The organism is Cellvibrio zantedeschiae, from assembly GCF_014652535.1.
In the GTDB taxonomy this organism is placed as follows: Bacteria; Pseudomonadota; Gammaproteobacteria; order Pseudomonadales; family Cellvibrionaceae; genus Cellvibrio; species Cellvibrio zantedeschiae.
On sequence record NZ_BMYZ01000004.1, the window covers coordinates 57,672 to 173,014 of the forward strand.

A 115,343-nucleotide genomic window follows, 5' to 3' on the forward strand; every position below is an offset into this window, starting at 1 on the left:
ATTGGTCTACCAAACCCAATTGCGAAACTTATTTTCATCCGTTCGCATCATCACTTGATCCGCACACCTTGCCCTTGTTTATGCGCAATGCTCACGCTCGTGTGCGCGGGCTTGATGTATATGCTCATCCAGACCGTTTTTTTCTAACGGCAAAATTGGCGGAAAAAAACCTTGCCCCCAAAGCGCATTACAATTTTCCGTTTGAAGCTTTATATGGCTACCATTTTGACGCAGTCTTGCTAGGCCAGTTCCTTAAGAAAAAAGCTATAGCCATGGGTGTTGGTTTCAGCCAAGGCCATGTGCAGGATGTTTTGTTGGATGAGGTGGGTGATATAACGGCGGTTGTAACTAAAGATGGTGAACATTTAGCAGCTGATTTTTTTGTGGATTGCACCGGCTTTCGCAGTTTGCTTCTGCGAGATAAGCTTAAGACGCCGTTTAAAAGCTTCAGGAATAATTTATTCAATGACGCTGCTGTGGCAATGCCGACGGAAATTGGAGCTGAAATTCCTTCCTGCACCATTTCAACTGCCTTGAAAAATGGTTGGGCATGGAAAATCCCGCTGACCAATCGCTACGGTAATGGCTATGTATATAGTTCAGATTTTTGTAGCGCAGATGACGCTGAATTTGAATTGCGTGAACGCTTGGGATTGTTGGATGCTGATATTCCTGTCCGCCATTTAAAAATGGTGGTGGGCCAGGTTACGCAGCATTGGAATAGAAATTGTTTGGCAGTAGGTTTATCGCAAGGTTTTATTGAGCCATTAGAAGCAACTGCATTATTTTTAGTGCAGCAAACGGCTGCAATTTTTACCGAGCTGTACGAGCGTGGAAATTTCACTGCGCAGGAGCGCGATACATTTAATGCGCGCATCACAGGTTATTTTGAAGGAACGCGTGATTATATTGTCACCCATTACAAAACCAGTACACGAAATGATACTGAATATTGGCGTGCAAACATTAAAGATCAAACTGACGTTTCCGATACTATGAAAATTTTGTATGAAGCCTGGATGTCTGGAAAGGATATGCAGCAAGAAGTTACACGCTTGGCGATAGAAAATTATTATGCAGCGCCGTCATGGGTTTGCCTTTTGGCGGGAATGGGGATTTTCCCGAGCGAGAAAAGACTGCGTAAAGCAACTGAGGCCGATATTACATTTTCATTAGGGCAGCTAGATGATTTCTTGACACGCAGTGCGTTGAATTTTGATGATCATCGGCAGTATTTAGAGCAGAAATTGTGAAATAAAAAAATCCCCGCACTGCGGGGATTTTTTTAACTCCAGAACTTGCAGGCAAGTTCAAAAAGTATTTTAGAACTTGGCACGAAGACCCAAAGTATAACGAGCTTCATACACGTTTTGGTTGACCATTACGTCAGTCCATTGCATGTAAGTATTTTCGTATTCTTCGGTGATGTTAGTGCCTTGTAAATAAACGGTGAAGTTATCGTTTATGTCGTAGCTAACTGACGCATCCACATAAGAAGTTGGTGCTGACCACCAAGCTGCTGGTGAACCATCATTCCAGGATCTGCCGATGTAACGTTCGCTACGATAGTTGTAAGCGATACGACCTTGGAAGCCATTTTTTTCGTACCACAAAATAGCGTTAACAGAATGCTTGGAGTTGTCGCCCATTGGCAGTGTTTTGCCGTAGAAGTCCTGGTCGCCGCCTTCACTGTCTGAGTAGGTGTAATTAAGCGATGAACCCAAACCGCTGAAGATGCCTGGCAAGAAATCGTAAGCTTGTTGATAACCGATTTCGAAACCTTGCAACACGCCGCCTTCTACGTTGGCTTTCTGCTTGAAGTCGATACCGTTATTACGCACTACACCGTCCAGGTCTGGCACGTTGTAGAGCTTGGTATTTTGGGTACCAATGAAAGATTTAATATCCAAACGATAGAGGCCGAAGCTCAAGATGCCTACATCGTTGAAATACCATTCATAGCTAATGTCGTAGTTATCCGCACGCCATGGCTTCATGTTCGGGTTACCGTCAGATTGTGCATTCACAACCACGAAAGTATTGAGCGCCGAACTGTAGTTGGTGGTGTAGCTGGTACCTAAGCCCAAATCGTTACCGTCCAATTGCGTAAGGGTTTTGGTGTAAGACAAACGCAATTTTTGGGTATCGGTAATATCAAACGAAAGGTTCGCGCGTGGCAGTAAATCCAGGTCGTCGCGGCGAGTTTCTGTTGAGCTGATTTGCGGGCCGGGAGTACCCATAATCGCGTTAACGGTTTTGCCATCAACATTTACAGTGGAGGTTGGCGCGCCGCCGTAGTTGGTAATGTCCAGCAGCGTTTGGATTGCTTGTAAACCGAAGTTTGCTTTGTAAGGAACACCGAAGTCACCGGAGAAGTTCGCCTGAATGTAAGCGGTGTGCGTATCTTCCGTCAGTTTGTAAGAGCGGTTCCAGTTGGTCACTTTAATGTTGCCCGGGTAAAGTGAATTTTGGAATGCCATTGGGTCATCCATTACTTCCGGATCAATGAAGTAGAAGGAACCGCTTGATTTCGCAGGGCCAAAATCGCCGGTGGTATGGATATAACCCATCTTATCCAAATCGCTGAATGGCAGTGGACGGCCAATGGTGTCATCGCCCGCTTGGCCAGAAATGCCGCCGCCGATATCTTTCCACTTAGCGTAAGCCGTAACCATTTTGCCGTCTTTATCTTTACGGGTGAAAGGCGCGGCCAAGTCATAGTCAGTGGTAGAAATATCGCGGTTGCTGTAGCGGTAACCAAATTCCAATGAATTGTCTTCTGCGAACGTTAGAACACCGTCAGCACGCAACACGTCGAGGGTCGCATCGTTATCGTAGTTGTGTTCAGAGAAGGTCGATACCAGGCTGTATTTGCTGATCTTGTCACCGAAGCCTGTTGGGTAGGCAAAGGTTGGGTGATCGCCTGACATATCCGCGTGAACCAAAATACGGCCTTTAGGATTAGCAGGATTGTATTCGCCACCCGGGTTTACCCAGCTTTTTACACCGTTAGTTACAGAGAACAAACCATGTTGTTCGCCGCTGGTGATAAAGGCATCGGCAAAGTTGCCTGTGTGGTTGTGAGTTGCGTCGGCGTGAATGTAGCGCGCAGAACCTTTGAAGTTATCGCTGAACTCATAGTTGGCTTGCAAGTTAAGGTTTACAGAGTCTTCTTTCTCAACCTGGCTTTCCGCTTTAGCGGTTACACGCGGAGTGTAAAGGTCAAACTTGCTGGAGGTAATAAAATCCATACCGGCAGTACCGCCTACAGCAACACCACGGTTGGTTTGCTGGATAGGCGAAATCCAATCCCACTCACCCCAGGCGTTGTCTGCCACTACACCGTTAGTGCGGTCATATTGATCGAGCTTGGTGTAAAACACATCCGCCAAAAGCTCTAGCTTGTCATTGGGACGGAATTGGAAGCTTGCAGATGCACCGGTACGCTCACGCTCGCTGTTCTTGTTAGTTACACCGTAATCAATGGTGCCAAACAAGGAGTCTTTGGTGTCTTTATCGCCATTGATATCTTTTGACGGTTGGAAGCCTGGCCAGTTTTGTGCGCCGTCTTCATGGTAACCGCGGAACCACCAATCGCTGAACATGCCGTAACGGAAGTTAGCCAGGGTAGCTTCTGAGCGCGATACGGTAAAAATCGCACCAAAGTTTTCATCGTTAAAACCGGCAAAGCCCGAAATTTTTGAGCCCATTTCGTCGGTGTAAGAACCATCGGTACCTTCAGCAGAGCCTGCGAAAGTCCAGCCGCTCTTCAAATCCAGCGGGCGACGGGTTTTAAGGTTAATAGTACCGGCAACACCGCCTGACAGGGTTTTAGCCTCGGCTGATTTTAAAACGTCCACGCCTGATAAAAGCTCAGCGGGGATATCGGAAAAGTTAGGTTGTTGGCTGGTGATTGAGCCTGGGCTCAGGAACGACTCGCCGTTCAACTGGGTGCTGACTTGTGGCAAACCGCGTACGTTAACTGTTGAACCTTCACCGGCAGAGCGGCGAATCTGGATACCGGTTACGCGTTGCAGAGAGTCGGCAATGGTGGTGTCAGGCAATTTGCCAATATCTTCTGCGCTAATGGAGTCAACTACTGACGCCGCTTCACGTTTGATATCTACCGCGCGGGTGAGCGATGCGCGAATCCCGGATACAACAATCTCTTCTACAGAATCTTTCTCTTCTTGAGCATATAAGTTAGTTGAGAGCGAGCTTATAACAACGGCAGCGATGCACGTTGATAGCCTGCTTTTCTTAAATGTTGATTGCATGGGTATTCTCCTTTCGGTTTATTTTTGTTTGCGTCGGTATGGGTAGGGGCAAGCTCTTCAGGGAGCCTAATGCGCGCATATTCAATACTTGGGCGCCGACAAATTAAATGAAACCGATTACATTTGCAATGGTAAAAAGTAAAGAATTTCCATGGTTATTGTTAAGCTTGGTTAGCCAAAAAATTGAAGGCAGCGTGAGTGGCGCTATATGATGTATTCAACGCCATGAAAAATAAGGATAAAAATTGTGGCTATGCGGTGTGCACGAAAGCTTGGTTTCACTTATCAACGGCGATAATAATACTTAATAAAAGTAACCGTTTACTTTTTGTGCTGGAAAATATGGTGAAAAAGTATACTAGTCGGGTAGGTGAAAAGGCTTTTTTGTGGCTTTGGTTGTGTTTCTTACAATGAGCAAACCTCTTTTTCTCAGGTAGCATGGCTCGCTCCCTATTCATTGGTCATTTGACTAAACCAAAGCAAGCCTAAACAAATACACAGCTCCAAACTATTCCCAAGTTGGATACACTGGCGGCCTTAACTGCCACAGGTGTTTGCATGAAAACTCTTATCCCCACCAATATCATTACCGGCTTTCTCGGGGTCGGTAAAACCACGGCTATTACCCATCTGTTAAAACACAAGCCACAAGATGAAATCTGGTCGGTATTGGTCAATGAGTTTGGTGAAATCGGTATTGATGGCGCCATGCTGAAAAGCGTTAACGCCAATGTGCGCGAGGTGCCGGGCGGTTGTATTTGCTGTGTGGCGGGCCTGCCGATGAAAATTGCACTCAATATGATGATTGCCACCACCAAGCCGGATCGCATCATTATTGAACCTACGGGATTGGGGCACCCGGAAGAAATTATCAATACGCTCTTGGGCGAGTACTACGATACAGTGCTGGATTTGCGCGCGACCATTACTCTCATTGATCCGCGCAAATTGGGCGATAGCCGCTATACCGAAAACGCTAATTTCCAGGATCAAATTGCCCTTGCCGATGTGTTGGTTGCCAACAAAACCGATGTTTGTGGCGAGCCTGAACGCTTAGCCTTCGATAACCTTGTGGCCAGCTTTGAGCCGCCCAAACAAGCTGCTTTTTGGGTTGAACAAGGCGCGCTCGATGCCGCATGGCTGGATTTGCCGCGTACCGACCACAGCGTGAAAAACCCGCAGCACCACAAGAAAAATCGCCTGAGCCCCCAGCGCGAACTCTATAACGCAGCCATTCGTTTGCCGGAAAACGAACGTTTTGTAAGGCGGGAAAATGCAGCCAATGGTTTTTACAGTTGCGGCTGGTTATTTCAGCCGGAAATTCAATTCAACTTTAATCAACTGTTCGGCTGGCTTTCCGGTGCAGATTTTTTACGCGCTAAGGCCGTTATGCATACCAATGAAGGGGTTTACATGTTTAACGCCGAAAATGGAGTGCTGAGCGTGAACGAAGTGCCCTTGCAGTCTTCCGATGAAATTTTGGATAGCCGTATTGAAGTGATCGACGATAAAAAGATATTGGCTGATGAGGTTGAGCAAGTTCTGCTGGGTGTGATTATCAAATAAGGCATGCGTATGGCAAAAGCTGATTGCCGCTTTTCGGTGCGCCATCAATAAATCTGATCCACCAGGCAGCAAGACTGGAATCTTGCAACTAGACTCAATGAGAAGACGGGCTCTCCCCGCACAAAGTAAATAAGAAGAGGGTTTTAATATGTCATTACTGCTAGCACTCATAGCGATCTGGGCGTTGATTGCGATACTCGTTTTGCGCCAGGTTGCACTCGCAGCTGCCTCGACTCTGGTGGTGATTTTCTGGGTGGTTCTGGGGGCCATAGTGCCTTGCCTCTTATCACCCTGGGCTCTGGTGCCGTTGATAGTGGTAATTGCCGTATTGAACGTGGGCGGTCTGCGTCGCGCCTTCTTGACCAAGCCCGTATTTAATATCCTTAAGAAAACCATGCCGAGTATGAGCGTCACTGAACGCGAAGCTTTGGAAGCAGGTACCACCTGGTGGGAAAAACAACTCTTCAGCGGTAAGCCCGACTGGAATGAATTTGCCCAAATTGGTTTGCCGCAACTCAGCGCGGAAGAACAATCATTTTTAGATAATGAAGTAAGCCAGTTGTGCGAAATGCTCAACGAATGGGACATCTATAACAGCCGCAAAGATTTACCGCCGGAAGCCTGGCAATTCCTTAAAGACAAAGGTTTCTTCGGCCTGATTATCCCCAAAGAATTTGGCGGTCGTGAATTTAGCCACTACGCGCAAAGCCGTGTAATGAGCAAAATCGCCAGCCGCTCCGGCACTGCAGCCGTAACCGCAATGGTGCCCAACTCCCTCGGCCCAGGCGAATTGCTAATGAATTACGGTACAGAGGAGCAAAAGAATCGCTGGTTACCCGGCCTTGCAAAAGGCACCGAAATTCCCTGCTTTGGTTTAACTGGCCCAGAAGCGGGTTCAGATGCAGGCTCAATTCCAGACACAGGTATTGTGTGCAAAGGCATGCATGAAGGTCAGGAAGTCGTAGGTTTACGCCTCACGTTCAGCAAACGCTGGATTACTCTCGCTCCAGTGGCGACCGTAGTAGGCCTTGCGTTCAAGCTATACGATCCAGAAGGCTTGTTGGGCGATGCCGGCAAAAAAGAATACGGCATTACCTGCGCACTGATTCCTGCCAATCACCCCGGTATGGAAATTGGCAAGCGCCACAATCCCGGTTCGCCGTTTATGAATGGGCCAATTTTTGGTACTGATGTATTTATCCCAATTGATTGGATCATTGGTGGTGCCGCCATGGCCGGTAAAGGTTGGCGCATGTTGATTGAATGTTTGGGCGCTGGCCGCGGTGTTTCTTTGCCATCGCTTTCAACTGCCAGCGGCGAAATGAATTATCGTTTGGTGGGTGCTTACGCGCGTATTCGCCGCCAATTCAATACCGAAATCGGTAAGTTTGAAGGCGTGCAAGAGGCGACGGCAGATATCGCAGGTACCGCATACACCTTGGAAGCCTTTCGCCAATTGGTGACCAAAGGTTTGGAGACGGGTTCGCCATCGGTAATGACTGCCATGGCGAAATACCATGCGACAGAATTGATGCGCAAATCAGTTGAGCACTCCATGGATATTGTGGGTGGCCGCGCAATTCAGCAGGGGCCGCGCAACTTCCTTGTGTATTCCTACCATAGCGTTCCTGTTGCTATTACCGTGGAAGGTGCAAATATTTTAACGCGCTCGTTAATGATTTTTGGCCAGGGCGCAATGCGTTGCCATCCCTATTTGTTCAACGAAATGCAAGCCATGCAGGATGAAGATCAAGAGCGCGGCATTAAAACCTTCGACAAATTATTTACTGCGCATCTGGGTCATGTGTTGAGCAATATAGTGCGTACCAAGTTGCTCGGTTTAACGCGCGGCCATTTCAGTAGCGTGCCCGCAAACGCAGACGATTTTAGCGCGCGCTGGTATCAACGTATTAATTTGTTGAGTGCATCCTTCGCAAGTATTTCAGATATTGCGTTGGCCGTGCTCGGCGGCAATTTAAAACGTCGCGAACTTTTGTCAGCACGTTTGGGTGATATCCACAGTAATTTGTTTATCGCTTGTGCGATTTTAAAATATCACTCAGCGCACCCAAGAACCCACGCGGAAGATGTTCACGCTGAATATGCCATTACAACTGCACTCAACAAAGCGCAACAGGCGTTAATTGAATTCTCGGATAATTTCCCCGTAGGCTGGGTGGCAAAATTGGTGCGTTATCTTACCTTGCCCTGGGGCAAAATTGTTCTCAAACCTACGGATGACCTAACGCGCGAATTGGGTGATTTAATGCTAGAGGAAAACCCTGTTCGCCAAAGCCTTGCGCAATATGTTTATGTAAGCCACGAAGCAGAAGATGCAGCTGGCCGCGTGGAAAGTACCTACCAAATGTTGTTGGCTCTTGGTCCTTTGTGGACAACCTGGTTGAAAAACCAAAACAAATTGAGCGGTGCGAATATGGCGGAAAAACTGCAAGACGCGGTGAGTAAAAATATTATCCAGCCGCAAGATGTAAATCGTTTGCTTGAATACGACGCGCGCCGTTTCGATTGCGTATTAACGGATGCATTTGATAAATTGTAATTCAGTAATTGCTTAAATAAAAATCCCCGGTGTTTAGGCACCGGGGATTTTTTTATGCCTATTTCTTAAAGTGGATTATCTTTTTCTGCCACAACAACACAATTCCTGCCCAGTGATTTCGCATTATAAAGTGCTTCATCAGCACGCTTAAATGCAGAGGTAAATGCTTCGTCGGGTAAGATAGCTGCTATGCCAAAGCTGGCGGTAACCGCAACAGGATTTTCAGCTTCAAACACTGTATCAAAAATAATTATTCGCAATTTCTCCGCTAAAGCCATGGCCATGCCGACTGATGTATTGGGGCAGATTAAAACAAACTCTTCACCGCCCCAGCGACCTAATTTGTCGCTGGCTCTAATACTTTTTAAAATAACGTCGCTGAGTTTTTGCAAGACTCTGTCGCCAGCATCGTGGCCGCGACGGTCATTGATCCGTTTAAAATGGTCTATATCGAGCAAAATAATTGATGTGGCGTTAAGGCGAATGTCGAGTGACTCAATAATTTGCTCAATACCGTGACGATTGAACGCGCTGGTCAATGCATCGACGGTTGAAAGCTTGCGAAACTTATCGGTTTCAGTGCGCAGTTTTGAGTTGGTAACTACCAGATCCGAAATTTTTTCCCGTTGCTGCTGTTCTTTTCGTTGCAACTGTACCAGGCGAACAATAGCAAACACGGTGCCGAAGCTAAGCCACGCCAGCAATATGGCGAGATACCAATGTTCAGTGCTAATCCAGTCGCCGGTAAATTCAAGTTGGTTGATTTGTATATCGTGTTCAGTACCTTGCAGCTGTTCCTCAATATCGATTGCCACACTGATAATATTGCGGAAATCAAGCTGAGCTTGCTCGCGCGGAAGATTGAATTGCGCAATCCACCAGTCTGCGACTTTTAACTCGTTCATGGAGAGTGAAATAGGCACGTTGAGATCGCTGGTGCGTAAGTTGATAAAAATAAATTTATCACTGTTGTAGTTTTCTGTGGTTGAAAAACGCGGATCAAAGTTGCGCATGGCAATTCGCAGCGTTTTTGCTGGGCCTTTGTATTTAATATCAATCTTCATGGTAGAAAATTGTTGCAAACTTGTCCCTTGCGTTCGGGTTTGGGCAAGCACGAAATTAATTGCGCAGGAAAACGACTCTACCGTTTTGGTGTGGTCGCAATGAAAGTGCGAGTTTTCATAATTGATCCAATAAATCGCATCCTTACCATTGGCATCTTTATGATCGCTTAAGTAATAAGATGTTTTAGTAGCGTCACCAGGTATCAAAGCGAATTTTTTTTGAGGCAGAAAATGCTTGGCCGCTATGGCGGCAAAAGTGAGCAAAAAGGCTAACAGAAGTAGCTTGGAATAAAACGTCTTGGTGGGCATGGCGTTGACTGCAGCGATCCGTAACTCGAATAGATTTAGTATCGACCAGAACTCTTGGCTGTGCCAGTTTTTATCCAGTGGACTTAAATTAGCTGGGAATAAAAAAGCCCACCTCTTTTAAATAGAGGTGGGCTGAAAAGTTGGCCGTTTAGCCGGGTAGTATTAGTGTTTCTCCTTGGCCGCTGCGCTGGCTGCGTTAGCCGCCAGAATATAAGCCGAGGTAGTGGCCACGGTATATTCGTTTTCAAACCACAGGAATGGCCAGTCGGTTTTCAGCTCGGGATAGTCCGGTTTGATTACTAACGGACCCGGCACCATGCCACCTGCAATAAAGCTGTAGTCAGCGCGGTTGTGGCCGTAGGCGACCAGCTTGGAGCTGATGCCTATGGTGGATACCAGCGAAACATTGTTTACCGGGTGGCGGCCCAGCATGTAATCCAGCGCATTGAGCGTGTATTCAACCCCAAAAATTTTGGGGAAGGCTTTATGGATGACATACATGTTGGTTCCGAAAGTGGCCACCTGGATAGAACCTGCCCAGGAATGTTCACTAATGGGTACACCGAAGGGTGTGTTGGCAATCTGGTTATCAATGCGCTCTTTGGCTTTTACCGCAATTTCCTCTAAACGTTTACGGTAGGTGGCATCCATTAAAGGAATTGCCCGCGCCGCCGCACCGCCAACCCAGTCGAATTGAACATCAATCACAGGTAACAATTGCATCAGGCGATCTTTGTAAATTTTCTCGCCTTTGGTTGCGAGTAGAAGTTCAACGGTGGCCTGCACGTTAACCGCATCGGGCGAGCGTGCAGGGAAGGGACCTTTATGGCGTTCCGCGAGCGGGAATTCCTTGCCTTGTTCGCGCGCCCAAAGTGCTTTGGCGGCGGTGAGGGCTTCAGCGGCCAATGGTGCGTCGAGTGCGGGCAGAGTACGCGCAGCGCCAGCGAGTGCAGTTGCTACATAAAGATTGTTGGACGGTCTATCGCTCGTGAAAGCCCAGCGGTCATCGGTCTTGCCCGAGCGATCACCTTTGGACTCATTTTCGCCTAAGGATGGATCGTAAAACTTGTTATCGGTTTGTGAGGATGCATCACCCAGGTGTGTGTATTGCTTCAAAGTAGGATCAATAATTCCCTGAATCGCATGACCGAAGATTTTGTATTGCGCCACTAACTGTCGAGTGCCATGGCGGATTTGCTGGAGCGAATCCTGCTGTCCGTCCGGTTTGCGGATTTCAACCTCACGCGCTGCCTCGTTCACGCTGGTTTCATCCCAATTCAGGCCAAAGAGTTCTTTGCCCCACACCAGGTCACGTACAACCCAGGAGTTGTCTGGTGTTTGGATATCGTAGTCGCCCGCATCCTGCCAACCGCCCACGCTTAAACCATCAATACGCTCGCCTGCTTTGAACGGAGAATCGAGTGATTCGCCCATTTTGTAACCATCGAAATGCACGAGATTGGCTGGTGCCTGACGGGCATCATCAAGATGAGAAGGTGCTGTCCATACGCGATAGCCCTCACGCACGCCCATGTGGTCCATCTGTGCAGGAAGGAAGGTATCAAGCGACGGCTGCCAGATATTGTTGTAGGCATTTTCGGCGATGCTGAAGGGCGTGGTGGTTTGCCCTGCGTAGGAAATAACGTAGAGGCCCGGCTCACGTACCGCTGAAAAATCAAAAGCGGAGTAGTTGTAGCGCTGCCATTTGCCTTTAGAGGTTAGCTTTCCACGCAGCGCGCTTTGCTTGCTGCCATCGGGCATCAGGCGCAGCAATTCGGCCTCGTCCGACCCTTTAAAGTTGGGGTCAAGCTCGATGATCGCCACTTTACTGCGCTGCGGCGTGTAGCCTGCCTGGTTGTAAGAAATTACCGGTTGGCGCGCCCAGTTGGGTAGGACGTTGGGGCGCACATGCCAGACAACGGCTTCGTCTTTTGCGCCTGCCGCGACCAACGAACGCACAACAAACCAGCCATTTTGCGCACGGTTGCGGGCATCATAAAGGGCTAACGGAGCCTTGTCTGACACTATGGTTACGCGAGTCAGCGGATCTTCCGGGGAAAGAGTGAAAGATTTACCGCCGGAAACCAGTGGCTCGGGATCTCCGCTTTTGTCATTCTTCATTGGCCCGGCAGGGTGGCGGGGGAAAAGGCCGGGTTGTTTGTCGCTCAGGTAGCTTTTACCAAAGTAGGTTGATGGCAAAAAGTCGAGGTTAAAGCCCACTTTGCCTTCCAGTGACTTTGGTAAAGGTTTGTCCAGATTAACCGCGATGCGGAATCCACCTTCTTCTGGAGTCACAGCTAATGTGTAGGACAAATCCACATTCGGGTAAGACGAGCGAACCAAAACCTGCGTGCCGCTGGCATCGCGAGTACGGCTCGCGAAGGTTGGTACCGGATCCCACTGTTCCGGAGTCGCGCTCAGGCGCAAGGCACCATCGGTAGCTATGCGCTCACCGTGCAATACCATTTGCAGGCCGCCATTTTTTTCGTCAAAGAAAATAGGGCTAAAAGGATTGTGATCCAGAATGACCGTAAGGCCGGGTTGTTCCAAAGTGTCTTTAGGGGATATTGCAAGGCCCTCGGCCAATGCAGGTTGGGTGATTACCAAAGCCGATATGGTTGCTGCAAGCGCAACCTTTTTTTTGAGTAACATCTTATTTCCTCTCAACTTATGATTGTGTTGACGCTGCTGTCAGTATCAAAGGGCTGGCTGAGATTGATCTCGATTGTGATCCGAACCAGAGAAGTGGCGAGAAACTCACCGCTCATTGCTAGCTGTTATTGACATATTATCTGACAACAGGCGGTATTCTGACACGAGCGAGAATGGATTGGTGCGGGGTAAAAGATGTTATCGATGTAAAGTTTGGTAAGTCGTTTTTTCACTATAAGAACATCAATTTCTCGTTGGAATTTCCAGGTTATTGAAAATACGAAAGAAAAGAATAGAAGCGTCAACTCGTTCCCCTGCCGATAACTTCTTTAAAAATTCATTTATTGCTAAGGCTTATATAGCTAGCCTTTTTCGCGTGGCATACAGAAGTAAACGGTCTAGCAACTGTGCTTGAATATCTTGCGGCTGCGCTATGCTTTATAAACAGTTAGTGTTTCAGATTCACGGCGAGCATGCCGTGCGTTTATTTAATTATGGTGTTCGGAAGCACAAGCATCCCGCTAAGGCTGTAGACTAAGGAGCAATTGAGATGAAAAAAATAGCACATCAAATGGGTGTTGGAATTGAGCTTGCGCGTACAGATGATCTCCGCGCAAAACTTATGGCAGAAATTGCTGAGTACCAATGTCAACAGGATGCTTTAAAACTTAACGGCAACTACGTTAATTTTACGATGATTCAAACCTATAAAGAGTTGATTGCGGCGCGCCGCGAAATGCTCAAGCATTTGCCGACCACGTATTAATAAATTTTAAGCATGTTTCGGAATTGCGGCTAGCTTTGCGTTAGTTCGCTCAAAATAATTATTGCTACGCGTTTTGTAAAGGTTGTGCCAAGGCATCACTTGTTCAAGTGGCATAGGTTGGCTAATGACGTAGCCTTGTAACTGATCACAACCTAAAGCCCTTAAGCTTTCCAGTTGATCATCGTTTTCTGCGCCTTCTGCCACCACTAATAAATTTAATGCGTGGGCGATAGAAACAATTCCACTCACAATATCTCTGTCGACTTGATTGTGCGGTAAATCGGTGACAAAAGATCGGTCAATTTTTAATGAGTTGAGTGGCAAATATTTTAAATAGGTTAGCGAAGAATATCCTGTACCAAAATCGTCTGCTGCAACACGCACCCCTAATTCCTGGCAGCGTAAAATAATTCTGCGCGCGCGTTCCATATCATCCAGCATTGCTGATTCTGTAATTTCAACAATCAATGAGTGACATGCATCTGCATATTGTGTGTGAATTTTATGGAGCTCTTGCAAAAACGAAGGATGTAGAAAATGCCTTGCTGAAATATTGATGTGGATATCGTGAAAAAAATCCTGGGTTTTCCATTCTGAAATTTGTTGTGCTGATTTTTGCAAAATCCAATTGCCAAAGCGAATTTCCAAATCGCCGCGGGCCGACTCAATAGCTTTTATAATCGGTAAGGCGCCCACTAATTGGCCATCTGCTTTTTGCCAGCGAACCAGGCTTTCATAGCCTATAACGTGCTTGTTGCGCAACGAGATAATGGGTTGATACCAAAGGCAGATTTCATCTGAATCCAGTGCGTTTTCAATATCGACCGCAGAAATCGATTTTTCGCTTTCACTAGTGGCAATGCGCGACGCAAAGTTAAACCTGTCACCACCTTCTTTTTTTGCGGAGTACATGGCCGCATCTGCTTTGCGCAGCAGAGTATTTGGTTCGGTGCCGTCGACGGGCGAAAAAGCAATTCCAACACTGGCAGAAATTCGCCCGCGTTTTCGGCCTTTGCCAAAATGAATTCGCAACGCCTGGATAAAGCGAGTGGCCAGAATAGCTAAGCTATGCTCATCGCACTCTGCAATAATTAAAAATTCATCGCCCCCCAATCGACCAATACAATCGCTCTTGCGCACCACATCGCGCAAACGATTCGCAGCATCGCGCAGGATATTATCGCCAACTTCATGGCCCCATTGGTCGTTAGCAGTTTTTAATCCATCCAGATCGATAAAAAATAATGCAAAGCTGCGATTGTGCCGTGCAAGTTGATCAGCTTTTTGATCAAGAAATTGCATTATGCCGTGGCGATTGTTGAGTTGGGTGAGTGGATCTATGCTAACCAATGAGCGCAATTGTTTTTCCAATTGCTCGCGATGACAAGCTACTGCAATTTGGCTGGCAATTCGTTCGGCCAATAAAAATATTTGTGGCGGAATAACATCTGCGGGTTCGCTGAACCAGGAGGATGCCAGCACGCCAATAACCTGGTCCGAGGATATTAAAGGAATAACAAAGTTGGCGGCCAATCCACCTTTAATGAGATCTGGCATTGCATCCATGTCTTGCGAATAGTCGCGTACATAAATGCTGCTTTTTAATTTAAGCGCGCGCCCGGCTATACCTTCATTTGCAGGAAAGCGCATGCCTTTGAACGGGTTGAGTCGTTCTTCTTGCGCGCCTTCGAATAAATGGTATTCAAAAAATTCGCGCCGCTCATCCAATAAAATTAAAGCTGCGCCGTCGGCGTTCAATAATTTACACACCGATGTGGCTGCTTTTTTAAAAAATATTTGGAAGTCTTGCTCAAGTGTGAGCGCGTCCATGGCTGCCAATAAAGCTGGGACTGTAGCCTTTCCCAAGAGAAAATCGTTCATAGCAATGTCTTTTTCAAGCGTAAATTTCATACGCGGCAAATGTAAATAGCAAAGACTTTGCCAAAACCATCAAATAGTCATATTTACCACGATAATTTTGTAATCGATGACATTTCTAAATGAAAATGCCACTTAATGGCACAAAAAGGCGACCCAAAAGTAAATAAAGGAGGATTGAAAAATTATTGAGTAAATTGCGCGGCTGCAATAGCGCGCATAAAAATAAACTTGTGCACCACATAAATGCGCACAAGTTTAATGGGAAGATTTTATTGAATTCGTAATTGGCCTACAAAATTACACGGCTTATGGCGGCTGTCTAATTGTTCGGCAATAATTTTTTCCCACGCAGTAACGCAAGCACCAGTCGATCCCGGTAGGCAAAAAATTAGCGTGCGGTTTGCAAGGCCTGCGGTTGCGCGCGATTGAATGGTAGAGGTTCCAATTTCGTCGTACGAAACCTGGCGAAACAATTCACCAAAGCCCACCACCGTTTTATCAAACAAAGGTGTAACTGCTTCAGTGGTGCTATCGCGACCTGCAAAGCCGGTTCCGCCAGTAATCAAAACAACTTGTGCCTGCTTATCTGCAATCCATTGTGAAACAACGGCGCGAATTTGATAAATATCATCAATCACTAAATTACGGTCGTGCAATGTGTGGCCGGCAGCCGTTAATAAATCTTGCAGCTTTTGGCCTGAGGTATCTGTCTCCAGCGAGCGGGTGTCGGATACGGTGAGGATGCAAATATTCAGCGGTTCAAATTCTTTTTGGGATGACATGGAAATCCTGTGATAATTAATGACGACGCTTTCTCTCAGCGTTTAAAAAAGTTGGCGGTTTAGTAGGGAGTCGTCATCCCCGCTACGCGAGGATGACGACTCCCTGTTTAACAAATGCTGTTAGGCTTTACCCCCCCGTCACACTCATAAATCGCAATATTTGCGGCTCATCTGCTAAATCAAAATCATGTTTTTCGGGTTTATGCACAATCGCCTTTAGTAGGGTTTCGCGCAAGGTCAGCTCCGGGGTAGGGCTGGAGCGCATGGCGCTGCGCAAATCGGCGCTGTTTTCTTGTCCCAGGCAGAGGATTAGCTTGCCGGTTGCGGTAATGCGGACGCGGTTGCAGCTGCTGCAAAAATTCTCGGAGTGGGGCGAGATAAAGCCAACCCGTGACCCGAAACCTTCGGCCTGCCAGTATCGCGATGGCCCGCCGGTCGTTGTTGAGCTGGGCTTCAAAAGAATGTGTTGCGCAATTTGTACCCGCAGCTCCGCACTGCTTACAAACTCCGCTGCTCGACCATGCCCATCTACCTTGCCTAGCGGCATTTCCTCGATAAAACTGATATCAAGCCCCTCGTTTAACGCAAATCGCACCAGCTCGGTCGCTTCATCGGCGTTGTAGTGCTTGAGGGCAACGCAATTGAGTTTAATGTGTTGGAAGCCCGCCCGCTGCGCCGCCTTTATGCCTTCAAATACTTGGTTGATATCACCAAAACGGGTTAGCTGCCTGAAGCGTTCCGGGCTGAGGGTATCCAAGCTGATATTGATGCGATCTACGCCTGCATCTTTTAATGCTTGGGCGTGCTTGGCGAGGTGGGTGCCATTGGTGGTAAGGCAGAGTTCCTTAAGTTGCGGGATTTGCCCCAGGTTTTGCATTAATTCGATAATTCCGCCGCGAATCAAGGGCTCACCACCGGTAATTCGCAACTTGGTGACGCCCAGGTCACACAGCGTTTTTCCCAATAACGCCAACTCTTCTATAGAAAGTACTTCTGTTCTCGGCAAGAAAGTCATGTCTTCCGCCATGCAGTAAATGCAGCGTAAGTCGCATCTATCTGTCACCGACAGGCGCACGTAAGTAATGGCGCGGCCAAAACTATCGACGAGGGCGGGTGATATAGATGGTATGGAGTGCATGGCAATATTCGTATGGGTGATTGCTTACTTTATAGCGCTATCGGGAGCCACTCAAGTTACACCTGAGCAATAAACTATTTCTATTTTCGATCTAATAGTCTGGGCTTGAGGTTCTTGAGCACTTATCAAGCCAAGCATCCAGCCTGGATACTAAATTTCATGCTCCAAAACGGTGAATTTGGCATATCCAACCCGAAATTTGCAAATCAATTAGGGTGAAGCTTGGTTAAAGATGGTTAGCGAATATGGCCGGTTGAGATTTTTTACATCAAAAAATTAAAAATGCATTTTTATGGATCACTGTGCACCATTACTTTGTTTTATATGTGTGCATAACGAAAAAATCAAAAGATATATTTTTGCTTTCTTATGGCGCGCGCATGCACCAATAAAAATCACGCGCTCTTCTTTGTTCTTCCTGATTTGAATAGGGAAGAGCCTGCATACTTGCGAGGCTCGTTGATTAAACCTATGAAATAAAAGGGTTTTATTTTTAGCTTTACGCATTTTTTTACATTGGCACTGCGCTTGCACAATCCCTTTCATGCAAACCTGGAGAATTAATCCAGGTAAACCTGAAAGGTGCCACTATGAAACATACCGTCACAAATACCAAAACATCCACGCCTATCAACGGTCGTGTGAATGATTTGCACAAGCCACGCTCAGCGCGTACGGGCAAAGTGTGGTTGGTTGGCGCCGGCCCAGGCGATGCAGATTTGTTAACCGTAAAAGCACTGCGTGCAATTAACTCTGCCGACATCATTTTTTACGATCAATTAGTCAGCGAAGAAATCTGCGCACTCTTTCCCAAAGATACGCCTGCGCTCTACGTCGGCAAAGTTAAAAACAACCACAGTATTCCCCAAGAAGATTTAAACCAATTGCTCGTTAATCAAGCGCAATTGGGTTTGAACGTGTGCCGCATTAAAGGTGGCGATCCTTTTGTATTTGGTCGCGGCGGTGAGGAGTTGCTAGAGCTGCGCAAAGCAGGTGTTGAGGCGGAAGTAGTTCCAGGTATTACCTCTGCATCGGGTTGCAGCACATATGCGGATATCCCTCTGACTCACCGCGGCATTGCACAAGGTTGCACTTTTGTAACTGGTCATGCCGAAAAAACTCTCGACGTAAATTGGAATGCGCTCGCGCAATTAAATCACACCCTGGTGTTTTACATGGGTCTGACTCGCGCTGGCGATATTTCTGACAACTTATTAGCAGGCGGGGTGGCGGCAGATACTCCGGTAGCGATTATCGAAAACGGTTGCCGCAAAGACCAACGCGACATTATTACTGATTTGGCAAATTTCCCGGTTGCGGTGTTGCGTGAGAAAGTGAAATCACCAGCGCTGATTATCGTTGGCAAAGTTGTGAACATGAAAGAACAGTTACAAGTTGAAGCCTGGATTAAAGAAGCTCAGCTATCAGCTTAATCAAATTTATTTTTAGTTAAACCAAAAAGCGTTAAAAAACGTGAGGCAATTATGAAGAAGCGTATTGTTGTAGTCGGTAACGGCATGGTGGGTCACAAGTTCATCGACAATTTGGTGAACCACGCTGATGCTGCAAATTATCAGGTCATTACTTTCTCGGAAGAGCCACGTTTGGCATACGACCGCGTTCAGTTATCAAAATATTTTTCTGGTTCAACTGCTGAAGATTTGATGCTGACCAGCGAAGATTATTACAACGAAAAATCCGTTGAATTTATTTTGAAAGATAAAGTAGTTGATCTCGATCTTGAAAACAAAGAAGTGATCACTGCTTCTGGTCGTCGCGAAGGCTACGACAAATTAATTCTCGCTACAGGTTCATTCCCATTTGTTCCACCAATTCCCGGTAACAATGGCGAGCACTGCTTGGTATATCGCACTATCGAAGATTTGGAAGCCATTACCGCTTCATCTGCAGTAAGCAAAGTAGGTGTAGTTGTTGGTGGTGGTTTGTTAGGCTTGGAAGCGGCAGCTGCATTGAAAGCGGCTGGCCTTGAAACTCACGTGGTTGAATTTGCTCCGCGTTTGATGGCAGTTCAATTAGATGAAGGCGGCGGTAAATTATTGCGCCGTAAAATTGAAGCAATCGGTGTAAAAGTTCATACACAAAAAGCAACTACTGAAATTGTTGCAGGTACCGAAGCACGCTACCGCATGAACTTTGCTGATGGCAGCCATTTAGAAACCGATATGATTTTGTTCTCTGCCGGTATTCGCCCGCAAGATGAACTCGCACGCAAGTGCGGTATTCAAGTTGGTGACCGCGGCGGTATCGTTGTTGATAACAACTGCGTAACCTCTGTGCCAGATGTTTACTCAATCGGTGAATCTGCGCTTTGGAATAATCGTATTTACGGTTTGGTTGCACCGGGTTATCACATGGCGAAAGTTGCTGTGTCGCACATCACTGGCGGCAATGAGCAATTCACCGGCGCCGATATGAGTACAAAATTGAAATTGTTGGGTGTGGATGTAGCTTCTGTTGGCGACGCACACGGCAATACCCCAGGTTCATTGAGCTACACCTACAGCAACGATGTAGAAGAAGTTTACAAACGCATTATTGTTTCTGCAGACAACACAAAATTATTGGGCGCGGTATTAGTAGGCGATGTAGAAGCCTACGGTACTCTGCAACAAATGTGCGTAAACGGAATGGATTTACCGGAAGATCCAAACGGTTTGATTCTGCCTTCTGTTGATGGTGCAAGCCACGGTATGGGTGTAGACGCTCTGCCAGAAACTGCGCAAATTTGTTCCTGTATGGACGTGAGCAAAGGTGCAATTTGCTGCGCAGTGCAAAACGGCGCAAACACCATGGGCGAAATCAAAGCCATCACTAAAGCATCAACTTCTTGCGGTGGTTGTACTGCACTGGTTAAGCAAATTATGGATGCCGAGTTGGTGAAACTCGGTGTAGAAGTGAGCAACCATATTTGCGAACACTTCCCACACTCACGTAAAGAGTTGGCCGACATTGTTCGCATCAAAAAAATCAAAACCTTCGACGAATTGTTGGATGGTCACGGTAAAGGTTTGGGTTGCGATATTTGTAAGCCGGCGGTGGGTTCAATCCTCGCGTCTTTCTGGAACGAATATGTTCTCGACAAGAAACACATTGGCTTGCAAGACACCAACGATATTTTCCTTGGCAATATGCAAAAAGACGGCACCTACTCGATCGTGCCACGTGTAGCCGGTGGTGAAATTACTCCTGAGAAATTAATTGTTCTCGGTCAAGTAGCCAAAGATTACAAGCTCTATACCAAAATCACTGGTGGTCAACGTATAGATTTGTTCGGCGCGCAATTGCATCAATTGCCAGCTATTTGGAAAGTTTTAGTGGAAGCCGGTTTTGAAACGGGCCAAGCCTACGGTAAATCTTTGCGTACTGTTAAGTCGTGTGTAGGTTCTACTTGGTGCCGTTATGGTGTGCTCGATTCTGTGGGCATGGCGATTCGATTGGAAGAGCGCTACAAAGGCATTCGCGCACCGCACAAAATTAAATTTGGTGTGTCAGGTTGTACCCGTGAATGTGCGGAAGCTCAAGGTAAAGACTTTGGTGTAATCGCCACTGAAAGCGGTTGGAATTTGTATGTGTGCGGTAACGGCGGTATGCGTCCACGCCACGCTGATTTATTTGCAACAGGTTTGGACGATGAAACCCTGATCAAATATATCGACCGTGTAATGATGTTCTACATCCGTACTGGTGATCGTCTGCAACGTACTTCGGTATGGCTGGAAAATATGGAAGGCGGTTTGCCTTACCTGAAGAAAGTTATCATCGACGACAAGCTTGGGTTAGCGGCTGAGCTGGAGCAACAACTGCAAGAAAATATCGATCAATTCCAATGTGAGTGGAAAACCACTGTGGAAAATCCTGAATTGCAAAAACGCTTCAAGCACTTCATCAACTCAGATGACCGCGATGACAATTTGGCTTATGTGTTGGAGCGCGAGCAAATTCGTCCAGCGTTTAAAGATGAGCGTGCCAATAAAATTGATCTGGTTGAGTTAGTTGACTAAATATTGCGGCTAGGTTGGGCATGCGTGCCCAGCTTAACATCGAAAAGATTATGTGAGAAAAATCATGAGCGAAAAAACCTGGGTAAATATTTGTAACGAATCTGATTTGTTTGCTGACACTGGTGTATGCGCCAAAGTTAAAGGTCAACAAGTTGCTATTTTTAAATCTCGTCGTTTGGGCGAAGTATTTGCAATCTCTAATTACGATCCAATTGGCGAAGCTAATGTTTTGTCACGCGGTATTCTTGGTTCAATCGGTGAAGCAATTGTAGTTGCATCACCTTTGTACAAAGAACACTACAACTTGCGCACCGGTGAATGCCTGGAAAAACCGGAATACTCAGTAACCGTTTATCCGGTAAAAGTAGAAAACGGTGTAGTGCAAGTTCAAGCGTAAGTTTTTTCGCGGCAGATTTGTTCTGCTGTTCCCCTCTTCTTCGACTGCTTCATGAGTCGTTTTATGGGCAACCCTTTGGGTTGCCCTTTTTTATTGCCGCAAAAAACTCTGGCGTATTAATTGCTCGTGTTGATTTGGATTTATTTAATTTCCGTTCATCTATCATCCATCGCGGGGGCGCTATGAATCGCAACGACATTACAGAAAAAATTATCGCTACTAAAGTATCCAAAGGCATTAAATGGTGCGACGTCGCCCAAAAAGTGGGCTTGAGTAAGGAGTGGGTTACGGCGGGGTGTTTGGGGCAGATGACATTTAGTGAAGCCCAAGCCGCTATTATTGGCGATATTTTTGAGCTTTCAACGGAAGAACAAAAATGGTTGCAGGTTGTTCCCTACAAAGGTTCACTGCCGACAGCTGTTCCAACAGACCCACTTATCTATCGCTGGTATGAAATTGTGAGTGTCTATGGCGCAACCATTAAGGAATTGATTCACGAAGAATTCGGCGATGGCATTATGAGCGCCATTGATTTCAGTATGGCTATAGTGCGTGAGCCAGACCCAAAAGGTGATCGTGTAAATGTGGTGTTGTCAGGAAAGTTTTTACCTTACAAACAATATTGAAAAAGAGGCGCATAATGCGCCTCTTTTATTTGTTGCCTGTTTAAATTAGCGACATAGATTTAAAAATTAAAATATTTTTTAGCTGGCCTGCAACTATCCATTAAAGTAATCCGTAAGTCCCTTCGCAAAATAACCGTGGAGGGTTTGGATATGTTTTTTTCTTTTGGTTTTTCAGCTAAGGGTCTTTGGTCCGCGTTTCCTGCAATCGTGTTTTCATTTGTCGCTTTAAGTAGCTGCGGCGGTGGTGGAGGTGGAGGTAATAACAATACGGGTGGTGATAACCAGTACCCCACATCTTCAATGGCAGCGACTAGCAGTTCAGTGGCTTCCAGTTCTTCGAGCAGCTCTTCTGAGCCTGCTACTAGTTCGAGTAGTAGCAGTTCAAGTAGCCTTAGCAGTTCTTCAGTTTCCAGCAGTATTGCGGTGGAGGCGTCGCCCATTACTGATGGCGATAGCGCAATGGGCGAAGTTTTTGTCGCTAAAGGCGGCGTGAATGTTTTAGTGAATAACAATAATGTTATTAGCCTCGCAGCGCAAAACCGCGCGGGAATGACGCTGTATATTTTTGATAAAGATACAATTGGTGCATCCAATTGCACTAGCGTGCAATGCATGACTAACTGGCCACCATTGATTGCCGATGATAACGCGGTCGCAGAGAAGCCGCTCACCATAATCACGCGCGGTGATGGCCATAAACAATGGGCGTTGCGCGATAAACCGCTCTACTTTTTTGTGGGTGACAATGCCGCAGGCGATGTGAAAGGCGAAGGCGTTGCGGGTGTGTGGCACGTTGCGGGTTATATTCCCGTGCAAATGAGTCAATCAATTTTAAATGCAGCTGATGGAGATTATTTAGTCGCAAGTGGCAAGGTGTTGGTGGGAATGCCAACAGATTCTACGAATACCGCTTTCGTAAGCACTTATCTGGATCGCGATGCATTTAGTCTCTACACATTTGATAACGACACTTCTGGAGTATCCAATTGCAACGGCGGTTGCCTCACTGCCTGGCCACCATTATTGGCAGATGACGGTGACGAAGCTACAGCGCCTTATTCCATAATTACTCGCGCTATGGGAACTAACCCTGCTGCAAAACAGTGGGCATATCACGGCATGCCTTTGTATTTTTACGTAGGTGATACAGCTGCCGGTCAAACGACAGGGAAGGCATTACCTAAATGGCATCTTGCGCGTCGTCTGCCAGTAAAAGTTGCTGCAAGTACAACGCAAGGTTCTTATCTTGCTGCATATGGATTAGTAAAAACCGCCACTACAGTGAATAGTGCAGAAGAGATAAGTGCAAATCCGCGTGATGGTTTTGCACTCTATACCTTTGATACTGATACAGCGGGCAGCAGTAATTGCTCGGGCAATTGTTTGGTGAATTGGCCCGCGCTTATGGCTGATGACGGCGCTGTTGCACAGCCACCTTACACATTGGTTGCGCGTGCGATCGGAAAATTCCAGTGGGCGCTCAATGGTATGCCGCTCTATCTTTTTTCTGGTGATACCAAAGCGGGTGACACCAAAGGGGATGGTGTTGCAAATGTATGGCATTTAGCGCGCACGGCTCCGGTTATCACAAAACAACATTCGTCCGGTGCGTTGTTTGTTGCGCACGGAAATCTGGTGACTGCAAACGGTGCTGCTGACAATGCGCATCAAAATTTCACGCTCTACACCTTCGATCAAGATACTTCCGGTGTTACCACATGCTTTAACGGTTGCCTCACTGTGTGGCCTGCACTTTACGCAGCTGCAGATGCAAAAGCTTTTGGTGATTTTACGCTGGTGGAGAGAGGTGCAAATACAGGTGTGAAACAGTGGGCCTATAAAGGCAAGCCTTTATATTTCTACGTAGGTGATACCGCCGCTGGCGATGTAACAGGCGAATACACCGATTGGCGAATTGCACGGCCATAACAACGATTCTAAAAAACGTAGCGGTGCTAGTGGTTAATCATAGCGCCGCTGCATTTCAACAATAAAATCGTTGGAGGTAAACGTGAAAAATATATTCACTCTTCCCATGGCTGCTTTTATTTTGGCGAGTTGCGGTGTTGGTTCTGGTGAAGGCTTGAATGATCAAGGCTTGCCAATTAAATCGAATGATAATCCTAATACAACAAATCCCGAAGCAACGCTTACTCATATCCAGGAAACTATTTTTGGTGCAATTTGCGCGCGTTGCCACACAGGTGCGGCCGCGCCGCGCGGTTTGCGTTTGGATTCAGAAGAAAATAGTTATGCATTTTTAGTAAGCCGCGCAGCCGATGAAAAACCGGAATTGTTGCGCGTTAATCCCGGCAAGCCTGATGAAAGCTATATGGTGAAAAAAATCCAGGGAGACGATGACATAGTTGGTGGTCAAATGCCTTTGGGCGGACCCTATCTCAGCAAAGAGCAAATTACCTTGGTTCGCGATTGGATTGCTAATGGTGCACCGCGCACAGGTACTGGCGGTAATACCAAAGTGAGTCAACAAAAAAGCCGTGTATCAGATGCAGATCATTTTATTGCGGATATTCACTTCAGTCGCGCATTGCAAGCGGATGCTTTCTTACAAAATTCCGTTCAGGTTTCCCTGATAAATAATTCAGGGGAGCTAATGGATACAAAAAATTTCAGCATTACCTTTGCCGAGCAGAATTTGCATCTGGATGTTGATCTGGCTGCACAAGAAGCTGTTGCGGTTGACGTGCGCATTACTAATACAAATGTGCTCGATAGCGAAGGTAAAGCGCTGGATGGCGATAACGATGGAATTGAAGGGGGGGATTACCACCATGTATACCCACTCTAAAAAAATGCTGCTAATCAAGCTCTGCTTTTTTATATGTAGCATTTTTCTATTCAATAGCACATTTGCCGAACCCTATTTAGCCTTTAAAAATAATCTGCCCTGTTCTGCATGCCATATTAATCCCATAGGTGGCGGAGCACGCAATACCTACGGGGCTTACTATGGCACTAACGTGTTGCCGCAAAACGGTGGAAGTCCGATTTTGTTTGACGCAGGAAATTTAAGTGAGACTTTTCGAATTGGGGCTAACTTTCGCGCTAATTATGAGAAGACAGATTTTGATAAAAATTCCGCTGTTCAAACCACTGAAGATTCACGCGGATTTCAAACCCAAACCGGGCAAATATATATAGTGTTCCAGCCGAAGGATTCGCGCTTCAGTTTATACATTGATGAACAAGTCGCGCCGGGCGGTGCACTCAATCGCGAAACGTTTGTGCTGGCAAAATTAATAGATAATCACTATCTGAAAGCTGGAAAAATAATGTTGCCTTATGGCATACGCTTGCAGGATGACAGTGCGTTTATTCGCCAAGCCTCAGGTATTAATTTCAACAATAGCGATAATGGTGTGGAGCTAGGGTTGCAATACACTCACGCAATTATTAATCTTGCGGTAACCAATGGTTCATCTGGCCTGACTAATGACGATAAACGCATGCAATATTTATTGCGCAGCGAATATATCGGTAACAACTGGCGTGCAGGTGCAAGTGCCATTATGAATGACGCCGAATTGGGGCACCGAACTATGTACAATATTTTTGGTGGCTTTAATTGGTTGGGTTTTACGTTTTTAGCGGAGGTTGATCAGATTAAGGATGAATCCGTAAGCCACGTTCCTGGTGCTTATGAAACCCAGCGCGTCAGTTTCTTTGAAGTCAATCGTGAATTGTTTAAGGGATTGAATTTAAAACTAACAACCGAATATCTTGACCCGGATACTCACATCAACGAAAACCAGCGCAATCGCCATTCGTTATTATTGGAATACACGCCCTTTGCGAATATACAAATTCGCGGTGGAGTAAGGAGTGGTAAAGACATTCCACAACGAGTTCAGGGAAATTATTCTAACGTGTTTGCGCAAGTGCATTTTTATTATTGATTTTTTAACCTCCTCTTCTCCATGCAGGGAGGAGAGGAAGAAATCAAATCACAAATTATACGTATAATCCAAATACATCTTCTTCACATGATTATGCGGTTCAAACCAATCTTCCGGTTCAAAATACGCAAAGCGCAAAGACACCGCATGTTTTTTTGCAGGCTTAAATACAACATCTATATCCGCTTCATCGCCTAATTTTCTGCTGCCATCATATTCGTGGAAAACGTGGTAGCGCGCATCTATACGAAAAGGTGATGCACGCCAGAGTAAGCGCAATGACGCATCTTCAACACCGCTGACGATAGGTGTTCCAAACCGATTTGCCCAGCCCATAAAATCGTAGAGCGATCCTAGGGGTGTAATAAAAGGAATATTATTTTTTGCCCCCATAACTTCATAGCGACTACTTAGCTCCACACTATTAACACTAATTCCAGCGTCCAACATATAGTAAGGCACTTGCACCGCGTTAGAAATTTCTGTGCGTTTCTGCGTGGCTGCTTCAGCTTGCAGGCGATATTTAAATTGGTCGCCTTTAACATTAAAACTGTAGCTAATGCCGGTCGTATTGTTTGAATCGCTGATTAAATCCTGGTTGCGGATGGCATAATGGTAAGCCACTAATTGTGAATAATCCCATTCATTCCATTCAAGGTGAAGCAAATGGGTTTTGTGTTTGTGGTCGCCAAGTAAATATTCCGGGCGCTCTGGTTTTTCCCAATTTTTATTGTAATCGACATCGTAAAAATCCTTGTCAGCTTTATCTCCAAAAATACGGTTTACATTAAACACATAGGCGTAATTCAATACCGAATTGCTTTTTAAACTAAAGCGGCTGCTCACTGCATCAAAAGTCTGTTCGTTTTGCCAGAGTGCATTACCGCCGATAAATCGTTGTGAGTCATAGGCAAGTCGCTGGCGGCCAAGATCAAACTTCATATCATCGAATTTAAGCGTGACAAAAGCCTGGTTGAGATCTGCACCCGGGGCATCTGCAATCATGGTGTGTTCGTTAAAATGCAGACCGTCACTGTGATCATCGGGCAAAAAACTTTTGACGTAATCTACTTCAACAAATGAAGAGAAAACTTCATTCCATTGTGATTTCAGATTTACGCGAAACAGGGTGGAAATATCTTTGCCACTATTACCATCATTCACGTCGGCGTAGCGAGTCCGGTTAGAAAAATTAAATTGCTGCGTGCTGTCTGCAAAGACAAGTGTGGTTAGGGAAAAACAAATGGCCGAAGCCATGAACGGAAACAACTTCATGCGCTAGTGTCCTATTGGTGCCAATCGCGGGTATTTCCATTATGCAGAAAGGTAACGCCTTTCAGTTTATCCATGTCTTCATAGAGTTTATCGGGCATGGGGTTTTGGCGTACGTCCATATAATTCATTTTGGGTAAGCGATAAATATCTATAGTGACCATTTTGTTGTCGAACATATAGATTTTTTCCAATGCGGGTAAATCCTTGTAAATAAAATCTGTAATCTGGTTGTTGTTGGCTTTAAAGCTTTTCAAGTTGGGCAAGTTGCTTAAATCCAGTGTGCTCAATTGGTTTCCAAATGCAAAAAAACTTTCCAGTGCCGGGTAATCTTTCAGCTTAAGTTGTGGTAATTTGTTTTTGGCGATATTGAGAAAGTTGAGTTTGGGTAAATTCAGCGCCGGAAAACTTGAAAGGTTATTGTTGTAGAGCGATAGCTTTTCAATATTGACGAATTGTTCAATGCCTTCCACCGATGCAATATTTTGGTTGTGGCATTCCAGCGCAGTAAATTCGGTTGCCGTTTGCCAATGATTTTTATCGGCTGCTTGCTGCGCACAGTTGCGCAAATTATCATCTTTTAAAGCCAGCTCAAGAGCAATGCAAGGTGCACAGCTCAAGCCATAAAAAAATCCGCCAATAAAAAACACGCGCTTAAGAAGCGCGCGTTGGTATTTTAAAAAGATTGTCATTATTAATCCTGTATCAAGTGACCTTCCCTTGTGCTATAAAATTTTGGTCGTCTTGTCCAAAAATACGCAAGCACCTTTGGCCAGTATTTTATCGCTGGGTTCATCTATGGCTGAACCGCCAGCTTCTTCTTCAGTGAGCCACAGGTAAGCTGCGTCGCGAATTAAATGCATATGGGTATCGGTCAGTGCTAATTGCGCATCGCCACCTTTGGTAAAGACCGCAAGCGAACGTATTTGGCCGTCATTGCGCGAGACTGCCCATAGTTGCAGATTTTTTTCGGGCGAAACATTTATTGTTTCCCATTTTAGCCAAAGTGTTTTGGCATTGGCGGCAGTAAGCGCGGTTAAAAGCGGTGCACCTTTTTCATCAGCCAGTACAGCAACATAATCACTGTTGGGTTGCGCTGATTTATGCGTCGGCAACAATAAAACTCCGCACAGTAAAAGCAGGCTGAAGGCAACACTTGCAGCGGGCAACCAACTAATTTGCCACCAGGGTTTACGCGATTCAGTCGCGCTGTTGGTGAGTTGTTTTTCAATGGCTTTCCAGGTTTCGGGACTTGTTGGGCGCTCTTCGTGAATGTCGCTCATGGCGATCAATTCCTCCTCCCAAAAATTCACGCGGCTTTGCAATTCAGAATCGCGCGCTAATTGTTCGGCAAAAACTTTGCGTTCCTCACCGCGCATAACACCGGTCACGTAATCAAAGGCGAGTTGGTCAAGTTCTGTGTCTCTGGCGGTCTTGTCGTTCATACCGCCTCCAAACATTGTTTAAGGCGTTCAGCGCCGCGATGCAACCAGGACTTCACGGTGTTGGTGTTGGTAGAAAAAGTCTGTGCAATTTCTTCGCGCGATTGGCCGTGCAAATAAGCCAGCTCAATACTGCGCTTGATGTTTTCACCGAGAGTGGTGAGGCAGCGATGGATATGAAAATTGAGCTGGGAATTTTGCACTTCGGCCTCGGGGCTATTGTTGCCGGGGATAGCTTCTATCACTTCATCATAGCCGAAGCTGGTGAATTTTTTCTGGTGGCGCTGCTCGCTGTCGAGTTTATCCAGCGCGCGATAGCGCACTATGCTAGCGAGCCAGGTAAGCGGTTTGGCGAGGTGTGGCCGGTAACTTCCAGCATTATTCCAAATCTGCAAAAAAGCTTCTTGCAAGGCATCGGCTGCCGCTTCTTCAGAGCGCAGAATGCGATAGGCCACCGCATTTAAATAGGGACCTACTGTTTCAAACAGGGCTTTGAGTGCCGCTTGGTCGCGCAGGGCGCAGCGACCAATCAGGCTGATTAATTTGTCTTCTCGCGTATCCATAATGACTCTGAGTGAATTCCTGCCAAAGGGATTGCCGGGTCAGTATAAAGCATCAACCTAACCGGTTTTATGTTCTATACGGAATGAAAGAAATAAAGTTGCAGCGTACGAGAAAATAATGTCCTAGCTTAATTAAGCATTGAGGCTAATGCAGCCTTGATGCAACAAGGTTTTGGCGGATATAGTGAAGGATATCTTATAGAGTCAACCGCAGTCATTTTGAGGGAAACATGCAGTCTGAAATTCAGGTCATACAAGCTGATTTACATAATCCGCAACATGCGAGTGCGCTTATATTCTTGTTAAACGAATATGCTAAAGATGAAATGGGCGGCGGTGAAGAATTAAAAGATTTTGTAAAAGAAAATCTGGTTGCTTCATTAAAACACCGCCCCGGTGTTCATGTGGTGCTGGCGTTTGCGGATAGCAAACCTGCTGGTTTGGCAAATTGCTTTGAAGGTTTTTCAACATTTGTGGGAAAACCACTATTGAACATTCATGATTTTGCCGTAGCACCAGAATTTCGCGGTAGGGGCATTGCAAAAAAATTAATGGAAAAAATTGAAGAAATAGCTCGATCACTCGATTGCTGCAAAATCACACTGGAAGTATTAGAGGGAAATAAGGTTGCGCAAGCCGCATATAAAGCCTGCGGATTCGCCGGATACGAGCTTGATCCTAAAATGGGACGCGCTATGTTTTGGCAGAAAAAATTGTAGCCATACGGAAAAGATGATTAAACCTTCACTATTAAAGTCGCATCCTAAAATAGCTGTGCTGACAAATGTTGATTTTTATGTCAAATAAATCAGATATTTAACGGGGCGCATACCATTGGTTTAGATGTTAACCGGTTACTTCGATCTGTTCTTGTATTCTTTGAAGGAGTCTCGTTAGAATAAAGCAATTATAAAAATGAACGGGATTTTTAAGGCAATGTTTGCGACTTCATTGAAAGTGTTCTCGATACACGCTCTTTTAAAAGTAGCTGTGTGTCGCTTAATAGCTTTCCCTCCAATAAAAATCTCAAGTTACATTTCATTCAACGTGTGTGGCTGGTTGGTCCAGAAAATTATTTCGCCCAGCCATTTTGCAATGTTGCTCATTAAGTGCGAGCGAATATTTCGAAACTCTTAAAGGGAATTATCCATGTCCTATTATCAACCGCGAAAGGCTCGGCAGCGAGCGACTGGAATTGCGATTGTTGTTGTCATGCATATTCTATTGATTTATGTATTGGCTAACTCTTTGGCGGTTTTTAGCAAGCACAAAATAGTAGAAGCGATTGAGACTGAAATTGTAGAGAATGATCCGCCTGAAGTTGAAATACCTGTTCCTGTCGAGCCTTCAGAAATAAAAACCTCGGTCCCCGATTTTGTTTCGCCGCCAACCCTTGGTTTTGAAGCGGAAGCAACACCTGCAAATAACGCGATACAACATGTTCAGCATACGGTTGTTACCGAAAATCCAGCTTTTGTTAAACCCAGACGATCATCCAAAGGTTTGACGCATCCAAAATACCCTGAAGATGCCGCGCGTTTAGGTGAGCAAGGAACGACAGAGCTTAATTTAAATATTGCTGAAAGCGGTGATGTTGTAGATGCAAAGCTGATTCTGTCTAGCGGATCTACCAGTTTAGATCAGGCAATTATGACCCACGCTTTACGTCACTGGAAATTTACACCTTGTATGGACAATGGGCAGCCTGTTGCGTGTTGGCATCCATTCACGTTTCAATGGAATATTGAAAATGCCAAGAAAAAAGGCACATGGAAATCTGTTGTGGCTGCAAAAAGCGAATAATTCTATTTCCTATGCTCCATTCCGGCGACAGATAAATTATTTTAATCAGCGGCCATTTGCCATTTGCAAGTTCCAATTATAAATCGAGTTAAAAGTTTGGATGGGAAAATAGAGGACGGGAATTTCGGGCAGGTTTTGTTTTGCCAGATCGTTTGATCTATATGTCTGCAGGATTAGATGGAGTTAGAACAGATTTTGTGTAAAAATTAAACCAAATTTTGAATATATGTTATCTACTAATCTGCAATAGTCTTGCTTTGTATAAGGAGGCAGGGATGCTTCGGAAATCTAAAATTGCTTTATTGTTATCTTTCGTTTGCGGCTGCGCATTGGCTGATGAGCGCCAAAAAATTGTAAGTACCAGGTTATTGCCAAGTGGCGCAACGTCCTCTTTAGTTCAGGTCGATGGTAGCCTCGATCATTCGATAGTTTCCGTTAGTGGTAGCACCTCCCAGCTAAAGGTTAGTACGTTCGGTGTTAATGAATCTGGCCGTTATCTAATTCGTTTGAAGGATCTACCGATACAACCCCTCATCAAGAGTATGAAGCAGCAGCTTCGGGTTGATGCACAGCCAAACCAAAGCCAAGTTCAGCAAATGAAAGCGGCAGCCGTTAATCAAAAAATTCTCATTGCTAGTAATCAAAATAAATTAATTTCCCGATTAACTTCTTTAAGATCTCTGTCCAAAGTCCATTACAAATTTAGTGAACTTACTAACACCCTTAGTGTAACCCTTAAAGATGCCGATCTAGGTGTTGTAAGAAATCTACCGGAAGTAGAAGGTGTATATTCCGACAATCGAGTAACTATTAATGCCGCTGAAAATATTGCGCAAATAAAAGCGCCAGATGTTTGGAATCTGAAAGATGGAAATGGTTTTGCTGTTACCGGGAGAGGGATAAAAGTCGCCATTCTAGATACGGGTATAGATTTTTCACATCCTGATTTGGGGGGCTGTGTTGGGGTAAGTTGTAAGGTCAGATTGGGACAGAGTTTTGTTGAAGGAAAGCCGTCTGACGATTTTATGGATCGCAATGGTCATGGTACCCATGTGGCGGGCATAGTATCCGCTAATGGTGTTTTAAAAGGCGTTGCGCCTGATGCCACGCTTTATGCTTTTAAGGTGCTGGACGACTCTGGTTATGGCCAAGATAGCGGCATTATTGCAGCCTTGGAAAAAGCAACTAATCCCGATGGAGACCCAGATACAGATGATGGGGCTGATGTAATTAACCTGAGTTTGGGTGGTTTCGGAGCGGCTAACTCACCATTGTCAGAAGCTGCTAATGCAGCGATGAGTGCTGGTATTGTGGTGGTAGCGGCGGCAGGTAATGAACCGGGTTACAGAACGATTGGAAGTCCTGGTAATGCGGAGAGGGTACTTACAGTAGGCGCCATTGATCAGCAGGGAGTTATGGCTTATTTCAGTTCGAGGGGGCCGATAGTCGGGAAGAGTTACGTTAAACCAGAGGTGCTGGCTCCTGGTGTAAATATCAATTCACTTAAGCCTGGTAACGCTTATGCCGTGATGAGTGGTACAAGTATGGCCGCACCACATGTCGCAGGAGCCGCTGCACTTATGCTGCAGTTGCATCCGAATTTGAAGCCCGAAGATATTAAATCATTACTAATGACCTCTGCGCATGGAATTGGTGAGGATGTTTTCACGCAGGGCACCGGATACATAGACTTAAACCTGGCGTCGTCGCTGCAATGGATAATTCAAAATCCGCTGAATTTTGTTGGAAATGTAGATGTAGGTTTGGCGATATGGGAGCAACCATTTACGCTAAAAATAAAAAATATTTCGCAACAGAAATTGAGCCTTGATATTAATTCGCCACAGTCTTCAATTTCCGGATTGTCATTAGGTATGCCTGCATCTCCTGCTGAGCTTGAACCAATGGCATCGGCTCAATACCAATTTAAAGCAAAAGTCGATAATGCTTTACTAGGCTTTCCCACCAATCAATCAATGCATTTTGAAAGTAAGTTTTCTGTAAAATCCGGATTAAACGAAATTAATGTTTCTGCGGTCATTGTGAAGGCAGCGAAGCTTACGGTCCAAGCTTCTGTTGGTCTCTATTCAGCTGCCCTTTTAGGGCAAAACAGCGGTCAGTTAAATCAAATCTATCGGGCAGAAGGCTGTGGTGCTAATCCAGAACCCTATGACTTTTATGTAAACCCAGGCGTTTATGATGCCTTATTATATTTTTGTGATGGATCAATTGTTGCGAAAGAATTGCTGAATCTTGAGAAAGAGCTTGTTGTTAAAGCCTCAAGTGAAGATGCGAAAGTAATAATGAATATTGATCAGGCAAGATTAACCGATGGTCGAATTTTGTCTGCAGATAATATTGTTACTCATTCAGGCATAGAACTATTGTTTCACGAACCATCTAAATCTGGATTTTATATTTTTTTAAATGGATATTCGTCGAGCAAAATAAAATTATCACCAATGTCAAATCGAATTAAGCTTTCTGCCGGTATTCTTTATAAAGAAAATATCCCCGACTGGTCGGATCTCTACTTTATTAATTGGTATAGGCCTGACGGAATCACTCAAGGCGAATCCAAAGCATTGGATATGAAAAAGCTTGTTGAATTAGATTTCCGTTATGCAGATAAAAAAATCGTTCAACAAGGTATATTGGACGCTGTGTGGGTGAAAGAAATTAATCCATTTATGCAATTTATATCATTAGGTGGGGCAACTTTTAATTACCCTTTTATCGAAAAGCCTTTACTTCGAAAGATATATTCTGAACCATCTACTTTGGCTAAAAGTGAGTTCGCTTTAGAAATTGAAGTTGATAAAAAAGATCCGAACTTCGGTATAAATAATGTTGCATCCACAGATTATATTGGGCTTTTGAGTCAAACCGATATCGTGAAGTTTTCTTCACCTTTTTTACTACAACAACAGGATATGCAGGTATTCCCTAATAAGGGCACATATTTGGATGGAAATGGATATTTTTTCCCGCTACAACTTCGCTATCATAAAGATTACAAAGTTTTTGATGAGATAGATGGTGATAATTTTGTAGGTTGGGTTAGGGGTGTTGATGGCTTCCGAAATAGATTTTATGACGTAACCGATTTTAAAACCTATTGTGACGATAATTTAATAATTTCTGGTACAAGACCGTTGTCACCTTACCCCAATGAATCATCGATATGCGATACCGTAAAGATAGAGCGCCGTTGGGAGAATCGATACTTGGATAACGTGGGAGAAATAGTTGCTGTTCAACAGCTGGATATGGTTGAAGCTAAACGATTAGATAGTGCAGACGGCTGGGTTACCCCATTGTTAGATACATTAGTTTTTTCAAACGGAAGTGATATTTCCAGGGTTTTAAACTCCGCTGATCCTAAAATTAAATTTAGTTTCAGAGGCCGGTTGAGAAATTATCTACTCGATAAGAATGAATTGACCTTTGAGTATAAATTAAATAATGAAGCGTCGTGGCGATCGCTAAATGTGGAAATTGACAATAATTATTTTGTGGCGCGTTTACCTTTATTGTCTGGATCGCATAATGTTTCTTTGCATATTAAATATAAAGGTACAGGTAGAAGCTACATAGAACATACGCTAAGTAATGTCTTCTTATTGGGTAGAGGTGCGATTCCCGTGACTTCTGCACCAGAGTTTTCGTTATTGCCAGATATTGTTATTGAGGCAACGAGTAAGCTAACACCTTTTGTGCTTCCAGATGTATACGCTACTGATTTTAGCGATGGAAAAATTAAAGCTGTAACAGTAGATTTTGGCCCCTATCCTTTGGGTAAAAATACCATTTCGTGGAGCGCGAAAAATGCTTCAGGCATACAAGGTAAAGCATCGCAAACATTAATTGTTCAAGATACTAAACCGCCGACGGTAATTGCTCCTGCTGATATTTCGCGAGAGGCAACAGGAAAAGAGACCGCCATAAGTTTTGGCGTTGCCAGTGCAACAGACGCTGTCGACGGCATATTACCAGCAACTACAACAGACAATGGGGCTGCATTAAATATTGGTAAATATTCTATCGAATGGAAGGCAACGGATTCATCTGGAAATATTGGTTCGGCGGTTCAATCTGTCGTCGTTAAGGATACAACAGCTCCTAGTGTTATTGCGCCACCGCCTATAAATATTGCGGCAAAGCTATTTCCGATATCGGTACCTCTAGGTACGGCAACGGCAACGGATATTGTTGATGGTGTGCTCATACCCACTCCCAGCGAGTCGGGTCCGTTCAATGAAGGGCAATACACAATTACGTGGTCTGTAAAAGACAAGGCAGGCAATCTGGGTACGTCTACTCAGACGGTTAACATTACTCGCGAAGCTTCGTCTAATAATAGCGGTGGCGGTGGCGGTGGCGGTGGCGGTGGCGGTGGTAGCGTGGGCATTGGTTTTTTGATTTTATTGCTCGCCTATAGCCTATGTTTATTGCCTAAACAATATTCTAGGAATCGCTTGGGTACACATATTTAATGGATTACTTTCAAAAACTCTTTCATGTCGCTCACACGGATGATTAAACGCATTATCACAATATCACCGAAGTGATCCATAAATGGTTATTTCCACGTCCAAGTGGATTGTTCTATGTTTCACTTAAAGAGGTGTATGTGGAGTTCGCCCTCATCAGTGTTGAGGGCGCGCTATTTAAAACGGCAAGCTTTAGCAGGGACTATTAGCGTGGTAAAAATGCGGATTTATTCTGGTAGAGGGAACCCACTAAACGATGTGAAAAACACTCGCTACCTGAAAGTTGTTATGTTGAAAGAGGGTTGGTTGGATAAAAAAAGCTCAATCAATTTTTAAAAGATGTAGAAGCTGCGCGCAAACAGGAGAAATAAATTCTTGTAAAAGTTAAATAGCTTTCAATAATTCCTTTACATCACTCACATGGCGACGGCTGATAATTGGCCGCTGTTCTGTATCTGCCAACCTAACCTGATATTGTCCCTGAGTTGCGCGTTCTATAGCTTCAATATGCTTTACGGAAATTAATGCGTTGCGATGGATGCGAATAAAACGGCCGGAAAATTCTTCTTCTAATTCTTTTAAGGTTTCATCTAACAAATGCTCGCCGTTACGATGAAATACTGTCACGTATTTGTGATCGGCTACAAAATAACGAACATCTTCCAGTGGAATCAACTCAATGCCGCGGCGAGTTTTTGCGCTTATATGCGAGCGAGCGTTTTTATTTTCCTGCGCTGGCACTTGCGCTGCGGCACGTTGAACTTTGTTGAGCTTTTGTGCTTTCGCAAGTGCGTCTTGCAGTTGTTCTGCTTTAATGGGTTTTAATAAATAGCCAATAGCCGTAGTACCAAAAGCATCGAGCGCGTATTGGTCGAAGGCAGTGCAAAAAATTATCGCGGGCGGGCAATCCAATTGGCTAATTTCATGAGCGAGTGCAAGGCCATCTTTTCCGGGCATGCGCACGTCGAGTAAAACAATGTCGGGATCATGTTCGTTAATGGCAGCCAGCGCTGCTTCGGCGTTGTCGGCTTCTGCAATAATATTATGTTCGTCCAGTTTTTCAATCATGCGTGCCAAGCGTTGGCGTGCCAAGGGCTCATCATCGACAATCAAGATTTCCATTTATTATGCTCTCGTTGTTTTATTTCGACAGTGGACAAAAAATGTAAGTCGTAAATACGCCTTGCTCTTCGCTGGAGGACAAGCGCGCTGTATTGCCATAGTGTACTTGCAAACGGTGGCGAATATTATCCAATGCCATACGGTTATGACGATCTTGTGATGGTGTTTGCGCTTGTGGCGGCGCCTTCTTAGCAAGTGGATAGGGGTTTGTAATCGCAATCATTAATTGATTTTTCGCTTGTGAAATTTTGATGCAAACCGTACCGCCTTTGGGCATGGGTTCTATGCCGTGGAAGATCGCGTTTTCAACCAGAGGTTGAAGCATAAGGCTGGGGATTTTTATGTCGTCGCTTTGGATTTGTACTTGCCAATCAACGGTGAGGCGATTGCCTAATCGCAGTTGTTCAATTTCCAAATAGCGCCTGCACAAAATAATTTCCCGCTCCAGTGGAATGAGCGTTGGTTCTGCCAGGCTCGCGCGAAATAATTCAGCCAAGTCTTCGATAACACGTTCAGCTAATTCGGGATCTGAACTGATCAGGCTCGCGATGCTGTTCATGCTGTTGAACAAAAAATGTGGGCGAATGCGTGACTGTAAAGCCTGTATACGAGCGTGTAATTCTGCCTGTTGTTGATTGCGCAGTTGTTGCTGTAAATATAAATAACGCAATGTGATACCAGCCAAAATCGCGGACGTAATCAAATTGTTAAACAATTGCCAGCCATCCAGCCGAAAAGACTGCCCGCGTGAATACATGCCGGTAGCGAAACCCTGCAGAAGATATTGACCAACCACAGACATTATTAGCGTCGTGATTATGACCACCCCGTAAGAGGCAAGCCCTGCTTGCACAGGCGTCCAGGTGCGCAACCAGGGGCGCATACGGCAAATGGCCAATGCACTAATCAAACTGATCCATTGGATTTGGAAGGAGTAAAGCGCCAGCGAATCCCAGCTAAACAGGGGCAGGAAGGACGCATTCAGGGTCAGCAGGAGCGCAATCAGCTCGGCAACCAATACCAGCAGCAATACCGATTGCGGATTGCAGAGGTTGGGCAGGAAATCGCCATTGGCGCCTTTATTCTTGGTTTTAGTCACAGCAACTTGGCTCCAGAGCCGATGAATTAGGGATATAATGCCCGACTTTTTACTATTCCTGTTTTACTATTCTCGCGGAACACATCACATGAGCCAAAACGATCAGCCCATCAAACCTTGGGGCGGCCGCTTTACCGAAGCGACTGATGCCTTTGTTGAGCGCTTTACTGCCTCAGTCGGCTTTGATTATCGCCTTTACCACCACGACATTAACGGCTCTATCGCCCATGCCACCATGCTGGCGAAAGTTGGCGTGTTGACCGATGCCGAGCGCGACCAAATTATCACCGGCCTTGAGGAAATCCGCGCTGAGATTGTAGCCGGCAAATTCAATTGGTCTGTCAGCCTTGAAGATGTGCACATGAACATCGAAGCCGTGCTCACTCAGCGCATCGGCATTACCGGTAAGAAGCTTCATACCGGACGCTCGCGCAACGATCAAGTTGCCACCGACATCCGCCTCTATTTGCGCGACGAAATCGATGCAATTGCCAAAGAGCTTACTCGTTTGCAACAAGGCTTGTTGAGTGTAGCTGAGCGCGAAGCCGATACCATCATGCCCGGCTTTACTCATTTGCAAACTGCGCAGCCGGTCACTTTCGGTCATCATTTATTGGCCTGGTTTGAAATGTTGCAACGCGATTATTCGCGCTTGATCGACTGCCGCGCGCGCATGAATTATTTACCGCTCGGCGCTGCGGCCTTAGCGGGAACGACTTATCCAATCGACCGCGCTTACACGGCGCAATTGTTAGGCTTTACTGCTCCGACTGAAAACTCATTGGACTCGGTAAGCGACCGCGATTTTGCGATTGAGTTCTCCAGCTTCGCATCCATCCTGATGATGCACTTATCGCGCTTTAGCGAAGAGTTGGTGTTGTGGACCTCATCGCAATTCAGCTTTATCGATTTACCGGATCGCTTCTGCACCGGCTCATCCATCATGCCGCAAAAGAAAAACCCGGACGTTCCCGAATTAGTGCGCGGAAAAACCGGCCGTGTATATGGTCACCTCACTGCATTGCTGACCTTGATGAAGTCGCAACCACTGGCTTACAACAAAGACAATCAAGAAGACAAAGAACCAGTATTCGACGCAATCGACACCGTAAAAGATTGCTTGCGTGCATTCGCCGACATGGTGCCTGCCATTCTGCCGCGCAAAGAAAAAATGTACGAAGCAGCGAAACGCGGTTTCTCTACTGCAACGGATTTGGCTGACTACTTAGTGCGTCGTGGTGTTCCGTTTAGGGATGCGCATGAAATTGTCGGAAAGTCAGTAGGCTATGGCGTGCAGACTGGAAAAGATTTATCGGAAATGAGTTTGGCCGAGCTGCAACAATTTTCTACCGTTATCGAGCAAGATGTTTTTGCAGTTTTGACGCTTGAAGGTTCTGTAGCAGCGCGTAATCACATTGGCGGTACTGCTCCTAACCAAGTGAAAGCTGCGGTTGAACGCGCAAAATTGAGTTTGGCTGCGCGTGCTTAAGTTAATATGTTAAGAAAAAACCGCGCTGTGAAAATGGTGCGGTTTTTTTATGCCTGATTTTTAGTATATTTATAGCGAGACAAAACTTCATGTACGATCATTACGACGCTTTGATTTTTGATATGGATGGTACTCTGGTAGATAGTGGACAACTTCATGAATTTGGTTGGAGCGAAACGCTTAACAAATACGGAATACCCATTGATCGTCCACTGATGCGCTCATTGGCTGGTGTGCCTACCAAAGCAACAATAGAAATACTGCTACAAAAATTTAACCTTACACCAACAGCAACTCTTGATGAGATGAATGATTTCAAAGAGGCTTGGGTTCATGACAATATGCACAATTTTGTTAAGCCTACAGCGCTTATTGAAGTTGCCAAAAAATATCACGGCATTAAACCTATGGCGATTGGCACAGGCGCGTACACGCAAGAGGCAATAACCATTCTGGGCTTATGTGGACTTGATAAGTATATAGATGCAGTTGTCGGTGCTGATCAGGTTAAAAACCCAAAACCTGCGCCGGATACATTTTTACGCTGCGCAGAATTATTAGGTGCAGCGCCAGAAAAATGTGTGGTGTTTGAAGATTCCAAATTAGGTTTGCAAGCCGCTGCAAGCGCAGGCATGGCGGGAATTGATGTGCTTTTGGTGCACGCAATAGAAAACGATTATTTTTTGTAAGCGTGCAAGGTAAAAGTGTTGCCTGGATTCAGGCTTTTTTATACGGCCTGAATCCTAATGTTTTTAGCGATATAAAATTTATAAATAACGTTAATAATGAAGGGGTGCAAAATGATTTGTCCTAATTGCAATGCTGCGAATGAATTAACATGGAGACGTTATTGGATGTCGCCTTTAGGGCGCCATGTTTGTACAACTTGCCAAGCAAAATTCAGCATGGCGCACACGGCTAAATATTATTTATCAATTATTAGTATTTGGCTGGCTATAGGCATAATCACTTTTTATGTGGCCGATATTTTTAATGTGGATATTTTGCTTGCCTACCTGGTTTATTTTTTGATCGGTGCGCTAGTGGTTTTTCCTTTAGATAGAAAATTTGATAACAGCTGGCGCGGCACCAAGCTGCGCAAATAAGCGAAACTGTTTAAGCCGACGAAGCTGTTCAATTACGCGATGCTATTCAATTACGCGATGCTATTCAATCAAACGACCTGATTCAATCAAGCGAAGCTAGCGCAAGTATGGCGAATCTACTCTTTAGGGGACGATTCAGCGCACATAATGTATGATGATGTTTTAAATAATATGAGCTGCTCCTGTCGGCAGAATTAGGGATTTCATCATGTCACAACAAAATATCACCACTTTAAGTGTTTCTCGCAATGCTTTTGGTCAGTCACCCACTGGTGTGTCTGCTGATTTATTTACGCTTACCAATGCAAATGGCCTTGTCGTTAAGATTACCAATTTCGGCGGCATCATTACTGAAATTCATGCGCCGGATAAACACGGCCAATTTGCAGATATCAATCTTGGTTTTGATCACATAGAGCCTTACTACAAAGAGGCTCCTTATTTTGGTGCGCTCATTGGTCGTTTTGGAAACCGTATCGCGCGTGGCAAATTTACGCTGGATGGAAAAACCTACGAGCTAGCAACCAATAATGGCAACAACCATTTGCACGGCGGCTTGGTTGGCTTTGATAAAGTTGTGTGGGATGCATCTACCTTTGAAACGGCAAACTCTGTTGGTATTACGCTTAAATATTTAAGTGTGGATGGTGACCAGGGTTACCCGGGCAATCTTAATGTTACCGTAGTTTATGAATTAACCAATACTAACGAAATTCTGGTGAAGTACCACGCCGTCACCGATAAAGCCACGCCTGTTAATTTAACGCAGCATGCTTATTTTAATTTGGCAGGTAAGGGCGGTGATATTTTGAATCATGAAATCATGATTAATGCTGACCGCTTTACTGCCATTGATGATGAAGCAATTCCCACAGGTGACTTGCCATCGGTTGAAGGCACACCCTTCGATTTTCGTTCACCGCGTTTAATTGGCGAGCGGATTAATGATGATCACGAACAATTGAAAAATGGTAATGGCTACGATCACAACTTTGTATTGAACAAAGCCCACGCAAAAGAATTGAGTTTGGCTGCGCGTGTGTTAGAAAAAAATTCTGGCCGCGTGTTGGAAGTGTTTACCCAAGAGCCGGGCGTGCAATTTTATACCGGCAATTGGATGGATGGTTCACTAACAGGCAAAAACTGGAATTACACTCGCCGCTGCGGTTTCTGCTTGGAACCACAACACTTTCCAGATTCGCCAAACCAGCCACAATTCCCCAATACAATTTTACGCCCCGGTGAAGAATATACCTCTGTAATGAGTTACAAATTTTCGGTCGCGCAATAATTTTTACGTTGGTCCATAAAAAAGCCGCTCATGCAAAATGCTGAGCGGCTTTTTTATATCTATGAGTCAGGTCTAATGGATTCAAGCACAGCGGTGTATTGGCTGCGGTGGTCTGTGTAGTGTTCGCGCTCTGTAACAAAGTTTATCGATAAAAAAACATCACCTGTTTGCATGCCTACTGCAACAAAGTAGGTGGGTTCGCTTTCATTCGGGAATGTGCCTTCAAATTCCTGAATCTTGCCCACGGCATGCTCAGCCTCAAATACTTGTATCTCCGAAACAGGTTTGTAAACATCCTCAACATTCGCGAAGCGATACTCACAAAATTCCTCAAGAGTTCCGCCATCTTTTGCGTAAGCGCCAATAGTAATAGTGGCTAGTTCGTCGTTGGGGTCGTACAGCTGGAACAAATCGTACTTATCATTGCGGATAAGAATTGCTGGAGCATCCAGCGAGAAAACATTTTTAAATTTTTGATGGATGGTGGCCGGCGAATTTTCCGTCTTTCCACCTTTAATAACTTCAAACAGCTTCTTAATCATCCTGGACTCCTAACATTGGTTAATGCGCAGTATCGCTCTGGCAATACTTATAACGTGTGGGAGATAAAGAAGCAATTTTTGGCGGGTAATGAATTTTGAGGGTTGTAAATGCGTATGTGGATTTAGGTGTTAAGTTTCCAATTTTTTAGATCGGGCATTTGTGTTATAAATTTTCCGGGTAAAATGTGTTCTCTCACCCTTCGAGTGGTGGAGAAGCCTGTTAGTTCTGCAACTCCGTTCCATTCGATGAAAAAGCTTTATCCTCGTAATATTATTTGATAGTAGTTCATGCTGTTTAATCACTCGACACCAATTATTCGGTGATTTTTTAGTAAATTTTTGAAAACAAGCAGGACTACCATTCCAGTTACAAGAACCGCAGCTAGATCTTGCCAGTCAAAAACTCCTGTGCGAAGTATTGGCTGAAGCACTTCATACAACGCGCACCCAATAATTACACCGCTAGATGAGTTAACAATATTCTTAGGGAACGATTTAGAAACGCCACAAAGAAGAAATATTGCTGTGATTGTTCCTGTGATGCTTGGAAGGTAATTCGCCAAACCAAAATCAAAGTAATTATTACTATATATCCAAGGTCGGTAAAGGCTATCACCTATTGCAGTAAGTACCAATGCCCCAACTCCAATTGAGACAAAAATAGTTCGCTGATAAATATTAATTTTCTGCACTCCATTTGAATATAACGTCGAGGTAAGGAGAAGACTTTGGATTGTTCGTTCGCAATAATGAGCGCAACTTGCAAGCTGCCCAGCACACCACACAAACTGGTGTTACAACGACTTGTATGGCATTACTTTTTTAAGCGCTCTAACTCTTCTTCGGCTGTTATGTCTTTATGCCATTCAACAAATTTATTTTGACGAAGCACATTACTACCGTTTAAGTAGACCAAGTATTTAAATGTATTTTCCATGGGGTTCACGTTAACATAATCAAATGTAGGCTCTCCGCAACCACCGCCCCCATCAAAATTTTTAGGCTCCAATACATTAATATTGATAGTTTGACCTACTTGATGAATGCCTTTCACAACTTGTAACACTTCGACAGTGTGGATAGATTTTATTTTTCCCGCATTGGGATTTTTTCCGCCTAATACTATTTCTGGTGCTTCATCATGTTCAACTTCTTGTTTGCTTTTCTTATTAGACGGCTCTGACCGGCTTACGGCTCTTACGATTAATATTGCATCTGAATTCTTAATAGACCTGGAAATGGCCAAATCTTCATACTTTTTAACCTTTTCTCCCCAATGAATATTGTCCTTCAAAAGCATTGAACACGAAAAAGTAGAAGACGAATATAACAATATTAGTATTGATGATAGATATTTCATACAAACTTCTTTTGGCTTGTAGGTACGATTAGCGTAGCATAATCGTACGAATGTTAATCTCCAAATTCAATGTCGATAGCATTATCGCCGCACCAACTTTCCGAATAAAGGCCGGCTTTTACATATTTATGAAAAGTAGAGTGAGGCCAGTCGCTAACGCGAGTGACCAGTCCATGCTTTAATGGATTGCGATGGATATAATCAAAATGCCGTTGGAAATCCAGCTCATTGCGAATCCAATGCTCCCAATAATGTCTTTGCCAAATGCCACGCTCACCATTTTTTATTCGAGCGGGTGAGCGATATTCTTTTGGAGCTAGAGATTTGGAGAAATAACTTTTAATTAGGCGCCAGCGAGTAGCGTAATCAGTATCGCCCTCGGGTAACTTCCAGAGGCAATGCATATGATCCGGTAAAATCACCCAAGCGATAATTTCAAAAGGGTGGGTACGATAAACCTTTTTTATGCATGCTTTTAAGAGAGAAATTTCTTCAATTAAAAGATTATTGTTGTGTCGTTCCAATAAATTAACGGTGAAAAACCAGGTTGCCCCTGTAATTTGTGCTCGACGATAATTTGGCATTCCTTTGCTCTCTGCTAATTTAGTTGGTTTTTCATGCGTACGATGACGCTGCGCTAATCGTACCTACGAACTTAAAATAGTAAGATCAACGTCATCTGCGAACATGATTGGAATCGGAATCTCTGCATTTCGTAAAGTAAAATACTCCCCATTATTTCTATGAGCATTCATCTCAAATGCAGAAAACTTCCAATAAGGAGGGGTGTTAAATTTGGAAAGATCTAAATATAACACAATGTTGTTATTGCTATTTATTATTTTCGTATCTCCAAAATTAAATTTTTGAATAATCACGCACGAGGTGTTTAAGTCGGTATCTGGTTCGATGTACGCTAAGTGAGATGGCATAGTTAAAGCTAACGTTTCTAAATATACATCCCCCTCAACGTGAACTGCGTTTATTGATACTCCGCCGATATCAATTCCACTGAGTTCACGTTCAAATTTAAAGCTAACGCACTTAAAATTTTCTTCTTTAAATTTATCCAAGTCAAAATTATCAGGAGAAAAATCATGAATATAGGTGCCAGCTAATAACTTTTGCTTAAATTCGTTGTGATCCATAATGTGTATTGATTTTTCATCAGTAAATAATTTTAGTTTGTAGGATTCATAACGAAAAAAAGACAACACAATATCCATGCCGCGTGTCCAATTTAAAATAAATTCCTCAGGAACATTTTTGATTTCGCTCAATATGACACCGTGTGCTCGGGCCTTAATAATTGCTAATTTCGTAAATCCAGAAGAAGAAACCGCTGTAATTGAGCTTGCATTCAGGCTCGTTCTTCGCCCTATTAATTCTTCAATCCAATTAACGTCTTGCTTCTTTTTTCGATGCCTGCATTCAATAATATTAAACAGTCCATCCTTTCTAACGGCTATATCTATTTGTCTATCTTGAGAGGGATTATTTGGGTCAGGGATTTTCTCATTCCAAATTACTGTGGCATTTGTTCCTTCTAGTAAATGGTGTACTCGTGCAATAAAAATTTCAAAGTCAGTTGCATCTTGTCGCATCACCATGCCTCCCTGTCGGGAGGCAATGCTATTTTTGCATTAACAATCATGTGCTCAACGAGCTCCATTGGGAGGCCATCCTTGCAATGGGAAACCGTAAACTTTCCATCAACGTCGAATAAAAAATTTCTAATACTGGATCTCCCCTAAAAGAACTGGATATTGATGCCTCCAAATACATGCCATCCCTAATTACATCACTTCCTCTCAGAATTTCATATTCAACATCATTAAATTTAATAAGACTCACGAGTATCTCCTATAGCCCGTAGGTACGATTAGCGTAGCGTAATCGTACGAATGTTAAGTTTCAAGCGCAAGTCTGCCCCATTATCTGTACACCCGTTATGTACGAGAAGCTTGTTATGTAAAATTTAAAAGGCGTAATTTGTACTTGAAGATAATGTGGTATTTCTTCGTTCTCTTTTAATTTGGTTGGTTTTTCATACGTACGATTACGCTACGCTAATCGTACCTACAAGATGTTTAACGAGATTGAACGGAAGTAGTTGAGATATGGGTAGGGGGGGATTTGTGAAGGTCTAACAACCACATTAAATAACAATTATTTAATGTGGTTGTTAATATTTAGCGTAAGAAAATCAACAAAGTATTTTCGTTGTTAGCGCGTAGCCCAAGCCCGATCCCCCGGCTTGTACGGCAGCTCACCGTCATATCTTCCTGGTATCGCCACATGACGTAACACCTGCGTACCACCAACTTCTGACGTGAAGAAACCAAACAGCGTTAATTGTTTGATCATGGTGAAGTAGTGAATATTGCCACCACTTGTTTGTTGGCGCGCTTGTTTATCGAGCTCGTTAATAAACTTTTCGCGCTCGGGAGCAGGCAGATTCATAAAGCTTTTTTGATGTGCTTTTTTGCAAGCTTCTTCAAGTGATATTAAACCTTTGTGAAATATCGCTTGCTCGTCCAGCGTGTAGCAATCGTTTACGTACACACTCATAAACTGGCCAACTTTTGCATCTTTCGCGCCCGGTGTGCTGGTGCGCGGCAAAATGGTTTCGGCAATTTCATCCAGCAATAAAATATCGCTGGATGAAAAAATCAGAGAATTTTTTGGTTGTGCTTTTGGTTCTGTTGCGCAACCGCTCAAGATTGTGGTGCCGCCACCAATCATGGCGGTACCGGTTGCAGCGCTAATGAGTTTTAAGAGTTCGCGGCGATTCATTTCAGATTCCCCTTTTTCAATTCTTTTACAGCGTGGTCTGCCGCGCGGGCAGTCATGGCCATGTAAGTTAATGATGGGTTTACGCATGATGCTGAGGTCATTGCAGCACCGTCGGTGACAAATACGTTGGGTGCATCCCACACTTGGTTGAAGCCGTTGAGTACGGATGTTTTTGGATCGCGGCCCATACGTGCGGTGCCCATTTCGTGAATGCCCATACCGGGTAAGTAACCCCAGTCGCCACCGCGTACATTTTTAACACCGGCGGCTTCGAGCATATCAACGGCGTCTTGCATCATATCTTTGCGCATGGCTTTTTCGTTATCACGAAGTTCAACATCCATTGCCAATACAGGTAAGCCCCATTTGTCTTTGGTGGTGTGATCGAGATAAATTCGGTTGTCGTGATGCGGAAGAATTTCACCAAACGCGGTCATGCCGATTGTCCATGCGCCTGGCTCAGCGAGTGCATCTTTGAAGCTTCCTCCTATTCCCATCTCGGCAATATTTCTGTTCCAGTCTTCGCGGCTTGCTGAACCTTGATAACCAAAACCGCGTAAATAATTACGTTTTTCGTTATCGAGGTTGCGGAAGCGTGGAATATAAAAACCAGCGGGGCGACGGCCGTAATAATATTTGTCTTCAAATCCTTCCACGGTGCCGCCAGCGCCTACACGGAAATGGTGATCCATAACATTGTGACCCAACTCGCCACTGCTGCTGCCTAAACCGCCGGGCCAAATATCTGTAGCGGAATTCATTAAGATCCAGGTGGAATTAAAGCTGGATGCGTTGAGGAAAATTACGTTCGCGGTAAATTCATAAGTTTGTTTTGTTTCTGCATCAATAACTTCTACACCGCGGGCGCGTTTTTTATCTTTGTCGTAGAGTATCTGGCTTACTATAGAAAAAGGGCGCAGTGTAAGGTTGCCAGTTTTCATTGCAGCGGGCAGCGTGGATGACTGCGTACTGAAATAAGCACCGAAGGGACAACCGAGCCAACATTTGTTGCGGTATTGGCAATTAACCCGGCCTTGCTCTGGTTTGGGTTGGGTGATGTTGGCAACGCGGCTGTTGATCATTAAACGCTTGCCGCTGTAGGCTTTTTTAATTCGCGCTGCTACATCTTTTTCTACGCAGTTGAGTTCTATTGGTGGAAGATATTGGCCGTCGGGCAAATGATCCAGCCCTTCGCGCGTTCCAGAGATTCCAGCATAGCGTTCTACGTAATCGTACCAGGGCGCCATATCGGCGTAGCGAATTGGCCAATCAATAGCGATGCCTTCGCGCAGGTTTGCTTCAAAATCCCGCTGGCTCAAGCGATAGCTGTGGCGCCCCCACAATAGCGAGCGTCCGCCAACGTGATAGCCACGAAACCAATTGTACGGTTTCTTTTCAATGTAAGGGCTGTCTTGTTCGTTCGCCCACATGCCATCGGTTTCTTCACTGAGTACAAAATCGCGTTGCAGCACGGGGTGATTGCGTTTCATTTCTTGTGTGGGGCGGCCATGGTGTGGATAGTCCCACGGATCTTTGCTCGCATTCACGTAATCTTTAACGTGCTCAATATTGCGCCCACGCTCAAGCAACAATACTTTTAAACCTTTTTCGGTGAGTTCTTTTGCAGCCCAACCGCCGCTAATGCCCGAGCCAACTACAATGGCATCGAAGTGTTGTGTGGACATAAGTATTCCTCTTTATAAGTATGCTTTAAATGGAGATTAAACGTCGCAGATGCGAATAGCTGCTTGCAAGGATTCAACTTTCTCTTTATCGGTGGCGCGCTTGGGCATAAATTCTTGCGCTACATAACCCTTGAAGCCGGTGGCGTGAATTGCGCGCACAATAGCAGGGTAGTAGAGTTCTTGTGTGTCATCAATTTCGTTGCGGCCCGGTACGCCCGCCGTGTGATAGTGACCAAAGTATTGATGATTATTTTGAATAGTGCGAATGATGTCGCCTTCGCTAATTTGCATGTGGTAAATGTCGTACAACAATTTAAAGTTGGGCGAATCAATGCGCTTGCACAATTCGATACCCCAAGCGGAATTGTCTGCAAAATAATCCGGATGATTAACTTTACTGTTGAATAATTCCATTTGGATAATGACACCGCGTTTTTCTGCCTGGCTGAGAATTTGTTTCAAGCCTTTGGTCGCGTTCTTCAAACCTTCTTCAGGATCTTTGCCGCGCTTGTTGCCACTAAAACAAATCAGGTTTTTATAGCCGGCATCACTCACCAGATCGATATGTTTACGATAGCTATCGATTAGTGGTTTATGAAATTTATCGTCGCCCCAACCATCCTCCAAATTTAATTCTGCGCCGTTGCACATGGAGGAATCCACGCCGTGCTGCTTAAGAATATGCCATTCTTTTGGGCCGACTAAATCAATTGCAGAAAACCCGAGGCGTTTTACTACACGGGAGAGTTCATCGACAGAAAGAAAATCAAATGTCCAGCGCGCTACCGAATGGCGAATATTGCCTTTAAGCGTGCCTGTGGGCGTGGGTGACGCGGGCTCTGCCGCAAGTGCTGACAGGCTTGATATGCCTAATGCACTTGCAACAGCTCCACGCATAAGGGTACGGCGGTTTACTGAGTCGATCATAGTTGTTCACTCTGGTTGTTATTAGCGGATGATTGCCAGGGTTTTATTACACTCTCATTTAATATTTTTACGTTTTACTTTCTTGGTTTTGCTTTTTATTGACACGGATAAAGATGTAACTCTTTATCCGTATTTTTAGTGAATGCTCAAAGGCGTAACTGTGTAACTTTTGTTTTGCTCGGCTTTGAATTTTACCAGGTAACCTATACTGGATTTTTCACTGCGCAGGTTGAGTGATTTTATTTCAACCGGCGTGTTGGTCCGTAGCTGGCATTCACCTTGCTGGCGCGCCAAAATACTTGCACTACTTACTTCGCCTTTGCTCCAATTAATCTCCACCACAAAATTTCCGCGCGCTACCAAACCCGTCACTTTTCCTGACTGCCATGCAGAGGGTAACGCGGGTAGCAGATGAATTTCATCATTTTGGCTTTGTAACAACATTTCAATCACACCGGCAGTGCCCGCGAAATTCCCGTCAATTTGAAAGGGAGGGTGAGCGTCAAATAAATTTGGGTAGGCGCCGCCTTGGCCACCGTATTGATTGTCCTTCTCTCTGGTTAATCGCAATAAATTTTTAAATAAAGTATAAGCATGGTCACCATCGAGTAAGCGCGCCCACATATTTACTTTCCATGCCAGGCTCCAACCTGTGCCGTCATCGCCACGCAGCTCTAATGTTTTGCGTGCTGCGTCTGCCAGCTTGGGCGTATTTAATGGTGAAATCTCATGCGCAGGATGCAATGCATACAAATGCGATACATGGCGGTGATGTGGCTCCACCTCTTCAAAATCTTTATACCATTCTTGTAACTGACCTTTACTGCCAATTTGGTAGGGCAGCAATTTTGCTTTGCTTGCAATTAATTTTTTTCTGAAAGCTTTATCAGTATTCAGGATCTCACTCGCAGTTATCACGTTTCCAAAGAGGTCGCCAATAATACTTATATCCATAGTGGCAGCTACGGTGATGTTACCTTTTTGTTGTTGACCCGCTTTGTCTTGGTAGTAATAAACATTTTCGGGCGAAGTAGATGGCATTGTAATCAGGTGACCGTCTTTATCGGTTTGCAACCAGGCAAGACTAAATTCCGCCGCGCTTTTTAACAAAGGGTAAATTTGTTTTAAATATTCTTTATCGCCCGTAAATTGGTAATGTTCCCACAAATGGCGGCTCATCCAGTTTGCACCCATATACCAATTCGCCCACATAGGATCGAGTTTTCCCAGCTCGCCAACAGGATTGGATGTTGCCCATATATCTGAATTGTGGTGCACAACCCAACCCGGTGCATGATAAAAACTTGCTGCAGTTTCTTCACCATTAACCGCCAGGTTATGAATGAAATCATTTAAAGGTGAAAATAATTCCGATAAATTTGCAGTCTCAACTGGCCAATAATTCATTTGTATATTGATATTGGTCGTATAGTTACTACTCCATGGCGGACGCACTTCTTTGTTCCATATGCCCTGCAAATTTGCCGGTGCATTAGGTGTGCGCGACGACGAAATTAACAAGTAGCGACCGAATTGAAAGTAGAGTGCTTCAAGTGCGCTATCTGGATTGCCTGCCGTATATTGAGCCAAACGTACGTCAGTTGGTAATTTTGAAATGGTGGATTGGTTGTCAGTGTTGAGCTGTAATGAGACACGATCAAAAAAGTGATGGAAATCTTTCAGGTGCTCATCAAGTAATTGCTCAAAGGTTTTTCCGTTAGTTTTTTCCAGATAATTTTTTGCCAATAGATGTTCATCTTTGCCCTGGCTATTCGGGCACTTATCAAAACCATTGAAACTTGTCGCAGCGGATAAAAGTAAAATTACTTCAGATGCATTACTCACACTGATTTTGTTTTCAGCGATAGAAAGTTGCCCGTCTTTAACAATGGGCTTTACTGCTAATTCAAAACGCATACCTTTGCAGCTATCTTTTTCGTCATACACAATAGGTTCACGCTTCGCGCCAAAATAACTCGGGTCCACATGCGAAGGCGCTTTGCCTTTTAACAATAGAGTATCGGCAGTACTAGAATTTGAATATCGCAGCGGACTCTTGGTGCTCGCTGTTAACGAAATTTGATTGGCTTTGTCGGCAGAAATGCGCACCACAATGGCTTGGCCTGGTGCGGAGGCAAATACTTCGCGTTTGTAATTTATTTCATTTACTTTAAAACGGGTGGTAGTTACACCGTCGCGTATATTCAAATCGCGTGCGTAATCACTGGTGTTACCCGTTAAGCTTTGTGAAACTTGCAAATCCCCCAGTGGTAAATAACTTTCAGTGAAATAGCCCTGCATGTTTCTTACTATGTCGCTGGCTTTTATATAATCGCCTTCTAATAGGGCTTGACGTGCGGGCGCCAAAAATTCGAAAGCTTTAGGGTTTACATTTTTAGCAACTGGCCCGCCACTCCACAGCGTAGCCTCGTTGAGTTGGATAAGTTCTTCGTTGACTCTGCCAAATACCATTGCACCTAAACGGCCGTTACCAACGGGTAGGGCTTCCGTCCATTTGTCGGCTGGTTTGTCGTACTGCAAGGTTAATGAAGTGAGTGATTCTGGAGTTGATTGTGCAAAAGCGATGCTTGATACCAATGCAAATATTACGCTTATGTATTTCATGCTATGAATACCTTGTTATATTTTGCGAGTTATAATTGTATTATAATACTCATACTGACTTATTAAGCGCGAATTTGTCAAAACAAGAATTGTAAAAAAAATCCCCACAACATGGTCAATGCGGTGGGGACTTTTGTTGCCTTAAAACTTATTTTTTAAGGCCTTCAACATTTAATGACAATTTAATCGTTTCAGTATCGGGTACAAATTTGGTATTGATTGCAAAGTCTTTCAAGAAAATTTCTGTAGTACCTTCAAAGCCTGCGCGGTAACCGCCCCATGGATCCTTACCTTCGCCTACTTTTTTAGCTGCAATAGTAATGCTTTTGGTTACACCATTCAGTGTGAAATCGCCAATCAAATTAAAACTGGTTTTATCACTACCAACAACAACTTTCTTGCTAACGAAAGTTGCTTTGGGATTTTTCTCCGCATTTAAAAAATCGGGCGAACGCAAATGTTTGTCGCGTTCAGCGTGATTGGTATCAACGCTGGTGGTATCAATTGTTACGTTAATCGTGCTTGCAGCAAGATTCGCTGGATCATAAGTGAAATCACCGGTGAAAGTGTCAAAGCGCCCGGTCAATACACTGAAGCCCATGTGCTTTACGCTAAAGTTAATAGAGGCGTGCGCACCTTTGGTATCAATGGTGTAATTATCGGCGAAAGCAGGTAAGCCAATTGCACTTAAACTACTGATGGCGAGAATCGCTAATTGTTTTTTTGCAAACATAAAATTGCTCCTGACGAGGTTAAGGAAGTTAATCAGCGCTATCGCTGGGTTTTAACATTCTGATTAAGGTTTTATCGCGTTTTACAAAATGATGAAATATTGCTGCCGCGGCATGTACGACTACTATGGCAATGAGTGTCCACGCAAGATATTTATGAATCGCCCCTGCGCGATCAACATTGTGTGCATTTAATTGCACTGTTGCGGGAATTGAAAAAAAATCAAAAAATGCAGCGCCCTGGCCCTCTGCAGTAGTAATGAGGTAGCCGGTGATGCAAATAATAAAAACAAAAACGTAAAGCAAAATTTTTACTACTTGTGCAGCAAGCAAATTACTTTTGCTAATGGTGGGTATGGCGTTGGGTGAGGTACTACGAATGCGCCATAAAAAGCGCAAGCTCATCAACAGAAAAATAACCAAGCCTAAGGCGATGTGAATTTCGGGGCCGCGGTGATACCAGGGAGAGTAGTAATCAAGGCCGCGCATGTAAACACCTAAACCAAATACAAAAAGTATTAAGGGCGCGCTAACCCAATGAAAAATAATAGTGATTAAGCCATAGCCTGATGGTGAATCTTTTAGCATTTGTTTCCCTCCGCGTGCGCATTAGATGGTGTGAATTGCCGCCAGTTCCACAGCGGAACGACATTAGCAGTAAATTTATTGAAATACAGCTGGAGGATGTAGTTGTTTATTTTTTCCGCAAAATTCAGTAGGGTTTGAGATGGTGGGAGAATGCAGCTATCTTGTTGAAATCTAATAGATAATTGTGAGTGTGAGAAAGCTGCACTTCAGCATGTCGCTTAAAAGATCGAAATTTTAGTGCAAATCTATCTAAATCTTTGTGGTAACCGGGCGTTTCCTTCCTTCATCATCGATTGCTACATAAACGAATTCGCCTTCGGTGACCTTAATACGTTGATGGGTTTTAAAATCCTTTATCCAAACTTCAATACCAACTTTAATAGAGGTTCTTCCAATTCCGCGTAAAAGCGCATAGCAGCTTACTAAAGAGCCAACGGGCACGGGGTGCAAAAATTTCATACCGCTTACGGCTACTGTAGTGACTCTGCCTTGCGCAACTTCCAGAGCCAACACAGCACCGGCGATATCCATTTGCGATAGCAACCAGCCGCCAAAAATATCGCCGAGTGGGTTGGTATCTGCGGGCATGGAAAGGGTTTGTAAGGTTAGCGTGCCTTGCGGCTGCTCAACTAATGACATAAGCAATACTCATCGACCAAGTGTAAGTTGTCTTAAGTCCAGCACAATAATGATGACTACGCCAGTTTTAGCGATTGGAATATCCGACCCAATAAAAAAGCCCAACCAAATACTTGGCTGGGCTTTTTTTTGTTCCATGTATTTTACTTAGGCTTCGTTACTGGGTTTGCCGATAGTGGCTAAAATGCCGCCGTCGACATAAACAATTTGCCCGGTTACAAAATCGCTCGCTTTTGATGCGAGGAAAATTGTGGCGCCTTGCAAATCATCCGGGTCGCCCCACTTGCCAGCCGGTGTACGGCTGATAATAAAATCATTGAAGGGATGACCGTCAACACGAATAGGTTCAGTTTGGCTAGTGGCAAAATAACCGGGGCCAATACCATTTACTTGCACATTATATTTCGCCCATTCGGTTGCCATATTTTTGGTGAGCATTTTTAATCCGCCTTTTGCTGCGGCATAAGCACCTACAGAATTGCGGCCTAGCTCACTCATCATTGAGCAGATATTAATAATTTTTCCGCGGCGGCGCTCCACCATCTTTCGCGCGACAGGGCGGGTCATGGTAAAGACGCCGGTCAAATCAATTTTGATAACTTCTTCAAAATCTTCTAACGACATTTCCAATAAAGGCGTGCGTTTAATAATGCCGGCGTTGTTAATTAAAATATCAATTGCGCCGTGATCTTTTTCAATTTGATCTACAGCTGCGCTCACTTGGTCTTCATCTGTTACATTGAATTTGTAACCGAAAGCCTTAAAACCCATTCCGCGATAAGTGTTAACAGCCGTATCGATTTTTTCTTGCGATGAGTTGCCGTTAATAATTAAAGTTGCGCCTGCACTGGCAAGGCCTGCAGCCATCGCCATACCCAAGCCGTGAGTTGCGCCTGTGACTACAGCAATTTTTCCGGTTAAATCAAATAGTGGATGATTCATACTTATCTCACTTCGCTTGGCTTATGAAAATCCATATCGGTGTAATCATGGTTTTCGCCAGCCATGCCCCAAATAAAGGTGTAATTTGCAGTGCCTACACCTGAGTGCATAGACCATGGTGGTGACACTACAGCTTGTTCATTACCTACCCAAATGTGGCGAGTTTCTTCTGCTGGGCCCATGAAGTGACACACTGCATGATCTTGCGGAATGTTGAAATAAAAATAGGCTTCCATACGGCGGCTGTGAGTATGCATTGGCATGGTGTTCCAAATGCTACCGGGCTTTAATTCGGTCATGCCCATTTGTAATTGGCAGGTATCGAGTACAGTGCTAATCATCAATTGATAAATGTCGCGCTCGTTACAGGTATCGCCTGCGCCCATATGTAACACTTTGCTGTTTTCTTTGTTCACTTTTTTAGTGGGATATGCGCAATGCGCCGGGGTTGAATTCAAATAAAATTTCGCGGGATTGGTGGCGTCGTCGCTGCTAAAAAAAACTTCTTTGGCGCCGCGGCCAATATAGAGCGCTTCTTTGGTACCTATATCAAATACTTCACCGTCAACCGTTACTTTTCCGTTTCCGCCAATATTGATAGCGCCGAGTTCGCGGCGATGCAAAAAATAATCAGCTTTTAATTGATCAATAGGTTCCAGTTTTACTGATTTGTTCACCGGCATAACACCGCCAACCATAAGACGCTCGTAGTGGGTATAGGTGAACAATATTTCGTCAGCAGCGAATACATTTTCAATTAAAAAATGTTTACGCAGTTTTTCGGTGTCGTAGTGTTTGTAGTCATCAACATGGACTGCAAAACGTTCTTCAATCTTTTTCATGGCTAAATCTTTCTCTGGTGTTAAAAGGAATTAGGTTGCTGGAGAATTTATTTCTTCAGCATTTTGTAAGTTTCAATGCCCGCTAAAATAAAGGGGCCGTTGCCTTTGGGGTCGTCGGACACAATAGGTTCGGTCATGTAGTAGTCATAGGTGCCATCGCGGCCAAAGCCCAAACCGGCAACCTGGCACTGCATGTTAAAACTAATTTTGCCGTCATGATGCATGCTGATAAATTCGTTTACCAATCCGCTAAAGGCTTTAGTTGCCGCATCACTATAGGTCTGCGGTAAATAACCTTTGTTAACGGCTTTGGATAAAAAGTATGAGTACATGGCGCTTGCGCTTGATTCACGATAGTTTCCAATTGCGTTTGGTTTATCCAGAATTTGCCACCATGTACCGGTTTCAGGATCTTGGTAGCGCACAATGGTCTCGGCAAATTCATTGATCATGTTGATCATTGTTTTTCGTAATTCAGTTTCAGATTCCGGTAAATAATCCAAAACATCAACCATTGCCATGGCTAGCCAACCTGAACCACGAGCCCAGTATTGTGATGCGAGGCCGGTGTGTTTATCTGCCCAAATTGCTTTTTTGGATTCATCCCAAGCATGGAAATACAAACCATTTTTAGGGTCGCGTAAGCGATTGCGGGAGATTTCAAATTCGTGTACTGCTTCTTTAAAACTCTTGTGCTGAGTGGCCCCGGTTTCATAAGTGGCTGCATATTGCACAAGGAATGGAATGCCCATATAGACACCGTCTAGCCACAACTGGTTCGGGTAAGTAATACGATGCCAAAATGCGCCTTCTGATGTACGCGGATGTTTTTTCAATTGTGCACGTAAAAAATCTACGGACTTACGATATTTTTCTTTGTGCGTAGCGGTTTCTAAATTAATTAATACGCGGCCGGGATTAGTTAAATCAATACTGAACAAATCCGGTTTGAAAGTGTGTATTTCACCTGCATCTGAAACGAATGTGCCAGTCACTGCCTCTGCTGCATTGGCGTATTTAGGATCTGGCGATACTTTATTAAGTTCTTGTAGCGCCATGATATGCAAGCCGCTCATATCGTAATCAAATTTTGCTTTACGATCGCGCACGTCATCCCAACTGCCGTAGCCGAAGGTAAATGTTTTGCGGGCAATATCTGAATCAGCAAGACGCTTGCTCCAGGCTAGGGCTTCATTTGCGTCCAGTTTTTTTTTCTTGTCAGCAGCGCCCAAGGTTGTTTGCAATTCAATGCGAGTCGTTTTGGTCAGGCGTTCAACTTCCTGGTCCAAATAGGCTTTGAACTCGGCTTCAGTTTTAATTGCGTTGATTTCTTTATCCCAAGTCGCCACAAAATAATATTCGAGTTCGGCGTTAAGGTTTTTCATTACGGTAACGTAAGAACCTGCATCTTCTGTTTGCAGCTCGCGGTCACCACGTTTGAAAATAACGGCCATGCCTACATAATCATCTGGACCACTTAAACTTTGTTTGCCCCAGCTGGCGGCGTAAGTCCAGGCGTTACCTGATACGGTTTCATTCCCCAAAATGAGTTTGGTGTCTTTATGCTTAACAACACCAATAGCAATGTTGGGGATTTTTTCCGTGAGGATTAATTTAGGGTGTACTTTAGCTTCTGTAGTTGGCGGTATGGATAAAGCTAAACGTGTATGTGCCAAGCGGCTGCCTGCATTCATGGCGATAGTTGAAGATAAATCGACAACAGTATTATTCACTTCCCATTGGTTGTATTTGATATTGAATGCAGAGTAGAGTGCACCGTTTTCTACAATCGTGGCATCCCAGGTTTTTACTTTTGATACGAGATCGACGGATTTACCGTTCCAAAATCCATACCCACCGGTCCCCAGGGTTTTACCCACTTTTAAAATATCCTGACCCCAAGGTGCATCGTGGTGGTAGTCTTCATAATCTTTTTGCCCAACATTTTGCAAAACCATGTCACTGGTTTTTTTACCGAAGATATCGAAGCCATTGCGCCAATCTAAATAAACGCGATAGGCCGTCTTGTCTGATTCAATACCGGGGCCTTCGTAGCGGATAAAATAAGAGTGGTCTGTGTACTGTGGTGGCGGAGTAAATTTTTGGACGTTTTTAAAGTGGGTAAAATTTTCGTAAACCTTACCATTCCATTGACCACCTTCTTTAATGGAAATTTCGGCTTGGGTTTGCTTTTTAAGTGCGGGAACTTTAATGCTGGCATCACTTACTATGCTGAATTTTTGGGTTTGGGCAGCAGCAAAATCGGGCACAACTAAAAAGGTGTCGGGCTTGCTGTCCATATCGGTATCAATTAATTGGCTTGGCAAAATTTTGCCATCTTGCTGCGCAACTAAATATTTTGCTTTGGCATCATCATTCGCCAAGCCTAAATCATAAAGTGAAAAATAAAGCGGCTCTTGCGTGCGTGCAAAATTGCTCGGATTGGTTGCTTCAATTGTGGCTATGGGTGCGGCAATTGCTACGGGTGGCGTGAGGTTCGTTGATTTTTCGTTGGTGCATGCACTCAGCAAACCAGCGCTGAGAAGCGTCAACATAAAATACTTGGATGATTTAATCTGATTCAAAGAATTTCACCTGTGGTCGTTAGCGGCAGTAATAGCCAGAAGCAGTGTCGTGCTTTTCTATAGGATGTTTCAGTGATTTAAATCTGTAGCTTTAACAAGCAAATAGGGATGCCGGTGAACCGACATCCCTTTTGTTTAAAACGTATAACAGGTTTGTTTAAAACGTTTAACAGGGAGGAATTAGAATTTGTAATTCACACCCAGGTTAAATTGTCTGCCAGTCTCGTGAACGTAAGACAAACGTGGTTCGGTAGATTCAACCCATTGATCATCAATTTCGTTGGTTAAGTTGAGCATATCAAGAGTGACTTTGAAATGATCGTTGAAATCGTAAGAAACTTGAGCATCTACGTTGGTGGTGCCATTGGTACCATTTTGGTAGTTGGAGTTGGAGTCTTTCACTGCAAGTGTTAAATAACCATCACGTTTTGCAACAGAGATACGCGCTTTAAATGCATCTTTCTCGTAGTAAATAGTTGCGCTTGAAGCGTTAGGTGACAAGCTCAAGAGTGGCGCGTTGGTTAATGTTTGAGTGGTGACAATCGTGCCGCCTGTAGTTGTAGTTGAGGCAGTAATATAATCCATGTCAGACGAAACGTGAGTGAAAGAACCTATGAAACCAAAGTTCTGCCAGAAACCAGGCAAGAAGGTAAATGGTTGTTGATAGTTGATTTCATAACCGTTGATAACACCGCCTGGCGCGTTAGCAGGACGTGATACACCCCATGGCAAGTTTTCATTACAGTTTGTATTTGCGCCGTAAGAAGTTCCGCATGCAGCCACTGCCAAGTCAGCGGACAAACCGAGTTGAGCGAAAGTGAGGCTATCAGGTACGGTTTGTACAAAGGTATCAACATCTTTTCTGAATAGTGCAAAACCTAACGCAGATTCTGGTGCGAAATACCATTCAACACCCAAGTCGTAACTCTTGGCTTTTGATGGCATCAAGTTAGGGTTGTTGATAGTGATTGCGCGGTTGGTACCTGTGTAAGTTACGTTGGTATCGTTAGTCAAGTTACCCATGTTGGAACGCGCAATACCTTCAGAGTAAGCTGCACGAATCAACACGTCTTCTGTTGGCTCGAGTACCAAATTGATTGACGGCAAAGTGTCTGAGTAGCTGCGGGTAACATACTCTTGTACCCATACTTTGTTACGTTGTACCCAACCGCTCGACTTTTGGTCGGTAGAGAAGTGACGCACGCCGAAATCACCACGGAATGGCAAGCCAGCCAGTTCGGTTTTGAATTCCACTTGTACGTATTCGCTATCGGTTTCTTCAGTAACATCAAATGTGCTGCTGCGCGCAGTGCTGCTTTCTGCAGTAGTCATTGGCTTGTCCCAAAGCTTAAATGTGTCCATAACTAATGCACGGTTAGGCAACAACCAAGGTACATCTTGACCCAAACCAGAATCATATTTCACTATTAAATCTGCACTTTGCAACAAGTTCACGCCGCACGATGGGCTTGCCGTGTTAGTTGCAGTGGTGTTGCCAGTAAGCGCACAGTTTGCTGCAGTGCCCAGACCCTCACCACCGAGGTAAGCTTCTTGCCAGGTATTAAATTCAAATTTCTTTCTGGCTGCGCCTGCTTTTAAGGTGAAGGTATCATTTACGTCAAAGCCAAGATTAAAGTTGGCTGCATCGTAATTATTTTCGGTAGCTTGTGGGCGTTGACGCACACTGTTAATGCTCCAACTTGCTGGAACAAATGCGCTATCACCCACGGTGATGCGAGCGTCACCGTTGCGATAATCCCATGTAAGGTTTTGGTTGTTCGCTTGCATAATGATGGTGTTCTGAATCGGGTTATCAAAATCAGATCTTGATTTGCCAATCATTGCATCAATACGGAATCTATCGCTGAAGTCATGCTTTCCTGACAAGGTATACATAGAGTAATCGGTGGTCATATTGTCTTCACGGCTTTCTGCCAAGAGACGTGCACCGGTCATGGTTGCATACACCAAACTGTTGCCTTGAATTTCGTAATCAAGAATATTCACGCTGGCGTTTTGGTTGCCGTTCATTGAAGCCTCAAGGAATTTTTCCTTACGGGTAGCTTCATAATTTGATTTCAATGCATCAAAACTAATTTCAGTTGCATCAGTTGGGCGGAATTGCAAAGACGCGCTCATGCCTTCACGTGACAAGTTAGTTTCGTATGAATCGTAACGTGGAATACGTGGGTGGAATGCGGTGGTCAATGCATCTGTTGCTAAAACAGTTGTGCCTTTGTATTTACCAAATTTTTCAGCAGCGGCGTTACTCCAACGCACAGTACTGGTACCTTGGTCGAGAATACTGCGCTCACCGTAAGAGTAAGAGAACAATGCGCCGAATTTTCCATCAGCAAATGTGTTGCTAATTAAGAAGCCGCCAGCAGGATCTTGTTCTTTAGAAAGATCGTTGTAGCCCAATTGACCATTCGCAGTAAATACGAAGCCTTCTTTATCGAATGGACGTGGTGCGCGCATATCAACGGTCGCACCTAATGAACCTTCATCTACATCTGCAGAACCGGTTTTGTGGACAACCAAAGAGCTGAACAGATCTGAAGAGAAAACGTTGAAGTCAAAACTACGGCCGCGGTTGTTACCGCCGGTCGCATCAGTACCACCCGTGGTGGTTGAAGTTTCCATGCCGTTAATACGGATGCGAGTGTATTGCGCGCTCAAACCGCGCACTGAAATGTTACGGCCTTCGCCGCCTGAACGCGTGATTGCAACACCAGGAATACGTTGCAAAGATTCCGCGAGGTTGTTGTCGGGGAATTCTGCAATGTCAGAAGCCATGATAGCGTCTACAGAGCCTGTTGCATCGCGTTTTGCATCCAGTGCTTTTGCCTGGCTGGCGCGGAAGCCGCTTACCACAATCTCTTCAACTTGATCGTCTTGTGCGAATACAGTCGTCGGCATTGCAACCGCCATCGCCAGTACCAGCGGATTGATTTTAAATTTATTGCTCATGTTGCTATTCCCCGTATTTATTGTTGATTAATCACATTAGCGTTGTGATATTTACTGTTTCCCACATTAAGTAGATAACAATTTTTTTGCTGTCGTTAAAGCTGGATACGTCAGCGTTCTTGTTTTACAGAAACACTTTCTGAAAAATTCGGTGTATAACTAAATTGAAAAAGGCTTTCCGGCAATGCTTACGTTTTTGGCGACAAAGCCATCCATATTTTCAAGCTTGCCTACATCGGCCGGCTGGTCAAATTGCACGTTAATTAAATGCAAGTTGCGAATAGGTGAGCGTTCGTAACCTTTCACATTAAAAATTTGTTTGGCGTTTTTGCAGCGCAAATTGCGCACTTCAATATTTTTTACCGTGGGCGTGAATTGTCCGGTGTCGCCTTCTTCGTAACCAAAATCAATTACCAACGCGGTTTGTACATCGCCAATATCGATATTGCGGAAGTACACATTTTCGATAGTGCCGCCGCGTACGGAGTTGGTTTTAAAGCGCAAGCCGCGTTCAAGATCATGGCTGCTCATTTCACAATTCTCGGCAAAAATATTGCGCGCACCGCCAGAAATTTCACTGCCGATAACAACACCGCCGTGGCCGTTGCGCATTTTGCAATTGCGGATGACGATATTTTCTGAAGGAACATTTAAGCGGCGGCCATCAGCGTTGCGGCCGGATTTAATCGCAATGCAATCGTCGCCTGTGTCGAAATAACAATTTTCAATCACTACATTTTTGCAAGATTCTGGATCGCAACCATCTGAGTTAGGGCCAAGGCTCGAACAGGTTACGCCGCGCACTGTGACGTCTTGGCAAAGCACAGGGTTGATCAACCAAAAGGGCGCACGGGTAATGGTGACGTCTTCAATCAGGCAGGTGTTGCAGCTGTAGAACTGTACAAACGGCGGACGTAATTGCGCGCCTTCACCATAAATTCTTTCGCTTACTGGGCGGTTGGCTTCAGCATCTCGTTCAAGTTGCTTACGCGCTGCGTCCTGGGTTGGGACACCGTCTTTGCTCCAGTTTTTCCCGCTTTTCCACTTGCCGCCTTTCCACGGCCACCAGGTAAATTCATCTGCTTGGCCATTGAGAGTGCCCTTACCTGTCAGTGCAATATTTTCCTGCTGGAAGGCGTAAACCAGGGGCGAGTAGCCCATCATTTCCATGCCTTCCCAACGGGTAAAAACCACGGGTAAATAATCTTTTGGGTTGGTGCTAAATAGCAGTGTGCAACCTTCTTCCAAATGTAAGTTCACGTTTGATAGTAGGTGAATAGGGCCGGTTACAAATTCGCCTTTAGGCACTAAAACACGGCCGCCACCGCTCTCGTGGCACTTGGTAATCGCGTTTGCAAATGCCTGGCTGTTGTTGCTGCCATCCGCTTTAGCACCAAAGTCGGTAACCAGAAAATCGCGTTTGGGGAAGTGAGGCGTTTTGGTCTCGCGCAGGATCTTGCGCGCACCAGCCCAAGCTTTGTCAGAGTTGTGCGTGAGCTCCCTGAGTTGCTTGTCCTGTGTGCCAGAAAGCGCAGCACAGCCTGTCAAACCCAAACCTGCAGAGGCCAGGCCTGAAGCTAGAAAGGTACGACGGCTCAATTGACTTATGGGTTTATTCACCAGCTCGCTCTCATCTAATCATTATGGTTGATGCGCACTTAGTCTTGCGTACTACTGATTTAGCCCGTTTTAGGTATAGCTCAAATTCAAAATAAGTCTGCTAAATGGGCCAAAAACTATTTTTATTGATCAAGTTGTTTTTAATTGTGAAGAGCGGTTGAAATAAAAGCAATAACCCTGAGTGTAAATTTTTCTATAAAAGTGATTATTTTTAGTTTGTTTTACCTAATTAAATTACTGTAAACGATTACATTTTGCTTAAAGTATTTATGTAATCGGTTTCTTGTCTTCTGCGATAAAAATATTTTCACTTTTTTTAAAAATATTTTTACGAAACATAAATCCTACAAATTTAGCTGAAGTGGGATAGCTTTTATCTGCCATTGTGGTTAAAGGGGATGGGCAATGCTAAAAACCAGAAACTATTTTGTGAAACCGTTTCATTGTTAGTGGTTTGGGCTTGGGGGTGAGTTGCGGGAAAAATATCCGGGGTGCTAGTCTAAAAACGGTATTGACCGAATACCATTGCCGATTTGGGCGCCGCAAGGCGCCTGTTTTTCTTCCGGCCATCAAAAATCGGTTTAAAATATATTCCCCAAGTAGTTAATTCAGGTGGTCCTGTGAGCAACATTCTTCGTTTGCATGAGTTGGATAATGTCGGCATCTGTAAAGTCGCGTTACCCGCAGGAACCCAATTAATTACGTCTGAGTTGCGCTTGTTGAATGACATTCCTGCGCTCCACAAAGTCGCCCTGCGCGATATCAACGAGGGTGAAGCCATCCTCAAGTATGGCCAGACCATGGGGTTTGCCAACCAATTTATTCCTGCAGGCGCCCACGTGCATGTGCACAACTGCGTGATGGGCGATGCGGATAAAGATTACGGATTTTGCAGTAAGTCTACTGCGACTGAATTTGTTCCCGCTGGTGAGCGCGCGACCTTCCGCGGCTACAAGCGTGTGAACGGCAAAGTGGGTACCCGCAATTATATTGGCATTTTGACCACGGTTAATTGCTCCGCAACCGTTGCGCGCGCTGTGGCCCAGCACTTCACTTTCTCTGGCGAGTTGAAAAATTATCCTAATGTGGACGGCGTAGTTGCCCTGACCCACGAGACAGGTTGCGGTATGCGTTCCGATGGCGAAGGTTATGAAACCTTGCGCCGCACCTTCGATGGTTATGCGCGTCACCCGAATTTTGGTGGTGTGATGATGGTTGGCCTCGGCTGCGAAACCATGCAAGTCAGCCGCGTTTTGCAAGAGAGTGGTTTGGCGGGTAGCGAAACTTTTTGCTCTTACACAATTCAAGACGAAGGCGGTACGCGTGTCTCCGTTGAAAAGGGTATTGAGACCCTGCGCAAAATGTTGCCGCTAGTTAACAAGTTCGAGCGCGAAACTGTACCTGCAAGCGAGTTGATGATTGGTTTGCAATGCGGCGGTTCCGATGCGCTTTCCGGCGTAACTGCAAACCCTGCGCTTGGGATTGCAGGCGATATTTTAATTCGCCACGGCGGTACCGTGATTTTATCCGAGACACCAGAAATTTACGGCGCTGAACATTTGCTAACGCAGCGTGCGTCTAATCCTGAAGTTGCAGAACAATTACTCGCGCGCATCAAGTGGTGGGAAGAGTACACCGCGCGCAACGATTTTGAATTGAACAACAATCCATCGCCTGGCAACAAAGCCGGTGGTTTAACCACCATCATGGAAAAATCCTTGGGCGCGCAAGCAAAAAGTGGTTCAACCAATTTGAACGGTGTTTATCTCTACGCAGAACACATTGCGCAAAAAGGCCTGGTGTTTATGGATAGCCCGGGTTATGACCCTGTGTCTGCCACCGGGCAAGTTGCCTCGGGCGCACAAATTATTTGTTTTACCACCGGACGCGGTTCTGCGTTTGGCTGCAAGCCTGCGCCGTGTATTAAATTGTCTAGTAATACTCCGCTTTACGAGCGCATGAAAGAAGATATTGATATCAATTGCGGCGGCGTATTGGATGGCGAAATTAGTTTGTATGAGTGCGGCGAAAAAATCTTTCAAGAAATTCTAAAGATTGCTTCTGGCGAAGAAACCAAGAGTGAAGCGCTGGGTTATGGTGACAATGAATTTACTCCGTGGAAGATTGGGGCAACAGTATAAGAATAATTGCTTAAAAATTTAGTCGATGGTGAGAGTGCATAAAAATAAAAGCGCAACAGCATTTTGTTAAGCGCATAAGCAGTGCAAAAAAACTAATCGGTTTCGATTTGTTTTGGTAAAACTGCATCAAGGTCAATTTCCAAAAAATATTCATAAATATCAATATTCAGGTTGATAGGGGATTTTTTGCCCGAAAAAGACCAAATGGGAGCGAAAGATGAAAATTGCAGTGATGAAAGAGCGTCGCGAGCATGAACGACGCGTTGCTGCTACACCAGAGACGGTTAAAAAATTTATTGGATTGGGATTCCGTGTTGCAGTTGAAATGGGTGCGGGTGAAGCGAGTCGCATTAGTGATGCTGACTATATTGCCGCTGGCGCCACTATAGAAACTGATTTGGCTGTGCTGTTGGGCGATGCCAATATTGTATTGAAAGTTCAGCGTCCATTGCTTGCCAGTGAAGTGCTTGCAGGTGAGGGCAAAGTTGATGAGCTGGCTTACTTTAAGCGCGGCGCAATCTTGTTGGCGATTTTATCACCCTACGCAAACACTGCGGCGATTTACGCCTACGCAGCTGCAGATGTCACCGCAATATCACTCGAATTTGTACCGCGCATTACGCGTGCGCAAAGTATGGATGTATTGAGTTCGCAAAGTAATTTGGCAGGTTATCGCGCAGTTATTGAAGCGATTCATGTATTTGATCGTGCTATGCCCATGATGATGACGGCAGCGGGCACTATAGCTCCCGCTCGCGTGATGGTATTGGGTGCTGGTGTTGCGGGTTTGCAAGCAATTGCAACTGCAAAACGCTTAGGGGCGGTGGTATCCGCAACTGATGTTCGCGCTGCATCCAAAGAACAAGTTGAAAGCCTTGGCGGAAAATTTGTCATGGTGGAAAGCGAAGAAGTCGCCAATGCAGAAACATCTGGTGGCTACGCAAAAGAAATGAGTGATGACTACAAGCGTCGTCAAGCCGAATTGGTTGCAGAAACTTTAAAGAAACAAGATATAGCAATTTGCACCGCATTAATTCCCGGTCGCCGCGCACCGGTATTAATTAATGATGAAATGGTCTACTCCATGCGCCCGGGTTCAGTAATTGTCGATCTCGCGGCAGAGCAAGGTGGTAATTGTAGTTTGACGAAGCCTGGAGAAGTTGTTGAGGTAAATGGTGTTTCAATTATTGGCGTTCTGAATATTCCCAGTCGTTTATCGACCGATGCCAGTGCGCTCTATGCCAAAAATCTATTGAATTATTTAATGCCGCACGTTCATCCGGAAACCCATGCATTCAAATTGAATTGGCATGACGAAATTGTGCTGGCTTCCAGCTTAACCCACGCGGGCGAAATTATTCACCCGACCTTCAAACATTAGTGGAGAAGCATTGTGGACGCGAATTTTATCTCTCAATTATCCATTTTTGTGTTGGCTATTTTTGTAGGTTACTACGTGGTGTGGAGCGTAACGCCCGCGTTGCACACACCGCTTATGGCGGTTACCAATGCAATTTCCAGTGTCATTATTGTGGGAGCAATAATTGCTGTTGGGCCTGCTGATATGAGCCTTGCAAAGGTGCTGGGCTTTATCGCCATGGTGTTGGCTGCAATCAATATTTTTGGTGGTTTTACCGTTACTCAGCGAATGCTGGCTATGTATAAAAAGAAAAATTAACCGTGGTAAAAAATACAAAACTATAAAAAATTATTGGGGAGCCTATGTCGAATTTACATGAAAGCCTGACAGCTTTGGCCTATTTGGTCTCCGCTGTTTTGTTCATTATGGCGTTGCGTGGTTTGTCTTCACCTGAGTCATCGCGTCGCGGAAATTTTATGGGCATGCTGGGCATGACCATTGCGGTTGTTACAACAATTTTAAGTCCAGCTGTAACTTCCTATGCATGGATTTTTACGGCGCTGGCAATTGGTGCAGTTATTGGTATTGTCACCGCCAAAAAAATTGCCATGACAGCAATGCCACAATTGGTTGCCGCTTTTCATAGCTTGGTTGGTTTGGCAGCAGTCATGGTGGCGGGCGCTGCATTTAGTAATCCAGCCGCATTTCATCTATTAAATCATGCCGGTGAAATTTTTATTTCCAGTCGCGTAGAAATGGGTTTAGGTGTGGTGATTGGTGCAATTACTTTTTCCGGCTCTATTATTGCGTTTACCAAATTGCAAGGTTTGGTATCTGGTAAGCCTGTGAGTTTCAAAGGTCAGCATTTTTTAAATGCCATTTTAGGTTTGGCAATTATAGGTTTGGTGATTTATTTCTGTTTTGATCAATCGCCATGGATATTTTGGACAATGACCGCATTGGCATTTGTGATAGGTGTGCTCTTGATTATCCCCATCGGCGGTGCGGATATGCCGGTGGTAGTTTCTATGCTCAATTCTTATTCAGGTTGGGCGGCAGCAGGAATCGGCTTTACTTTGCATAACAGTGCATTAATTGTAACTGGTGCACTAGTCGGCTCGTCAGGCGCTATCTTGTCCTATATCATGTGCAAGGGTATGAACCGCTCGTTTTTTAATGTGATTTTGGGTGGTTTTGGTGCTGCTCCCAATGCGACTGCAGATGGTAAATCAGCTGATGATCGCCCGGTAAAGCGCGGCAGTGCAGAAGATGCTGCCTTTATTATGAAAAATGCCGGTTCAGTGATTATTGTTCCGGGTTACGGTATGGCTGTTGCGCAGGCACAGCACGCTTTACGTGAAATGGGTGATACTCTAAAAGCTGCAGGCGTTAAAGTGAGTTACGCCATTCACCCCGTGGCTGGCCGTATGCCGGGGCATATGAACGTGCTACTGGCCGAAGCTAATGTTCCTTATGATGAAGTCTTTGAGCTAGATGATATTAATAACGAATTCCAGGCTGCTGATGTAGCTTTTGTTATTGGTGCCAACGACGTAACGAATCCAGCGGCCAAAACCAATCCGCAAAGCCCCATTTTTGGAATGCCGATTTTAGAAGTTGAAAAAGCGCGCACAGTGTTGTTTGTGAAGCGTAGTATGGCTTCAGGTTATGCTGGTGTAGAAAATGAAATTTTCTACAAAGACAATACGATGATGTTGTTTGGCGATGCGAAAAAAATGGTAGAGCACATCGTGAAAAATGTGGCTTGATGAAATTCAAACGTGCTTTGACCAAAAGCACTTTTGTGTTTTTAGTGTAAAACTTTTAAGGTCGATACCTTTATGAAGATTGAACATTTTGCAATAAATGTTGCCGATCCCGTCGCCATGGCCGACTGGTATGTGAAAAACATGGGTATGACCATTGTGCGCAAATCAGATAGTGCGGCCCTGACACATTTTTTAGGCGATAACAGCGGTCAGGTAATGGTGGAAATTTATAACAATCCGCCCGATCAAGTGCCCGACTATGCGAGCATGAATCCATTGTTGCTGCATCTTGCGTTTGTGTGTGAAAACCCGACGCAAAAGCGTGCTGAGCTGGAAATGGTTGGAGCTACATTTGCAGAAGAAGTACATATTAAAGATGGTTCGCATTTGGTGATGATGCGTGACCCATGGGGATTGGCAATTCAGTTATGTAAACGCGGAATTCCAATGCTTAAATAAAAAAGCCGCGTTTAACGCGGCTTGTTAGTAGAAGTAAAAGCGGCCTCTAAGCGCCAAGTTCTTTATCAAAAACAGATCTTTCAATAACCGCACCGCGATGGCGAATAATAATGCCGGCGCAACGGATGCCTTGGCGAGCAGCATCTTCAGCCGATGCATTTTGCAAGCGCGCAGCTAAATAACCTGCGTTAAAGGTATCGCCAGCGCCAGTTGTGTCAATTACATTCGCAACAGGCGGTACAGGAATATGAACTTGTGAATTGGCAGTAATAATCACGGCATCTTCAGCGCCGCGTTTTAAAATTAATTCGCACAAATTGCAATTGGAGTAACGAGCTTTGCAGCCTTCGATGGTGTCGTCGCCCCAGAGTAAAAGTTCGTCATCAAGAGTCAGGAGCGCAATATCAGTATGTTGCATGATTTGTAGCATGGCTGCTTGAGCTTCTTGCTTGTCGCGCCATAAGCGCGGGCGATAATTGCTGTCGAAGGCAACCGTAACACCAGCGGTGCGAAGTTGCTGCAAAACCTTGAGCAGGTGCTGGCGTGATTGCTCGCCAATAATAGCGAGGGTGATGCCACTTAAATAAACGCAATCGCATTGTTTAAGCTTTTGAAAAAGTGCTTCGCTATTTTCGGCAGTAGAAAACAATTCGCGGGCAGGCGCCTCTTTGCGCCAGTAAAAAAATTCGCGTTCGCCATCAGCTGTATTACGAATAATGTACAAGCCTGGTGAGCGACCGGGCAGGCATTGGATCATGCCGGTACCGATGTTTTCATCGCTCATGCGTTGCATAATTGTATGCGAATAGGTGTCTTCACCAAGATTGGTTACATAATCTGTTTGCAATCCAAGGCGTGCCATGTAAACAGATGTGTTGTAAGTGTCGCCTGCAAATGAGAGGGCCATGATGTCGCGATTTTTTGTTTCAGGAGTGTCAATGGGAAAAGGAGCAAGCTCCACCATGACTTCGCCAATCGCTGCTATGTGTGCCATATTAAATTCCGGTTGAAAGATCTGGTTGATAAATAGATAAATTATTTTATAAAAAGTGATCAAAATATATCACTGAAAAAATTGAATGCCCAGAATTATTTTTGAATTAAAAAATCAACTCAGTTGAATTAACGTTTTACATTATTGCGGAAATTATTATGAAAAGATTGAATCAAACGAACCTTGCTGCTTTGCCTGCAGATGTTATTTTGCCGAGCTATGAACGCAGCAGCCTGAAAGCGGGAATTGTGCATTTAGGTATAGGTGCGTTTCATCGTGCACATCAAGCGTTTTATACCGAAGCTGTGTTAAATCAATTCGGTGGTGATTGGGGAATTATAGGTTGTAGTTTGCGTTCGCCAAGCGTACGTGATCAGTTGGCACCGCAAGATGGTTTGTATACCTTGGTAGAACGCTCTGGTGATGGTGAAAAATTACAATTAATTGGCGCTGTTATTAAAAATTTGGTGGGCCCGGAAAATCCCGCAGAATTAATTGAAGTGATGGCGCAACCTAGCATCAAAATAATTTCCATGACCGTTACCGAAAAAGGTTACTGCCATGATCCGGCAACCGGAAATTTAAATATTTTGCACCCGGATATACAGCATGACCTTGTTAATCTGGATAAGCCAAAGTCTGCTATAGGTTTTATTGTTGCAGCACTAAATGCGCGTTTTAAATCTGGAACAAAAAGCTTTACTGTATTGAGTTGCGATAACTTGCCTAATAACGGTGAGGTGTTGGAAAAAGTAGTAAATCAATTTGCAGAAAAAGTATCGCCAGAGTTGGCGAAATGGATTCATGCTAATACTTGCTTTCCTTCCACCATGATTGACCGTATTGTTCCTGCGACTACAGATGATGATCGCCGCGATATTGAAGCACGTATTGGTATGCGCGATGAAGGTGTGGTTATTGCCGAACCCTTTAGTCAGTGGGTTATTGAAGACAAATTTTCCGATGGCCGTCCGCAGTGGGAAAAAACTGGCGCACTTTTGGTTGATGATGTGCGTGTATTTGAAAAAATTAAATTGCGCTTATTAAACGGCTCTCACTCTATTATGGCTTACACGGGTTATTTATCCGGTTTCGACTATATTAGCGAAGTTATGAGTGAGCCTGCATTCGTCAATATGGTGAAAACCTATATGGCGCGCGAAGCTGGTGAGACAATTAATGCTCCTGCTGGTTTTGATATTGAAGCTTACAAGCAGCAATTGCGCGATCGTTTTTCCAATAAGGCGCTCAAGCACCGCACTTGGCAAATCGCTATGGATGGCTCGCAAAAATTGCCGCAGCGTTTATTAGAGAGCTTGCGCGCACAATTAAAATCCAATGGGCATATCGATATTATCGCCTTGGGTGTGGCAGCCTGGATTCGTTATATTTCTGGTGTGGATGAAAAGGGTAATGCAATCGAAGTATCTGATCCCTTGGCTGCTGAATTGCGTGCGCTATGTGATGCTAACTCTGGTAATGCAGAGGCTACTGTGCGCGCCATAGTGGGCTTGCCAAAAGTATTTGGTGAAGACTTGATTCACGAAGAAATATTTATTGCGAATACGATTGGATGGTTAGAAAAGTTTTATGCCCAAGGCGTTCTCAAAACTATTCAAAACGAGTTTCCTGCGAGTTAGTGATCGTTGCTGGCTGGGTTTTGGGCAATGAACCCAATCCCTGCCAGCCTTTTTAAAGTTATTCCAGTTGAGGGAAATGGTCATGAGAATAATATTTTTGCTTTTGGCAATATTAATACAAGTCTCTTGTTCATCCTCAAATACTGCTTCCCAAAATGTTAATGCTTCCGGCAGTGCTCAGGTAAAATCGTCCTGCAATAATAATCCTCATTGCTTTGAAAAAATTCAAGCTGCTATAGATGCCGCTCCGCAAATATCCACAAGTCCTTATCGGATATTTATTGCCGATGGTACCTATCAAGAAAAACTCATTATTAACAAAAATAATATTGAATTGGTTGGGCAATCCTCATCTAAAACTCGAATTGTCTTTAATGACTATGCCGGTAAGGAAGTATCCCCCGGTAAAAACTTAACCACACCAGGCAGTGCGACTCTCACGATAAAAGCTACGGATATTCGCTTGCAGAATTTAACCATAGAAAACAGTTTTGATTTTTTAAAAAATGATGCATTGCCAAGTGATAGTCCGCAGAAAGTAAATGGTAGCCAAGCTGTTGCCTTATTTATTGATGCGCCGAGCGACCGCGTGCTGGTCCGCAATGTCACTATGCTGGGTTATCAGGATACTTTATTTGTTAATTCCGGTCGTAGTTGGTTTGATAAAGTGTTGATTGCAGGTAATGTGGATTATATTTTTGGTAACGGCAATGCGTTATTTACACAGTCTGAAATTAAAACACTTGCACGCGGTAAGCCAACAAGTCCACATGGATTTATTACGGCGCCTTCTACGCAAATTAATTCTAAATATGGTTTAACATTTTTAAGCTGTCGTTTAACGCGCGACAACTCTGTTCCGGACAGCGCGGTTCCCCTTGGGCGTCCCTGGCATCCTACAACTCAATTTGCAGATGGTCGTTATGCGGATCCTAATGCGATTGGAAAAACAGTATTTGTGAATACCTGGATGGATGCGCACATCACTGCCGATGGTTGGTACAGCATGGGTGGTTCAACAAAAGAAGGCGGCAGAATAAATTTCCTGCCAGAAGATTCCCGTTTTTTTGAACATAAAAGTACTGGGCCGGGTGCAATTATTAACGATAAGCATCGTCAGTTAAGTGAGCAGGAAGCAAAAGAAATCACCCGGAAGAATATTCTGGGTGATTGGAATCCAAAATAATGAGCTCGTAATAATTATTGTAAATAACCGAGGCAAGCTTCCACTTCATTGGCAGAGCCCATAATTACCGCTACGCGCTGATGTAAAGCGCTAGGTTCTATATCCAAAATCCGTTGCGATTCATTGAACGCTTTTCCGCCTGCATTTTCCACCAACATAGCAATTGGATTTGCCTCATAGAGCAAACGTAGTTTTGCGGGCTGCTTTGCGTCGCGCGAATCAGATGGATAAATAAAAATGCCGCCGCGTATTAATACGCGATGCATATCTCCCACCATGGATGCGTTCCAACGCATATTAAAACGCTTATTACGTTTTCCAGTTTCACCCGCAATTAAATCGGCAATGTAACTTTGAAAAGAAGATGCCCAAAAACGTTGGTTCGCCATATTCACTGAAAATTCCTGCGTGTCTTGTGGAATGCTCAATGTTGGGTTGGTTAATAAAAATTGCTGGCTGGCGGTATCCAACGTAAAGCAATGAGTTGGGCCGCCAGTGCTAATGACCAATAAAGTAGATGCACCGTAAAGCACGTAACCCGCACAAACTTGTTGTGTTCCGCGTTGCTGAAATTGCAGCGCGCTATTAGTGGCTACATCATTGCGTGCGGGATAAATGGTAAAGATAGTTCCAATTTGCCCGTTCACATCAATGTTGGATGAACCATCTAACGGATCAAAGGCAACTACATATTTTCCATTTTTATTGCCTGCAACAACATCATCCTCTTCTTCTGAGGCGAGTGCACGAACCTGCTCATTGCTGAGCAGGGCATCCTTAATTAATTGGTTGGCAATAATATCGAGCTTCTTTTGGGTTTCGCCCTGAACATTTTCATTCTGGGTTGAACCCAAGACGCCTGCAAGTGCGCCTTTATTGACGCATACAGCAATTTCCTCGGTCGCATCCACAAGATTGTGAATCAAGGATAGTAATTCCGCATTGGCGCCATCCTCGTCCAATACGGAAGCTAATGTTTGTTCAGTGTTTTGCATATGGTACTACCTGTACTGATTAACACAATTAAGGTCGGCAAAAGATTGGTGCAAACGCTTTACCATTGCTTCTTCACTTTTGCGCAGCCACACGCGCGGATCATAGAATTTTTTGTTGGGTTTATCGTCGCCATTGGGATTGCCTATTTGGCCTTGCAAATAATGTTGATTGCTTTTGTAGTAGTCCATTACGCCTTGCCAACTGGCCCATTGAGTATCTGTATCTATATTCATTTTTATGACGCCGTAGCGAATCGCTTCAGCAATTTCTTCTGGTGCAGAGCCTGAACCACCGTGAAATACAAAATCCAAACTATTGTGCGCCAAACCAAATTTTTCACTTACGTAAGTTTGCGAGTTTTTAAGAATAGCTGGTGTCAATTTCACATTGCCAGGTTTATACACGCCATGCACATTTCCAAAAGATGCTGCGATCGTAAATTTATTGCTGATAGTGCTTAATGCTTTGTATGCACGAGCAACGTCTTCAGGTTGTGTGTAAAGTGCGGAGCTATCGATGCCCGTATTGTCTACGCCATCTTCCTCGCCACCAGTGCAACCTAATTCTATTTCCAATGTCACGCCCATTTTGCTCATGCGTTCTAAATAGCGTGCACTGATATCAATGTTTTCATCCAGCGATTCTTCCGACAGGTCTATCATGTGTGAACTGAATAGCGGTTTACCCGTTTGCGCGAAATGCTTTTCGCTAGCGTCAAGCATGGCATCAACCCAGGGCAACAATTTTTTCGCCGCGTGATCTGTGTGCAAAATAACTGGCACACCATAAGTCTCGGCAACTGTATGAATATATTGAGCCGATGCAATCGCACCTAAAATGGAACTTGTATGGCCTTCCAACTTCACGCCTTTGCCAATAAAAAATGCCGATCCATTGTAAGAAAGCTGAACAATCACTGGAGATTTAATGCTGTGAGCGGCTTCCAATGTTGCATTAATTGAATTAGATCCTGCAACGTTAACAGCTGGATAAGCAAAGCCTTGTTGCTTGGCGAATTGAAATAGCACTTGCACTTGGTCGCCAGTGGCAACACCGGGAGCGACTAGATTGGCTAAAGAGTTCATGATGAGTATTACCTACAGTTGATATAAAAATTTTCATTTTTTTCACTGTATTGATGCTCATACCATTGCCTGTTCGGATACTTGTTCGCAAATTGCGAGAAAGTGCCCTGGGTCTAAACTGGCGCCGCCAACAAGCAGGCCGTCTATGTCTTTTTGCTTTAGTAATTCTGTTGCATTAGTTTTATTTACACTGCCGCCGTACACGATGCGCACGCGGTCGGCAATTTCTTCATTGTACAAACGAGTAAGTTCAGTGCGAATAAATTGGTGAACTTCTTGCACCATATCAGGTGTAGCGGCAAGACCTGTTCCTATTGCCCACACAGGTTCATAGGCAATACAAATATCTTTGCCCGCCAAGTCAACTGTATTTAAACCTTCACTCAATTGGGTTAATAAAATCGCTTTGGTTGTGTTAGCGGCACGCTCTTCTTGCGTCTCACCAATACACAACACGGGCAGCAAACCGTGATTAAGCGCAGTTTGCACTTTAACCTGGCAGCCAAGATTATTTTCTGCAAACATAGCGCGACGTTCTGAATGCCCAATGATGCAGAGGGAGCATCCGGCTTCTTTCAGCATTTGCGCAGAGGTCTCACCGGTATAAGCACCAGATTCATAACGGCTTACATTCTGGCTGCCGATGCGCAATTCAGAATACTGCAAAAAAGTCAGCATATCGCGCATATAGAGATAGGGCGGACACACCACAATATCGGTTTCAAAATGTTTGCCAATAAATGAAGCCACCGATGTACAGATCAGATCTATACCACCATTCAGTTTCCAATTTGCGATCACTATGGGTCTACGCGCTTTCATTCGTAACTCTCAATTATTGGCGACACAGTCACCAGCAAAAAATTCGGGGGCAAATAAGCCCGTAATTGCCATGGGCAATTTATACATTAGTACATAAGTAGCGGTTTTGGGCCGATACAGCCTGTCACAGCTGCGGTAGGGACGCGAAATTTCACATTAGGCCGAGGGGCGGTATGTGAGTCTATTGCCAATAGTTGGATGATTTTTTTACTTTGAAAAAATACTACACGCTAGTTTGGGTTGGTGCAACAGAGGGTGATAATAATTTGCTAAAAAATCGCTGCTAATGAGGAAAATATTTCTATTTTTGTTGTGAAAACGGTATACATATTTCGACTAAATTTGCGTAACCGTTTTCATTTTGAGTGATAAAAACAGCCCTTGGAGAGAGGGTTAAAGGGTGAAATCTATAGGCTTTTGAAGCGGAACTACTCCTCTCGTAAAGCATTTGCAGGTTTGGCGCGCGCAACGCTGTAGGCTTGTCCGCCTACCGTTAACCACGCAATGGCAATCGCCAGAATGCCTGCTGTCAGGCAGTAAAAGGGCCCCCATAGCCATAGATCAATTCGTTGGCTAAAGTTTTCCAGCCAGCGATTGATAACATAGAGTGCGATAGGCCAGGCGATAAGATTCGCAAGCACAATCGGTTTGGTGAATTGCCATAACAGCAGTCGCACAATGTTGTTAATGGATGCGCCGTGAACTTTGCGCAAACCAATTTCTTTGATGCGTTTTTCCGCTGCAAAAGAAGCGAGCCCATAAAGTCCCAAGCAGCTAATTAGCATTGCAAGCGTGGCACAAGCGTAAGCAAATTGGGCAATTAAGATTTGGTGTTTGTATTGTTCCTGAATTACTTCATCCAAAAAAACTTCACCTTCAGGTGCGGCCCCAACAACGTTTTTGCAAATTTCCTTAAGCCGCGTAACTAACATTCTGCGATTCATATTTGGGTCAAAACGAATACCTAGAGAGCCATTCTCGGAACTCCATCCGTCGGGAGCTCGCATTAGTATTAGTGGAGCGGCGGGTTTATTTAAATCGCCAAAATGTAATTTGCTGGTCACACCAATAATAGTGGCGACGGTAGGTTGTGGCGAAAGGTTGAAAGTTAGTGTCATTCCTATTGCTTCCTGTGCCGAGGAAAATCCAAAGCCTTTTAGCGCCTGTTCATTAATGATGATATTGGGCCTGTTGCCATCCTCTTCTGGTGGCACAAAGTATTTTCCGGCTATTAATCTAATATCAAACAAACGAAGCTCATCCACGTTGTGGATAAGATTAATAAGTGCCGGGCTGGAATCCTCGATTTTTTGTTTTGAACTGTGAACAGTTTTATATTCACTGAATGTTCCGGGTAGTAATGGCGCCGCCTTGGTAGCCGCAAATACTCCGGGCTCCTTCAAGATTTTTTCTTTGAGGTAATTAATAGTTCCTTTATTGGCTACTAAACTGTTATCGACGAGAAAAACAATGTTTTTGCTTTCATAGCCAAGATCTGTATTTAATACAGAATGTAATTGAGTTGCCATTATTCCAACGGAAACCAGCATGGACGAGGAAATAATAAATTGGAAAATAACCAATAAATTTCTAAATTTAATACTGGAAGATGTTTCGTGTGATTTATTCGCTTTTAAAACTGCCGCAGGGCGTATGCGTGATAAAACTAGCCCCGGGTAAAATCCGGTAATAAAACCCAGGCTGAGCGTTGTACATAGGATGAGGGCGAGCAAACTAAAATCTGTAAAGTATTGAGTTTCTATGTTGATACTGAGGTTGGTGTTCAGCCAGGGTAAAAGTGGTTCTAAAATAATGAAAGTAAGCACTAATGCACATAAAGAAGATAGCAAAGATTCTACTAAAAACTGCGTAAGTATATTTCTCCGCTCCGCACCTAAGGTTTTTCGCAATGAAATTTCCTTTTGACGTCGCGAAAACTTTGCTGTTGCAAGATTAATGTAATTTACAGCAGCTAATACAAAGATAATGACAGCCAGGCTATAAAGAATTGTCATTCTTTGACCTTGCTTTTCTGCACCAAAACCTTTCATGTGCATATCTTTAATGTTTACTAATGTAAAACTAAATTCTTCACTATTTTTCTTGGATTCGCCTCCCCCCATGGGGGGTAAATCTTTATCCAGAAAGTTGGCTAGCTGAAAGTTAATATCGTTTACGTTCGCATTATTTTTTAATTTTACGTAGGTTGCACTGAAGTCCTTCATGAAAAAAATGTTGGGGTCGTCATGCTGGATTGGGTAGTTGCTATTAACAATAACATCCATTGGGCCTCGTAAGCTCGTGCGCTTTGGCGAGTCCGCAACAACGGCTATTACTTTATATATTGGGTTAACAGGAATATCTTTTTGGCTGGGCACATAGGAATTTGAATTTATCTCTATCGTTTTTCCAATAGGGTCTTTTTCGCCAAACAATTTTTTGGCTGTACTTTTTGAGAGTATGAGCGATTGCTTGTCGGTGTAGAATCCCTTGGTGTCACCCTGAATGGCTTCCAAAGAAAAAATATTGATGATGCTAGGTGTTATATAGCTAATGTGCTGTCCGAGGCTATTTTGAGCTTTATCCTTTTCATTTATCAGCTTTACTTTTCCGTCTACAGTTGCGATGTTGCCGATATATTCGACGTCACTTAATTTATCCTGGATTAATGTCATTTGGCGTAAGCTGGATATGGTGTCCAGCTTTACCGGTGTGGCGCGAGCAATGAATACTTGCTGTAGCTCAAATATTCTATCGCCATCTTTCCATTGCTTATCCCATGTGAGCTCGCTGTAGTTGACGATTAATATAACCGTGGTAGTTGCCAGGCCTATAACCAAGCCTAAAATTGCTACTAGCGATTGCACCTTATTTTTAATTAGGTTGCGCAATGCAATTTTCAAATAATTATGAAGCATGCCTTTCTCGTTAACAAAAATGAAAAATTAGATTAAAGCGAAAAATAATTACTATTCTTCCCTTAATGCATGTACAGGCTTTTCGCGTGCAACCAAAAGCGCTTGACCACCAACGGTGATCCAGGCAATTAACAGCGCTGCCAAGGCAGATATTAAGCAAAAAACGGGACCCCATTGCCAAATATTAATGCGATTGATAAATTGCTCTAGCCAACGAGAGCCTGCATAAAGCGCAATTGGCCAGATAACAATGTTGGCGAATAAAACCGGCTTGCTAAATTGCCACAACAGTAATCTGACGATATTTGAAATGGACGCTCCATGCACTTTGCGCAGTCCGATTTCCTTTCTTCGATTATTGGTTGCATGTGTTGCAAGTCCATACAAGCCTAAGCAACTAATAAAAATTGCTATGCCAGTAAACATATAAACAAAACGAGCAATTAAATTTTCATTTTTGTATTCATCGGCAATTGCATCTTCAATAAACCAAGTATGAGGCATGTAGCCTAAAGATTGCTTCCAAATACTTTTGATGCTTTCTGTGATTGCTTTTCTATCATTACCTTCGTAACGGAGAGCAAATCCTATTGGCATACCTGTACTGCTAATTGGCCAGAAAAAGCAAGGAGCGTCGGGGGCATTGAACGAACCAATGTGAATTGCTGCGGTTACTCCTACGATGGTCATTTGCATTTTGTAAGTACGGCTATAAGCAACATAGATTTGTTGATTGATAGCGTCTTCGGCATTTTTGAAGCCTAGTGGCGCAAGCGCTTGCTCATTGATATAAATTTTGTTCTGTATTGCGGATCTGTTTTCGTCCGTATTTACGGGGGCAGAAAAATATTTACCTGCAATGAGTTTAATATTAAAAACTTTCAAATCATCTGGCCCGGCCAACTGGGCCTGTTGAAGTCCGATAACTGTGCTTGGTGCATTCCCTTGTCTTGAAACAAGCATCTGTTGACCGTACTTTCCCGGGAGCGAAGGCATGGCCAGCGTTACTAATTGCACACCGGGTATTTTGGAGATTTGATATTTAATGTTTTCAACACTTCCACGATTGGCTGCGCTTAGTGCTGAATGAGTGGCAAAAATAATGTTTTTAGTTTGATATCCCGGATCTAGCGTCTGAGCCTTATGCATTTGTGTCGCTATGATAGAAACGCTGGTAATCATAACGCCGGAAATAATAAATTGGCTAACAACAAGGCCTTTGCGAAATCTAATGCTAGTTAAGGATTCAAGGGACTTGTTGGATTTCAAAGTGGCAGCCGGATTGAATTGCGACAGATAAAAACTTGGATAAGCTCCTGACACTAATCCAACTGTCAATGCCATGGTAAATAAGTATCCAAGAATTTGAGGGGCATAGGTATAACTTATTTCTATATCGAGATTAACTGTGGATTTAAGCCATGGAATGCACAGTTCTATACAGATTAAGGAAATTAATAATGCCAAAATGGCGATTAATAAGGACTCACTTAAAAACTGATGAATAATATTTTTCTTTGACGCGCCAAGAGTTTTACGTAATGCAATTTCTTTTTGCCTGCGTGAATAGGCTGCCAGTGCGAGATTAATATAATTAATACTAGCCATTAAAAGAATAATTGCAGCTAAGCCAAACAGCATCCAAATTTTTTCTATCTGTCCGGTAACATTTGATCCTTTTAGGTGAGCATCTTTAATATTTAAAAAGCTAACAAGATGTATTTCACTGGATTTTTTGCCATTTACAAGAGGGGAAGATGTAAACTCATCTTGCAACTTGGGCAATCTATTTTGTATTTTTAATATATTCGCATTTGGCTTTACTTTTACATACATAACTAAGGCTTGGCTGAAGGCAGCGCCTTTACCCGGTTCAGGTGTTGTGATTTTCTGAAGATGAATGAAAATGTTTTGGCGCAAAATACTGGTTTTATATGGGCTATTGGCTATTACAGCAGCAATTTTAAAATCTTTATAAGTCGTGGGTCGGCTATTCGCTTCGGCGGGATGTATTTCAGAAAGCACTAAATTCGTTGTTTCTATATTAATTGTTTTTCCAATGGCGCTTTCTCGTCCAAAAAGCTTTTTCTCTAATTCTTCTGTGATAACGGTAGTTGATTCATCTGTATAAAAATCTTTTAAGCTTCCTTTAGCTATTGGGTAATTAAATATCTCGAAAAAGTCGTTATCCACGGCTGAAGCGTATTCTTGAAATTCTTCATTATTGTTAGTTCCATTTCTTATGATTCTTACTTTTGTTTCATTTTGATTTTGACGGGAAATGTGTTCAATCTCGGGAATTTTTTCCTTTATTATTTCGTAAATGTCAGTGTATACAAATGGCGATTTTCGATTTTCATTCTGGAAATTAACCGTTGATTCTATTTGAAAAATACGATCGCTATTTTCCCAATGGCGATCGTAATTCATTTCCGTATAGTTAATTATGATAATAATTGCGCTTGCTGCAAAACCTACAGCCAAACCTATTATGGTTAGTGCAGAGTGAATTTTATGCTTAAGCAGGTTGCGTAAGGTGGTTATTAAATAATTTTTAAACATTCTAAGTTCCTTTACGCCACCGAAAGTTGGCTTTGTGCTACTACTTTTCCATCAAACAAATTGATTCTGCGTTGTGCGTACTCAGCATGTTCCGCTGAGTGAGTTACCATGATTATGGTGGAACCTTCCTGATTTAATTTTTTCAGTAGCGACATAACCTCTTGGCCGCGCGCAGAATCGAGGTTTCCAGTAGGTTCGTCAGCAAGAATAAGTTTTGGGTTGGCAACTAAAGCTCGGGCTACGGCGACGCGCTGTTGTTGGCCGCCGGAGAGCTGGCTGGGCATATGTTTTGCGCGGTGTTGGATTTCCATTTTTTCGATAACGGCTTGCACGCGTTGTTTGCGTTCGGCAGCAGAAATCTTGTGATAAAGCAGAGCTAGCTCTATGTTCTCAAAAACATTTAATTCATCGATCAAATTAAAGCTCTGGAAAATAAATCCAATGTTTTGTTTGCGAATTTGGCTTAACTTGGCTTCCGGGTATGCTGCAATGTTTTCGTTATTAAATTCGTATTCGCCGCCGTCAGGGCTATCTAACATGCCAAGAATGTTTAACAATGTTGATTTTCCGCAACCAGAAGGCCCCATGATGGCAACAAACTCACCGGACTTTATTTCAAAGCTCACCTGGCTTAGAGCCATAGTTTCAATTTCATCGGTGCGAAATATTTTTTGAATGTTGTTAAGTTTTATCATCGTGTTATTCCTGCTATTTTTATTGGTTAATATTAAGTCGGTCTATATCGACGTAACTGGTGTAGGGGCTGGTAATGACTTGTTCGCCTACATCTAGCCCTTCCAACACTTCGATAAAATGAGTGTTTCTTCTGCCCACGCGAATTGTTCGTCGTACAGCCGTTTTTTTGTCGGATGCGACAACGAAAATCCAATTACCTCCGGTTTCTTGAAAAAACGAACCATTGGGAATCAAACGTGCGCTTATGTTTTCGCCTAGTTGCAAGCGCATTTGTAATGTTTGGCCTCGATTTAAGTTTTTGGGTTGATCTTTACGAAATACAAAATCTACGCGAAATTGCCCGTCCTTAACTTGTGGGTATATTTTTTTAACTTCAAGCGTATAAAGCTTTTCATCAAATGTCATTTCTGCAGTCTGGCCAATAAAAACGCGTGACATATAAAACTCATCTACAAGCGCTGCCAGCTTAAAATTTACCGGATCATCAATTTGGCCAAAACGCTCGCCGGGCTTTAGCGATTGACCAATCTCCACATCGAAAGCGGTAAGTCTGCCGCCGATAGGTGCTTTAACATTTAAACTATCCAAATTTTCACGCGTGAACTCCAGATTGTTCGTCAAATTTTTAACGGAGTCCCCAATCTGTTTCATTTGTGCTTTTTGTAATGCCTGGTCGATTGTGCGGCTTTCCAGTTCCAAGGCCTGTTTCTTTTTTAAAAACTCCAGCTCATCTTGTTCATCATCTAACTCAGATTTTTTAACATAACCCGATTTGCCCATGCCTAGTTTGCGATTGTGTGTACGTTCTTTGATTTTAATTTGATAGCTCAGCTCATTGAGTGCACGTTTGTGTTCCAGCTCTGTGCGTACCAGTGACAGCTCAAGGTTTTGCATGTTGTTAATCTGCTCACTGACCTGTGCTTCGCGGCCTATGGAATCGAGTTTCAATCGCGCATTCGAAATGTCGACAATAGGTTGCCCTTCGCTGACCTCAGCGCCATCTTCCAAATGGATTTTCTCCACACGCCCGCCTTCAATTGCATCCAGATAAACCGTGCGCAGCGGAATGACCTGACCGCGTAGTGGCGTAAAGTCCTCAAATATCCCCTGGCTTACGCTGGCGATTTGGATGCTTTCACCGGCGACTTGTAGCGTCTTGCCCCCGCGCGGGATTGCTACCAGCCAGAGTGCTGCAAGCAGGGCTATGCCAATCCCTATGCTTAAAGGTTGACGCAGGCGTTGCCAGTTTGTTTTGGTTAAAGGTCTGTCCATTGCAATCTTCGTGTTTATTTTCTCAGTACATTGCAATCTCGGGGCCAGCTATATTTGTTTTTTAATTTCAATCACTTACTTAACTTTTGCCGATCTGCTTTATGTTGAGGTGTCCGTATTCGTACACTTGTTGTTCGTATTCGGACGAATTAAACTCCCCTGAAATTGTGTTTCCGGGTGGTTTTATGGCGAAGATTGCAGGGCATATTTTGGTTGTGGACGATGATGAGGACATCTTGCTATCGGCACAGCTCCTGTTGAAACGGCAATTCGATAGCGTCAGTCGCCTGGTCGACCCTACCGGATTGCCGGACTTTTTGGCGAAGCAAGTTGTTGATGTCGTCTTACTGGATATGAACTTCACCTTGGGTGATAACAGCGGAGAAGATGGCTTTTACTGGTTGCAACAACTGCAACAGAAATTCCCGCATCTCGTCATTGTGCTTATGACTGCCTACGCCGGTGTTGAACTGGCGGTGAAGGCGATAAAGGCAGGGGCGACGGATTTTGTGATTAAGCCGTGGAGTAACGAAAAGTTAATTGCAACTTTGCATTCTGCGTTTGAATTGGCGCAATCACGCAAAAAATTATCCTCACTTAGCGCCGAAAATTCCGCGCTCCGCGATGCGTTAAATTCAAAGCAAGAATATTTTATTGGTGAGTCCCCCTTGATGCGCGAGCTGATGCAAAAAGCATCGCGCTGTGCGCCCACACAAGCCAATGTATTAATTCTGGGCGAAAACGGTTCCGGCAAGGAATTGCTCGCGCGCGAAATTCACGCTCAATCAGCCCGTGCAGATAATATTTTTATGGCAATTGATATGGGCGCAATTTCCGAATCTCTATTTGAATCTGAATTGTTTGGCCATAAGAAAGGTGCCTTTACTGGCGCTCAAACAGCGCGTGTTGGACGATTAGTTGCAGCGAACGGCGGAACATTATTTTTAGATGAAATTGGCAACTTGCCCATGCACTTGCAAGTGAAATTGTTGCGAGTGCTTGAGCAGCGGCAGGTAATTCCTGTTGGGGATGAAAAGCCTATTCCACTGGATGTTCGAATTATTGCAGCGACCAATGCACCCTATACAGATTTGACTGACGAAACACTATTTCGACAGGACTTGTTGTATCGCTTGAATACGGTAGAGCTCACCTTGCCACCTTTGCGCCAACGGCGCGACGATATTCCTCTATTGCTTGATTATTATTTGGGTGTCTATGCGCAAAAATATCAACGTAAGAAACCAAAAATATCCCGCCTGACATTGGATGCGTTAACCGCTTATGATTGGCCTGGTAATGTAAGATCGCTGCGTCATGCGGTGGAACGTGCCGTGGTTTTATGTCATGGTGATGAATTGCATGAATCTGATTTTGCGCTTTCGTCTAGGACTAAAACAGACGCTCCTGCACCAAAAAATATTTTGCATTTGGAAACGCTAGAGAAAAATGCCGTCGCTGAGGCTTTAAAAAAATACGACGGTAATATTTCGCAAGCTGCAAAAGAATTGGGGCTGACAAGAACAGCCTTATATCGAAGGATGGATAAATATGAATTATAAATCCTTCAGTTTAAATATCGTGATAAGGCTGCTACTCATTTTATTGAGTATGGCGGGGTTTATTCTTTTAATTCAGAAAACTAGTTTTTGGTTGAGTTGTGCTGCCCTATTTGTGATTTTGGTAATTCAGCTATGGCGATTGTTGATTTATATTGAAAAAACCCATGCGGAAATCAACCATTTTTTTGAAGCTATGGCTGCAGATGATTTCACCCGCGATGGCTCAAAAAAATTCGACACGGAAACTGCCAAGGCGTTGTACAAGAATATCAAGCGTGTGCAGGAACAGTTTCAGTCGCTGCGACTCAAGCATGAGGAATTGATCCGCTATTATGCGGTGCTTCTTGAAAAAGTACCTGTCGCCATTTTGATTGTTGATGGTGAAAATTTGCAGCTCGCTAACTCAGCAGCGCAAAAATTATTTCAGCGCAGCCATCTGGAGCGTGTGGATTATCTTCACCAATTTGGACCGCAATTGGCGCAGGATGTAAAAGCTATTCAGCCGGGGGAGCAGCGTCGGTCGCAATTGCAGCTGCATAAAACGACTACGTCGTTAAGTTTGTCGGCGTCGAGTATTCTGTTATCGGATGGGCTTAAAAAAATCGTCAGCTTAAATCCAATCCAGCGCGAATTAGATAAGCAGGAAATGATGGCATGGCAAAATCTGGTGCAAGTATTTACTCACGAGATTATGAATTCCATGACGCCAGTGGCGAGTCTCAGTAAAACGGCAGCGGATTTATTGGCAGATGTTGATGAAACATCCTTTGTGAAATCGCAAGAGTGCATAGCGGATGCGCAGCAGGCTATCAATATAGTTGGGCGTCGCGCCGATAATTTAATGGGGTTTGTGCAGGCCTACAGGCGCATTGCCAATCCGCCGCAGCTGCAATGTGAGCCGCGTGAGTTGATGCCCCTGCTCGCGGATGTATGCCAATTGTTTGGTGAGCAGGGGCAGGCTAAAAAAATTCAGCTGAAATATAAAGTTACGCCGGAAAATTTGGTGCTTAATGCGGATTTTATTCAGCTTGAGCAAGCCTTGATTAACCTTTTAAAAAATGCGGTTGAGGCAATTGAGGCGGGTTCGAACGGCGAAATAATGTTGCAGGCGTACATTGGTGATGGTGGCAATGTCATTATTGATATTGCCGATAATGGCTGCGGAATTGCGAGCGATAAACTGGAGCAAATATTTGTGCCTTTTTATACTTCGAAGCGTGAAGGCACAGGTATTGGATTGTTTTTAGTAAAGCAAATCATGCAGGCGCACTTGGGCTCCGTATACGCTACTCAGGCAGAAAAAGGCGGTACATTAATTCGTTTGATTTTTTAGCAAAAATAAAAAAGGCTCCCCCGTTTATGTGGGGAGCCTGATAATGTTGGGGGAATTGAAAAGCTAATTACAATCTAAAGCTGTTCAATTCTTTTTGCAGTTCAGCACTTTCCTGAGTCAATTGGCTACCGCTTTGGTTAACAATTTGCGCGTTCTCGGAAACTTTTTCAGAGAGCGCATGAATTGCAGTAACGTTTTTACTAACTTCATTGGCTACCGAACTTTGCTGATGTGATGCAGTTGCAATTTGGTGGTTCATGTCATTAATTACGCTGATGTTTGAGCGAATCTTATCAAGCGCGCCACCTACTTTAGAGGCGGTTTCGATAGTGTCGCGCGCAGCGGCGGTACTGGTATTCATTGCTTGATGTGCTTCATCGGCGGCGCGTTGCAGCTGCACAATAATCGATTCAATTTCTTCGGTAGATGAACGGGTTTTTTGCGCAAGCGAACGAACCTCATCAGCTACCACCGCGAAACCGCGGCCCTGCTCACCCGCACGCGCAGCTTCAATTGCAGCGTTCAATGCGAGCAAGTTAGTTTGTTCTGCAATGGTACGAATTACTTCCATTACTGAACCGATATTGACTGAATTGTTTTTCAAGACTTGAATTTTCTGAGCAGTTGATTCGATTTGATTAGTTAAACGATTTACGTTTTCTAACGAGCTATTAACGATCTCGTTACCTTGTTCTGCCAATACACTGGTAGCGTTGGTGCGCTCAGCAGTATCGCCAGCGTGGCGTGCAATTTCGTTCGCAGATGCAGACAATTCTTCTACCGCAGTTGCAACCAATTCAATTTCGCGCAGCTGTTGAGAGGTAGAGCTTACAGTGCTTTCAGTTGCGTGTGACATAGTAGAAACATTGTGGCGAACTTTCTCGTTCACGTTTACAACGTTGCGAATAATATGTGCGATATGTTCAAGTACGCGGTTAAAGTTGTGTGCCAGTGCGGCCACTTCATCGCGGCTGTCAGTAGAAAGTCTTCTGGTTAAATCACCACCACCATCAGCAATGCTGGAGAGCGAGCGAGTTACTTCCGCTACAGGATTCAATACTAATTTTTGCATTAACAAATAAACAGCGATAAGGCTGGCGAGTAATAAACAAGCCACCACTACGATGTTGTTAATAGATTGGTTGCGCAAAGTTGCTTGCATGGCGCGCTTGGAAAAGGTGATGTCGTAGCTACCGATTTTGGCGTTGTTATAACTAATTTCTACGCCTTGGGATGTAACTTGATTTTCGCTCTTGTCATCATCTTGTGCTTTCGCGAGCACTTGGCCGCGGTGGTCAACAACAGATACTGATGTAATCAGATCAGTGTTCACTAAAGATTTTGCAATGGCTTGCACTTGGTCGAAGTCGTAGGCAAATACAGCTTCTTTAATGGATGAGTTGGTCAGCTCAATCATGGCTGCCTTATCAGCATCGAAATTACTTTCCAGCTTGCTATTGGCGAACTGGTAATTAACTACCGCGACTGCCAAGGATATGGCAACCATAGTGACAAACAAGGTTGCCATGAGTTTTGTTAGTAATGATTTTTGTACCATCGTGTCCCCCGACATGCTTAAACGTATTTTGGATGTATCACAGGTTAGCGGCCTGACTTATCCAAGCTTTAACGGCTACCTGTGTTTTAAATTATGGAATGATCTTAAATCGTCACTCAGGTGCGTTTACTGAGTATAGATGCGGTTTTCTTATTGTGTGTCAAATAGCGTAAAGAATTTAATCAGACAAATAATTGCGGGGGGAGTGATTGATTTAAGGCAGGTTGAAGGCTAGGGGAGGGGCTCTGACACCGCAGGGGTGTCAGAGTTGTAACAGGTTAATCTTCGTCGTTACCGCCGGCCATGCCCAAATCTTTGAGCTTGCGAGTTAGGGTATTACGGCCCCAGCCCAGCAAGTTGGCGGCATCGCGCTTGCGACCGGCAGTATATTTGAGTGCGGTTTCGATGAGTGCGCGTTCAAATGTAGGTACAGCTTCGCTGAGTAATTGGTGTTGGCCTTTTGCCAGGGCTTGGTCTGCCCAGTGACGCAAAGCGCGCTCCCAATCGTCTGCTGGCGCGCTGCCTTCCTTATGTTCAAGCAATTCGGGCGGCAGGTCTTCCACATGAACTTCACGACCAGAAGCCATGACCGTAATCCAGCGGCAGGTGTTCTCCAGCTGACGCACGTTGCCTGGCCATTGCAGGCTGCAGAAGTAATCTTCGGTTTCCGGCAACAGAACTTTGGTATCTACGTTCAATTCGGTCGCTGCTTTATGGAGGAAGAAGCGCGCTAGCTTGGGAATATCTTCGCGGCGATTCGCCAATTTTGGAATGTGGATACGAATAACATTCAGGCGATGGAACAAGTCTTCGCGGAAGCGGTTGTCGGCTACCAAGGTTTCCAAGTTTTGGTGGGTAGCGGCGATGATGCGCACATCCACCTTCACCGGCGTGTGGCCACCAACACGGTAGAACTCGCCATCGGCCAAAACGCGCAACAAGCGGGTTTGGGTTTCAGCGGGCATATCGCCGATTTCATCGAGGAACAATGAGCCGCCGTTGGCTTGCTCAAAGCGACCTTGGCGCTGTGCTGCAGCTCCCGTAAAGGCGCCTTTTTCGTGGCCGAAGAGTTCGGATTCCATCAAATCTTTGGGGATCGCCGCCATGTTCAGTGCAATAAAAGGCTCGTTGCGGCGTGGGCTGTGGCGATGCAGTGCGCGCGCTACCAGCTCTTTACCAGTACCTGATTGGCCGTTGATTAACACGGTAATATTGGATTGTGACAAGCGGCCAATCGCACGGAAAACCTCTTGCATTGCTGGCGCTTCACCGATGATTTCGGTGTTGGCATCGAGCTCGGCTACGACTGGTTGGTCGCTCTTTTGCTCTTGCGCATGGGCCAGGGCGCGTTGGGTCACAGCGACAGCATCGTCCACGTCGAAGGGTTTGGGCAGGTATTCAAAGGCGCCGCCTTGATAGGCTGCTACTGCGCTGTCGAGATCCGAGTGCGCCGTCATAATAATGATCGGAATGTGCGGGTGGGTGTTGTGCAAATTGCTTAGCAACACCAAACCATCAGTTCCCGGCATACGGATATCGCTAATAATGGCGTCGGGCGTATCACGGTTCAGCTGGCCGAGGGCGCTGTCACCTGAGTCGAAAACGCGAGTTTCAATATTGGCCGATTGCAGGGCCTTCTCCAGCACCCAGCGGATTGAGCGATCATCGTCGATGATCCAAACCTTATTAGACTTCTGCATGTTACGCTTCCATTGGTAGGTAGAGTGAGAAACGGGTTTTGCCCGGCTCACTGTGGCACTCGATGAGGCCGTTGTGTTGATGTATCAGGTGTTGCGAAATCGTTAAGCCCAGACCAGTGCCTTCGGCGCGCCCAGTGATCATTGGGTAGAAAATGTTTTCAATCATGTCCGCCGGAATACCGGGGCCGTTGTCGATAATGTCGATGCGGCACACTAACGGATGGTGTTTGCGGCCGATGGTGTATTGGCGTTGGATGCGCGTACGCAACTGAATCACGCCGTTGGTCATTCCTGCTTCCAGCAGGGCTTGCATGGCGTTACGCAGGATGTTCAGGCACGCCTGAATAAGCAATTCTTTATCGCCCATGATATTGGGAATACTGGGGTCGTAATCGCGCACTAACTTAAGCGCGTCATTGCTTTCCGCTTTGATGATGGAGGCAACGCGCTCCAGAGCTTCATGGATATTTAATTCTGCCCATTTCGGCAATTGGTTGGGGCCGAGCATGCGGTCAACCAGATTGCGCAGGCGATCCACCTCATCAATGATGATATTGGTGTATTCGGTCAGGTTTGAGTGCGGCAATTCGCGCGATAGAAGTTGCGCCGCGCCGCGAATTCCGCCCAGTGGATTTTTAATTTCGTGTGCCATGCCGCGAATTAAATTGCGGGTGGTTTCATGTGATGAGGTGACCATTTCGTCGCGGCTGATACGTAGCAGGCGATCTATAGGTTGAATCTCAATAATCAGGCCTTCCTGCTCGCCAAACGGAGTTACTGTGTAGTCAACTGTGATATGGCCGTTGTGGAGCAAGCGCCATTCGGCATGGCGTTTGGTGTAGTGATTGGCTTTGCTAGCTGCAAGTTTGAGCTGTCTTTCCGTCTCTTCAGTTTCAAAGAAGAAATAAGTGATAGGTTCGCCGCGATTGGTTTCACAGCTCATTGCCAAGAGCGCCTCAGCCGCTGGATTCATATGAATCAGCAGAAGGTTGTTATCAACCAGAACTATGGCCGTGCTTAAGCTATCGAGCAGGGGCTTGTAGATATCGCGGTCAGTCAAGTCGCTTCAAACTCCAAAATGCCTTGGGAAGGTGCAGTTGCTTTGATGCAAAGAAATGCAAAAAGCAAACCAACTGCCACAAAGCCTGAAATTGGGGCGTTTCAGCGTTCTATTCTAGCGAATCTAAATTTTAAGCGCCTCATTTTGGTGCTTGGCGTTATTTCTTGGGCACGGGTGGGGGAGTACGCTTTATTAAAGGGCGCATCACAACGAAGGTTGCAGCTTTTGATTGGGCGAGCTCATTGCCGTCCCTATCCACAACGGAAACCTTGACAGAATGTTCTCCGCGTGGAGGTTCTACAAGGGTATATGAAAGCTCAGCAGTTTTGATTATTAGGTTTCCATCCAGTTTATAAGCCAGGATATCTTCGTTTTGAAGGGCCCGATTCAAGGTAACCGAGATGGTTACGGAGCGTTCATCTGGAAGCAATGTTTTGCCGTTTTCTGGTGCAAGGAGATGGAGCTCATAGTCCAATGGATCAATTCGTGGGTTGGGGGGAATATAGGCTGGTGCAGCTGGCGGTGGTGGTGTCGTATTAAGGCTTTTAAGCTCGATCGGCTTCGCATTAGTGTTTGGAGGGGGGGTATCACTAAAGGTGACTTTGCCATTTTTATCCACTGTTTTATAAATCTCGGCACTCGCGAAGCTGGAGACCAGGCAGATAAATAAAAAAGCTAGGTAAGAAATCATTCGGGGCATATTCAGTATCTCAAGAGGTTTACCCAAAAGATTACTCGCCATCGCCAAAAAGAAAAAGCCCGCAGATGCGGGCTTTCTCACAACTCGTATCAACTTTCGCTGATTACACGCTGTAGTAGAGTTCAAATTCTACTGGGTGCGGAGTCATGTTAACGCGTTGGATCTCGCCTTTCTTCAATTCGATGTAAGCATCGATGAAGTCTTTAGAGAACACGCCGCCTTTCAGCAAGAACTCGTGGTCAGCTTGCAAGTGAGACAAAGCTTCTTCCAAAGATGCACACACTTGTGGAATCTCTGCTTCTTCTTCTGGCTCTAAGTCATACAAGTCTTTAGTTGCTGCTTCACCTGGGTGAATCTTGTTCTGAACGCCGTCGATACCAGCCATCAAGAGTGCAGCGAAGCACAAGTATGGGTTAGCAGTTGGGTCTGGGAAGCGAGTTTCGATACGTTTTGCCTTCTCACCAACGGTGTAAGGAATACGGATAGAAGCAGAACGGTTACGCGCAGAGTAAGCCAACATTACTGGAGCTTCGAAGCCTGGAACCAAGCGCTTGTAAGAGTTGGTAGAAGCGTTACAGAAAGCGTTCAATGCTTTAGCGTGCTTGATGATACCGCCGATGTAGAACAGAGCAGTCTCAGACAAACCAGCGTAAGCGTCGCCTGCGAATTGGTTTTTGCCATTCAAAGAGAAAGACTGGTGAACGTGCATACCTGAACCGTTATCGCCGATTAATGGCTTAGGCATAAAGGTAGCAGTTTTGCCGTATTGGTGAGCAACGTTGTGGATGCAGTACTTGAGGATTTGTACTTCGTCCGCTTTCTTAACCAAAGTGTTAGCGCCTACGCCGATTTCACATTGGCCAGCGTTAGCTACTTCGTGGTGGTGAATTTCAATTTCCAGGCCCATAGCTTCCATAGCGTTACACATAGCGCCACGGATGTCGTGCAATGAGTCTACTGGAGCAACTGGGAAGTAACCGCCTTTGATGCGTGGAGCGTGGCCGTGTTTACCTTCAACGTCGTCACCTGACGACCAAGCAGCTTCTTCAGATTTGATTTTGTAGAAAGCGCTACCCATTGAGCTGTTGTAGTGAACGCTGTCGAAAATGAAAAATTCTGGCTCTGGACCGAACAATGCTTTGTCGCCCAGACCAGTTGATTTCAAGTACTCTTCAGCGCGCAAGCCGATAGAGCGTGGGTCGCGGTCGTAACCTTGGCCAGTAGCTGGTTCAACGATGTTGCAACGAATATTGATAGTAGCTTCGTCGTAGAATGGATCCAACACAGCGGTTGAATCATCAGGCATAAGGATCATGTCTGAATCGTTGATGCCTTTCCAGCCAGCAATAGATGAACCATCGAACATCTTGCCTTCAACGAAGAAGTTGTCATTCACAACGTGAGACGGGAAAGTAACGTGTTGTTCTTTACCGCGGAAGTCGGTGAAACGCAGGTCAATCCAGCGCGCTTCGTGTTCTTTGATCAGGTCTAAAGTCTTAGACATTGAATGCCTCCAAGTGTTTATAGCTTTATTGATTTAGCTAAGGTCAGTGAAATTTTTCCCGCTTTCATCCGCCGCTCATCCACTTGCAATGAGCGGGCGAGGTTAGGGTGTTCGAAAAGGGGCAAAATATATGCCATCCACCGAAAATAGCAACAAGTCTTTAAAAATAAGGGCTCGGAAAAACAGCTATTTTGTTGAGGGCACCAAAGTGGTGCTAAAGATGGTGCATTGGCATCATTATGGTGCATTTTGCGCTTTTGTGGTGCATCTTGGATTTTGTTGTGTGGTCAAAAAGCGCTCATTTTGGTTTCGCGAATAAAGGGGATGTGGGAGGTGTATAGGCGTTTCAGTGCTGTTGCTTGGTGTAGGCTGAGCGCCCGCGTTGAAGACTAAGAATAAAGCTCACGCCATCCACAGTGTTCTCCACAACAATAGTTCCCCCCATTTTCGCCATATAGGTTTTCGCTACAAAGAGACCTTGGCCGCGGTTGCCATTGGCCGCTGAGTCAGGTTGGTCGGATACGCCGTATTCAAAAATTTTATCTATCAAGCTTGCGTCTATCTGCGGCCCTTTATTGTGAATAGTGAAGCTTGCAAGGGTTTCGCTAGTGGTAAGGTTTATGGTGATTGCTGTTTCGTGTGCTCGGTAGCGTTCGGCGTTGCGCAATATATGTGTGACTACATCTTCTAAAGAATACTCATCGGCGCGCACCATAACGGCGGTTGCAGGGCCGATAAATTCGACCTTGGGAATGCCAACGCAAGGCGCGTTTTCCGCTATGTTTCGCATAAAGTTCACCAAATCAATTTCGGTCACTTGTAAGGTAGTTGACTGAAATGCTTCGCTGGGTGAGGCGCTGCCGTAAAGTACGCGAATAGCCTGTTGCATGCGTTGAATGTAGCGATGGCTTTGGTCGTCGGTGTTATTGTGTAGCGCCATTAAAGATTGCAGCGGCGACATAATTTCATGGCCGACTGCATGCCACATTTCTTTTTCTTGCTCAGCGCGAATAGCTTCGCGTTCTACATCTTCTTTTACGCGGCGCAATAAATTATGCAAACACGTGGCGAGCACGCCAAGTTCATCGTTATTACGTAAATCATTGACATCGAAGCGCTCCAATCCTTTTGCGCCCATTACTGTTTTTGAAAGTGCGTCTGCACGTTTTGTCAAAATAGTAATGCGGCGAATGATGCGAATCTCTATTAATAACCAGGCGAGAAAAAGCGCAATCAACATGGCGCCCACGAACCAGGAGACACGGGTGGCGACCACGCTTAATGTTTTGCTAACACTGCGTAGGTCTCCGGTTAGCGCAATCTCATAATTGTTTAATGGTGTGGTAATTACCTCACGGCTAGCGAGAGGTTTATCGTATTCGTTTACCGGTAGATGGCGAATAAACTTTGTTAATAAATTCCATGACTCATCTGCTTGCTCAATCGCGCCAGTTAATTTTACCAGTGTACGATCATCGCCCAAATTTTTGATTTGCAGGGTTTCACCCGGCAATAGAAGATTTTGTAAATCTGTTAGTGAGAAGGGAACTGAGGTTGTTTTGTGCCGGCTATCAAAAATAGGTATATCACTATTGGGTGCGAGTACTTGCAGTTCAACCTGAATTTGGTTGAGATCTTCTGGCGGCCATACAGGTTTGCGCTTTTCAAATAAAGCTTCTTGAAACGCTGCTATAGGCAAGCGCAAAGAAAAGAAAGCATCTTTTAAACAAGTGTCTTCAGTCTGGCCGGGTTGGGCGCAGCTCGCCTTTTGCCAAATCCAACCGCGAAAATCACGTTCAGGTCTTGCCCCTTCTTTGTCAACATTACTTGCTAAAAACCCGGTTAAGCGACCGCGTGCAGCCTGGGCAGGACTGGTGAGCGGTTCTTCTTCAAATAATGCGACCCAGCTATAAGTTTGGCCGCGCAGTGATACACGTACTTGTACGCGGTGTGCGAGTGAAAATATTTGTTCGCGCCGTTTGTGTGAAACCAGATCTTCGCTAACGAAATTACCTGCGACATAAATATAGCCGCCTGCCCAAGGATTGTTGCCAATACCTACACAGAGCGATCCTTTGTCTCCATATTGTAGTAGGCACCCCGACATAGCGATGGCTTGTTGAACTTTACTTTGATCGTCAAAATCCAATGCAGAGAAAGGTAATAGTAGAGGATGCAGTTGTGCACTTTCGCCAGTGGCAGGTGGATTTAGCAATGCCATTTGCCCGGTGGGATGGCGCAGGGTAGCTGAGATTTGTTGCTGTGTTTTTTTAAAGTTAATTAAGTAGTTGTCGTAGCTAAGTTGTTTTTCCTGTTGTAGCAGCGATGCTGCCAGCGCTAGAGTCGATAAGGCTAATAATAAGAATGCGCCACGAAAAACCAGCCGCAACCTATAGCGAGCTAACCACGCGAACATGATTATTGTTTTCCCGTATTTGAATTATCTGCCCAGCGAAATCCACGCATGGGCACATTTTCAATACATTCAAAATCTGGATCAATTTCGCGAAAGGCTTCGCGGATTGTGCTGACATGTTTGCGAATGTTTTCGCGGTTGCGCCCGCTTTTTACCACTTCATATAAATCTTCGTAGGAAACAACTTGCCCGCGTTTGGCAAACAAAGTTGCGAGAATTCGCTGTGCGGTGAGCGGCAAATTAATGCGCTGTCCGCGCCAAATAGGGCTGCGCTGACGGAGCGGGTCCATATTCAATTCAGATTCTGCTGAATTTTTGCTTTTCACGTTTTGTTCCTGGTGCTGTTTGCGTTCTTTTACCGCGCGCAAAATTTCCAAAAAAGTATCTATAAAGTCGCTTTCTTCGAAAGTGGTTTTTTGCAGGTAATCCCACGCATCCAACGCTTTCATAATGCTGCGATAAATAGTGGCAGGCATAGCTGACACCACCAACACTGGTGTTGCTTTTAGTTTATTGATGGCATTGATGATAGCAACACCCGCGTGGCGTTCCCGGCCGAGTTCGATATCGAGCACAATCAGATCGTAATTCTCGCGTTCAATTGCGGCTTCTGCATCGTCGCGGGTAAACCACTGCTCAATGACTATGTCGGGCTTGGCAGATTCAATCCAGAGTTTTAGCTGATTGCTGGTGGGCAGGTCATCTTCAATCACTGCAACTTTTATAGGTCTACTCACAATCATCTCCGTTTTTGAGTGCAGGCCACAGTATAACTCTGGTTAAGACGAAGTGGCATGATGCGGTTGTGAGCATTTCTTCACGCGCTGGATTTTCCCTTCATGGGCACGAATAACTGTTCATGGATGATGAAGTTTGTTGCCCTGCGCCTGCGTTGAACCTTCCGATGAACACCAACCATGATAGGCCTTAAGGATGTGCAGGAAAATTTACCTGCTCGCCGATTTGCCGTTTCATTTTCGCTGTTTTATTTTTCAGGGAGCCCATCATGTCTGAACGTTTTAAGCAGGTTTTACAAAAAATTATTTCTGCATTGTCATTTGGTGCATCAAAAGGTGCGGCCGGTGTGGGTAGTGGTTTACGTTCTGCTTCGGGCCTTGTGCGTGAGAGCATGCCCGGCAGGGGGGGATTGATTGCGCTTGGGTTAGCTGGTGCATCAATTTACTTTGTTTACAACCATCCTCCGGTGCAGACAATTTCGCATGGGTATATTGGTGTGCGCAGCAATCAATTGAATGGTGATGTGGTGCTTTTGCATGAAGGTACTGCATGGGTAATCCCGGGTTTGCACGAGCTGCGTGAATACTTGTTGCAAGATATGAGTTATCGCCCAAGTAAAGTTGAGGATGATGCACCTTTCCAATCTATTGAGGGATTGTCTTTGGGCGTGGATTTAACGGTGCGCTACGCGATTAACCCCGATATGTTGGTGAAGACTTCGCGCAACTTACCCGATGATATTGAAGGCGATTTGGTTGATCCCACAGTACAGGGTGTGATTTATAAAATATTTACCCGCTACACAGTGCGTGAAATTTTTTCGTCCAAGCGTGCGGAAATCCAGCAGCAAATTGAAGCGGAATTAAAGCCCAAGATGAGTGCGCAAGGTTTGCTGTTACGCAGTGTAATGATCGGCAAAATTAATTTACCTGCTGATTATAAGCGTGGGATGGAAAATCTTTTATCGGCTGAATTGGAAAGCGAAAAAATGCGTTACACACTCGAATTAAAGGAAAAACGAGTGAAGGAAACCGAGCTGGAAGCCACTGCTGAAAAAGTTCGCCGCGAGACTGAAGCCGCCGCTTCTGCCAATGAGCAAATTATCGCTGCAAAAGCACAGGAAGAGGCTATGAAGCATGTTCTTCCGTTCAAACAAAAACAAATTGAGCAGCGCCAACTTGAGGCCGAGGCAGACAAAGTATCGCGCATCAAAATGTCTGAAGGTATGGCGCAGGCACGTGTGATTGAAGCGCAAGGCGAAGCTGACTCACGCCGTAAATTGGCTGATGCAGAAGCCTATCGCCAGGATTTGGTGGGGAAAATTGCGAGCGAGCAATTAGAGCGTGATGGTGCCTTATTAACGAAAAATCCGCTGCTGATTCAAAAGACCATGGCTGATAAGTTGTCGGATAAGGTTTCAGTCATTATCGCTGCACCGCCAGCTGACGGTGGTTTTATTGGCTCAGGCTTGCTGGGTTCCGGCAAAGCTGTAGCGGCACAGTAAGGGGCGCATCATGATGACTTTGCTGGCCGCTGCTCTGGCCATAGTAACTCTCGATCAAGCTCCCTTGCGTGCATCACCACGTGACTCTGCCCAGCAACAAGTTGTGCTCTGGCAGGGCGATAGTCTTGAGGTGCGCGGTGAAAAAGCAGATTACCTGCAGGTGTACGATCACAGGCGCGAGCGCGCTGGTTATGTGAAAGCATCGCAAGTTCGCCAGGTTTCAATTGAACCAGACGCGGCACCTGAATCCCTCGCAGTGGTGCGTTTCCTGCGCGATACCCCCGGTGCTGAAGCCTTGGGCATCAGCTACGTGGCGACTTACTTAAAAGCAGCACCTGCTGAAGCTATAGGGGCAGAAGTTTTTGATGCAATGGGTGTTATGGCCGAGCGTTTGGCGAAGCGCGCTTCATCACGTAAAGCCAAGCAGGATGACACGGTTATAGCGGCACATTTGGAAGTGGTTGCCTATTACGGTATCAATATCCAAAGCTTTGAGCGCGATGGTCGAGTGCAGTTATGTTATGAGGGCGAAGCCTTTCGTCGTGTGCTGGGTATGGATGCTACATCAGTACAAAAAGCGCGCGCCGCATTGGCGGTGACGAGGCAGGATTGCCTAGACCCTGCAATGACAGTCAGCCAAAGAGTGAGCATAGATGCATGGCGGGCAGAGGTAATGGATAAGGTAGCTTTGACGGATGATTTACCTGAATACCTTAAGAATCGCGTGCGTATGCGCCGCGCTGGAATATGGGCGGCAATTGCGCACCAGCAAGCACGCCAGGATGCAGATAAATCCCAGGCCGCGGCAAAACGCGCACTGTTTGAATTAATGGGCGTGAACAAGATGGAGTTTACCGATGAAGATAATTGGGCTTACACGGATGCAGCAATCCGAGTAGGTGCAAGCCGCTGGGCGGCAGAAACTTTGCCTGTAAACAAAGCAAATCTCAGTCTTGTCTCTCGTGCTGGCGAGCCGGGTGAAACCTGTGTGTTGCTTACCGATGCCAAGCATTCAGCTGAAAATCCCTTAGCTAAACGCTGCACTTATAGTCAAGTTTGGCTGGCTTCTGCACGCGTAAACAGCAGTGCATCTGCTTTGGCCTTAGCTGTGCAACCTATGGCGGGATGGCGTGAGTTGTGGTTGTTCCATCGCACCGAAAATGGCTGGTTGATTGACGTATTGCCGCCCGCTGCAAGCGACCCGGAGTTGGGTTATGTGGAGTTCGCGGGTTGGGTTCCTGCGACCGACAAGTTTTTGGTCGCGCGTGAAATCAAAGTGGATAGTCGTTTCAAGCGTAGCTTTGATTTGGTGAACATTGCCAGCCTACAAACTGAAAAATCGGCGGATAAACCGGAAAACCTGACGGCGTTTTATCGTTGGCAAGATCCACAGTGGAAGCAGCAGAATCTTATTATTCGATAATGTGTTGGTGCGGTGGAAGGGGTTTGCTTTTACAGGTGGCACTGCTTTAATAATGGCAGCCTGTGCCTGTAACAACAGTCACAGAAATCCTCCGCGCCGCTTTTACCGAGCCTGCGCTCCACTGCTTAGGGACATGCTAGACAAGATGATAAAAAAAATATTTTTCGCGGTTGCTATATTCAGCTGTTTGGGTTGCTACGCCAGCGAAGCTAACGAAAAAGTGTTGCTGGATCAAATTTTGGATGCACACCGGGCCATGGTGGTGTTATTGGCAAAAGGTAATTCCAATGATCCGCTGGCCGATAATGTTTTTGCCGCGCGCAATGCTTACTCAGTAAAACAGGAATTGATTGAGCAATTGTTGAGTGGTGCAGAATCAGCTGCTAACAGTAAGCAGGCATTGACTGCTACGAGCAAAGCGCTGATTGATTACAGTGAACGAGTCAAACAGCATCCGGCAGACTTGCTTGCCTTTAGCGATCTTTACGATGAGCTGGAGGCTATTGAAAAAGAGCGCAAGTTGCCAGCGAATGAAATAGCGAAATTTGATGCTTCATTAAAATATTTTAAATCTGTATTGCAGCGATATCGTGCTGACTACGGGAAATTAGTGGAAGGCTTAAAGCGTGGTGACAGTTTCGAGACTTGGAGCGACTATTTAAAATTTTTAAACAGCACGCTAACAGTAAATGAACTGCTACAAACTTACGCAAAAGAACAACCGCATTTATTTCGCTATATGACGCGCGGTGAGAATAATGCAAAAACAAAAACTGACGCGCTAGTTGATCAGGCTCCAAAAATTATCTGGGGTAATAATCTTCCTGAAAAAACCGTTGTACTGACATTTGATGACGGCCCACATGCGCGCAACACACCTCTCATTCTCGACATCCTTAAACAATATGATGTGCGTGGCTACTTCTTTAGCTTGGGTAAAAATTTGGGTGATAGCGATGGTAAATCTGTCACAGCAACACGTAACGATGCTGTTGTAAAACGTATTGTTGCTGAGGGCCATATACTGGCTAATCACAGCTACAGCCATGCGATTCTCACCAAACTCGATCAAAATGGGCGCGCCGGGGAACTCAGCAAAACCAATTTGCTGATTAATAAAAGTAATGGCCAAACCAATAGCTTATTTCGTCCACCTTATGGCTCCCACGATAAAGAGTTGGATGCGCTCGCCGCGAAAGACGGCATGATATCGGTGATGTGGAATATTGATTCCATGGATTGGGCTGATCCAATTCCTGAATCCATTGCTGATCGCACCATGCTTGAATTGGAAAAAACCAAAAAAGGTATTTTGTTATTTCACGATATCCATAAGCAAAGCATGCTGGCATTGCCGAATATTTTAGCTGCACTGGCTGAGCAAGGTTATCGTGTAGTTACACTCGATGGCCGCAGCTTTAGCGAAAACTCCAGCGGTGTGCCACGGGTACAAGCAGCCCCTACAAATACCTATGGAAAAAGCTGGGCAGTGGTCATTGGAATTAATAATTATCAGTCATGGCCCAAATTGCAGTATGCCGTTAACGATGCGCAATCGGTGGCGGAACATTTGAGTAGCAAGCTCGGTTTTGCGAAAGAAAACATTATTACTTTGTTTGATAAAGATGCGACTTCTGAACGCATCACCGAAGTGCTCGGCTACCAAATGGCTGACCCAAAAGTGATCAAAGAAAATGATCGCGTATTTGTGTTTTACGCCGGCCACGGCGCCACACGTGAAATGCCCGGCGGAAAATCGCTCGGCTACATTATTCCTGTAGATGCTGATGCAGAAAAATTTCAAACCCGTGGCATAAGCATGACGCAACTCAATGATTTTTCTGCGTTGATTCCTGCAAAGCATGTGTATTTTGTGATGGATAGTTGCTACAGCGGTTTAGCTTTGACCCGCTCAGGTGTAAGTGTTGGGCAGTCCGTAAATTACATTCAACAAATTACTGGCCGCAAAGCGCGTCAAATTTTGACTGCCGGTGGTGCTGATCAACAAGTTGCCGATGGCGGGCCGGGCGGACATTCAATTTTTACCTGGACTTTTTTGCAAGCGCTTGAAGGTTTGGCTGATACAGATAACAACGGTTATGTCACTGCTTCTGAACTTGGAACCTATGTTGCGCCGGTAGTCGCAAGCTATTCAGATCAAACACCTGCGTTCGGTAATTTACTTGGCAGCGAAGGTGGCGATTTTGTGTTTAAAGTTCAGGGTAACGCTGTGGCAGAGATCAATCAAAAATTAGTGGAAGAATCCAAACGTGTTGAAGACGAAATTAATTCGTTGCGACAAAACACTAGTGCCAATATGAAGCGTCGTTTGGAATTGGAGGTTGCACTGGAAAAAGAACGTAAGGGTGAGGTTGTTACTGCTTCCAGTGCTCAGCGGGTTGCCGCAGTTTCTAATCCATCCTCTGCTCCAGTGAAAGCTGAGCAGGCTAAGGTTGAATCGACCAAATCTTCTTCAGCAGCCGTTACTATTGACCGTAAATTGAAAGCGAATCAATTGAATGAATCTGCTCTGGGTTTCTTCAAAGTTAAAAAATACCTGGAGGCTAAACGTGATCTCGCTGAGGCTGTGCGTTTAAATCCCTACAGCCCCATGCTGCTCAATAACTACGCCTATATGCTGGACCAACTCAACGAAAATGATGAGGCGCTCAAATGGTATTATCGTACCGTCGAGTTGGACCCAAAGCGTATTGCTGTCTATTTGAACCTAGGTGATTTGATGGTCAAATTGGGGCGTCAGCAGGATTCGATAGCCTATTACGAACGCTTCTTGCACCTCTACCCATCCTACAAAGATGCAAAACTTCTGCAGGATAAGATGGAGGAGTTTAGAAACATGGTTCCTGCGGCCACACCTCCAGTGGCCTCGCCAACTAAGTAAAGACGGCCATAACCGTTCATGCTGCGGTATAATGCCGACGTTTCGAGGGCAGGCCAGCGGGCTTGCCCTTTCTATTTAGCTAACCGGTATTCCCATGCACTTCATCGTAAAAGTCTTCTCCGAAATCATCATCAAAAGCCCGCCTGTACGTAAACGCTTTATCAAACAGCTGCGCGATAATCTACGCAAATTGTTGGCTGATAAAGGCGTGAATGTGGATGTGCAGCGGGATTGGGAGAAGATTGAGATTGTCGCGCCCGATGCTGACGAAGCGACTATCGCGCAGGTATCTGAAGTGCTGGCGCATACGCCGGGGATTGCGAATTTCTCTCTGATCAAGGCCTATCCTGTTGGTGACCTTGAGGACATTTTCCAGAAAGTTTTGCCGCATTGGAAAGATGCCTTGGCGGGCAAAACCTTTTGCGTTCGTGCTCGCCGCCACGGTAATCACGAATTTACTTCCACCCAGCTTGAGCAATATGTGGGTGGAGGATTGTTGCAACATACAGACGCAAAAGGCGTTGAGTTGCGTAAGCCCGACATTACGGTGCCGCTTGAAGTGAAGTGGGATCGCCTGTTTGTCATCGCCAGTAAAACCCAGGGCATGGGTGGCTTTCCGCTCGGTGCGCAAGACCCGGTGTTGTCATTAATTTCCGGTGGATTCGATTCAACCGTTTCAACTTATTTGTGCATCAAGCGCGGTTTGCGTGCGCACTACTGCTTTTTCAATCTTGGCGGCCGCGCGCACGAAATTGGTGTGAAGGAAGTTTCTTATTATTTGTGGAATAAATACGGCGCATCGCATCGCGTAAAATTTGTGACGGTGCCGTTTGAAGATGTAGTGCGCGAAATTTTGGAAAAGGTGGATAACGCCTACATGGGCGTAACCCTCAAGCGCATGATGTTGCGCGCCGCTGAAAAAGTGGCGGAGAGTTTGGACATTCCCGCGCTGGTAACCGGCGAAAGTGTTGCGCAAGTATCCAGCCAAACACTGGTCAATTTAAACGTAATTGATCGCGCAATTGAAACTGTTGTGTTACGCCCACTCGCGACTATGGATAAAGGCGATATCATCGACATCGCCCGTAAAATCGGCACAGAAACGTTTGCGGCGCAAATGCCCGAATACTGCGGTGTGATTTCGGTCAATCCAACCACCAAAGCAAAGTTGCACAAAGTTGAGCGCGAAGAAGCTAATTTCGATATGGCGATTTTAGAACGCGCCATCGCTGAGCGCCGTGCACAAAATATTGATGAAATTGTGAATGAGCTGGATGCAGATTTATCCGTGCCAGTGGTGGCCGATATTGGTGCAGGCCAAATCGTTATCGACATTCGCCATCCCGATGAAGAAGAAGTAAATCCCCTCAGGTTGGATGGCGTAAACATTTTAAAAATTCCGTTTTACGGCTTAAATAATAAATTCCCGACACTTGAGCAGGGCGCACAATATTATTTGTACTGCCAAAAAGGCGTAATGAGCCAACTGCACGCAGCGAATTTAAAAGATGCCGGGCATTTGAATGTGGGGGTGTATAGGCCGGAACCTCAGAGTGCTTGTACGATTTAGGTATATTCCTTTCGTTTGGGCGGTTGCTGGCTGAGGATTGGGTGCGACCGCCTAAAAAATCACCAACTTTCCTGCTTTAGCCATATCCCTGACACGCTTACATGGGTATAATGCGCGACCTCAATTTTGACCCACATTTTTTATCCTCACAGAGAATCACCACAGTGACTACCAATTCGCAAATCGAAAAACTGCGTAATATCGCCATTATCGCTCACGTTGACCACGGTAAAACCTCTATGGTTGACCAGTTGTTGCGTCAATCTGGCACCCTTGATCGTCGCGAAGACAGCGGCGATTTGATCATGGATAGCAATGATCAAGAGCGCGAGCGCGGTATTACCATTTTGGCGAAAAACACAGCCATCAAGTGGAATGATTACCGTATCAACATCGTGGACACCCCCGGACACGCCGACTTCGGCGGTGAGGTTGAGCGTGTTTTGTCGATGGTTGACTCTGTGTTGTTGATCGTTGATGCCGTTGGCGGCCCAATGCCACAAACCCGTTTCGTAACCTCTAAAGCCTTCGAACAAGGTTTGAACCCGATTGTTGTTATCAACAAAATCGACCGTCCAGGCGCACGTCCTGAGTGGGTTATCGACCAGGTATTTGATTTGTTTGACCGTTTGGGTGCGACTGAAGAGCAGTTGGATTTCCCGATTGTTTACGCTTCTGCGCTGAATGGTGTTGCAGGTTTAGATCCAGATGACATCGCCGAAGACATGACTCCACTGTTCCAAATGATCGTTGATAAGGTTCAACCGCCGAAAGTAGATATCGACGGTCCGTTCCAAATGCAAATTTCAGCCTTGGACTACAACAGCTATGTGGGTGTTATCGGTATTGGCCGTATCACTCGTGGTTCTTTGTCTCCGAACCAACAAATCGTTGTGGTTGATCACCAGGGCAACCAACGCAAAGCGAAAGTATTGCAAGTGATGGGTTACCACGGCTTGCAACGTATCGAAACTGACAAAGCTTACGCGGGCGACATTGTTTGTATTACCGGTGTAGATAAGCTCGGTATTTCTGACACCTTGTGCTCGCCAGATGCAATTGAAGCTCTTCCTGCTTTGTCTATCGACGAACCAACCGTAAGTATGACTTTCCAGGTAAACGATTCGCCGTTTGCGGGTAAAGAAGGCAAGTTCGTGACCAGCCGTAATATTAAAGATCGTTTGGAGCAAGAGTTAATTGCTAACGTTGCCTTGCGTGTTGAGCAAGGCGAGACTCCGGACAAATTTAAGGTGTCTGGCCGCGGTGAATTGCACTTATCAGTACTGATTGAAAACATGCGTCGTGAGGGTTACGAGCTAGGTGTTTCTCGTCCTGAAGTAATTCAGAAAGAAGTTGATGGCGAAATCCACGAACCTTACGAACAAGTAGTTATCGACGTAGAAGAACAGCATCAAGGTAAAGTGATGGAAGAACTCGGCTTGCGTAAAGGCGAGTTGACCAATATGGAGCCGGATGGCAAAGGCCGCATCAAGTTGGAATTTATTGTTCCTTCGCGCGGTTTGATCGGTTTCCGTGGTAACTTCCTGACTATGACCTCTGGCTCCGGCATCATGACTAGTATTTTTGATCATTACGGTCCGGTAAAAGAAGGTGAAGTTGCCAAGCGTCAAAACGGCGTGTTGATCTCTATGATCAAAGGCAAAACTCTTGCTTACGGTTTGCACCCATTACAAGAGCGTGGTCGTCTGTTCTACGGCGCCGGCGCCGAGATTTATGAAGGTCAAATCGTGGGTATTCACTCTCGCAGCAATGACTTGGTGGTAAACCCAACCAAAGCTAAACAATTGACCAACGTGCGTGCGTCCGGTACTGACGATGCGTTGACTTTGTCTCCACCAATTCGCCACACACTTGAGCAGGCATTGGAGTTTATCGAAGATGACGAGTTGGTAGAAGTAACCCCGCTCAGCATCCGTATCCGTAAAAAATTATTGACTGAAAACGAGCGTAAACGCGCGAGTAAGTAATGATTTTTTTTGTGGTAGCTTGTTAGATATAAATCCCCAATATGAAAGTGTTGGGGATTTTTTTTCGAGTTATTTTGGGGGTTGCTGTGATCGAAATTAAAACGCTTGCCAGTAATATCATCTAACAATAGAGAGCGGAGTCAAGGAGAGCAAGCTTCTGCAAGACGTTATAAAAGATACAATCAGCGTTAATACTTTGGGGTGTTGTGTGGTGAAAGGCTCGTTTTTAATAGCGCAGGTGGTTATCTGCGCTATTAAATTCACGACCAATTAAAACTTTGCTTTTTGCCATCCAGCTTCCAATGCGATGGTGTAGGTGTTTCCATCCAATCTAGTGGTTCGCAAAGTGCTTGTGGCTTCGATGCAATCTCAAAGCATTTTTTGAGAAATGATTTTTGCTCTGGGCCCGTTGCATCGGGTTGTGCTGAAATAAACATAGGGGTGCCGCTACGTGCAAGTAGTTCCATCCATTGTTTATTTTTATTCCAAGGTACTTTTGTTGTAAGGCCTACGCAATCAGCGTCAGCCGCGTAAAAAGTTCCGTGGTGAATTCCGCGAAACGCAAGTGTATTGACACCCATCTTCAGTGTGGTTTCCCATTTTAAACCACTGGTGTCATCTCCAATTCGGTTTAGCTCAAATAATCCCGCTGATAAATGGCTGATGGTATTGCAACCAATGATGTAAGTTTCACCGGCTGCTGCGCGAATTGTTTTATAGAGCTCCAAAATAATTTCTGCATTGGTTTTGCTGTTATCGTACATGCGCCAATCGCTGTCTGTCATACGGCCATCGCGCAGCATTTCAAAACCCCATTTGCCAAATATGTCATCGCTAGTGAAATCGAATTTCACCATTTCATAGCCCCATTGGTTATAGAGTTTAAAATAATCTTTAATGCGATTAAGGTTTTCTGGAATGCTCGGATCGAGTACAGGTTTGTTGGGGTTATCGCGGCCCGGAACAGAAGGGAGCAACAGTGATTTGGCATCTTTGTAACTACCACAAAGTGGGCGGGTCCATATGCCAGGGCGCATGTCCATTCGTTTAATTTTGTGAGCGAGCGCCCCCATGTCTGGAAATTTCTCATCGGGATTTTTCATGTCATCACCCCAACAGCAATCATCTATTTGTGCGGGGTTACCTTTAAACCAACCCGCGTCTATGACGGAAAAAGGACGATTACTTAGACCTTCTGTCAGGGGTGCCATCATGGCGGTGTGTTGCAATATTAATTTTTCCGAGGTGTCACCGTAACTAAAATACCAATCATTGATGCCATATACGGGAGCTTTGGGCATATGCGCTTTATCGCACATTAATTTCATGAAGCGCTGGGCTGCTTGAAAGGCCGATTCACTTTCATGTCCGCGCAGTGTAACTATCTCTGCTGCATGCAAAATACGATCACCCAACACCACACCTTGCGAGCCGGAGCGTGTATCCAGAGTGAGTTGAAGTTCCTCACCTAGAATTTTCCAGTAGCAGAAAGTTGCTGCACCGGTTTTCACACCAAAGCCATTTGTGGCTTTTCCGTCGCGCTCCAAAAAATACCAGGGCAGGATCTCGCTAGTGGATGGCGAGTGCCAGCTTATATCCCCATAGGTGCGTTCCCAGTGATCGTTTAAAATTTTGGCGGAGCTTCTGATAGGGATTTTCCAGCTTAGGGTTACCGTACTCAGCGCACCGCGAGGGGCTTGAATGGCGATATGAGTATTGGCGCCGTGGGCACTTAAAAAAGCAGCTACCCCTTGATTTTGCCATGTTTTGCCATCTTGGCTGGTCAGCTCAACTAGCTTCCCGTCAATGAGTGCAGTAACTGTATCTGGGGTTGATATCTGAGTGTGGTTAGTGCTATTACCGTCCGCCATTGTGGGGGGGTGTAGTAATGCTGTGCCTAACGCTGCACCGGTGATAGTTATAAAGGAGCGTCTGTTCATGGAGTTTCTCGGTTGATTATTGTTTTAGGTATTTTTATTAGATTTGTTCCTGTCTATGTAGCAGCGCTGACGACAGTTAACGTAGTGGTCGAGGTTTTTGTAAATTTTTATCATATTTGTAAGATAACATAATAAAAACTTGCGTGAAAAGCGCTATGTAACCGGTTTACTTTTTTTTACGCGTTCGGATTTGTCGAGGCTTCCAGTAAACTGCTGTCTGTTTCTCCTTTCTATTTGGATTTGTTTTGAATTTCGTTGATTTGTTATGTTTTCTCTCGCTCGGAGCCATTACCGGCCTTTTTGCCGGCCTTTTTGGTATCGGTGGCGGCGGTATTATGGTGCCGGTGCTCACATTTTTATTTATTAAATTAGCATTTCCCGTTGAGCATTTGGTTCACATGGCGCTTGCTACTTCTATGGCTGCGATTGTGCCTACAGCCATCGCCAGCTTGCGTGCCCATCACAAACGTAGAGCAGTTATTTGGCCAGTTGTTTATAAAGTAGCGCCGGGGATTTTATTCGGTACTTTTGCCGGTACTTTTTTAGCGAGCTATTTGTCGGCAACTCCGCTGGCAATTTTTTTCTCGTGCTTTATGGCGTTCGTTGCCCTGCAAATGGTGTTGGATCAAAAACCAAAGCCATCGCGACAGCTGCCGGGTAGTGTTGCATTAATGGGGGTGGGCTCAGGTATTGGGGGTGTTTCTGCATTGGTTGCAATTGGTGGAGGCACGCTTACCGTACCCTTTCTAACCTGGTGTAATGTGGCATTGCCTATAGCTATTGGTACATCAGCGGCGGTTGGTTTGCCTATCGCGTTTTCGGGTGCGCTGGGTTATGCAATAAATGGCTGGTCCGTCGCTAATTTACCTGCGCATACTTTAGGTTTTATTTATTGGCCTGCTGTTTTTGCAATGGCGACTGCAAGTTTTTTTACAGCGCCTCTTGGTGCAAAGTTAGCGCATAGTTTACCAATTCCTCTGCTCAAAAAATGTTTTGCTGTGTTGTTGATAAGCTTGTCTTTGCAAATGTTATTCACTGTAGTTGGTCACTGAATATGTCTATAAAAAAATCAATTATTACCGCGCTCAAGCAAAATCTGTTGCCGGGGTTGGTGTTGCAATGTTTTGCGTTGGCGATTGTATTAATTTATTTTTTTGTGCCTGCGTCGCAACCTGTTTACGCGTGGTTTGCGTTATTAAAGCTGGAATATGGGTCGCTCTATGCGTTTGTCGCCACCGCTTTTTTTGGTGGGTTCATTCCGTTCATGTATTTGTGGGCGAGTAAACGTATTGATCCTTCCCAAAACGCATTTGCGCTATTTTTATTTTATGTAATTTTTTGGGGTGTGAAAGGAATTGAGGTAGATTTTTTTTATCAACTACAGGGCTATTGGTTTGGTTATGAAAATAATGTTAAAACGATCGCAACCAAAGTGGCTGTGGATCAATTTATTTACAGCGCATTGTGGGCAGCGCCAACGATTACCATTCCCTACCTATGGGTTGAATACCATTTTAATTTCCGTGCGTGTGGTAAAGCGCTTAATCGATCCTTTTTTCTAGAAAAAATACCCACGGTAATTTTCTCCAACTGGTTGGTATGGATTCCAGCAGTTTCCGTTGTTTATTGTATGCCGCAATATTTGCAAATTCCGTTATTTAATTTGGTGCTTTGTTTTTGGGTATTAATTCTTGCGGTGCTGAATAAAAAATAATTATTTAAAGCTGCGCAATATTTCCCGGAATTTCACAAAATAAAATACTGTTAGTGTTGTCAATACTGCCCCTTTGTCACGCTGTATATCTTTATTTCACGCTCCGACTGTGCCTGTAAATTAATGTGTCGCTGCTGGCAGCTTCGAATAATAGGTTTGTTTTTCGGTTCACTGCTGAAAATATATACTTGCTAATTGGATTCAGCTAAAAAAATTCCATCTTTAAACCCTTCTTCCGTTTATGTATTCATGCGTCGAGGCCAAACATTTCTGGAGTGGTTCGGGTCGATTACGTAAAAATTGAGCTAAGAGATTTTGCTGCGAGTCCATTGTTAAATGATTGAATCATATTTTTTGGCGCAATAATTTTAGTGCATGGAGTTTTCGTATTTATGAATTGATTTGGTGTGGCTAATAAATGGAAATCGTTGTATTCGCTATAGTGCTCTGTTAGCGTAGACCGATGGTTATCGGTTAATTACACAATAAGTATGAAGTAAATAAGGATAGTAATATGAAGTTAAAATATTGTTATACATCCCTAATTGTTTTCGTCGTTATGCTCTCGTCGTGCGGTGGTGGTGGAGGTGCCGGAGGAAATACAGGGAATCAAATTGTTGCAAATTCCAGTTCAAGTTCCGTCTTAAATTCAAGTTCTAGCTCCTCTTCAAGTTCAGTTGTCACAACACCCGTCGCAATTGCCCCGGACGATCAGTCTTTTACGCTTGATGAAGATAGCGTTTTAAGTGGTGAAATAAAAACTAACTACGACTACATAGGGGGTAGTACCGATAAGGATAAATTTGTCAAAGAAGGAAATACACTCAAGGGTGGTAATGTAAAAATTGTTATTCCTGAAGGGGCTGATCCAAAACTATATTTGAATTACACGCCGGCGGAAGATTTTTATGGAGACGACGAAGCCATTGTATATTTGACAAAATATACAAACGGAGTGCCTGGTAATGCACAGGCAGTCAAACTTAATTTTCATGTGCGCGCGGTTGTAGATGAAAGTCTTAAGTTTAAAATTAATAACGAGAAATTATTTACAACTGGTGATCAGATTCGCCTCAGTCTTCCATATCACCCCGATACGCAGGCCCCGGTAGCTTCCGGAACCCTGTTTAAATTGTCGATAGGTGATGTGCCTATTCCGTACTCAATTGATTCTGAAAGTATTGCATTTGTTATTCCTCCAGAAGTTGCTGCTGGTGTAAAAACATTGAGCTTGGATTTTGATTATCAAAACAAACCTCAGCATTTAACGCGAAAAATTTCATCCAAAATTGATTATGTTGATGTGGAATATTGGATGGGTGACAAGAATAGGATTGGTGTTACCTATGTCGTGTTTGCGGAAAACTCGGTGCAGCGCCAAAAATATCTTGATTGGGTTACCAAAGAATTCACCAAATTATTAAGCAATCCCATAGTGGCGCAGTACAGCAGCTATTGGAATCTTGCGGTTATTAAAGATCCTGCTCCGGAGAATTATGCAAGCCTCTCGAGTGGAGAAAGCAAGATTCTGATTGGTGATTTAAAAACAACTGGCGAAGCCTATGTGAAAAAATATGTGCCCAATGTAGATTGGATTATTTTAAATACCAGTTTGGATGGCAGGGCGACGGGCGGTTACCCCATGACCATTAATTACAGTCCTATCAACGTTATCATGCATGAGTTCGGTCATGTTCATGGCAAGTTGGCCGATGAATATAGCGATGAAATATTTAATCCAAATCCGGTTTATACAGAGGGCTCTACTCCCAACGTAACGAATTTTAACGATTACGACTCGATTCCCTGGAAGCATTGGATTGCGGATAAGACAAAAATTCCCGGTGTAAATACAGCAGGTTTTGACGGTGTGGGTGCTTTTCTCGGTGCTTTTTATGCGCCCAATAAGTTTTATCGTCCGATGTATGATTCCTTAATGCGTAATACAGAAGCTCCACTCGGCCCCGTTAATTCTGAGGCCTGGGTATTGGCCACTTATGAGCGCTTGGGACTTTTGGGTTCAGTAACTTCTACTAAAGAATCTGGTATACGCCGTCTCACTATCGCAAAAAAATGGAATAGTGATGTAACCAAAATTGATTGGTACATTAACGACGTTAAGCAAAATGCATTAACAAACCAATCTTCCATCGCGATAGATGAAGCTACCATAACGACTGCGAATTACACGGTAAGGGCTGAACTGACGGATTTGTTGGGATACATTAAAAATCCAAATGCCTATGCGTCATTTAATAATGTTGCATATGGCGATTTGTTTGTTCCCGGTTGGAAAGACAAGAAAAATGAAAGCTTTCAAAAGAGTTGGACGTTCGACAAAGCTGCGTCAACGAAATTACAAAAGCAGCAAGCAGCTGAAAACTCCGGGCTTGCGGTAGTTAGTAATCATTGGGTTAGCCATACAATCAATATTCGTAATGGCGAACATCAACTAACGACAACGACACCATATTATTTGTTGGATACTTTGCTGCCAGTTACAGCGCACAGTGAACTCCGTGCCGATATAGTGGATTCCGCGGGAACAAAACTGTATTCAGTCGGGATTGATCAACCGTATTTTTATTATCATGAAGGAAAAGGCATGGTCAATCTTAAAGATCGCGGTGCTTATAAAATCAAGCATCCGTTTATCAACGGAACTTATCAGATCAATATTGTCGACCTGCGTACCAATCAATTACTCACCAGCTTACAAATAACGCAAGCCAAATAATTTTTGTAGGTCTAATGCATTAGCTGGGCTGACAGCCCAGCTGTTTCATTGAGTGTGTTTGTTTAATTGCGCGTAAGTAAGCCAATATTTTTTTGGTACGGGCTTGCGTTATTTCATCGGTTTTGCGTTGGGTTTTTCCAATTAATCTATTTAGTGTGCGAATACCTTCTGGCCAATAGTCTATGGTTGATTGATGAGGTGGCGCTTCTATAGAAATTGAATGTGATAAATCTGTACTCCATAGTGCTGCCAACAAAGCCGCCTTTGTGTCTGTTTGATTGCGAATAACAATTCGGGTTGGAATGGGTAGTGCCTGTTTTGGAATTTTTTTGCGCAGATCGAAATCGTCGGGATTAGCGGGATCCACTAAAAAGGCTGCGATAATTTTCCCGGGATATTCTGCAGCAACGCTTGCAGCTGCCAGCGCACCAAAACCTTCTGCGATTAACACAACGGGTTCATCAATACTGATCAGAGCAGCAATAATACTGTTGCGCCATTTTACCCAGTCAGTCGTATTCCAATCATGCATGAGAATGCGGCGAGTGCGAGGGATACTTTTCTCCCATACGCTCTGCCAATCGTGTTCGTTGCTGTTGCCTAAGTCGGGAACGATTAATGCGCGGTAGCCGTTAAGGGCACAAGCTAATTCGGTGGAGTATTCATTAATTGTCATCATTGCAAGCTCCTTATCATCGTCTTGTCAGGATCGTCTTGCTTGCAGATTATGACTCCGAGGCTGAATTGCGAATGAACAAACTTCCACGGTTTTCTATTTCGAATATCCTATGTCGATTAATGCGCAAAATTTTTCGATCCGGGTAAAATGGCATTTTTAATGAGGGAGAAAGCTTAATGACAACTGAATTAATTATTGAAGATATTCAGAAAGGCGACGGCAAGGCCGTTGTTAAAGGTGCTTTAATTACCGCTCATTACCGCGGTTTTCTGGATGATGGTACCGAGTTCGACTCGTCTCATAATCGCGGCAAGCCATTTCAATGCGTAATTGGAACGGGGCGCGTTATTAAGGGTTGGGATCAGGGCATTATAGGTATGCAAGTGGGCGGCAAGCGCAAACTTTTTGTCCCTGCGCATTTGGCCTATGGCGAGCGACAAATGGGCCCTTTAATAAAGCCCAACTCCAATTTGATTTTTGAGATTGAATTGCTGGAAGTTCTAACTCGAGATGAGTGACAGCCAGGTAGTTTCAGAAGTTACTACAATTTACTGTTAATCAATGCTACTAGTGCCTCTATATGATCTTTACGATCATTTAAGGCAGCAATATAACGGTAGTGCAACCCGCCTGCGTGTAAAAAAATCTCACGATTTTCTAGCGCTAATTCCTCAAGTGTTTCCAAGCAGTCTGCGCTAAAAGCGGGCGAAATTATGGCAACATTTTTCACGCCACTTTTAGCCAGTTCTTCCAGTGTTGCATCTGTATAAGGTTGAAGCCACTCTGCGTAACCGAACCGCGATTGGAAGGTGGTTAGGTATTCATCTTTTTGTAAACCCAATTTTGCCGCTACGAGTCGTGTAGTTTTTTGGCAGAGACAGAAATAAGGGTCACCTAAATCCAGGTTGCGCTTGGGCATACCGTGATAAGACAGCAATAATTTTTCAGGCTGTCCATGTTGTGCAAAGTCTTCCTGAATACTTGCTGCCAGTGCATCAATAAATAGCGGGTGATCGCAGTAGTTATTAATGAAATGTAATTCAGGTACAAATCGCCACTTTTGTATTTCGCGTGTCACAGCATCGAAAGTGGAACCGGTGGTCGCCGCTGCATATTGAGGGTAGAGCGGAAGTACAATGATCTTGCGCACACCTTCCTGTTGGAATTCGCGCAGCGCTTTGACAATAGATGGATTGCCGTAGCGCATACCTAATTTCACTATGGCAGTTTCGCCCAGCTGCGTTTGAATCGCATTAGCCTGACGCTTGCTTATGGCAAGCAGTGGCGAACCCTCTTCAGTCCATATGGTTTTATATTTTGCAGCAGATTTTTTAGGGCGCACGCGCAAAATAATACCGTGCAGAACCAGATTCCAAACGATTTTCGGAATTTCTATGACGCGCGGATCGGCTAAAAATTCTGCGAGATAGCGGCGCAAGGCTGGTGCGGTCGGGGCGTCTGGAGTTCCTAGGTTGACCAATAAAACGCCAGTAACCGGGGGCTTGGCTTGGTGGAATAGTGGATCAGCACCGTCGGTAACGGCGGAGAATTTGTTCTTCATGCAGTTTTGGTCCCGGAGCTATGTTCAGCAATAAGCGGGCACTCTAACAGGGATGTTTTTATCACGCAAAAGTCTTCTTCGGAGGATTTTGGGCTAAGCTTTATGAATCACTATCTTGTTCAGCTGACCAATATGGTGCTGTTCACTTTTGATTATTCAGGCGCATTATGGATATTGGCAAGCGGTTGAAGCGAGTAGCTTTGTGGAAAAAATTCACCTTTCTTGGGCTTTTGTGCCTTTCTGTCATCTTTTTGCCAACTTATTTGTATTGGAAAGAGGTGCAAAAAAATCTCCAATTTGCCGCTAAAGAACAGCAGGGGCTTCCGCAAGTTCAGTTGATGCTGAATATTATTCAGCGCACCCAACAGCACCGTGGTTTGTGCGCGCGTTACCTGCAAGATTCAACCATGTCCAAACATGAGCAGCGCACCAAAGCTGAAGATTTGGAAGCTGCGATTTTTGCGTACGAAGTGTATTTGGATAAGAATCCCAATGAGCAGCTTAAAGCCGGGTTTGCTGAAACCGTTAATTATTGGCACAACATTCACCGCAAAGTGGCTCATAAAAATATTGATTACACACAAAGCTTTGAACAGCACACTTATCTCATTAATTTACAGCTGCAATATTTGCGTAGCCTTGTGGATTATTACCAGTTGAGTTTGGACCCTGCTGCAGATGGCTACTTTTTAATTGAAGCAAGCCTGATGCAACTGCCGGAGCTGGCAGAAATCCTGGGGCAAATTCGTGGTTACGGTACAGGATTATTAACCAAAGGCGACGCAACCTTTGATGAGCGTGCGCACTTAAAAGCGTTGTTGTTGGCCAGCAAATCCAGAATGGATTATTTGGATCTCAGTATTGGTAAAGCTGTAGCCGCTAAACAGAACGGTAGAATAAATATTTATGAAAACTACCAAGCCACCAAGAGCCAATATCAAAACGCTGTTGATCTCGCGGAAAACGAAATTCTGGCAAAACAGGCATTTAGTCTTAGCCCCAATCAATACTATTCTGCGTTTACCTTAGGTGTGAATAGCTATTACGGATATGCCCATTTTTCAATTGATCAATTGGATTCAATTTTATACAGCCGTATCACGACTCTGAAGCATCAAATGCTGGCGCTCCTTTTCTATGTGCTGTGTTTGACTCTGGTTGTCGCGGTGATATGTATTGGATTTGTTCGTCGGCTGTTGCGTCAATTAGGTGGTGAACCCTATTACGCTGCCGAAATCGTGCAGGCTATTACTCATGGTGATTTGGATTGTGAAATAGAGACTGCTTATCCAGATTCGCTGTTGGGTAAAGTGAAAATCATGCAGCAAAAGCTTAAAGAAAACGATCGCTTGAAAAGTGAATTTGTCTCAACTGTGAGTCATGAACTTCGTACGCCTTTAACAGCAATTGGTGGCGCCTTGTCATTAGCTGTGGGTGGTCAGCTGGGTACTATGCCGGGGTCGGCTTTAAAATTGTTGGATATTGCCCAAAAAAATACTGCACGTTTAACGGAGCTTATTAATGATCTATTGGATATAGATAAGCTCTCTATAGGAAAATTGGAGTTGAATATGAGTGTTCAACCCTTAATGCCTATTATTGATGATGCCTGCTTATCCATGACGTCCTACGCGCAAAAATATGGTGTGCATATTTTAATTGGTCCGCGTTTTGAATATACCTTGGTGAATGTTGATGCGCGAAGGCTGCGTCAGGTGTTGGTCAACTTTTTATCCAACGCTGCAAAATTTTCTCACAAGGGTGATGAGATCGTCATCAACGCAAGTGTGCACGCTGATAAAGTGAGAATTGAAGTGGTGGATCACGGCCAAGGCATTCCTGAAGAATTTCAGGACAAGATATTTGAAAAATTCTCGCAAGTAGATTCTTCTGATTCGCGCGCTGCCGGTGGTACTGGCTTGGGGCTTGCTATCGCGAAAGAGTTAATTCAGCAAATGAATGGAACAATAGGTTTTACTTCCGCTGAAGGTGTAGGTTCCTGTTTTTATGTTGAGCTTCCTCTGGAAGAAGCTAATAGCGATTGAGGAAATCGCCTGAGTTTATTGCCTCTAATTCGCTGGTGTCTTGTTGATATACATAAGTCCAGGCTTGTATAGTTTCGCCGCTGCTTAAAACAACTTCTGCCACGCGACGTTCATACTCGTGCGGTTGTGGTGATTTTTTCGCGCAACCTTCATAGACATCGAGATCGTGCAATTGCGATTCGTTTTCCAGTAAATAAATTTCACCGATGGCCCAATGTTCGGTTTCACTTAACACCAAGCCTGGATAGTAGTCCACCATAAATAATTGTCCGCGAATTCTGGCTGGCGACACAAAATCTGCATTGCCCAAATATTCCTTA

86 protein-coding genes (2 of these 86 cut by a window edge) are annotated in these 115,343 nt (G+C 44.7%); 38 read left to right on the top strand and 48 right to left on the bottom strand.

Features of this window, described 5'->3' with window-relative positions; translation table 11 throughout:
- Window positions 1-1,253 carry the 3' portion of a tryptophan halogenase family protein gene (locus tag IE104_RS17025; RefSeq protein ID WP_189420762.1) on the top strand. 250 nt of this gene lie to the left of the window's left edge, so the window shows 1,253 of its 1,503 coding nt (coding positions 251-1,503); its start codon lies off the left edge, out of view; it ends in the stop codon at window positions 1,251-1,253.
- A gap of 69 nt (window positions 1,254-1,322) precedes the next feature.
- Here IE104_RS17025 and IE104_RS17030 read toward each other — a convergent pair whose 3' ends face one another.
- Window positions 1,323-4,277 carry a TonB-dependent receptor gene (locus IE104_RS17030; protein WP_189420764.1) on the bottom strand — a complete coding sequence of 985 codons (2,955 nt, stop codon included), beginning with the start codon at window positions 4,275-4,277 and terminating at the stop codon, window positions 1,323-1,325.
- A gap of 558 nt (window positions 4,278-4,835) precedes the next feature.
- On the opposite strand from IE104_RS17030, the gene IE104_RS17035 reads away from it, so the two are divergent.
- Both IE104_RS17035 and IE104_RS17040 read left to right on the top strand, forming a co-directional pair.
- Window positions 4,836-5,843, top strand: coding sequence for a CobW family GTP-binding protein (locus tag IE104_RS17035; RefSeq protein ID WP_189420766.1), 1,008 nt, complete (start codon window positions 4,836-4,838; stop codon window positions 5,841-5,843).
- A 148-nt stretch (window positions 5,844-5,991) separates the two neighbouring features.
- Window positions 5,992-8,403, top strand: a complete 2,412-nt coding sequence (locus IE104_RS17040) for an acyl-CoA dehydrogenase (RefSeq protein WP_189420768.1) — start codon at window positions 5,992-5,994, stop codon at window positions 8,401-8,403.
- 65 nt (window positions 8,404-8,468) lie between these two features.
- On the opposite strand, the gene IE104_RS17045 is transcribed toward IE104_RS17040, so the two are convergent.
- On the bottom strand, window positions 8,469-9,776 hold the full coding sequence (locus IE104_RS17045; protein WP_189420770.1) for a GGDEF domain-containing protein: 1,308 nt from the start codon (window positions 9,774-9,776) through the stop codon (window positions 8,469-8,471).
- A gap of 162 nt (window positions 9,777-9,938) precedes the next feature.
- On the bottom strand, window positions 9,939-12,428 hold the full coding sequence (locus tag IE104_RS17050) for a glycoside hydrolase family 9 protein (RefSeq protein ID WP_189420771.1): 2,490 nt from the start codon (window positions 12,426-12,428) through the stop codon (window positions 9,939-9,941).
- Window positions 12,429-12,978: 550 nt separating this feature from the next.
- Between IE104_RS17050 and IE104_RS17055 the strand changes: the two genes are divergently transcribed.
- Window positions 12,979-13,194: a hypothetical protein gene (locus IE104_RS17055; protein ID WP_229838065.1), complete on the top strand. Its 216-nt coding sequence runs from the start codon at window positions 12,979-12,981 to the stop codon at window positions 13,192-13,194.
- 6 nt (window positions 13,195-13,200) lie between these two features.
- On the opposite strand, the gene IE104_RS17060 is transcribed toward IE104_RS17055, so the two are convergent.
- From IE104_RS17060 to moaA, 3 genes are all read right to left on the bottom strand, one after another.
- Entirely contained in the window at window positions 13,201-15,075 is a 1,875-nt protein-coding gene (locus tag IE104_RS17060; RefSeq protein ID WP_189420773.1) for a putative bifunctional diguanylate cyclase/phosphodiesterase, read from the bottom strand.
- 269 nt (window positions 15,076-15,344) lie between these two features.
- Window positions 15,345-15,857: a molybdenum cofactor biosynthesis protein B gene (gene moaB, locus IE104_RS17065; RefSeq protein WP_189420775.1), complete on the bottom strand. Its 513-nt coding sequence runs from the start codon at window positions 15,855-15,857 to the stop codon at window positions 15,345-15,347.
- Between the two features lie 127 nt (window positions 15,858-15,984).
- Complete coding sequence (gene moaA, locus IE104_RS17070) at window positions 15,985-16,995, bottom strand: GTP 3',8-cyclase MoaA (RefSeq protein WP_189420777.1); 1,011 nt, start codon at window positions 16,993-16,995, stop codon at window positions 15,985-15,987.
- A gap of 590 nt (window positions 16,996-17,585) precedes the next feature.
- Here moaA and cobA point away from each other — a divergent pair.
- The 7 genes from cobA to IE104_RS17120 all read left to right on the top strand — a co-directional run bounded on the left by cobA (window position 17,586) and on the right by IE104_RS17120 (window position 25,957).
- Window positions 17,586-18,428 carry a uroporphyrinogen-III C-methyltransferase gene (gene cobA, locus IE104_RS17075; RefSeq protein WP_189420778.1) on the top strand — a complete coding sequence of 281 codons (843 nt, stop codon included), beginning with the start codon at window positions 17,586-17,588 and terminating at the stop codon, window positions 18,426-18,428.
- A 51-nt stretch (window positions 18,429-18,479) separates the two neighbouring features.
- A complete protein-coding gene (gene nirB, locus IE104_RS17080) occupies window positions 18,480-21,017 on the top strand; it encodes a nitrite reductase large subunit NirB (RefSeq protein ID WP_373298528.1) in 2,538 nt (845 codons plus the stop codon).
- A 64-nt stretch (window positions 21,018-21,081) separates the two neighbouring features.
- A complete protein-coding gene (nirD, locus tag IE104_RS17085) occupies window positions 21,082-21,414 on the top strand; it encodes a nitrite reductase small subunit NirD (RefSeq protein WP_189420779.1) in 333 nt (110 codons plus the stop codon).
- A gap of 80 nt (window positions 21,415-21,494) precedes the next feature.
- On the top strand, window positions 21,495-22,040 hold the full coding sequence (cynS, locus tag IE104_RS17090) for a cyanase (RefSeq protein ID WP_229838066.1): 546 nt from the start codon (window positions 21,495-21,497) through the stop codon (window positions 22,038-22,040).
- Between the two features lie 150 nt (window positions 22,041-22,190).
- Window positions 22,191-23,969: a hypothetical protein gene (locus tag IE104_RS19085; RefSeq protein WP_229838068.1), complete on the top strand. Its 1,779-nt coding sequence runs from the start codon at window positions 22,191-22,193 to the stop codon at window positions 23,967-23,969.
- 82 nt (window positions 23,970-24,051) lie between these two features.
- Window positions 24,052-24,849, top strand: coding sequence for a c-type cytochrome domain-containing protein (locus IE104_RS17115; protein ID WP_189420780.1), 798 nt, complete (start codon window positions 24,052-24,054; stop codon window positions 24,847-24,849).
- Window positions 24,833-25,957, top strand: a complete 1,125-nt coding sequence (locus tag IE104_RS17120) for a hypothetical protein (RefSeq protein WP_189420781.1) — start codon at window positions 24,833-24,835, stop codon at window positions 25,955-25,957. The genes IE104_RS17115 and IE104_RS17120 overlap by 17 nt, the downstream gene beginning before the upstream one ends.
- 48 nt (window positions 25,958-26,005) lie before the next feature.
- On the opposite strand, the gene IE104_RS17125 is transcribed toward IE104_RS17120, so the two are convergent.
- From IE104_RS17125 to IE104_RS17140, 4 genes are read right to left on the bottom strand one after another with little or no spacing between them, the layout of a single operon-like run.
- On the bottom strand, window positions 26,006-27,232 hold the full coding sequence (locus IE104_RS17125) for an alginate export family protein (RefSeq protein ID WP_189420782.1): 1,227 nt from the start codon (window positions 27,230-27,232) through the stop codon (window positions 26,006-26,008).
- An 11-nt stretch (window positions 27,233-27,243) separates the two neighbouring features.
- Window positions 27,244-27,921: a leucine-rich repeat domain-containing protein gene (locus IE104_RS17130; RefSeq protein WP_189420783.1), complete on the bottom strand. Its 678-nt coding sequence runs from the start codon at window positions 27,919-27,921 to the stop codon at window positions 27,244-27,246.
- A gap of 33 nt (window positions 27,922-27,954) precedes the next feature.
- A complete protein-coding gene (locus IE104_RS17135) occupies window positions 27,955-28,674 on the bottom strand; it encodes an anti-sigma factor (protein ID WP_189420785.1) in 720 nt (239 codons plus the stop codon).
- Complete coding sequence (locus IE104_RS17140) at window positions 28,671-29,234, bottom strand: RNA polymerase sigma factor (protein WP_189420787.1); 564 nt, start codon at window positions 29,232-29,234, stop codon at window positions 28,671-28,673. The genes IE104_RS17135 and IE104_RS17140 overlap by 4 nt, the downstream gene beginning before the upstream one ends.
- A gap of 230 nt (window positions 29,235-29,464) precedes the next feature.
- On the opposite strand from IE104_RS17140, the gene IE104_RS17145 reads away from it, so the two are divergent.
- The 3 genes from IE104_RS17145 (at window position 29,465) to IE104_RS17155 (ending at window position 35,533) form a co-directional block, all read left to right on the top strand.
- The gene (locus IE104_RS17145) at window positions 29,465-29,953 is read left to right on the top strand and encodes a GNAT family N-acetyltransferase (RefSeq protein WP_189420788.1); all 489 of its coding nucleotides are present in this window, start codon (window positions 29,465-29,467) and stop codon (window positions 29,951-29,953) included.
- 430 nt (window positions 29,954-30,383) lie between these two features.
- The gene (locus IE104_RS17150; RefSeq protein ID WP_189420789.1) at window positions 30,384-31,037 is read left to right on the top strand and encodes an energy transducer TonB; all 654 of its coding nucleotides are present in this window, start codon (window positions 30,384-30,386) and stop codon (window positions 31,035-31,037) included.
- A gap of 275 nt (window positions 31,038-31,312) precedes the next feature.
- Window positions 31,313-35,533 carry a S8 family serine peptidase gene (locus IE104_RS17155; RefSeq protein WP_189420790.1) on the top strand — a complete coding sequence of 1,407 codons (4,221 nt, stop codon included), beginning with the start codon at window positions 31,313-31,315 and terminating at the stop codon, window positions 35,531-35,533.
- Between the two features lie 381 nt (window positions 35,534-35,914).
- Here IE104_RS17155 and IE104_RS17160 read toward each other — a convergent pair whose 3' ends face one another.
- Both IE104_RS17160 and IE104_RS17165 read right to left on the bottom strand, forming a co-directional pair.
- Window positions 35,915-36,652 (bottom strand): LytR/AlgR family response regulator transcription factor, encoded by a 738-nt coding sequence (locus IE104_RS17160; RefSeq protein ID WP_189420791.1) that lies wholly within the window; start codon window positions 36,650-36,652, stop codon window positions 35,915-35,917.
- Window positions 36,653-36,671: 19 nt separating this feature from the next.
- Window positions 36,672-37,751, bottom strand: a complete 1,080-nt coding sequence (locus IE104_RS17165; protein ID WP_189420792.1) for a sensor histidine kinase — start codon at window positions 37,749-37,751, stop codon at window positions 36,672-36,674.
- An 88-nt stretch (window positions 37,752-37,839) separates the two neighbouring features.
- Between IE104_RS17165 and argH the strand changes: the two genes are divergently transcribed.
- The 4 genes from argH to IE104_RS17185 all read left to right on the top strand — a co-directional run bounded on the left by argH (window position 37,840) and on the right by IE104_RS17185 (window position 41,637).
- Window positions 37,840-39,240, top strand: a complete 1,401-nt coding sequence (gene argH / locus IE104_RS17170) for an argininosuccinate lyase (protein WP_189420793.1) — start codon at window positions 37,840-37,842, stop codon at window positions 39,238-39,240.
- An 89-nt stretch (window positions 39,241-39,329) separates the two neighbouring features.
- Window positions 39,330-39,929, top strand: coding sequence for a beta-phosphoglucomutase family hydrolase (locus IE104_RS17175; protein ID WP_189420794.1), 600 nt, complete (start codon window positions 39,330-39,332; stop codon window positions 39,927-39,929).
- A gap of 111 nt (window positions 39,930-40,040) precedes the next feature.
- Window positions 40,041-40,346, top strand: coding sequence for a hypothetical protein (locus tag IE104_RS17180; RefSeq protein ID WP_189420795.1), 306 nt, complete (start codon window positions 40,041-40,043; stop codon window positions 40,344-40,346).
- Window positions 40,347-40,554: 208 nt separating this feature from the next.
- Entirely contained in the window at window positions 40,555-41,637 is a 1,083-nt protein-coding gene (locus tag IE104_RS17185; protein WP_189420797.1) for an aldose epimerase family protein, read from the top strand.
- 59 nt (window positions 41,638-41,696) lie between these two features.
- Here IE104_RS17185 and IE104_RS17190 read toward each other — a convergent pair whose 3' ends face one another.
- The 17 genes from IE104_RS17190 to IE104_RS17270 all read right to left on the bottom strand — a co-directional run bounded on the left by IE104_RS17190 (window position 41,697) and on the right by IE104_RS17270 (window position 62,489).
- Window positions 41,697-42,179, bottom strand: coding sequence for a hypothetical protein (locus IE104_RS17190; protein ID WP_189420798.1), 483 nt, complete (start codon window positions 42,177-42,179; stop codon window positions 41,697-41,699).
- Between the two features lie 299 nt (window positions 42,180-42,478).
- The gene (locus IE104_RS17195) at window positions 42,479-42,871 is read right to left on the bottom strand and encodes a hypothetical protein (RefSeq protein ID WP_189420799.1); all 393 of its coding nucleotides are present in this window, start codon (window positions 42,869-42,871) and stop codon (window positions 42,479-42,481) included.
- A gap of 122 nt (window positions 42,872-42,993) precedes the next feature.
- Window positions 42,994-43,539 (bottom strand): hypothetical protein, encoded by a 546-nt coding sequence (locus tag IE104_RS17200; protein WP_189420801.1) that lies wholly within the window; start codon window positions 43,537-43,539, stop codon window positions 42,994-42,996.
- A 53-nt stretch (window positions 43,540-43,592) separates the two neighbouring features.
- Window positions 43,593-44,123: an REP-associated tyrosine transposase gene (locus IE104_RS17205; RefSeq protein WP_189420803.1), complete on the bottom strand. Its 531-nt coding sequence runs from the start codon at window positions 44,121-44,123 to the stop codon at window positions 43,593-43,595.
- Window positions 44,124-44,186: 63 nt separating this feature from the next.
- Window positions 44,187-45,143, bottom strand: a complete 957-nt coding sequence (locus IE104_RS17210) for a restriction endonuclease (RefSeq protein WP_189420805.1) — start codon at window positions 45,141-45,143, stop codon at window positions 44,187-44,189.
- Between the two features lie 622 nt (window positions 45,144-45,765).
- Window positions 45,766-46,335, bottom strand: coding sequence for a gluconate 2-dehydrogenase subunit 3 family protein (locus tag IE104_RS17215; protein ID WP_189420806.1), 570 nt, complete (start codon window positions 46,333-46,335; stop codon window positions 45,766-45,768).
- Complete coding sequence (locus tag IE104_RS17220) at window positions 46,332-48,020, bottom strand: GMC oxidoreductase (RefSeq protein ID WP_189420808.1); 1,689 nt, start codon at window positions 48,018-48,020, stop codon at window positions 46,332-46,334. The genes IE104_RS17215 and IE104_RS17220 overlap by 4 nt, the downstream gene beginning before the upstream one ends.
- A gap of 36 nt (window positions 48,021-48,056) precedes the next feature.
- Window positions 48,057-48,947, bottom strand: a complete 891-nt coding sequence (locus IE104_RS17225) for a hydroxypyruvate isomerase family protein (protein WP_189420810.1) — start codon at window positions 48,945-48,947, stop codon at window positions 48,057-48,059.
- A 135-nt stretch (window positions 48,948-49,082) separates the two neighbouring features.
- The gene (locus IE104_RS17230; protein ID WP_189420811.1) at window positions 49,083-51,572 is read right to left on the bottom strand and encodes a glycoside hydrolase family 95 protein; all 2,490 of its coding nucleotides are present in this window, start codon (window positions 51,570-51,572) and stop codon (window positions 49,083-49,085) included.
- Between the two features lie 148 nt (window positions 51,573-51,720).
- Window positions 51,721-52,305 (bottom strand): YceI family protein, encoded by a 585-nt coding sequence (locus IE104_RS17235; protein WP_189420813.1) that lies wholly within the window; start codon window positions 52,303-52,305, stop codon window positions 51,721-51,723.
- Between the two features lie 28 nt (window positions 52,306-52,333).
- Window positions 52,334-52,891: a cytochrome b gene (locus IE104_RS17240; protein WP_189420815.1), complete on the bottom strand. Its 558-nt coding sequence runs from the start codon at window positions 52,889-52,891 to the stop codon at window positions 52,334-52,336.
- Window positions 52,892-53,140: 249 nt separating this feature from the next.
- Window positions 53,141-53,530 carry an acyl-CoA thioesterase gene (locus IE104_RS17245; RefSeq protein WP_189420817.1) on the bottom strand — a complete coding sequence of 130 codons (390 nt, stop codon included), beginning with the start codon at window positions 53,528-53,530 and terminating at the stop codon, window positions 53,141-53,143.
- 147 nt (window positions 53,531-53,677) lie between these two features.
- Window positions 53,678-54,472 carry a gluconate 5-dehydrogenase gene (locus IE104_RS17250; RefSeq protein WP_189420819.1) on the bottom strand — a complete coding sequence of 265 codons (795 nt, stop codon included), beginning with the start codon at window positions 54,470-54,472 and terminating at the stop codon, window positions 53,678-53,680.
- A gap of 2 nt (window positions 54,473-54,474) precedes the next feature.
- Window positions 54,475-55,314: a 5-dehydro-4-deoxy-D-glucuronate isomerase gene (gene kduI / locus IE104_RS17255; protein ID WP_189420821.1), complete on the bottom strand. Its 840-nt coding sequence runs from the start codon at window positions 55,312-55,314 to the stop codon at window positions 54,475-54,477.
- 47 nt (window positions 55,315-55,361) lie between these two features.
- Entirely contained in the window at window positions 55,362-57,899 is a 2,538-nt protein-coding gene (locus IE104_RS17260) for a glycoside hydrolase family 88 protein (RefSeq protein ID WP_229838070.1), read from the bottom strand.
- Between the two features lie 180 nt (window positions 57,900-58,079).
- Complete coding sequence (locus tag IE104_RS17265) at window positions 58,080-60,869, bottom strand: TonB-dependent receptor (protein WP_189420823.1); 2,790 nt, start codon at window positions 60,867-60,869, stop codon at window positions 58,080-58,082.
- A gap of 159 nt (window positions 60,870-61,028) precedes the next feature.
- Window positions 61,029-62,489, bottom strand: coding sequence for a glycoside hydrolase family 28 protein (locus tag IE104_RS17270; protein WP_229838071.1), 1,461 nt, complete (start codon window positions 62,487-62,489; stop codon window positions 61,029-61,031).
- A 620-nt stretch (window positions 62,490-63,109) separates the two neighbouring features.
- Between IE104_RS17270 and IE104_RS17275 the strand changes: the two genes are divergently transcribed.
- From IE104_RS17275 to IE104_RS17295, 5 genes are all read left to right on the top strand, one after another.
- The gene (locus IE104_RS17275) at window positions 63,110-64,630 is read left to right on the top strand and encodes a UxaA family hydrolase (protein WP_189420825.1); all 1,521 of its coding nucleotides are present in this window, start codon (window positions 63,110-63,112) and stop codon (window positions 64,628-64,630) included.
- 217 nt (window positions 64,631-64,847) lie between these two features.
- Window positions 64,848-66,011, top strand: coding sequence for a Re/Si-specific NAD(P)(+) transhydrogenase subunit alpha (locus IE104_RS17280; RefSeq protein WP_189420827.1), 1,164 nt, complete (start codon window positions 64,848-64,850; stop codon window positions 66,009-66,011).
- Between the two features lie 12 nt (window positions 66,012-66,023).
- The gene (locus tag IE104_RS17285; RefSeq protein WP_189420828.1) at window positions 66,024-66,308 is read left to right on the top strand and encodes a proton-translocating transhydrogenase family protein; all 285 of its coding nucleotides are present in this window, start codon (window positions 66,024-66,026) and stop codon (window positions 66,306-66,308) included.
- Between the two features lie 44 nt (window positions 66,309-66,352).
- Window positions 66,353-67,759 (top strand): NAD(P)(+) transhydrogenase (Re/Si-specific) subunit beta, encoded by a 1,407-nt coding sequence (locus tag IE104_RS17290; protein ID WP_189420830.1) that lies wholly within the window; start codon window positions 66,353-66,355, stop codon window positions 67,757-67,759.
- 72 nt (window positions 67,760-67,831) lie between these two features.
- On the top strand, window positions 67,832-68,218 hold the full coding sequence (locus IE104_RS17295) for a VOC family protein (protein WP_189420832.1): 387 nt from the start codon (window positions 67,832-67,834) through the stop codon (window positions 68,216-68,218).
- 46 nt (window positions 68,219-68,264) lie between these two features.
- On the opposite strand, the gene IE104_RS17300 is transcribed toward IE104_RS17295, so the two are convergent.
- Window positions 68,265-69,212, bottom strand: coding sequence for a sugar kinase (locus IE104_RS17300; RefSeq protein ID WP_189420834.1), 948 nt, complete (start codon window positions 69,210-69,212; stop codon window positions 68,265-68,267).
- Between the two features lie 158 nt (window positions 69,213-69,370).
- Between IE104_RS17300 and IE104_RS17305 the strand changes: the two genes are divergently transcribed.
- On the top strand, window positions 69,371-70,852 hold the full coding sequence (locus tag IE104_RS17305) for a mannitol dehydrogenase family protein (RefSeq protein WP_189420835.1): 1,482 nt from the start codon (window positions 69,371-69,373) through the stop codon (window positions 70,850-70,852).
- An 82-nt stretch (window positions 70,853-70,934) separates the two neighbouring features.
- Window positions 70,935-72,038 (top strand): pectinesterase family protein, encoded by a 1,104-nt coding sequence (locus IE104_RS17310; protein WP_189420837.1) that lies wholly within the window; start codon window positions 70,935-70,937, stop codon window positions 72,036-72,038.
- Between the two features lie 14 nt (window positions 72,039-72,052).
- Here IE104_RS17310 and IE104_RS17315 read toward each other — a convergent pair whose 3' ends face one another.
- From IE104_RS17315 to IE104_RS17345, 7 genes are all read right to left on the bottom strand, one after another.
- A complete protein-coding gene (locus IE104_RS17315; protein ID WP_189420839.1) occupies window positions 72,053-73,033 on the bottom strand; it encodes a class 1 fructose-bisphosphatase in 981 nt (326 codons plus the stop codon).
- Window positions 73,034-73,039: 6 nt separating this feature from the next.
- Window positions 73,040-74,119 (bottom strand): class II fructose-bisphosphate aldolase, encoded by a 1,080-nt coding sequence (gene fbaA / locus IE104_RS17320; protein WP_189420840.1) that lies wholly within the window; start codon window positions 74,117-74,119, stop codon window positions 73,040-73,042.
- 57 nt (window positions 74,120-74,176) lie between these two features.
- Window positions 74,177-74,941 (bottom strand): triose-phosphate isomerase, encoded by a 765-nt coding sequence (tpiA, locus tag IE104_RS17325; RefSeq protein ID WP_189420843.1) that lies wholly within the window; start codon window positions 74,939-74,941, stop codon window positions 74,177-74,179.
- A gap of 428 nt (window positions 74,942-75,369) precedes the next feature.
- On the bottom strand, window positions 75,370-77,859 hold the full coding sequence (locus IE104_RS17330) for an ABC transporter permease (RefSeq protein ID WP_189420845.1): 2,490 nt from the start codon (window positions 77,857-77,859) through the stop codon (window positions 75,370-75,372).
- 51 nt (window positions 77,860-77,910) lie between these two features.
- On the bottom strand, window positions 77,911-80,421 hold the full coding sequence (locus IE104_RS17335) for an ABC transporter permease (protein WP_189420847.1): 2,511 nt from the start codon (window positions 80,419-80,421) through the stop codon (window positions 77,911-77,913).
- Between the two features lie 11 nt (window positions 80,422-80,432).
- Complete coding sequence (locus tag IE104_RS17340) at window positions 80,433-81,116, bottom strand: ABC transporter ATP-binding protein (RefSeq protein WP_189420849.1); 684 nt, start codon at window positions 81,114-81,116, stop codon at window positions 80,433-80,435.
- Window positions 81,117-81,135: 19 nt separating this feature from the next.
- Window positions 81,136-82,389 (bottom strand): efflux RND transporter periplasmic adaptor subunit, encoded by a 1,254-nt coding sequence (locus IE104_RS17345; RefSeq protein WP_189420851.1) that lies wholly within the window; start codon window positions 82,387-82,389, stop codon window positions 81,136-81,138.
- A 185-nt stretch (window positions 82,390-82,574) separates the two neighbouring features.
- Here IE104_RS17345 and IE104_RS17350 point away from each other — a divergent pair, with 185 nt between their 5' ends.
- Entirely contained in the window at window positions 82,575-83,951 is a 1,377-nt protein-coding gene (locus IE104_RS17350; RefSeq protein ID WP_189420854.1) for a sigma-54-dependent transcriptional regulator, read from the top strand.
- Window positions 83,941-85,284, top strand: a complete 1,344-nt coding sequence (locus IE104_RS17355; protein WP_189420857.1) for a sensor histidine kinase — start codon at window positions 83,941-83,943, stop codon at window positions 85,282-85,284. Before IE104_RS17350 ends, IE104_RS17355 begins: the two co-directional genes overlap by 11 nt.
- 67 nt (window positions 85,285-85,351) lie before the next feature.
- Here the strand turns inward: IE104_RS17355 and IE104_RS17360 are convergent, their stop codons facing one another.
- The 5 genes from IE104_RS17360 to glnA form a co-directional block, all read right to left on the bottom strand.
- The gene (locus IE104_RS17360) at window positions 85,352-86,842 is read right to left on the bottom strand and encodes a methyl-accepting chemotaxis protein (protein WP_189420860.1); all 1,491 of its coding nucleotides are present in this window, start codon (window positions 86,840-86,842) and stop codon (window positions 85,352-85,354) included.
- A gap of 278 nt (window positions 86,843-87,120) precedes the next feature.
- Complete coding sequence (gene glnG / locus IE104_RS17365) at window positions 87,121-88,542, bottom strand: nitrogen regulation protein NR(I) (protein WP_189420863.1); 1,422 nt, start codon at window positions 88,540-88,542, stop codon at window positions 87,121-87,123.
- Between the two features lies 1 nt (window position 88,543).
- Entirely contained in the window at window positions 88,544-89,602 is a 1,059-nt protein-coding gene (gene glnL, locus IE104_RS17370; protein ID WP_189420864.1) for a nitrogen regulation protein NR(II), read from the bottom strand.
- Between the two features lie 157 nt (window positions 89,603-89,759).
- Window positions 89,760-90,383: a DUF4124 domain-containing protein gene (locus tag IE104_RS17375; RefSeq protein ID WP_189420867.1), complete on the bottom strand. Its 624-nt coding sequence runs from the start codon at window positions 90,381-90,383 to the stop codon at window positions 89,760-89,762.
- A gap of 22 nt (window positions 90,384-90,405) precedes the next feature.
- On the bottom strand, window positions 90,406-91,806 hold the full coding sequence (gene glnA / locus IE104_RS17380; protein WP_189420870.1) for a type I glutamate--ammonia ligase: 1,401 nt from the start codon (window positions 91,804-91,806) through the stop codon (window positions 90,406-90,408).
- A 130-nt stretch (window positions 91,807-91,936) separates the two neighbouring features.
- Between glnA and IE104_RS17385 the strand changes: the two genes are divergently transcribed.
- Window positions 91,937-92,125, top strand: a complete 189-nt coding sequence (locus tag IE104_RS17385) for a hypothetical protein (RefSeq protein WP_189420873.1) — start codon at window positions 91,937-91,939, stop codon at window positions 92,123-92,125.
- A 27-nt stretch (window positions 92,126-92,152) separates the two neighbouring features.
- Here the strand turns inward: IE104_RS17385 and IE104_RS17390 are convergent, their stop codons facing one another.
- Entirely contained in the window at window positions 92,153-94,222 is a 2,070-nt protein-coding gene (locus IE104_RS17390) for a sensor histidine kinase (protein WP_189420876.1), read from the bottom strand.
- A gap of 2 nt (window positions 94,223-94,224) precedes the next feature.
- Window positions 94,225-94,959 carry a response regulator transcription factor gene (locus IE104_RS17395; protein ID WP_229838074.1) on the bottom strand — a complete coding sequence of 245 codons (735 nt, stop codon included), beginning with the start codon at window positions 94,957-94,959 and terminating at the stop codon, window positions 94,225-94,227.
- A gap of 269 nt (window positions 94,960-95,228) precedes the next feature.
- On the opposite strand from IE104_RS17395, the gene IE104_RS17400 reads away from it, so the two are divergent.
- From IE104_RS17400 to typA, 5 genes are all read left to right on the top strand, one after another.
- Window positions 95,229-96,464: an SPFH domain-containing protein gene (locus tag IE104_RS17400; RefSeq protein WP_189420882.1), complete on the top strand. Its 1,236-nt coding sequence runs from the start codon at window positions 95,229-95,231 to the stop codon at window positions 96,462-96,464.
- A 10-nt stretch (window positions 96,465-96,474) separates the two neighbouring features.
- Complete coding sequence (locus IE104_RS17405; RefSeq protein WP_229838076.1) at window positions 96,475-97,887, top strand: hypothetical protein; 1,413 nt, start codon at window positions 96,475-96,477, stop codon at window positions 97,885-97,887.
- Window positions 97,888-98,032: 145 nt separating this feature from the next.
- Entirely contained in the window at window positions 98,033-100,789 is a 2,757-nt protein-coding gene (locus tag IE104_RS17410; RefSeq protein WP_189420883.1) for a polysaccharide deacetylase family protein, read from the top strand.
- A gap of 94 nt (window positions 100,790-100,883) precedes the next feature.
- On the top strand, window positions 100,884-102,359 hold the full coding sequence (gene thiI / locus IE104_RS17415) for a tRNA uracil 4-sulfurtransferase ThiI (RefSeq protein ID WP_189420886.1): 1,476 nt from the start codon (window positions 100,884-100,886) through the stop codon (window positions 102,357-102,359).
- A 164-nt stretch (window positions 102,360-102,523) separates the two neighbouring features.
- Entirely contained in the window at window positions 102,524-104,347 is a 1,824-nt protein-coding gene (typA, locus tag IE104_RS17420) for a translational GTPase TypA (RefSeq protein WP_189420888.1), read from the top strand.
- A gap of 260 nt (window positions 104,348-104,607) precedes the next feature.
- Here typA and IE104_RS17425 read toward each other — a convergent pair whose 3' ends face one another.
- A complete protein-coding gene (locus IE104_RS17425) occupies window positions 104,608-106,287 on the bottom strand; it encodes an alpha-amylase family protein (RefSeq protein WP_189420890.1) in 1,680 nt (559 codons plus the stop codon).
- A 245-nt stretch (window positions 106,288-106,532) separates the two neighbouring features.
- On the opposite strand from IE104_RS17425, the gene IE104_RS17430 reads away from it, so the two are divergent.
- The 3 genes from IE104_RS17430 to IE104_RS17440 all read left to right on the top strand — a co-directional run bounded on the left by IE104_RS17430 (window position 106,533) and on the right by IE104_RS17440 (window position 110,738).
- On the top strand, window positions 106,533-107,339 hold the full coding sequence (locus tag IE104_RS17430; protein ID WP_189420892.1) for a sulfite exporter TauE/SafE family protein: 807 nt from the start codon (window positions 106,533-106,535) through the stop codon (window positions 107,337-107,339).
- Window positions 107,340-107,341: 2 nt separating this feature from the next.
- Window positions 107,342-108,001 (top strand): hypothetical protein, encoded by a 660-nt coding sequence (locus IE104_RS17435; RefSeq protein WP_189420893.1) that lies wholly within the window; start codon window positions 107,342-107,344, stop codon window positions 107,999-108,001.
- A gap of 514 nt (window positions 108,002-108,515) precedes the next feature.
- On the top strand, window positions 108,516-110,738 hold the full coding sequence (locus tag IE104_RS17440) for a M64 family metallopeptidase (protein WP_189420895.1): 2,223 nt from the start codon (window positions 108,516-108,518) through the stop codon (window positions 110,736-110,738).
- Window positions 110,739-110,757: 19 nt separating this feature from the next.
- Here IE104_RS17440 and IE104_RS17445 read toward each other — a convergent pair whose 3' ends face one another.
- Window positions 110,758-111,417 carry an RBBP9/YdeN family alpha/beta hydrolase gene (locus IE104_RS17445; RefSeq protein WP_189420903.1) on the bottom strand — a complete coding sequence of 220 codons (660 nt, stop codon included), beginning with the start codon at window positions 111,415-111,417 and terminating at the stop codon, window positions 110,758-110,760.
- 176 nt (window positions 111,418-111,593) lie between these two features.
- On the opposite strand from IE104_RS17445, the gene IE104_RS17450 reads away from it, so the two are divergent.
- Window positions 111,594-111,935, top strand: coding sequence for an FKBP-type peptidyl-prolyl cis-trans isomerase (locus IE104_RS17450; protein ID WP_189420905.1), 342 nt, complete (start codon window positions 111,594-111,596; stop codon window positions 111,933-111,935).
- A gap of 23 nt (window positions 111,936-111,958) precedes the next feature.
- On the opposite strand, the gene hemH is transcribed toward IE104_RS17450, so the two are convergent.
- Complete coding sequence (gene hemH / locus IE104_RS17455; RefSeq protein WP_189420907.1) at window positions 111,959-112,978, bottom strand: ferrochelatase; 1,020 nt, start codon at window positions 112,976-112,978, stop codon at window positions 111,959-111,961.
- 278 nt (window positions 112,979-113,256) lie between these two features.
- Between hemH and IE104_RS17460 the strand changes: the two genes are divergently transcribed.
- Window positions 113,257-115,023 (top strand): sensor histidine kinase, encoded by a 1,767-nt coding sequence (locus tag IE104_RS17460; RefSeq protein WP_189420909.1) that lies wholly within the window; start codon window positions 113,257-113,259, stop codon window positions 115,021-115,023.
- On the opposite strand, the gene IE104_RS17465 is transcribed toward IE104_RS17460, so the two are convergent.
- Window positions 115,010-115,343 carry the 3' portion of a gamma-glutamylcyclotransferase family protein gene (locus IE104_RS17465; RefSeq protein ID WP_189420911.1) on the bottom strand. The gene runs 89 nt beyond the window's last position, so 334 of the gene's 423 nt are visible here — the last part of the coding sequence; its start codon lies off the right edge, out of view; it ends in the stop codon at window positions 115,010-115,012. The two genes, IE104_RS17460 and IE104_RS17465, sit on opposite strands and share 14 nt — an antisense overlap.

Bases quoted from the DNA above. Each gene is read 5' to 3' on its own strand.
- IE104_RS17210 (WP_189420805.1), bottom strand. From the start codon at position 45,143: ATGCGACAAGATGCAACTGACTTTGAAATTTTTATTGCACGAGTACAC.
- IE104_RS17330 (WP_189420845.1), bottom strand. From the start codon at position 77,859: ATGCTTCATAATTATTTGAAAATTGCATTGCGCAACCTAATTAAAAAT.
- IE104_RS17345 (WP_189420851.1), bottom strand. From the start codon at position 82,389: ATGGACAGACCTTTAACCAAAACAAACTGGCAACGCCTGCGTCAACCT.
- IE104_RS17450 (WP_189420905.1), top strand. From the start codon at position 111,594: ATGACAACTGAATTAATTATTGAAGATATTCAGAAAGGCGACGGCAAG.
- IE104_RS17310 (WP_189420837.1), top strand. From the start codon at position 70,935: ATGAGAATAATATTTTTGCTTTTGGCAATATTAATACAAGTCTCTTGT.
- nirD (WP_189420779.1), top strand. From the start codon at position 21,082: ATGAGCGAAAAAACCTGGGTAAATATTTGTAACGAATCTGATTTGTTT.
- glnG (WP_189420863.1), bottom strand. From the start codon at position 88,542: ATGCAGAAGTCTAATAAGGTTTGGATCATCGACGATGATCGCTCAATC.
- IE104_RS17050 (WP_189420771.1), bottom strand. From the start codon at position 12,428: ATGTTACTCAAAAAAAAGGTTGCGCTTGCAGCAACCATATCGGCTTTG.
- IE104_RS17245 (WP_189420817.1), bottom strand. From the start codon at position 53,530: ATGTCATTAGTTGAGCAGCCGCAAGGCACGCTAACCTTACAAACCCTT.
- IE104_RS17035 (WP_189420766.1), top strand. From the start codon at position 4,836: ATGAAAACTCTTATCCCCACCAATATCATTACCGGCTTTCTCGGGGTC.
- IE104_RS17155 (WP_189420790.1), top strand. From the start codon at position 31,313: ATGCTTCGGAAATCTAAAATTGCTTTATTGTTATCTTTCGTTTGCGGC.
- IE104_RS17350 (WP_189420854.1), top strand. From the start codon at position 82,575: ATGGCGAAGATTGCAGGGCATATTTTGGTTGTGGACGATGATGAGGAC.
- IE104_RS17185 (WP_189420797.1), top strand. From the start codon at position 40,555: ATGTCACAACAAAATATCACCACTTTAAGTGTTTCTCGCAATGCTTTT.
- IE104_RS17160 (WP_189420791.1), bottom strand. From the start codon at position 36,652: ATGGAAATCTTGATTGTCGATGATGAGCCCTTGGCACGCCAACGCTTG.
- IE104_RS17305 (WP_189420835.1), top strand. From the start codon at position 69,371: ATGAAAAGATTGAATCAAACGAACCTTGCTGCTTTGCCTGCAGATGTT.
- IE104_RS17190 (WP_189420798.1), bottom strand. From the start codon at position 42,179: ATGATTAAGAAGCTGTTTGAAGTTATTAAAGGTGGAAAGACGGAAAAT.
- IE104_RS17030 (WP_189420764.1), bottom strand. From the start codon at position 4,277: ATGCAATCAACATTTAAGAAAAGCAGGCTATCAACGTGCATCGCTGCC.
- IE104_RS17180 (WP_189420795.1), top strand. From the start codon at position 40,041: ATGATTTGTCCTAATTGCAATGCTGCGAATGAATTAACATGGAGACGT.
- IE104_RS17225 (WP_189420810.1), bottom strand. From the start codon at position 48,947: ATGATCGACTCAGTAAACCGCCGTACCCTTATGCGTGGAGCTGTTGCA.
- IE104_RS17215 (WP_189420806.1), bottom strand. From the start codon at position 46,335: ATGAATCGCCGCGAACTCTTAAAACTCATTAGCGCTGCAACCGGTACC.
- IE104_RS17360 (WP_189420860.1), bottom strand. From the start codon at position 86,842: ATGGTACAAAAATCATTACTAACAAAACTCATGGCAACCTTGTTTGTC.
- IE104_RS17355 (WP_189420857.1), top strand. From the start codon at position 83,941: ATGAATTATAAATCCTTCAGTTTAAATATCGTGATAAGGCTGCTACTC.
- IE104_RS17140 (WP_189420787.1), bottom strand. From the start codon at position 29,234: ATGGATACGCGAGAAGACAAATTAATCAGCCTGATTGGTCGCTGCGCC.
- IE104_RS17410 (WP_189420883.1), top strand. From the start codon at position 98,033: ATGATAAAAAAAATATTTTTCGCGGTTGCTATATTCAGCTGTTTGGGT.
- IE104_RS17315 (WP_189420839.1), bottom strand. From the start codon at position 73,033: ATGCAAAACACTGAACAAACATTAGCTTCCGTATTGGACGAGGATGGC.
- IE104_RS17425 (WP_189420890.1), bottom strand. From the start codon at position 106,287: ATGAACAGACGCTCCTTTATAACTATCACCGGTGCAGCGTTAGGCACA.
- fbaA (WP_189420840.1), bottom strand. From the start codon at position 74,119: ATGAACTCTTTAGCCAATCTAGTCGCTCCCGGTGTTGCCACTGGCGAC.
- IE104_RS17055 (WP_229838065.1), top strand. From the start codon at position 12,979: ATGAAAAAAATAGCACATCAAATGGGTGTTGGAATTGAGCTTGCGCGT.
- IE104_RS17120 (WP_189420781.1), top strand. From the start codon at position 24,833: ATGTATACCCACTCTAAAAAAATGCTGCTAATCAAGCTCTGCTTTTTT.
- moaB (WP_189420775.1), bottom strand. From the start codon at position 15,857: ATGTCATCCCAAAAAGAATTTGAACCGCTGAATATTTGCATCCTCACC.
- IE104_RS17400 (WP_189420882.1), top strand. From the start codon at position 95,229: ATGTCTGAACGTTTTAAGCAGGTTTTACAAAAAATTATTTCTGCATTG.
- IE104_RS17175 (WP_189420794.1), top strand. From the start codon at position 39,330: ATGTACGATCATTACGACGCTTTGATTTTTGATATGGATGGTACTCTG.
- IE104_RS17135 (WP_189420785.1), bottom strand. From the start codon at position 28,674: ATGAACGACAAGACCGCCAGAGACACAGAACTTGACCAACTCGCCTTT.
- IE104_RS17385 (WP_189420873.1), top strand. From the start codon at position 91,937: ATGCCATCCACCGAAAATAGCAACAAGTCTTTAAAAATAAGGGCTCGG.
- nirB (WP_373298528.1), top strand. From the start codon at position 18,480: ATGAAGAAGCGTATTGTTGTAGTCGGTAACGGCATGGTGGGTCACAAG.
- IE104_RS17280 (WP_189420827.1), top strand. From the start codon at position 64,848: ATGAAAATTGCAGTGATGAAAGAGCGTCGCGAGCATGAACGACGCGTT.
- glnA (WP_189420870.1), bottom strand. From the start codon at position 91,806: ATGTCTAAGACTTTAGACCTGATCAAAGAACACGAAGCGCGCTGGATT.
- IE104_RS17250 (WP_189420819.1), bottom strand. From the start codon at position 54,472: ATGAATCATCCACTATTTGATTTAACCGGAAAAATTGCTGTAGTCACA.
- IE104_RS17335 (WP_189420847.1), bottom strand. From the start codon at position 80,421: ATGTTTAAAAATTATTTAATAACCACCTTACGCAACCTGCTTAAGCAT.
- IE104_RS17060 (WP_189420773.1), bottom strand. From the start codon at position 15,075: ATGAACGATTTTCTCTTGGGAAAGGCTACAGTCCCAGCTTTATTGGCA.
- IE104_RS17445 (WP_189420903.1), bottom strand. From the start codon at position 111,417: ATGATGACAATTAATGAATACTCCACCGAATTAGCTTGTGCCCTTAAC.
- IE104_RS17130 (WP_189420783.1), bottom strand. From the start codon at position 27,921: ATGACAATCTTTTTAAAATACCAACGCGCGCTTCTTAAGCGCGTGTTT.
- hemH (WP_189420907.1), bottom strand. From the start codon at position 112,978: ATGAAGAACAAATTCTCCGCCGTTACCGACGGTGCTGATCCACTATTC.
- IE104_RS17040 (WP_189420768.1), top strand. From the start codon at position 5,992: ATGTCATTACTGCTAGCACTCATAGCGATCTGGGCGTTGATTGCGATA.
- IE104_RS17230 (WP_189420811.1), bottom strand. From the start codon at position 51,572: ATGAAATACATAAGCGTAATATTTGCATTGGTATCAAGCATCGCTTTT.
- cobA (WP_189420778.1), top strand. From the start codon at position 17,586: ATGAAACATACCGTCACAAATACCAAAACATCCACGCCTATCAACGGT.
- IE104_RS17265 (WP_189420823.1), bottom strand. From the start codon at position 60,869: ATGAGCAATAAATTTAAAATCAATCCGCTGGTACTGGCGATGGCGGTT.
- IE104_RS17405 (WP_229838076.1), top strand. From the start codon at position 96,475: ATGATGACTTTGCTGGCCGCTGCTCTGGCCATAGTAACTCTCGATCAA.
- tpiA (WP_189420843.1), bottom strand. From the start codon at position 74,941: ATGAAAGCGCGTAGACCCATAGTGATCGCAAATTGGAAACTGAATGGT.
- IE104_RS19085 (WP_229838068.1), top strand. From the start codon at position 22,191: ATGTTTTTTTCTTTTGGTTTTTCAGCTAAGGGTCTTTGGTCCGCGTTT.
- IE104_RS17435 (WP_189420893.1), top strand. From the start codon at position 107,342: ATGTCTATAAAAAAATCAATTATTACCGCGCTCAAGCAAAATCTGTTG.
- IE104_RS17150 (WP_189420789.1), top strand. From the start codon at position 30,384: ATGTCCTATTATCAACCGCGAAAGGCTCGGCAGCGAGCGACTGGAATT.
- IE104_RS17240 (WP_189420815.1), bottom strand. From the start codon at position 52,891: ATGCTAAAAGATTCACCATCAGGCTATGGCTTAATCACTATTATTTTT.
- IE104_RS17220 (WP_189420808.1), bottom strand. From the start codon at position 48,020: ATGTCCACACAACACTTCGATGCCATTGTAGTTGGCTCGGGCATTAGC.
- IE104_RS17205 (WP_189420803.1), bottom strand. From the start codon at position 44,123: ATGCCAAATTATCGTCGAGCACAAATTACAGGGGCAACCTGGTTTTTC.
- argH (WP_189420793.1), top strand. From the start codon at position 37,840: ATGAGCCAAAACGATCAGCCCATCAAACCTTGGGGCGGCCGCTTTACC.
- kduI (WP_189420821.1), bottom strand. From the start codon at position 55,314: ATGAAAAAGATTGAAGAACGTTTTGCAGTCCATGTTGATGACTACAAA.
- IE104_RS17295 (WP_189420832.1), top strand. From the start codon at position 67,832: ATGAAGATTGAACATTTTGCAATAAATGTTGCCGATCCCGTCGCCATG.
- IE104_RS17125 (WP_189420782.1), bottom strand. From the start codon at position 27,232: ATGAAGTTGTTTCCGTTCATGGCTTCGGCCATTTGTTTTTCCCTAACC.
- IE104_RS17390 (WP_189420876.1), bottom strand. From the start codon at position 94,222: ATGTTCGCGTGGTTAGCTCGCTATAGGTTGCGGCTGGTTTTTCGTGGC.
- IE104_RS17200 (WP_189420801.1), bottom strand. From the start codon at position 43,539: ATGAAATATCTATCATCAATACTAATATTGTTATATTCGTCTTCTACT.
- IE104_RS17145 (WP_189420788.1), top strand. From the start codon at position 29,465: ATGCAGTCTGAAATTCAGGTCATACAAGCTGATTTACATAATCCGCAA.
- IE104_RS17440 (WP_189420895.1), top strand. From the start codon at position 108,516: ATGAAGTTAAAATATTGTTATACATCCCTAATTGTTTTCGTCGTTATG.
- thiI (WP_189420886.1), top strand. From the start codon at position 100,884: ATGCACTTCATCGTAAAAGTCTTCTCCGAAATCATCATCAAAAGCCCG.
- IE104_RS17340 (WP_189420849.1), bottom strand. From the start codon at position 81,116: ATGATAAAACTTAACAACATTCAAAAAATATTTCGCACCGATGAAATT.
- IE104_RS17045 (WP_189420770.1), bottom strand. From the start codon at position 9,776: ATGCCCACCAAGACGTTTTATTCCAAGCTACTTCTGTTAGCCTTTTTG.
- IE104_RS17290 (WP_189420830.1), top strand. From the start codon at position 66,353: ATGTCGAATTTACATGAAAGCCTGACAGCTTTGGCCTATTTGGTCTCC.
- IE104_RS17300 (WP_189420834.1), bottom strand. From the start codon at position 69,212: ATGGCACACATAGCAGCGATTGGCGAAGTCATGGTGGAGCTTGCTCCT.
- moaA (WP_189420777.1), bottom strand. From the start codon at position 16,995: ATGCACTCCATACCATCTATATCACCCGCCCTCGTCGATAGTTTTGGC.
- IE104_RS17235 (WP_189420813.1), bottom strand. From the start codon at position 52,305: ATGTTTGCAAAAAAACAATTAGCGATTCTCGCCATCAGTAGTTTAAGT.